This window comes from Pantoea sp. EKM103V, from assembly GCF_011800365.1.
GTDB lineage: Bacteria > Pseudomonadota > Gammaproteobacteria > Enterobacterales > Enterobacteriaceae > Pantoea > Pantoea anthophila.
The window spans coordinates 1,011,911-1,125,649 of sequence record NZ_JAALFQ010000001.1 but is presented as its reverse complement, the minus strand read 5'-3'; the positions used below and the strand labels follow the sequence as shown (position 1 = coordinate 1,125,649).

At 58.8% G+C, this 113,739-nt stretch carries 107 protein-coding genes (2 of these 107 only partly in view); 51 read left to right on the top strand and 56 right to left on the bottom strand.

Annotated elements, in window-relative coordinates:
- The 5 genes from HFD97_RS05475 to HFD97_RS05455 all read left to right on the top strand — a co-directional run.
- On the top strand, positions 1-423 hold the end of the coding sequence (locus tag HFD97_RS05475; protein ID WP_009090167.1) for a glycosyltransferase family 4 protein. Its footprint begins 759 nt before the window's first position; the window shows 423 of its 1,182 coding nt (coding positions 760-1,182); its start codon lies beyond the left edge, outside the window; it ends in the stop codon at positions 421-423.
- A gap of 67 nt (positions 424-490) precedes the next feature.
- Positions 491-736, top strand: coding sequence for a hypothetical protein (locus HFD97_RS05470; RefSeq protein ID WP_009090169.1), 246 nt, complete (start codon positions 491-493; stop codon positions 734-736).
- 29 nt (positions 737-765) lie between these two features.
- Positions 766-1,920: a class C beta-lactamase gene (gene ampC, locus HFD97_RS05465; RefSeq protein WP_167430825.1), complete on the top strand. Its 1,155-nt coding sequence runs from the start codon at positions 766-768 to the stop codon at positions 1,918-1,920.
- An 81-nt stretch (positions 1,921-2,001) separates the two neighbouring features.
- Positions 2,002-2,454, top strand: coding sequence for an antitoxin Xre/MbcA/ParS toxin-binding domain-containing protein (locus tag HFD97_RS05460; protein ID WP_167430826.1), 453 nt, complete (start codon positions 2,002-2,004; stop codon positions 2,452-2,454).
- Positions 2,454-2,924, top strand: coding sequence for an RES family NAD+ phosphorylase (locus HFD97_RS05455; protein WP_167430827.1), 471 nt, complete (start codon positions 2,454-2,456; stop codon positions 2,922-2,924). The genes HFD97_RS05460 and HFD97_RS05455 overlap by 1 nt, the downstream gene beginning before the upstream one ends.
- A gap of 17 nt (positions 2,925-2,941) precedes the next feature.
- Here HFD97_RS05455 and HFD97_RS05450 read toward each other — a convergent pair whose 3' ends face one another.
- The 3 genes from HFD97_RS05450 to HFD97_RS05440 form a co-directional block, all read right to left on the bottom strand.
- Positions 2,942-4,765 carry a glycoside hydrolase family 15 protein gene (locus HFD97_RS05450; protein ID WP_167430828.1) on the bottom strand — a complete coding sequence of 608 codons (1,824 nt, stop codon included), beginning with the start codon at positions 4,763-4,765 and terminating at the stop codon, positions 2,942-2,944.
- Positions 4,766-4,855: 90 nt separating this feature from the next.
- Entirely contained in the window at positions 4,856-5,749 is an 894-nt protein-coding gene (locus tag HFD97_RS05445) for an SDR family oxidoreductase (protein ID WP_167430829.1), read from the bottom strand.
- A gap of 264 nt (positions 5,750-6,013) precedes the next feature.
- On the bottom strand, positions 6,014-7,048 hold the full coding sequence (locus tag HFD97_RS05440) for a LacI family DNA-binding transcriptional regulator (RefSeq protein WP_154928178.1): 1,035 nt from the start codon (positions 7,046-7,048) through the stop codon (positions 6,014-6,016).
- A 214-nt stretch (positions 7,049-7,262) separates the two neighbouring features.
- Here HFD97_RS05440 and HFD97_RS05435 point away from each other — a divergent pair, with 214 nt between their 5' ends.
- The 4 genes from HFD97_RS05435 to HFD97_RS05420 all read left to right on the top strand — a co-directional run bounded on the left by HFD97_RS05435 (position 7,263) and on the right by HFD97_RS05420 (position 12,481).
- On the top strand, positions 7,263-8,291 hold the full coding sequence (locus HFD97_RS05435; protein WP_167430830.1) for an ABC transporter substrate-binding protein: 1,029 nt from the start codon (positions 7,263-7,265) through the stop codon (positions 8,289-8,291).
- Between the two features lie 90 nt (positions 8,292-8,381).
- Entirely contained in the window at positions 8,382-10,604 is a 2,223-nt protein-coding gene (locus HFD97_RS05430) for an iron ABC transporter permease (RefSeq protein ID WP_009090181.1), read from the top strand.
- Positions 10,601-11,671 (top strand): ABC transporter ATP-binding protein, encoded by a 1,071-nt coding sequence (locus tag HFD97_RS05425; RefSeq protein WP_167430831.1) that lies wholly within the window; start codon positions 10,601-10,603, stop codon positions 11,669-11,671. The genes HFD97_RS05430 and HFD97_RS05425 overlap by 4 nt, the downstream gene beginning before the upstream one ends.
- A gap of 15 nt (positions 11,672-11,686) precedes the next feature.
- Entirely contained in the window at positions 11,687-12,481 is a 795-nt protein-coding gene (locus tag HFD97_RS05420; RefSeq protein WP_009090185.1) for an inositol monophosphatase family protein, read from the top strand.
- 34 nt (positions 12,482-12,515) lie between these two features.
- Here the strand turns inward: HFD97_RS05420 and HFD97_RS05415 are convergent, their stop codons facing one another.
- Complete coding sequence (locus HFD97_RS05415) at positions 12,516-12,944, bottom strand: N-acetyltransferase (RefSeq protein ID WP_009090187.1); 429 nt, start codon at positions 12,942-12,944, stop codon at positions 12,516-12,518.
- 187 nt (positions 12,945-13,131) lie between these two features.
- Here HFD97_RS05415 and hipB point away from each other — a divergent pair, with 187 nt between their 5' ends.
- The 4 genes from hipB (at position 13,132) to HFD97_RS05395 (ending at position 17,634) form a co-directional block, all read left to right on the top strand.
- The gene (gene hipB / locus HFD97_RS05410; protein WP_009090189.1) at positions 13,132-13,380 is read left to right on the top strand and encodes a type II toxin-antitoxin system antitoxin HipB; all 249 of its coding nucleotides are present in this window, start codon (positions 13,132-13,134) and stop codon (positions 13,378-13,380) included.
- Positions 13,380-14,693 carry a type II toxin-antitoxin system HipA family toxin gene (locus tag HFD97_RS05405; protein ID WP_167430832.1) on the top strand — a complete coding sequence of 438 codons (1,314 nt, stop codon included), beginning with the start codon at positions 13,380-13,382 and terminating at the stop codon, positions 14,691-14,693. The genes hipB and HFD97_RS05405 overlap by 1 nt, the downstream gene beginning before the upstream one ends.
- 102 nt (positions 14,694-14,795) lie before the next feature.
- A complete protein-coding gene (locus tag HFD97_RS05400; protein WP_167430833.1) occupies positions 14,796-15,440 on the top strand; it encodes a LysE family translocator in 645 nt (214 codons plus the stop codon).
- Between the two features lie 148 nt (positions 15,441-15,588).
- The gene (locus HFD97_RS05395; protein ID WP_167430834.1) at positions 15,589-17,634 is read left to right on the top strand and encodes an FUSC family protein; all 2,046 of its coding nucleotides are present in this window, start codon (positions 15,589-15,591) and stop codon (positions 17,632-17,634) included.
- Positions 17,635-17,849: 215 nt separating this feature from the next.
- Here the strand turns inward: HFD97_RS05395 and HFD97_RS05390 are convergent, their stop codons facing one another.
- Together HFD97_RS05390 and HFD97_RS05385 are read right to left on the bottom strand one after the other, a co-directional pair.
- Positions 17,850-18,176, bottom strand: coding sequence for a gamma-glutamylcyclotransferase family protein (locus HFD97_RS05390; RefSeq protein WP_009090196.1), 327 nt, complete (start codon positions 18,174-18,176; stop codon positions 17,850-17,852).
- Positions 18,177-18,248: 72 nt separating this feature from the next.
- Entirely contained in the window at positions 18,249-18,713 is a 465-nt protein-coding gene (locus HFD97_RS05385) for a fimbria/pilus periplasmic chaperone (RefSeq protein ID WP_255461633.1), read from the bottom strand.
- A 1,711-nt stretch (positions 18,714-20,424) separates the two neighbouring features.
- Here HFD97_RS05385 and uraH point away from each other — a divergent pair.
- Complete coding sequence (gene uraH / locus HFD97_RS05380) at positions 20,425-20,847, top strand: hydroxyisourate hydrolase (protein ID WP_009090208.1); 423 nt, start codon at positions 20,425-20,427, stop codon at positions 20,845-20,847.
- Positions 20,848-20,869: 22 nt separating this feature from the next.
- Here uraH and HFD97_RS05375 read toward each other — a convergent pair whose 3' ends face one another.
- Entirely contained in the window at positions 20,870-21,793 is a 924-nt protein-coding gene (locus HFD97_RS05375) for a LysR family transcriptional regulator (protein WP_167430835.1), read from the bottom strand.
- A gap of 152 nt (positions 21,794-21,945) precedes the next feature.
- Here HFD97_RS05375 and HFD97_RS05370 point away from each other — a divergent pair, with 152 nt between their 5' ends.
- Both HFD97_RS05370 and HFD97_RS05365 read left to right on the top strand, forming a co-directional pair.
- Positions 21,946-22,695, top strand: coding sequence for an SDR family oxidoreductase (locus tag HFD97_RS05370; protein ID WP_167430836.1), 750 nt, complete (start codon positions 21,946-21,948; stop codon positions 22,693-22,695).
- Positions 22,696-22,840: 145 nt separating this feature from the next.
- A complete protein-coding gene (locus tag HFD97_RS05365) occupies positions 22,841-23,941 on the top strand; it encodes an NADH:flavin oxidoreductase/NADH oxidase (protein ID WP_167430837.1) in 1,101 nt (366 codons plus the stop codon).
- A gap of 136 nt (positions 23,942-24,077) precedes the next feature.
- On the opposite strand, the gene HFD97_RS05360 is transcribed toward HFD97_RS05365, so the two are convergent.
- Positions 24,078-24,596: a glutamate racemase gene (locus HFD97_RS05360; protein ID WP_167430838.1), complete on the bottom strand. Its 519-nt coding sequence runs from the start codon at positions 24,594-24,596 to the stop codon at positions 24,078-24,080.
- Positions 24,597-24,722: 126 nt separating this feature from the next.
- Positions 24,723-25,121, bottom strand: a complete 399-nt coding sequence (locus HFD97_RS05355) for a VOC family protein (protein WP_167430839.1) — start codon at positions 25,119-25,121, stop codon at positions 24,723-24,725.
- A gap of 320 nt (positions 25,122-25,441) precedes the next feature.
- Here HFD97_RS05355 and HFD97_RS05350 point away from each other — a divergent pair, with 320 nt between their 5' ends.
- Positions 25,442-26,473 (top strand): NADP-dependent oxidoreductase, encoded by a 1,032-nt coding sequence (locus HFD97_RS05350; protein ID WP_111208428.1) that lies wholly within the window; start codon positions 25,442-25,444, stop codon positions 26,471-26,473.
- 62 nt (positions 26,474-26,535) lie between these two features.
- Here the strand turns inward: HFD97_RS05350 and HFD97_RS05345 are convergent, their stop codons facing one another.
- Positions 26,536-28,893 (bottom strand): membrane-bound PQQ-dependent dehydrogenase, glucose/quinate/shikimate family, encoded by a 2,358-nt coding sequence (locus HFD97_RS05345; RefSeq protein ID WP_167430840.1) that lies wholly within the window; start codon positions 28,891-28,893, stop codon positions 26,536-26,538.
- Positions 28,894-29,172: 279 nt separating this feature from the next.
- Between HFD97_RS05345 and HFD97_RS05340 the strand changes: the two genes are divergently transcribed.
- The 3 genes from HFD97_RS05340 (at position 29,173) to HFD97_RS05330 (ending at position 32,072) form a co-directional block, all read left to right on the top strand.
- Positions 29,173-29,559 (top strand): hypothetical protein, encoded by a 387-nt coding sequence (locus tag HFD97_RS05340; protein WP_167430841.1) that lies wholly within the window; start codon positions 29,173-29,175, stop codon positions 29,557-29,559.
- Between the two features lie 2 nt (positions 29,560-29,561).
- Positions 29,562-30,572 carry a GT-D fold domain-containing glycosyltransferase gene (locus HFD97_RS05335; RefSeq protein WP_167430842.1) on the top strand — a complete coding sequence of 337 codons (1,011 nt, stop codon included), beginning with the start codon at positions 29,562-29,564 and terminating at the stop codon, positions 30,570-30,572.
- Between the two features lie 177 nt (positions 30,573-30,749).
- Positions 30,750-32,072, top strand: a complete 1,323-nt coding sequence (locus HFD97_RS05330; RefSeq protein ID WP_167430843.1) for an MFS transporter — start codon at positions 30,750-30,752, stop codon at positions 32,070-32,072.
- 75 nt (positions 32,073-32,147) lie between these two features.
- Here HFD97_RS05330 and HFD97_RS05325 read toward each other — a convergent pair whose 3' ends face one another.
- Positions 32,148-33,563: a cytosine permease gene (locus HFD97_RS05325; RefSeq protein WP_167430844.1), complete on the bottom strand. Its 1,416-nt coding sequence runs from the start codon at positions 33,561-33,563 to the stop codon at positions 32,148-32,150.
- Between the two features lie 169 nt (positions 33,564-33,732).
- A complete protein-coding gene (locus tag HFD97_RS05320) occupies positions 33,733-34,188 on the bottom strand; it encodes a helix-turn-helix domain-containing protein (protein ID WP_058958220.1) in 456 nt (151 codons plus the stop codon).
- A 206-nt stretch (positions 34,189-34,394) separates the two neighbouring features.
- Here HFD97_RS05320 and HFD97_RS05315 point away from each other — a divergent pair, with 206 nt between their 5' ends.
- Both HFD97_RS05315 and HFD97_RS05310 read left to right on the top strand, forming a co-directional pair.
- Positions 34,395-35,528, top strand: coding sequence for an MFS transporter (locus HFD97_RS05315; RefSeq protein WP_244319731.1), 1,134 nt, complete (start codon positions 34,395-34,397; stop codon positions 35,526-35,528).
- Positions 35,525-36,409, top strand: a complete 885-nt coding sequence (locus tag HFD97_RS05310) for an EamA family transporter (protein WP_058958221.1) — start codon at positions 35,525-35,527, stop codon at positions 36,407-36,409. The genes HFD97_RS05315 and HFD97_RS05310 overlap by 4 nt, the downstream gene beginning before the upstream one ends.
- On the opposite strand, the gene HFD97_RS05305 is transcribed toward HFD97_RS05310, so the two are convergent.
- The 4 genes from HFD97_RS05305 to HFD97_RS05290 form a co-directional block, all read right to left on the bottom strand.
- Positions 36,410-37,042, bottom strand: coding sequence for a DapH/DapD/GlmU-related protein (locus HFD97_RS05305; protein WP_167430846.1), 633 nt, complete (start codon positions 37,040-37,042; stop codon positions 36,410-36,412).
- Between the two features lie 630 nt (positions 37,043-37,672).
- On the bottom strand, positions 37,673-38,974 hold the full coding sequence (locus tag HFD97_RS05300; RefSeq protein ID WP_167430847.1) for a sorbosone dehydrogenase family protein: 1,302 nt from the start codon (positions 38,972-38,974) through the stop codon (positions 37,673-37,675).
- Positions 38,975-38,986: 12 nt separating this feature from the next.
- Positions 38,987-39,394: a DUF2231 domain-containing protein gene (locus HFD97_RS05295; protein WP_009090233.1), complete on the bottom strand. Its 408-nt coding sequence runs from the start codon at positions 39,392-39,394 to the stop codon at positions 38,987-38,989.
- A gap of 162 nt (positions 39,395-39,556) precedes the next feature.
- Positions 39,557-40,672, bottom strand: coding sequence for an ABC transporter substrate-binding protein (locus tag HFD97_RS05290; RefSeq protein WP_167430848.1), 1,116 nt, complete (start codon positions 40,670-40,672; stop codon positions 39,557-39,559).
- 320 nt (positions 40,673-40,992) lie between these two features.
- Here HFD97_RS05290 and HFD97_RS05285 point away from each other — a divergent pair, with 320 nt between their 5' ends.
- From HFD97_RS05285 to HFD97_RS05260, 6 genes are all read left to right on the top strand, one after another.
- On the top strand, positions 40,993-41,232 hold the full coding sequence (locus HFD97_RS05285) for a hypothetical protein (RefSeq protein WP_009090235.1): 240 nt from the start codon (positions 40,993-40,995) through the stop codon (positions 41,230-41,232).
- 273 nt (positions 41,233-41,505) lie between these two features.
- Positions 41,506-41,820: an antibiotic biosynthesis monooxygenase gene (locus tag HFD97_RS05280; RefSeq protein WP_167430849.1), complete on the top strand. Its 315-nt coding sequence runs from the start codon at positions 41,506-41,508 to the stop codon at positions 41,818-41,820.
- A 1-nt stretch (position 41,821) separates the two neighbouring features.
- Entirely contained in the window at positions 41,822-42,232 is a 411-nt protein-coding gene (locus HFD97_RS05275; protein ID WP_009090237.1) for an amino acid-binding protein, read from the top strand.
- Positions 42,210-42,920: a helix-turn-helix transcriptional regulator gene (locus tag HFD97_RS05270; RefSeq protein WP_167430850.1), complete on the top strand. Its 711-nt coding sequence runs from the start codon at positions 42,210-42,212 to the stop codon at positions 42,918-42,920. The genes HFD97_RS05275 and HFD97_RS05270 overlap by 23 nt, the downstream gene beginning before the upstream one ends.
- 323 nt (positions 42,921-43,243) lie before the next feature.
- The gene (locus HFD97_RS05265; RefSeq protein ID WP_276047101.1) at positions 43,244-44,551 is read left to right on the top strand and encodes an MFS transporter; all 1,308 of its coding nucleotides are present in this window, start codon (positions 43,244-43,246) and stop codon (positions 44,549-44,551) included.
- 10 nt (positions 44,552-44,561) lie between these two features.
- Complete coding sequence (locus HFD97_RS05260; RefSeq protein ID WP_111208436.1) at positions 44,562-45,356, top strand: substrate-binding domain-containing protein; 795 nt, start codon at positions 44,562-44,564, stop codon at positions 45,354-45,356.
- Here the strand turns inward: HFD97_RS05260 and HFD97_RS05255 are convergent.
- From HFD97_RS05255 to HFD97_RS05210, 10 genes are all read right to left on the bottom strand, one after another.
- Entirely contained in the window at positions 45,331-46,230 is a 900-nt protein-coding gene (locus HFD97_RS05255; RefSeq protein ID WP_009090241.1) for a LysR family transcriptional regulator, read from the bottom strand. The genes HFD97_RS05260 and HFD97_RS05255 overlap by 26 nt on opposite strands.
- 111 nt (positions 46,231-46,341) lie before the next feature.
- Complete coding sequence (locus HFD97_RS05250; RefSeq protein WP_046101808.1) at positions 46,342-46,782, bottom strand: thiol-disulfide oxidoreductase DCC family protein; 441 nt, start codon at positions 46,780-46,782, stop codon at positions 46,342-46,344.
- Positions 46,751-47,374 carry an ATP-binding protein gene (locus HFD97_RS05245; RefSeq protein WP_167430851.1) on the bottom strand — a complete coding sequence of 208 codons (624 nt, stop codon included), beginning with the start codon at positions 47,372-47,374 and terminating at the stop codon, positions 46,751-46,753. The genes HFD97_RS05250 and HFD97_RS05245 overlap by 32 nt, the downstream gene beginning before the upstream one ends.
- Positions 47,371-47,808, bottom strand: a complete 438-nt coding sequence (locus HFD97_RS05240; RefSeq protein ID WP_046101806.1) for a PTS sugar transporter subunit IIA — start codon at positions 47,806-47,808, stop codon at positions 47,371-47,373. The genes HFD97_RS05245 and HFD97_RS05240 overlap by 4 nt, the downstream gene beginning before the upstream one ends.
- A gap of 9 nt (positions 47,809-47,817) precedes the next feature.
- Entirely contained in the window at positions 47,818-48,087 is a 270-nt protein-coding gene (locus HFD97_RS05235) for a hypothetical protein (RefSeq protein WP_009090249.1), read from the bottom strand.
- Positions 48,088-48,173: 86 nt separating this feature from the next.
- Positions 48,174-49,016, bottom strand: coding sequence for a class II fructose-bisphosphate aldolase (locus HFD97_RS05230; protein WP_167430852.1), 843 nt, complete (start codon positions 49,014-49,016; stop codon positions 48,174-48,176).
- Positions 49,003-50,370 (bottom strand): PTS sugar transporter subunit IIC, encoded by a 1,368-nt coding sequence (locus HFD97_RS05225; protein ID WP_009090252.1) that lies wholly within the window; start codon positions 50,368-50,370, stop codon positions 49,003-49,005. The genes HFD97_RS05230 and HFD97_RS05225 overlap by 14 nt, the downstream gene beginning before the upstream one ends.
- On the bottom strand, positions 50,363-50,677 hold the full coding sequence (locus tag HFD97_RS05220; RefSeq protein ID WP_009090254.1) for a PTS sugar transporter subunit IIB: 315 nt from the start codon (positions 50,675-50,677) through the stop codon (positions 50,363-50,365). The genes HFD97_RS05225 and HFD97_RS05220 overlap by 8 nt, the downstream gene beginning before the upstream one ends.
- A 10-nt stretch (positions 50,678-50,687) precedes the next feature.
- Complete coding sequence (locus HFD97_RS05215; RefSeq protein ID WP_058958230.1) at positions 50,688-51,668, bottom strand: 6-phosphofructokinase; 981 nt, start codon at positions 51,666-51,668, stop codon at positions 50,688-50,690.
- Positions 51,669-51,950: 282 nt separating this feature from the next.
- Complete coding sequence (locus HFD97_RS05210) at positions 51,951-52,244, bottom strand: hypothetical protein (RefSeq protein ID WP_167430853.1); 294 nt, start codon at positions 52,242-52,244, stop codon at positions 51,951-51,953.
- Between HFD97_RS05210 and HFD97_RS05205 the strand changes: the two genes are divergently transcribed.
- Positions 52,243-53,157, top strand: coding sequence for a pyridoxal-phosphate dependent enzyme (locus HFD97_RS05205; protein ID WP_167430854.1), 915 nt, complete (start codon positions 52,243-52,245; stop codon positions 53,155-53,157). The genes HFD97_RS05210 and HFD97_RS05205 overlap by 2 nt on opposite strands.
- A gap of 39 nt (positions 53,158-53,196) precedes the next feature.
- Here the strand turns inward: HFD97_RS05205 and HFD97_RS05200 are convergent, their stop codons facing one another.
- The 8 genes from HFD97_RS05200 to HFD97_RS05165 all read right to left on the bottom strand — a co-directional run bounded on the left by HFD97_RS05200 (position 53,197) and on the right by HFD97_RS05165 (position 60,542).
- Entirely contained in the window at positions 53,197-53,781 is a 585-nt protein-coding gene (locus HFD97_RS05200; protein WP_046101799.1) for a YceI family protein, read from the bottom strand.
- An 84-nt stretch (positions 53,782-53,865) separates the two neighbouring features.
- Positions 53,866-56,172: a pyrroloquinoline quinone biosynthesis protein PqqF gene (gene pqqF, locus HFD97_RS05195; protein ID WP_167430855.1), complete on the bottom strand. Its 2,307-nt coding sequence runs from the start codon at positions 56,170-56,172 to the stop codon at positions 53,866-53,868.
- Complete coding sequence (pqqE, locus tag HFD97_RS05190) at positions 56,172-57,338, bottom strand: pyrroloquinoline quinone biosynthesis protein PqqE (protein WP_167430856.1); 1,167 nt, start codon at positions 57,336-57,338, stop codon at positions 56,172-56,174. Before pqqE ends, pqqF begins: the two co-directional genes overlap by 1 nt.
- On the bottom strand, positions 57,301-57,579 hold the full coding sequence (pqqD, locus tag HFD97_RS05185) for a pyrroloquinoline quinone biosynthesis peptide chaperone PqqD (RefSeq protein ID WP_167430857.1): 279 nt from the start codon (positions 57,577-57,579) through the stop codon (positions 57,301-57,303). The genes pqqE and pqqD overlap by 38 nt, the downstream gene beginning before the upstream one ends.
- Before the next feature lie 3 nt (positions 57,580-57,582).
- Positions 57,583-58,338, bottom strand: coding sequence for a pyrroloquinoline-quinone synthase PqqC (gene pqqC / locus HFD97_RS05180; RefSeq protein WP_009090267.1), 756 nt, complete (start codon positions 58,336-58,338; stop codon positions 57,583-57,585).
- A 3-nt stretch (positions 58,339-58,341) separates the two neighbouring features.
- The gene (pqqB, locus tag HFD97_RS05175; protein ID WP_140028520.1) at positions 58,342-59,259 is read right to left on the bottom strand and encodes a pyrroloquinoline quinone biosynthesis protein PqqB; all 918 of its coding nucleotides are present in this window, start codon (positions 59,257-59,259) and stop codon (positions 58,342-58,344) included.
- A 52-nt stretch (positions 59,260-59,311) separates the two neighbouring features.
- Positions 59,312-59,383: a pyrroloquinoline quinone precursor peptide PqqA gene (gene pqqA, locus HFD97_RS05170; protein ID WP_009090272.1), complete on the bottom strand. Its 72-nt coding sequence runs from the start codon at positions 59,381-59,383 to the stop codon at positions 59,312-59,314.
- Positions 59,384-59,525: 142 nt separating this feature from the next.
- Positions 59,526-60,542 (bottom strand): dipeptidase, encoded by a 1,017-nt coding sequence (locus tag HFD97_RS05165; RefSeq protein WP_167430858.1) that lies wholly within the window; start codon positions 60,540-60,542, stop codon positions 59,526-59,528.
- Positions 60,543-60,701: 159 nt separating this feature from the next.
- On the opposite strand from HFD97_RS05165, the gene HFD97_RS05160 reads away from it, so the two are divergent.
- Both HFD97_RS05160 and leuA read left to right on the top strand, forming a co-directional pair.
- Complete coding sequence (locus HFD97_RS05160) at positions 60,702-61,097, top strand: hypothetical protein (protein ID WP_058958237.1); 396 nt, start codon at positions 60,702-60,704, stop codon at positions 61,095-61,097.
- Between the two features lie 253 nt (positions 61,098-61,350).
- Positions 61,351-63,066, top strand: a complete 1,716-nt coding sequence (leuA, locus tag HFD97_RS05155; RefSeq protein WP_167430859.1) for a 2-isopropylmalate synthase — start codon at positions 61,351-61,353, stop codon at positions 63,064-63,066.
- On the opposite strand, the gene HFD97_RS05150 is transcribed toward leuA, so the two are convergent.
- Both HFD97_RS05150 and HFD97_RS05145 read right to left on the bottom strand, forming a co-directional pair.
- Positions 62,987-63,766, bottom strand: a complete 780-nt coding sequence (locus HFD97_RS05150; protein WP_058958239.1) for a helix-turn-helix transcriptional regulator — start codon at positions 63,764-63,766, stop codon at positions 62,987-62,989. The genes leuA and HFD97_RS05150 overlap by 80 nt on opposite strands.
- On the bottom strand, positions 63,763-64,623 hold the full coding sequence (locus HFD97_RS05145) for an NAD(P)-dependent oxidoreductase (protein WP_167430860.1): 861 nt from the start codon (positions 64,621-64,623) through the stop codon (positions 63,763-63,765). Before HFD97_RS05145 ends, HFD97_RS05150 begins: the two co-directional genes overlap by 4 nt.
- Before the next feature lie 195 nt (positions 64,624-64,818).
- Between HFD97_RS05145 and pqqU the strand changes: the two genes are divergently transcribed.
- On the top strand, positions 64,819-66,939 hold the full coding sequence (gene pqqU / locus HFD97_RS05140) for a TonB-dependent receptor PqqU (RefSeq protein WP_185155337.1): 2,121 nt from the start codon (positions 64,819-64,821) through the stop codon (positions 66,937-66,939).
- Between the two features lie 343 nt (positions 66,940-67,282).
- Positions 67,283-70,090 carry an autotransporter outer membrane beta-barrel domain-containing protein gene (locus tag HFD97_RS05135; protein WP_167430861.1) on the top strand — a complete coding sequence of 936 codons (2,808 nt, stop codon included), beginning with the start codon at positions 67,283-67,285 and terminating at the stop codon, positions 70,088-70,090.
- Positions 70,091-70,164: 74 nt separating this feature from the next.
- On the opposite strand, the gene HFD97_RS05130 is transcribed toward HFD97_RS05135, so the two are convergent.
- From HFD97_RS05130 to HFD97_RS05120, 3 genes are all read right to left on the bottom strand, one after another.
- Positions 70,165-70,722 carry an isochorismatase family protein gene (locus HFD97_RS05130; protein ID WP_009090283.1) on the bottom strand — a complete coding sequence of 186 codons (558 nt, stop codon included), beginning with the start codon at positions 70,720-70,722 and terminating at the stop codon, positions 70,165-70,167.
- 9 nt (positions 70,723-70,731) lie between these two features.
- A complete protein-coding gene (locus HFD97_RS05125; RefSeq protein WP_167430862.1) occupies positions 70,732-71,163 on the bottom strand; it encodes a MarR family winged helix-turn-helix transcriptional regulator in 432 nt (143 codons plus the stop codon).
- Positions 71,164-71,229: 66 nt separating this feature from the next.
- A complete protein-coding gene (locus tag HFD97_RS05120; protein WP_167430863.1) occupies positions 71,230-71,787 on the bottom strand; it encodes a helix-turn-helix domain-containing protein in 558 nt (185 codons plus the stop codon).
- Positions 71,788-71,926: 139 nt separating this feature from the next.
- On the opposite strand from HFD97_RS05120, the gene HFD97_RS05115 reads away from it, so the two are divergent.
- The 4 genes from HFD97_RS05115 (at position 71,927) to HFD97_RS05100 (ending at position 80,018) form a co-directional block, all read left to right on the top strand.
- Positions 71,927-73,099, top strand: a complete 1,173-nt coding sequence (locus HFD97_RS05115; protein WP_370528402.1) for a benzoate/H(+) symporter BenE family transporter — start codon at positions 71,927-71,929, stop codon at positions 73,097-73,099.
- A gap of 171 nt (positions 73,100-73,270) precedes the next feature.
- Positions 73,271-74,692 (top strand): SrfA family protein, encoded by a 1,422-nt coding sequence (locus HFD97_RS05110; protein ID WP_167430865.1) that lies wholly within the window; start codon positions 73,271-73,273, stop codon positions 74,690-74,692.
- Between the two features lie 2 nt (positions 74,693-74,694).
- Complete coding sequence (locus tag HFD97_RS05105; protein ID WP_167430866.1) at positions 74,695-77,658, top strand: virulence factor SrfB; 2,964 nt, start codon at positions 74,695-74,697, stop codon at positions 77,656-77,658.
- The gene (locus HFD97_RS05100) at positions 77,655-80,018 is read left to right on the top strand and encodes a virulence factor SrfC family protein (protein WP_167430867.1); all 2,364 of its coding nucleotides are present in this window, start codon (positions 77,655-77,657) and stop codon (positions 80,016-80,018) included. The genes HFD97_RS05105 and HFD97_RS05100 overlap by 4 nt, the downstream gene beginning before the upstream one ends.
- A gap of 91 nt (positions 80,019-80,109) precedes the next feature.
- Here HFD97_RS05100 and HFD97_RS05095 read toward each other — a convergent pair whose 3' ends face one another.
- The 3 genes from HFD97_RS05095 to HFD97_RS05085 form a co-directional block, all read right to left on the bottom strand.
- Complete coding sequence (locus HFD97_RS05095) at positions 80,110-80,373, bottom strand: barstar family protein (RefSeq protein WP_009090295.1); 264 nt, start codon at positions 80,371-80,373, stop codon at positions 80,110-80,112.
- Entirely contained in the window at positions 80,373-80,807 is a 435-nt protein-coding gene (locus HFD97_RS05090; protein ID WP_009090297.1) for a ribonuclease domain-containing protein, read from the bottom strand. Before HFD97_RS05090 ends, HFD97_RS05095 begins: the two co-directional genes overlap by 1 nt.
- Positions 80,808-80,893: 86 nt before the next feature.
- Entirely contained in the window at positions 80,894-81,235 is a 342-nt protein-coding gene (locus HFD97_RS05085) for a helix-turn-helix domain-containing protein (protein ID WP_009090299.1), read from the bottom strand.
- 301 nt (positions 81,236-81,536) lie between these two features.
- On the opposite strand from HFD97_RS05085, the gene HFD97_RS05080 reads away from it, so the two are divergent.
- Positions 81,537-82,691: an efflux RND transporter periplasmic adaptor subunit gene (locus HFD97_RS05080; RefSeq protein WP_150029613.1), complete on the top strand. Its 1,155-nt coding sequence runs from the start codon at positions 81,537-81,539 to the stop codon at positions 82,689-82,691.
- A 12-nt stretch (positions 82,692-82,703) separates the two neighbouring features.
- Positions 82,704-85,856: a multidrug efflux RND transporter permease subunit OqxB gene (gene oqxB / locus HFD97_RS05075; RefSeq protein ID WP_046101785.1), complete on the top strand. Its 3,153-nt coding sequence runs from the start codon at positions 82,704-82,706 to the stop codon at positions 85,854-85,856.
- Positions 85,857-85,925: 69 nt separating this feature from the next.
- Here the strand turns inward: oqxB and HFD97_RS05070 are convergent, their stop codons facing one another.
- From HFD97_RS05070 to HFD97_RS05055, 4 genes are all read right to left on the bottom strand, one after another.
- Positions 85,926-86,282, bottom strand: a complete 357-nt coding sequence (locus HFD97_RS05070) for a type II toxin-antitoxin system HicB family antitoxin (protein WP_009090304.1) — start codon at positions 86,280-86,282, stop codon at positions 85,926-85,928.
- Positions 86,275-86,556 (bottom strand): type II toxin-antitoxin system HicA family toxin, encoded by a 282-nt coding sequence (locus tag HFD97_RS05065; protein ID WP_009090306.1) that lies wholly within the window; start codon positions 86,554-86,556, stop codon positions 86,275-86,277. Before HFD97_RS05065 ends, HFD97_RS05070 begins: the two co-directional genes overlap by 8 nt.
- Before the next feature lie 151 nt (positions 86,557-86,707).
- A complete protein-coding gene (locus HFD97_RS05060) occupies positions 86,708-87,202 on the bottom strand; it encodes an Rrf2 family transcriptional regulator (protein ID WP_046101782.1) in 495 nt (164 codons plus the stop codon).
- Positions 87,203-87,409: 207 nt separating this feature from the next.
- Complete coding sequence (locus HFD97_RS05055; protein WP_167430868.1) at positions 87,410-88,594, bottom strand: MFS transporter; 1,185 nt, start codon at positions 88,592-88,594, stop codon at positions 87,410-87,412.
- Between the two features lie 211 nt (positions 88,595-88,805).
- Between HFD97_RS05055 and tus the strand changes: the two genes are divergently transcribed.
- Positions 88,806-89,735 (top strand): DNA replication terminus site-binding protein, encoded by a 930-nt coding sequence (gene tus, locus HFD97_RS05050; RefSeq protein WP_009090311.1) that lies wholly within the window; start codon positions 88,806-88,808, stop codon positions 89,733-89,735.
- 39 nt (positions 89,736-89,774) lie between these two features.
- Here tus and fumC read toward each other — a convergent pair whose 3' ends face one another.
- Positions 89,775-91,172, bottom strand: a complete 1,398-nt coding sequence (fumC, locus tag HFD97_RS05045; RefSeq protein WP_058958387.1) for a class II fumarate hydratase — start codon at positions 91,170-91,172, stop codon at positions 89,775-89,777.
- 197 nt (positions 91,173-91,369) lie between these two features.
- On the opposite strand from fumC, the gene manA reads away from it, so the two are divergent.
- The 3 genes from manA to add all read left to right on the top strand — a co-directional run bounded on the left by manA (position 91,370) and on the right by add (position 95,361).
- A complete protein-coding gene (manA, locus tag HFD97_RS05040; protein WP_167430869.1) occupies positions 91,370-92,545 on the top strand; it encodes a mannose-6-phosphate isomerase in 1,176 nt (391 codons plus the stop codon).
- 131 nt (positions 92,546-92,676) lie between these two features.
- Positions 92,677-94,176: a YdgA family protein gene (locus HFD97_RS05035; RefSeq protein WP_167430870.1), complete on the top strand. Its 1,500-nt coding sequence runs from the start codon at positions 92,677-92,679 to the stop codon at positions 94,174-94,176.
- Between the two features lie 189 nt (positions 94,177-94,365).
- Positions 94,366-95,361: an adenosine deaminase gene (gene add / locus HFD97_RS05030; protein ID WP_046101778.1), complete on the top strand. Its 996-nt coding sequence runs from the start codon at positions 94,366-94,368 to the stop codon at positions 95,359-95,361.
- Between the two features lie 70 nt (positions 95,362-95,431).
- Here the strand turns inward: add and HFD97_RS05025 are convergent, their stop codons facing one another.
- The 5 genes from HFD97_RS05025 to HFD97_RS05005 form a co-directional block, all read right to left on the bottom strand.
- On the bottom strand, positions 95,432-96,478 hold the full coding sequence (locus HFD97_RS05025; RefSeq protein ID WP_009090319.1) for an oxidoreductase: 1,047 nt from the start codon (positions 96,476-96,478) through the stop codon (positions 95,432-95,434).
- Between the two features lie 79 nt (positions 96,479-96,557).
- Complete coding sequence (gene araC / locus HFD97_RS05020; RefSeq protein ID WP_009090320.1) at positions 96,558-97,475, bottom strand: arabinose operon transcriptional regulator AraC; 918 nt, start codon at positions 97,473-97,475, stop codon at positions 96,558-96,560.
- Positions 97,476-97,551: 76 nt separating this feature from the next.
- The gene (araH, locus tag HFD97_RS05015; RefSeq protein ID WP_009090322.1) at positions 97,552-98,535 is read right to left on the bottom strand and encodes an L-arabinose ABC transporter permease AraH; all 984 of its coding nucleotides are present in this window, start codon (positions 98,533-98,535) and stop codon (positions 97,552-97,554) included.
- Between the two features lie 12 nt (positions 98,536-98,547).
- Complete coding sequence (araG, locus tag HFD97_RS05010; protein ID WP_058958391.1) at positions 98,548-100,068, bottom strand: L-arabinose ABC transporter ATP-binding protein AraG; 1,521 nt, start codon at positions 100,066-100,068, stop codon at positions 98,548-98,550.
- 99 nt (positions 100,069-100,167) lie between these two features.
- Positions 100,168-101,151, bottom strand: coding sequence for an arabinose ABC transporter substrate-binding protein (locus HFD97_RS05005; protein WP_009090326.1), 984 nt, complete (start codon positions 101,149-101,151; stop codon positions 100,168-100,170).
- 365 nt (positions 101,152-101,516) lie between these two features.
- Between HFD97_RS05005 and HFD97_RS05000 the strand changes: the two genes are divergently transcribed.
- From HFD97_RS05000 to HFD97_RS04990, 3 genes are all read left to right on the top strand, one after another.
- Positions 101,517-103,220: a ribulokinase gene (locus tag HFD97_RS05000; protein ID WP_167430871.1), complete on the top strand. Its 1,704-nt coding sequence runs from the start codon at positions 101,517-101,519 to the stop codon at positions 103,218-103,220.
- A gap of 202 nt (positions 103,221-103,422) precedes the next feature.
- A complete protein-coding gene (araA, locus tag HFD97_RS04995) occupies positions 103,423-104,922 on the top strand; it encodes an L-arabinose isomerase (protein ID WP_167430872.1) in 1,500 nt (499 codons plus the stop codon).
- 588 nt (positions 104,923-105,510) lie between these two features.
- Positions 105,511-105,978 (top strand): GNAT family N-acetyltransferase, encoded by a 468-nt coding sequence (locus tag HFD97_RS04990; protein WP_167430873.1) that lies wholly within the window; start codon positions 105,511-105,513, stop codon positions 105,976-105,978.
- Between the two features lie 30 nt (positions 105,979-106,008).
- Here the strand turns inward: HFD97_RS04990 and yjfF are convergent, their stop codons facing one another.
- The 4 genes from yjfF to ytfQ all read right to left on the bottom strand — a co-directional run bounded on the left by yjfF (position 106,009) and on the right by ytfQ (position 110,541).
- Positions 106,009-106,995 (bottom strand): galactofuranose ABC transporter, permease protein YjfF, encoded by a 987-nt coding sequence (gene yjfF / locus HFD97_RS04985; RefSeq protein WP_009090334.1) that lies wholly within the window; start codon positions 106,993-106,995, stop codon positions 106,009-106,011.
- Complete coding sequence (gene ytfT, locus HFD97_RS04980) at positions 106,992-108,008, bottom strand: galactofuranose ABC transporter, ATP-binding protein YtfT (RefSeq protein ID WP_009090336.1); 1,017 nt, start codon at positions 108,006-108,008, stop codon at positions 106,992-106,994. Before ytfT ends, yjfF begins: the two co-directional genes overlap by 4 nt.
- Positions 108,001-109,521, bottom strand: coding sequence for a sugar ABC transporter ATP-binding protein (locus HFD97_RS04975; RefSeq protein WP_167430874.1), 1,521 nt, complete (start codon positions 109,519-109,521; stop codon positions 108,001-108,003). The genes ytfT and HFD97_RS04975 overlap by 8 nt, the downstream gene beginning before the upstream one ends.
- Positions 109,522-109,584: 63 nt before the next feature.
- A complete protein-coding gene (gene ytfQ / locus HFD97_RS04970; RefSeq protein ID WP_046101772.1) occupies positions 109,585-110,541 on the bottom strand; it encodes a galactofuranose ABC transporter, galactofuranose-binding protein YtfQ in 957 nt (318 codons plus the stop codon).
- 685 nt (positions 110,542-111,226) lie between these two features.
- Here ytfQ and ydgT point away from each other — a divergent pair.
- The 5 genes from ydgT to rsxC all read left to right on the top strand — a co-directional run.
- Positions 111,227-111,442, top strand: coding sequence for a transcription modulator YdgT (gene ydgT / locus HFD97_RS04965; RefSeq protein ID WP_046101771.1), 216 nt, complete (start codon positions 111,227-111,229; stop codon positions 111,440-111,442).
- A 109-nt stretch (positions 111,443-111,551) separates the two neighbouring features.
- Positions 111,552-111,995, top strand: coding sequence for a DUF2569 domain-containing protein (locus HFD97_RS04960; protein WP_167430875.1), 444 nt, complete (start codon positions 111,552-111,554; stop codon positions 111,993-111,995).
- A 123-nt stretch (positions 111,996-112,118) separates the two neighbouring features.
- Positions 112,119-112,700, top strand: a complete 582-nt coding sequence (gene rsxA / locus HFD97_RS04955) for an electron transport complex subunit RsxA (RefSeq protein WP_003853423.1) — start codon at positions 112,119-112,121, stop codon at positions 112,698-112,700.
- Positions 112,700-113,278: an electron transport complex subunit RsxB gene (rsxB, locus tag HFD97_RS04950; protein ID WP_009090345.1), complete on the top strand. Its 579-nt coding sequence runs from the start codon at positions 112,700-112,702 to the stop codon at positions 113,276-113,278. The genes rsxA and rsxB overlap by 1 nt, the downstream gene beginning before the upstream one ends.
- A protein-coding gene (gene rsxC / locus HFD97_RS04945; RefSeq protein ID WP_167434906.1) for an electron transport complex subunit RsxC crosses the window boundary here: on the top strand, positions 113,271-113,739 show its beginning. 1,895 nt of this gene lie beyond the right edge of the window; only the first 469 of its 2,364 coding nucleotides appear in the window; it begins with the start codon at positions 113,271-113,273; the stop codon falls past the right edge of the window. The genes rsxB and rsxC overlap by 8 nt, the downstream gene beginning before the upstream one ends.

Below are 113,739 nucleotides of genomic sequence, written 5' to 3'. Positions count from 1 at the left end.
ATGCAGCTGTTCCGCGAGAGCGACGTCGGCCTGTTGCCGACCTGGCAGGAGACCTACGGCTTTTCCGTACTGGAGATGCAGGCTAACGGCTGTCCGGTGATCACCAGTAATGTGCGGGCCCTGCCGGAGATCAATCCTGCCAGCGCGGGCTGGGTCATCGCCAGTCCGCTGAACGCCGATCGCGAATACAGCATCACCACGCCGGAGCAGAAATCGCAGCTGCGCCGGTCGCTGGTGGAGGGGCTGAAAGCGACGCTGCTGGAGATCGTTGAGCAGCCGGAACGGCTGCAGGAGAAAGGCGAGGCGGCGATCCTGCGCATCAAAGAGCAGCATGATACCCAGCGTTACATCGCCAGACTGAACGATATCTACACCCGTGGCGTAATAAATGCCACCCAACACCCGCCTGTGGTCTCAATTTGATAAGATTTCCCTGACGCTGCCCGCCAGACTGGCCATACTAAGGGCAGCGTCCTACAGGAGAACTCTTATGAAACGCATCATCACGCTGCTGCTGTCCGGATTACTGGGCAGCAGCGCTTTCGCTCAGCCCGCTTCGCCTTTTCCGGCCCGCGCCCCCCTGGTTCAGCTGACCCCTGCGGCGGCCCGCTGCGATCTGGCGGCCTGTCAGTCCAACTGCTATGTCGAACGCTCCCACTGTAATACCCGCGACAGCGGTGCCTGCAGTACGCAGGCGCAGATCTGCGTGCAGGCATGTGCTGACCAGTGTAAATAATCTGACCCGGTGAACCCTCTTCGTTGCTAATGAAAAAGTCTCTGTTTTGTTTTGTTCTGTTTTCGCTTTCTGTCCGCTGTGTCGCCGCCGATCTCTCTTCACAGCAGGTCACTTCTCTGGTTAAAGCCGCGATTGAACCGCTGATGGAGCAGCAGGCGATCCCCGGTATGTCGGTGGCGGTGCTCTACAAAGGCCGGACGCAGTTTGTGAATGCGGGCGTGGCCGACACCGATTCGGGCCGCCGGGTCACAGAAAACACGTTGTTTGAGCTGGGATCGGTGAGTAAAACCTTCACCGGCACCCTGGCGGGGATTCTGATCCGCAACGGTGAACTCCGCCTGAACGATCCGGTGCAGAAGGTCTGGCCGCAGCTGACGGGGGCGCAGTGGCGTCCGGTCCGGATGCTGCATCTGGCGACCTACACGGCGGGCGGGCTGCCGCTGCAACTGCCGGAGGCGGTCACCGATCAGGCGTCGCTGCTTCGCTTCTATCAGGAGTGGCAACCGCAGGCGGCACCCGGTACGGTTCGCCAGTACTCCAACGCCAGTATCGGTCTCTTCGGCGCGCTGATGGTGAAGGGGGACTTTGAGGCGGCGATGGTGAAATCGCTGTTTCAGCCGCTGCGCCTGACACGCACCTTTATTACTGTGCCGCCGTCGATGATGATTAACTACGCCTGGGGTTACAAAAATGGCCAGCCTGTGCGTGTCTCCCCCGGCATGCTGGATGCCGAAGCCTATGGGGTTAAATCGACCGCTCGCGACATGCTCACCTTCATGCAGGCCAACAGCGATCCAAACGGCCTCTCTGCCGGCAATGCCGTGCTGCGCAATGCCATCCGCACGGCGCAGTCGCGCTACTTCAGAACCGCCAGTTTCTATCAGGGGCTGGGCTGGGAGATCTATGACTGGCCCGTCAGTGCTGACACGCTGATCGCCGACAGTGAGAATGGCGTGGCGCTGAAGCCGCAACCGGTGACCCGCGTGGAACCGATCGGGCCCTCCCGACGCGCCAGCTGGGTGCATAAAACCGGTTCGACCAACGGGTTTGGTGCCTATATCGCGTTTATCCCGGAGAAGAACACCGGCATTGTGATGCTGGCCAACAAGAGCTCCCCCAATCCGCTGCGCATCAGGGCGGCGTGGCAGATTATGCAGGCGCTGGAGCAGGGCGCAGCAGAATAAGAACGGATACGCGCCGGACTTGCGGTGGTGCCTTCTGTTCATTTGCGCTAAAATAAAAATCAAATGAACAGGAGGGCTGCTATGTCCATCGCCATCTACACACCCGCTCAGCCTCGCCGCCATGCGACGCTGCTGCATGCCCTTAACCTGCCGGAAACCCTGCCGGATGCGCATCAGCGTATCGCGACAGGATTCAGCAGCGGCGTGCTGAAACGCACCGCGTCGTTGTCCACCTTCGACGAGGGGTGGCTGTGCCGTCTGGCGGGCATCGATCGCACCACCTACAACCGCAAAGTGAAAGATCCGGCGCAGACCTTTTCGCCCGACCAGAGCGGACGCATCTACATGCTGATTCGCGTTCTCTCTGCCGCCAGCAACCTGTTCCGTGACGACAGGGCGCGTCTGGTGCAGTGGCTGGAAACGCCCGCCAAAGCGCTGGGCGGAAAAAAACCGGCGGAGATGACCACCACGGTGGCAGGGGCGGAAGCGGTGATAAACCTGATCGGCCAGCTCGAGCACGGTGTCATCACCTGATGGCGGTTCCCTTTTTTCGTCTGGTGAAGCGTGAATATGCGATGACCGCCTTTGATGGTTTTGGCGCCCGGACGTATGGCGGGCGCTGGAATTCGGTGGGATCGATCTGTGTCTACCTGGGGTCGAGCCGGGCGCTCTGCGTGCTGGAGGCGCTGGTGCATCTCACCATTCAGGATCTGTCACGCGACTACAGCATGATCGCGATCAGCGTGCCGGAGTCCCTGATCACCGAACTGGCACTGACGGCGCTGCCGGATGAGTGGCAGGCCGATCCCGCGCCCGCGTCCACCCGGCAGATCGGCGATGAGTGGCTCGCCAGCCCGGAAAACGGCCTGATACTCAAAGTGCCCAGCACGCTGACCGGTGAGTGGAATGCGCTGTTCAATCCCCGTCATCCGGCAGCGGCGGGCATCATTGCGAAAGCGGTAGTGGAGCCGTTTTTCTTCGACCCGCGCTTCCGGCTGCAATAGTCGCCCCTATGCCTTTCTTAAACTTCTCCTTTTGATTCCGATAGCGCCTGCGCCGCGCAGATCAGCGCCAGATGGCTCAGTCCCTGCGGCATGTTGCCACGCCAGCTCTGACTGCGGACGTCATACATCTCATTAAAGATATCGACGTTACCCTGACCGTCCAGCGTCGCCAGAATCTCCTGCATCGCCTGTTCCGCCTGATCCGTCTCACCCATTTCCGCCCAGGCTTCCACCAGCCAGAAGGCGCAGGCGAGAAAGGTACTCTCCTCCTGCCTGACGCCGCTGTAGCGATAGAGCATGGCGCTGCCGTCGCCCAGCTTCTGCCGGATAGCGTGGTAGGTGGAGAGCATCCGCTGCGGATTAACCGCATTGCCATAGCTGTGCACCAGCGCCAGCGAGGCGTCCAGGCGTGCATCACTGCCGACGTAGAAGAGGTAAGCCTGCTGCGTTTCTGACCAGCAGTGCGACTCAATCCAGTCGCGGATGCGGTCACGTTCCCGCTGCCAGCGGCCCAGCCAGGTCGGTTCGATATGTTTACTTTCCGCCAGCGCCACCGCCCGATCCAGCGCTATCCAGCAGGCCATTTTGGAGTGGGTATAGTGCTGCAGCTCCGGCAGCTCCCAGATGCCGCAATCTTTCTGTCGCCAGTTGTCGGCGCAGCAGTTCGCCAGGTCGCCCAGCAGGCGTGAGGTGGTGATATCCAGCACGTGGCCCGCTTCAATAAAGCGCTGCGCGGTCATGAGCATATCGCCATACATACTGAGCTGCAGCTGATCGCGAGCATTGTTGCCGATGCGCACCGGCTGAGAATGCTGATAGCCGCTCAGGGGCGGATAACGCTCGGCGGGCACCTCATCGCCATTCAGGGTATAGCAGGCGCGCAGCCTGACGCCGTGACGGATGATGGTCTGCGACAGCCAGGAGAAGGCCGCCTTACAATCTTCCAGCGCGCCGAGATAGACAAAGGCTTTGATAATCAGGCAGGCGTCCCGTACCCAGGCGTAGCGGTAGTCATAGTTTTTCTCGCCGCCGATGCCCTCCGGCAGCGACGTGGTGGCCGCGGCGGCCAGCGCGCCGGTCGGGGAGTACCAGAGAAACTTCAGCGACAGGGCAGAGCGCCTGACCAGCGCCGGGTAGCTGCCGTCATAACTCAGGCTCTCCACCCAGCTGGTCCAGCCGGTGTGGCTGGTTTCAATCCGCTGGTCGATAGCCTCCAGCGGCGGTACGGCCAGCGGCTCCTTTTCGGTGATCAGCAGGGCGCTGAGCGAGCGGGAACCGGCGGTGGTGCGCAGCGTGGCGCAGACCTGTTCATCATCCAGTTCGGTGATGGTGATGTCGTCGCTGGTGCGGAACATCGCCATCGTTTCGGCGATGTGAAACACCTTGCCTTTCTCATTGTCGGCCACCCAGGGGGAACGGGTTTCAGCGGCGGTGCCGAAGCGCAGCGTGATCTGCAACTCCACCTCGCCCTCAACGCCTTCGATGCGGCGGGCCAGCTCACACCAGGGCAGACGGCCCGCCAGCGTGCTGTTGATCGATTCGGTAAGCAGGACGGCGCCGCTGTCGGTGTCAAAGCGGGTCTCCAGCACGTTGCTGTTGTCACGATAGCGTCGCGTAACCTGATAGCTGCCGCGCGGGACGACCTGAAAGTAGCCGCCCAGCCCGGCGTCCAGCAGGCGATCAAACAGCGGTTTCGCATCGAGATTGGGGGCACACCACCAGTCAATGGAGCCATCCGGCGCAATCAGCGCCACCGAACGGCCTTCACCAATGGCGGCATAGTCGCCCAGCCCCGCAAAACCTTCTTTTCTGACCGGCGAATGAAAAACCGGGTTTTCCATGTTCTTTTTCCTTATACCAGGCACAACGATTCGGAGGGGGAGAGAGGCAGGACAAAAAAATGGCCGCTTTACGCGGCCACCAGAAGGGGATTACAGGGTGCCGGTGCCGCCATCAGAGCACCAGACCTGACCGGAGGAGTAGCTGCTCTCGGTCGAGGCCAGGGTGACGTAGAGCGGGGCGATCTCAACCGGCTGGCCCGGACGGCCCACCGGTGAGTCGGCACCAAACTGCTTCACTTTCTCCATCGGCTGCCCGCCGCTGGATTGCAGTGCGGTCCAGTATGGACCCGGCGCTACCGCGTTGACGCGGATGCCGTCGCCGCCCAGCTGTTTCGCCAGGGATTTGGTAAAGGCCACAATCGCCGCTTTGGTCTGCGCATAGTCCAGCAGGATATCGCTGGGTTTAAACGCCTGCACTGACGAGGTGTTAATAATGGATGCGCCGCGTGGCAGATATTCCAGCGCCGCTTTGGTGATCCAGAACATTGCATAAACGTTGGTTTTAAACGTCGCGTCAAAATCTTCTGTACTCAGGGTACGGATGGACTCATTAAATTGCTGACGACCGGCGTTATTAACCAGAATATCCAGACCACCTAATTTGTCGGCCGCCTCTTTGACCAGCTGCTGACAGAATTCTTCTGAACGAATGTCACCCGGAATAGCGAAAACTTTACGGCCTTCCGCTTCGATTAATTTAACCACTTCATCGGCATCCGGCTGTTCTTCCGGCAGGTAGTTAATCACCACATCGGCGCCTTCACGGGCATAAGCAATCGCAACGGCACGGCCAATCCCGGAGTCGCCGCCGGTGATCAGCGCTTTGCGGCCGGTCAGACGACCGGTGCCACGGTAGCTGGTTTCACCGTGATCGGGAACCGGAACCATTTTGCTGGCAAGGCCTGGCGCCTGCTGGGGCTGATCCTCAAAAGGAGGCTTAGGAAAGTGATCCAGATCGAGCGTCTTGTTAGTGGGTGTGGCCATTGTATGCTCCTTGAACAGTGTTATCTGAGACTGTAAGCCTGGCACAAATGTGATGTTTGTCACATCTGACTGCTGATTCATTGAGCAGATAAAACCAGAATAAATTAATAATGCAGATAAAGCGTAGACAGGAAATCGCGATTGCGGGGCGAAGCGGCCGAATATTTTTCCGGGCAGGAGAGCGCTATTTAAAGCGAAGCGTAAAACCGGTACTCAATTATTTCGCTGAGAAATAACGTACCGGCTGAAAATAAAGAATGGCGCTCATCCGCCGCGCACCGATCCCCGCCAGACCACATCGACCGGATATATTTTCCGTGCCTGCGGCTGTTCTGTTCGTGGCAGGAGACTTTCCGGTTGCGCCTCCGCCGCCACCAGCCAGTCAATCGCATCGCGGGCGAACTGCTCTACCGGCTGCGCAAAGGTGGTGAGGTCGTAGGCGCTCCAGCCCGACTGCGCGATGTTGTCATGTCCGATGATGCAGAGATCCTCCGGGATACGCAGCGCAAAACGGTGACGCGCCTCATCCATAAAGCCGCAGGCGAGCAGGTCGGTGGCGCAACAGACCGCATCCGGGCGGACGCTGCGTGTCAGCAGACGCTGCGCCAGAATCTGTCCGCTCTCATAGGAGGTGCTGCCAAACCGTTCCACCTGCACGGCAATGCCGGCCTGCTGCGCCGCAGTCAGAAAATCGGCTTCGCGTTTCAGCAGGCTCGGCGTTCCCGCCAGCGAATTCACAAAGGCGATGCGGCTGCAGCCCGCGCGCAGAAAGGCGTTTACCGCCATCTCCGCCGCCGGACGGGAGTCGAGGTTAAGGCTGAGCGTGCCGGGCAGGGCGTCGTCACGGTTAATCAGCACCAGCTGCTGACCGTGCCGGTAGCAGAGCCGGGTAATGCCACTGTCAGGCATGCCGGAGAGAATGATCGAGGCATCGGCGCGGAAATGGATCGCCTGCTGCAGCGCGGCGGAAACCCGCTCATCCGACCGGTCGGTGTTAATCAGCATCGCCACCTTGCCCGCTTCCTGCAGATACTGGGTCATCCAGCGCACCAGGCTGGCACGGTAGGGCGTATCCACCTCTGAGGCGATCAGGCAGACAATGCCGCTGCGGTTTCGTACCAGGCCACGCGCCAGATGATTGACGTGATAGCCCAGCTCTTCCGCCGCTTTCATTACCCGCTGCCGGGTGGCGTCCGACACGCTGGCCCCCGGTGTGAAGGTGCGGGAGACCGCCGAGCGCGAGACGCCCGCCCGATCTGCCACATCCTGTGCACTCACCACTGCCCTGGGCTGCTGCATCTTCTCTCCTCATCCTGCCGTTAACCGCACTGAGTCTGCCTGAAAATGCAAGGGTGTGCAAAAGATAACAGGGCAGTGAATGTTTCAAATTTGTGACAGCGACTGACAATTGCTCAACAAGTGAATTGACAGCATGGCGGGGTCGCCGTACTACTTTGCACACATGTGCAAAAGCTGGCGCACGCCTTCATCATCCGGCCTCAAGGAGATCCCCATGCGTTATTCCTCTCTGCTCGCTGCTGTTATCGTCAGTTGCCCGGTGGTGCCGTTTGCGGCCACGGCGGCGGGCAGCCTTAATATGATCTGCTCCGCCGATGTGGTGGTGTGCGAACAGATGACCACGCTGTTCAGCCAGTCTCATCCCGATATCCGGCTCAGCATGGTGCGGCTCTCAGCCGGTGAAGCCTACGCCCGAATCCGCAGCGAGGCGCGCAATCCCCGCACCGATATCTGGTGGGCGGGCACCGGCGATCCGCACATGCAGGCCGCAGAAGAGGGGCTGAGCCAGCCCTACAAGTCCCCTTTACTTGACCAGCAGCAGCCCTGGTCACAAAAGGTGGCGGAGATTTCCGGTTACCGGACCGTTGGCGTCTATGCCGGTGCGCTGGGCTGGGGCTACAACACCCGCCTGCTGGCGGATAAAAAGCTGAAGGTGCCTGCCTGCTGGGCGGATCTGCTCGATCCCGGTTTTAAGGGCGAGATTCAGATCGCCAACCCCAACTCCTCCGGCACGGCGTACAACACGCTGGCGACGCTGGTGCAGATCATGGGGGAAGATGACGCCTTTGCCTACCTGAAGAAGCTCAACGCCAATATCTCGCAATACACCAAGTCCGGCTCGGCACCGGTAAAAGCGGCAGCGCGCGGTGAAACCACCGTCGGGATTGTCTTTATGCACGATGCGGTCGCGATGGAAGTTGAAGGCTTCCCGATCAAACCTGTCGCCCCCTGTGAAGGCACCGGCTATGAGATTGGCTCCATGTCGATTATCAAAGGGGCACGCAACCTGGCGAACGCCCGGGCCTGGTATGACTGGGCGCTGAGTGCGGATGCGCAGTCCCATATGAAAGAGGCGAAATCGTTCCAGCTGCCCTCCAACCGTCAGGCGGAAATCTCCGAGTATGCGCCGCGTTTCGAGAACATCCGTCTGATCGATTATGACTTCAAAACCTATGGCGACTCGGCGAAACGCAGGGCGCTGCTGGGGCGCTGGGACAGAGAGATTGGTGCCAGCGCGCACTGAAGCTTGGCACGGCCCGGCCGTCAGACGCCGGGCACGGGCCGAACCGCGGTGGCATCAGCCAGTTGTCCGCTTCTCCAATCGAGGTGATGTATGAATGCGCACAATCGCCGTTTAACCGGCGCGCTGCTGGCGGGGGCCGTGGCCCTGACGCTGCTGCCCTGGTACAGCCTGGAGCAGGGATTCTTTGCGGGTGACTGGCTCTTTCGTTCTGCGGAGGAGAACAGTGCACCGGCCCTGTGGCAGCTCGCTCAGCAACCCTGGCTTCTGGTCGCCGTGGCGCTATGGGGAGGCGTTACCGCCTGCGCCTTTCTGCCTCCCGGCCGGACCCGCAGCACGCTGCTGCTGCTGTTCAGCGTCTCCGGCATCCTGTTTCTGCTGCTGGAGGGGCATGCCATTGGTTTCAGCGGCTGGAACTGGCTGTGGCTCGAGCACCTTACCGGGCCGCTGGCTCAGGGACAGCCCGCCATGGGCGCCGGGGCCTTACTGCTGCTGACCGTTTTTCTGCTGATCTTTGCCTTTGCGCTGGCAGAGCGCGGTGTCCTGAAAGGCGATGCCTTTGTGGTGGCGGCGATTGTGCTGCTGGTGGCGCTGGTCACCACCTTCGTGCTCTATCCGGTGCTCAGCCTGTTTGTCGCCGCGGTGCAGGACAGCGATGGCAGCTTTAAACCCGATGGGCTGATCGCCAGCCTGCAGGACCCGGCCATCTGGAGCCTCGGCTGTTTTACCGGCGGCAACTGCGGGACGGCCTGGCGAACGCTGGGACTGGCGCTGATGACGGCCAGCGGCTCGACGCTGCTGGGGCTGGCGTTTGCGCTGGCGGCGACGCGCACGGCACTGCCGTGTAAGAAAGCGCTGCGGATGCTCACCGTTCTGCCGATTATCACGCCGCCGTTTGTCATCGGTCTGGCGCTGATTTTGCTGTTTGGCCGCTCTGGCGTCGTCACCGAATCGCTGGCGTCGCTGTTCGGCATTGCGCCGGGACGCTGGCTCTACGGGCTGACCGGGATCTGGATTGCGCAGGTGCTCTCGTTTACGCCGGTGGCCTTTCTGGTGCTGATCGGGGTGGTCGAGGGCGTCAGTCCCTCACTGGAGGAGGCGTCGCAGACGCTGCGAGCCAGCCGCTGGCGGACCTTCTCCCGCGTGTCGCTGCCGCTGATGGCTCCGGGGCTGGCCAACGCCTTTCTGATCAGCTTTATCGAAAGCATGGCGGACTTCGGCAATCCGATGGTGCTGGGCGGCAGTCACGGCGTGCTCTCTACGGAGATCTTCTTTTCAGTGGTCGGCGCGCAAAACGACCCGAGCCGCGCGGCGGTGCTGGCGATGATCCTGCTGGCCTTCACGCTGGCGGCCTTTCTGCTGCAGCGTCTCTGGCTTGCCGGGAAAAGTTTTACCACCGTCACCGGGAAAGGCGACGGCGGCCGTCATGCCATGCTGCCGCGTCCGGTCAGATTTGGCGTATACGGGATGGTGATCCCATGGGGGCTCTTCACTCTGGTGATCTACGGCATGATCCTCATTGGTGGCTTTGTCCACTCCTGGGGGCTCGACAACAGCCTGACGCTGGATCACTACATCCGCGCCTTCCGTGTCACCCTCACTCAGGGGGAGCTGGTGTGGCAGGGCGTGGCGTGGAACTCCTTCTGGACGACGCTGGAGATTGCCCTGATTGCGGCGCCCCTCACGGCGATTGTCGGGCTGCTGACCGCCTGGCTGATCGTGCGTCAGCGCTTTGCCGGACGGCAGACCTTTGAGTTCATGCTGATGCTGAGCTTTGCCATTCCCGGTACGGTTATCGGCGTGAGCTATGTCATGGCCTATAACCTGCCGCCGCTGGAGATAACCGGCACCGCGATGATCCTGATTGCCTGTTTTGTCTTCCGTAACATGCCCGTCGGGGTGCGTGGCGGCATTGCGGCGATGAGCCAGCTGGATAAAAGCCTGGATGAAGCGTCACTCACGCTGGGCGCAACCAGTTTCCGTACCCTGCGCAAGGTGGTGCTGCCGCTGCTGAAACCGGCCATCAGCGCGGCGCTGGTGTATGCCTTTGTGCGCGCCATTACCTCCATCAGCGCGGTGATCTTCCTGGTCAGCGCGCAGTACAACATGGCGACCTCGTACATTGTCGGGCTGGTGGAGAACGGTGAATATGGCGTCGCCATTGCCTACTCCTCGGTCCTGATCCTGGTGATGCTGCTGATTATTGGTCTCTTCCAGCTGCTGGTGGGCGAACGCCGCCTGCGCCGTGTCACCCGACCGGCGGCCCTCGCCGCCACTCCCTCTGCATCCACCCTGACTCAGGAGAGCACCGTATGACGACACATCAGGCCGGATCGGTGGTTTTTGACCATGTCTCAAAACGTTTTGCCGGCTTCAGTGCGGTGCCGGATCTGTCACTCACCGTGGAGCCCGGCACGCTGGTGACGCTGCTCGGGCCCTCCGGCTGCGGCAAGACCACCACGCTGCGGCTGCTGGCCGGGCTGGAACATCCTGACGCGGGCCGGATTCTGATAGGTGGTAAGGATGTTACCCATCTGCCCGCCAACGCGCGGGACGTGGCGATGGTGTTTCAATCCTACGCGCTGTTTCCGCACATGAACGCCCTCGACAACATTCTCTATGGGCTGAGCGCCTCGGGGATGAGCCGGCGCGAGGCGCAGGATCGGGCGCGTGAGGGGCTGAAGCTGGTGGGGCTGGAGAGTCAGGGGCAGCGGCTGCCCTCGGAGCTTTCCGGCGGGCAGCAGCAGCGCATTGCGGTGGCGCGCGCGCTGGTGCTGGAGCCGCAGGTGCTGCTGCTCGATGAACCGCTGTCGAACCTGGATGAGCGTCTGCGCCGTCAGGTGCGCACCGATATCCGCGATCTGCAGCAGCGGCTCGGTTTTACTGCGGTCTATGTCACCCATGACCAGGAGGAGGCGCTGGCGGTCTCCGATAAGATTATTGTCATGAAAGAGGGGGATATTGCTCAGGAGGGGACGCCGGAGACGCTTTACCATTCCCCCCGTTCGGTCTTTATCGCGGACTTTATGGGGGAGGCGAACATTCTGCCCTGTGAGGTAGAGCAGGCCGGTGCGGAAGAGGCGCTGGTCCGTCTCGGCACGCAGCGCTTCCGGCTGCCCGGTGCGGGAGTGCGGATCGGCCCGGCTCAGCTGGCAGTGCGGCCCCGCTTCATGACCCTCTCCGGCGACGGACAGGGCGCACTGCAGGGAGAGATCACCCACAGCACCTGGCTGGGTGACCATATCGAATATGAAGTGGCCACTGAACTGGGCGCGCTGTTCATTATCGATCCGCTGATGGAGCAGCGTCTCCCGCTCGCCACCAGGGTTGGCGTTAACTTCAGGGCGCAGGGGCTGGCCCTGATCGCGCACGAATCTGATTAAAACTGAGGAGCTGGCATGGCATCACATGATGAAATAATGGCGCGTCTGGCTGTCGCTGAGGCCGTTGCCCGTGAAGGCGGCGCGACCGCGCTTTCCTACTTTAACCGTCGCGAGACGCTGGTGGTGGAAACCAAATATGATCTGCAGGATGTGGTCTCGATTGCTGACCGCGACGTGGAGCAGCAGATCGCGGCCCATCTCCGCGCCGCCTTTCCCGATGATGGATTTCTGGGTGAGGAGAGCGGTCTGCAGCCGGGAGCATCGGACTACACCTGGGTAGTCGATCCTATCGATGGCACCAGCCCGTTTCTGAACGGGATGCCAAACTGGTGTGTTTCGGTGGCCGTGCTGCGCGGCGACCTGCCGGTCATCGGGGTGATCTTTGCCCCCCTCTATGATGAATGCTACGTTGCGGCGCTGGGGCAGGGCGCGACGCTCAACGGCCGCCGTCTGGCCGTCGATCCGGCGCGCACGCTGCAAAACCACGTCACCGGATTTGGGGCGAACAGTCACGTGACCCCGCAGCAGGTTGGCGAGATCGTGGCCGCTTTGCTGACGGCAGGCGGTAACTTTATCCGACTGGGTTCCGGCGCGCTGATGCTGGCATGGGTGGCCGCCGGACGGGTGGTGGGTTACTACGAGCCCTATATGCACGCCTGGGATTGTCTGGCGGGCTACTGCCTGGTGAAAGAGGCGGGCGGCTGGTATCACCCGTTTAATACTGAAGGCGACCGCCTTACCCGCGGTGCGCAGGTTCTTGCCGTGGCACCCGGTGCCGAAGCCGACCTGCGCCGCATCGCCGGGCTGTGACCCTGTCACGCCAGCGCGATGCGGATCGGTGTGGTTATGCCGGCCGGAGTCTCTTCGTCAGATAGTGACGCTGCATGCCGGTCTGCGGAAAGTCGGGCAGGGACATCTGCTGCTGATATCCCTGCTTCTGATAGAACGGCAGCGCCTGAAAGCTGAACGTATCCACCAGCGCACAGAGACATCCGTCCGTCACCGCCGCCTGTTCCGCCGCGCTGAGCAGTTCACTGCCCAGACCGCTGCCCCGCAGCGTCTCGTCCACCCACAGAAAATCGATACAGAGCCAGTTTCCTTTGCGGGACGCGATTAATCCTCCCCGTAATGTCCCCTGTGTGTCGCGATGCATGACCGACAGCGGCCCCCAGTTATCAGTCTGGATAAACTGCCGGTTGTACCCGCCGAGTCCCGCCAGTAGTGCTTCGCGGTCCTGCTCGCTGATCTGATGAGTGATGCTGAATCTGCTCATTCTCTTCCTCTTTTCTCCGTGGATTATGCGTCCCGAATTATCCCTCGCAAGGGATAAAACCCTCTTTATCCCTTCTAGAGTATAAAAAGAAAATTATCCGTTAAAGGGGATAAATGCACATTTATACCCTTTCGGGGATAATGCAGCTGCGCTATGCTTACCCTCTGTGATCCAGAAGGAGTCACCCATGATATATAGTCCGATTCAGCTGGCAAACCGGCTGAAACTTATCCGCCAGCGCAACGGCTGGACCCAGAGTGAGCTGGCAAAAAAAGTGGGCCTGAAGCAGGCGACGATCTCTCACTTTGAAAATGCACCTGACAGCACCTCACTGGCAACGCTGTTTAAGCTGCTGCAGTCGCTGGAGCTGAGCCTGGAGGTTCAGGAAAAAGCGGCACCGGCGCCTGCGCCACTCAATGACGAGGATGACTGGTGATGCAGAAGCTGATGGCCTGGATGAACGGCGAGCGGGTGGGGGTGCTGACCCGGCAGCGAAACGGCGCACATGAGTTTGAGTATGATGCAGGCTGGCTGCGCAGTCCGCTGGCGCGTCCCCTTTCCCTCTCTATGCCGCTGCAGGTCAGGCCGATCACCTCCGCCGCCGTGATTAACTTTTTCGATAACCTGCTGCCCGACAGCCCGGCGATCCGTGACCGGATTGTGGCGCGCTATCAGATAAAATCCCGCCAGCCGTTTGATCTGCTGCAGGAGGTGGGACGTGACAGCGTTGGCGCGACCATGCTGCTGCCGCCGGAGATGGCGCTGCCGCCGCTGCAGGCACGCTATGAGGTGCTGGATGAGGCGCGGCTGGAGAAGGTGTTGTCGGCCTATCAGTCTGATATTCCGCTGGGGATGCTGCGTGAAGAGACCGATTTTCGCATCTCGGTGGCCGGCGCGCAGGAGAAGACGGCCCTGCTGCTGACCGATGAGGGATGGAGCATTCCGGCCGGGGCGACGCCAACCTCCCACATCATCAAGCTGCCCATCGGGGAGATTAAGCAGCCTGCCGCCACCCTGGATATGCGCGAAAGCGTGGAGAATGAGTATCTCTGTCTGGCGCTGGCCCGGGCGCTGGGAATGGCGGTGCCACAGGCGACCATTATCCGCGCCGGGGCGATGCGGGCGCTGGCGGTGGAGCGGTTTGACCGGCGCTGGTCCCGCGATAAGACCCGGCTGATCCGGCTGCCGCAGGAGGATATCTGCCAGGCGCTGGGGATGCCATCTTCAACTAAATATGAGTCAGACGGCGGGCCGGGCATAGAGACGATCATGCAGCTGCTGATGGGCTCCAGCCAGGCGATAGCGGATCGCTACCGCTTTATGCAGTTTCAGGTTTTCCAGTGGCTGATCGGCGCAACCGATGGCCATGCAAAAAACTTCTCCCTGTTTATTGAGCGCGGAGGCAGTTACCGGCTGACGCCATTTTATGACGTCATCTCAGCCTATCCGGTACTGGGTGGCACCGGCCTCAACAAGCGGGCGCTGAAGCTGGCGATGGGGCTGTGCGCCACCAAAGGTAAAAAGATGGCGATCGACAAAATCTATCCGCGCCATTTTATCGCCACGGCAAAGCGCGTCAGTTTTGATCCGGCCAGTATGGAGGAGATTTTTGACTTCTTTATCCATGCTTTTCCCCAGGCGGTGGTTTCGGTGCGGGATGCGCTGCCCGCCGATTTTCCGCAGCACATCGCCGACGCCATTTTCAGTCACTCCCTGATCATGCTGGAGCGGTTACGGCACAGAACGTGATGGAGAGCGCGCACACCCGTAAGAGGATGATGGCATTTGGAAAAGGGCGTCCGGGCTGATAAGTTAACGAAAGGTTAAATCTTATTGCTGTCAGGAGGCTTCATGCTGGATATTGTTCACTTTCCGCTGTTTCTGGCGTCGGTGCTGCTGCTCTGCATTACGCCGGGCCCCGATCTCGCTTATGTTGTCGGACAAAGTGTGGCTCGGGGGCGACAGGCCGGTGTTCTCTCGGCGTCGGGCGTGGCGCTGGGAAGCTGTACGCATGCAGTTGCCAGTGCGCTGGGCTTAACGGCGCTGATTGCGGCCTCGCCGCTGCTGTTCACCGTCATTAAATATACGGGCGCAGCCTACCTGATCTATCTGGGGACGAAGATGATCGTGGCGACGTTCCGCGTCCGTCACGTCGTCAGGCCGGAGGGAGTGGAGGCGGTCGCACAGACTGAAACCCGTCAGCTGCTGCTGCGCGGCTTTATTACCTCGATAACCAATCCCAAAGTGCTGCTGTTCTTCATCGCCTTCTTTCCTCAGTTTGTGACGGTGGAGGGCGATCATCATGCCGTCTCCTTTCTGCTGCTGGGTCTGGCCTATGCGCTGACGGGCCTGATAACGGATGTGCTGTTTGCCCTGCTGGCGGGCGGTGCCGCCGGCGCCGTTGCGAAGAATCAGACCCTGCAGAAGGCGCTCGATCGGGTGGTGGGTGCCACCTTTATCGGGCTGGGCATCCGTCTGGCGCTGACGCGTCGCTAGCCGCTTTTCATCCCGCCCGAAACAGACCTGTCTCCCCTGAAACCGGCCCCGTCAGGCCGGTAATAATTTGTATAAGTTAACTGAGAGTAAAACGCAGGCGCATCTGTCAGGATACGCGCCTCAGAAAGCTCCTGGTTGCTCTCATTCGATGAAATGGTTTACCAAAAACGCGGTTTTGTTTGCCTGCAAAACTTCTCTTGCCGCGTTTATTGCACTCTCTGTGGCGCTGCTTCTTAACTTTGAAAAACCTGCCTGGGCGCTCACGACCGTTTTTGTGACTTCACAGCTCTATGCGGCCTCAACCGTGTCGAAATCCCTGTTTCGTCTGCTGGGTACGCTGCTGGGGGGCCTCTTTATTCTGCTGATCTACCCCGAAACGGTGCAGTCGCCGGTTCTGTTCAGCCTATGCGTGTCCCTATGGGTAACGGTCTGCCTCTATCTCTCCCTGCATGACCGCACGCCCAAGAGCTACATCTTTATGCTGGGCGGGTATAGCGCCGCCATTATGGGCTTTCCCGACGTGGATACGCCGTCAGCCATTATCAATACGGTCATTTCACGTATTGAGGAGATCACGCTCGGCATTCTCTGTAGCACCCTGGTTCACCGGCTGGTGTTTCCGGTGTCGATGCATCATCTGCTCGGCCAGAGCGTGAATCTCTGGTTTCAGAATGCGCGCAGGCTATGCGATGAGCTGATCAGCGGAATGGCAAAGAACAAATCGCTGGAGCGGGAAGATATCCTGATTCAGATGGCCGGTTATCCGCTGAACGTTGAGACGCTGCTGACCCACTGTGTCTATGAGGGGGAGGCGGCGCGTAACGTCATCCGTCTGGTCAGCGTGCAGTATCAGCATCTGACCTATCTGCTGCCGACGCTCACCGCGATTGAGTCACGGCTGGGCGTACTGGCGGAGCTGAACATTCGTTTTCCAGCGTGCGTGACCGATGTGTTTCAGCAGTTTCTGTTGTGGCTGCATCACGATCGCGTTAATGACATCAACGGACTGCGTGAGGCGATCAATGCCGGGCAGGCGAACCTTGAGCAGTCGTGGCGGGCAGGGGAACTGGCGACCGAGGAGAGCCTGCTGCTGATCGGGCTGCTGGAGCGGCTGGCAAACTTTGTGCGCATTGCCGATGCCTATGAGAATGTCAGCGCCCGCGCCGGGGATCTCTACAGTCATGGCGACGGGGCGGCTATCCGTAATATCCGTGAGCATCGCCATATCGACAAAGGGCTGTTGAGGCTGTCGGCGCTGACGGCTTTTCTGGCGACCTTTCTCTCCAGTCTGTTCTGGATTGGCAGCGGCTGGGCCGACGGGGCGAATGCACCGCTGATGGCGGCGATTATCAGTTCGTTTTTTGCCGGTGTCGATTCGCCGGTGACGCCGATGAAGCTGTTTGTCAAAGGGGTGATGATTGCGCTGGTCGTGAGCCTGTTTTACATCGCTTTTCTAATCCCGCAGGCGAACACCTTACAGGCGCTGATGATCTGTCTGCTGCCCGGTCTGATGCTGCTGAGTCTGGTGATTGCGAATCCGGCCACCAACCTGATCGGGCTGAGCGTGGCGATTCAGATCCCCGGCTTTATCGGGCTGAGTCACCACTTCGTGCCCAATCTTATCGTTACCCTGAATGCGGCGATCTCTTCGATGGTGGGGATTATGTTTGCCGTTGTGCTGACGGCGCTGATCCGCAACAAACGACCTTCATGGATAGCGCGAAGAGCGGTACAGCGCGGCCTGCGCGATCTGTTAGGGTTTATCAAAATGGTGGAGCGTAACGCCGCTACGCTGCTGTCACGGCAACAGTTTATTGCACGCATGCTCGACAGGGTGAATATCATTCTGCCGCGGAAACGGCTCGACCCGGTGCCGGATATCGTGGTGGGGGGCTATCTGATTACGGAAACCTGGCTGGGGGCGAACTGCTATGACTTTTATGCGCGCTATCGCGAGGTGCTGGAACGGCATGGGATTGATAGCGGGCAGATGTTTCACGAGCTGGCGCTCTATCTGAAGCGTAAGATGAAGTCACTGCAGTTAACACCACATCAGGATTTGCTGGAGGAGCTTGATCTGCTGCTGCTGCGTCTGGAGACCCTGGCCCGGCAGGAGAGTGATGCCGTCGCGCCCCTGATCCACCTGTTTAACATCCGGGTCTCGCTGTTTCCGCATCAGCGCTGGCCGGAATGAAAGGGTAGAAACGCGGGCTGGTGGTCTGAAGAGGCTGGTGGCCCGGAACATGTCTTAACGATTCTCTATTTTAGTTACATCATACATTAGATCTCTTCGTTTAACTTGAATTCGGCATAGTGCCTGTTTGTCATGTCTGGCAGAAAAGGAAGGCGGGCTGTCAGAATCGCGCCCGGAAGCAGGGCGCGAATTGCAGAACAGGGGTATCAGCACTGTTATCGGGGCTGAAGCTGATAGATCCAGGCGCTGAGCTGCTGATTATCGTGGGTAGAGACGCACACTTCGACGCGATCATAGCCCTCCTCAAACGCATCCAGCATCGGCCAGTGAGCCGCCAGCTTATCGGAGGTAAAGAGAAAACCCGGCACCTGCGGGCCGTGCTCATCCAGAATAATGCCAGGAAAATCAGCCGCTGCCCCCCAGCCGCGTTCATAGAAGGTGCCCGTGACCGAACCGGCGAGCCACTCTCCGCCGATATTCTCCAGGATATGCGCATTTTCACGTCCAGGGCAGAGCGTGCCGTAAACAAATAAACGTTTCATTTTCCCTCATCCAGACTGCAAACAGAAACAGGCAACTTTAGCGTGCCGGGACGCCATTGTCCTGCAAAACATTCACTTAAAAGCCGTGGTGTAGTTAACCGGAATACCCTGGTCGTTGATCACCGTATAGTTCAGTGCCGTTCCGGGAGAGAGCGCGGCCTGACTCTCTGCCTGCAGTTCCGCGTGCGGGGCGATCATCAGGTTTTTAATCGCTGCCTGACCTTGAGGTTTGACGTTCAGGCTCATAAACCAGGGCGTCGGGTTAGTTATCGTGATTTTATCTCCCGTGACGGCGAAACGAAGCTTTTCCGGGTCGGTCGCCTGAGGCGCGTGAAGTCCCGCAGGCCGGATAAAAATCTTCAGCCGGATTCGCAGCGGCAGCACGACTCTGCGCTCAGCCGCGTCAGGCGCTTTTTTCAGCGCCGGAATCTGGTAAATATTCAGCCAGAAGAGACTCTCTTTACTGGCGGGAAGCGCATCGCGTGAGGTCAGCATCAGGCGCAGCGATCGCATCTCGCCCGGAACCATGTTTATCACTGGCGGCAAGATTTAATTTTACGCAGGAAATGACTATTCAGCTTTTGTATAAAATAATCGCCGCGCATTGACGTTTGGCTGCTCTGGCCGGTTTTAATAAACCAGTAAGGCTGATTACTGAACAGACAGAGCAGGGATGTTATGTTGTTTTGTCTCCCGTAAACGTCTTATCAAAACCGATTGTCTCTGACTGAATCTCCGCAGGTCATCAACAGGCGCGGCCGATGCGGCAGGCCTTATCATGACGATGCGCGGACGTGTACAGGAGCAGGCGTTGTTCGCGCCGCTGAGCGAGAGTAAAAGCAGGCGTTCAGGAGACGCATTTACAGCATTTCTGTGGCCGTCAGCCCTGATAAGAGCGCTAATTTTCACGTAGCGACGTCTCTGGCGGAGTGCGGAAAGCCGCCGGATGACGTTAAACGAGCAAAGCGCAGAGATGTGCAGACCAGACGCACAATCAAGAGCAAGGCGGAGAGCGATTGAAAAACTGAGCGCGCAATATGTCGTGAGCGCTCAATTCATTCACTTAGCCGTAAAGATGAAGCCGGATGTGATATCTTCGGCATCGGGCACTGAAGAGAGTGAGTGAATCAGGCTGCGAAGAGAATGCCGGACGGATGCGCAGCAAACCATAAGCCATTCAGAAAAGCGGATGCGTGGTGGTGAGATGATGAGGCTGAGTTGCACAGAGATTTACGGCCAGGCAAAAAACAGCCTGGATCGGTGCCGAAAGGTAAACAGCGAGGCCCAACCCTGATAATGATAAAGATGCGCATAATGTATATTATGTTAAATAGGATATCTGATAACGGCTGTGGCTGCGTTATCTCGTTCCCTGCCATGCTGCTGCCGACTTCGTTCCTGCCCGCCCGATGAGGCAATTATGATTCCCGGTCAACCCGACACCGGCAATTCCCTTAGCGACGATATCTTTCCGTGTATTCATCTTCCGGCACGTCTGCTGATGAACATCAGGCGATTCTTTGCTTCCACTGTTTTGAGCTGCCTGCACTGAAACCTTATCAATCTCTTCGCACTCTCCTAAAAACGCCCATCTCCTTGGATGATTGCTCTTTTACAGCCATCCCCATCATTCACAGCGTTCCCTGAAAGCCAGCGCTTCTGGCGTGCGTGACTTTACGGCTGATGATGCCGGTAAGATCCTGGGTAAATGCATCCTGGATACCTCTGCTGGCAACGGATTCTGTTTCACGGGCAGTTCAGTAACGGGCGCAATTGCCGCACTGACTGGCAATGCATTCAGCGTGTGTCGCGCAGGCATACCAGCCTGATGACGCAAACCGCGTGGTTTACGGGCCGTTCGGTGAACATGGCCCTGAAACTTCTCATCCCTCTGAATCAGCTGGATTTTATCACCCGCCAGGGGCTACAATCCCGGAGCTGCAACAGAATGAATCTCTAATACCTGACGTGCTTTGTGACGCTGTCACGCTTTCTGTCACTGTTTTCCCGGCCTGCGATTCTGCTGCCCTCTCCTTTTGTATACCTTCTGGCCGCCGCTTCATCCTGATCAGCGATTTCAGCACAGAGCTCAACTCAGGTAATGAGAGAGAGTATGTATGATGTAACTAAAAAGGCATGCTCTTCTGGGAAATTTCACATTTAGCGCCGTTAAATGTCCCTTTCGCCTCAGCCCGATTACGCTTCAGCACAACAACACGCACTCCAACAGTCAATAAAGGAAACATTGATGAAAAAGACAACGGCTCTGATTGCCACCTTACTGATGACCTCTGGCGTATCTGCTGTCGCCGCTCAGCCTGCCGCTGCGAAAAATCCACTGAGCGTACACGTGCTCAACCTGCAGACCGGTCAGCCCACCGCGGGCATTGAAGTCGAGCTGGATCAGAAGCAGCAGGATAACTGGGTGAAACTGGCTTCTGGCGTGACGGATAACAATGGCCGCATCAGCGCCCTGTTCCCGCAGGACAAAACGGCCAGCGCCGGCAGCTATCGCGTGGTATTCAAAACCGGTGATTTTTATAAGAAGAGCAGCCAGAAAACCTTCTTCCCGGAGATCCCGGTGGAGTTCAACATGGAAGCCAGCGGTGAACACTACCATATTCCCTTACTGCTGAGCCCGTTTGGTTACTCAACCTATCGCGGCAACTAATTGATTCTGCCTAATCCGGCATTCAGGTGCCGGATTGGGCCTCTCCCGCTATTCGCGCCGGAAAACAGGCCACCAGCCAGTCGATAAACACCCGCAGGCGTTGCGTGACGTGCCGGTTCTGCGGATAAACCAGATGAAACGGATACCCGGCAGGACGCCAGTCGCGCAGGATCTCTACCATCTCACCCTGCCGCAGAATTGACGACAGCGAATAGCTGAAGGTCTGAATGATCCCCAGCCCGGCCAGCCCCGCAGCCAGATGCCCGTTGCTCTCATTGACGCCAATGCGATGCGCACTGGTTACCTCGATTTTTTCCCCGTCACGTTCAAACCGAAACGGAAAAGGCCTGCCGGTCTGCGGAGAGAGATAGCTCACCAGCCGGTGACCGTTGCGCAGTTCATCCGGATAGGCCGGTACGCCAAAGGCTTTCAGATAGGCGGGCGTTGCACAGGTGATCAGCGTGGCGTGCCCAATCAGACGGGCGATCAGAGAGGAGTCCATCAGCGGACCGCCGCGGATCACACAGTCAGCATTGTCACTGATCAGGTCGATCGGACGATCCGAAACGCCGAGATCCAGCGTAATGTCAGGATAGCGGGCAAAGAAATCGGGCAGCAGCGGAATCAGAACGTCCCGGGCAGTCGAACCGCCGACATCAATGCGTAACTGCCCGCGTGGCTTACTGCGCAGTGTATTAAAACAGGCATCCACATCCTCAAGATCGTGCAGAATACGCAGCGCCTTCTCATAATATTCCCGCCCTTCCGCAGTCACGGTCACGCGCCGCGTGGTGCGCTGCAAAAGCCTGACGGAGAGATGCGCCTCCAGCTCCTGCACCAGCTTGCTCACCGTCGCTTTCGGCATGTTCAGCGTATCTGCAGCACGGGTAAAACTGCCGCTCTCTACCACCCGTGAAAAGGCTCTGATCGCCAGCAACTGATCCATTCTCTGCCCCTATTGTCCACCCGTGTGGATAGTCATTTTCATTTTAGCGGATTTATCCGTCAATCCCGCTCTTTTACAGTGGCCCCCTGTCCGGCAGCGACGCTGACCGGGAAGCTTATCCTCATTCACTGACCGACTCCGGAGACGACTTTATGAGCGCATCACTCGCAGGAAAAATTGCCCTGGTAACGGGCGGAACAAGCGGAATTGGCCTGGCCACCGCACGGGAACTGGCGTCACAGGGCGCGCAGGTCTTTATTACGGGTCGCCGTCAGGCGGAACTGGATGCCGCCGTCGCGGACATCGGTGGAACGGTCACCGGTATCCGGGCCGATGCGTCACAGCTGCACGATCTCGACGACGTGTATGCCCGGATTGCGTCACAGTCGGGCCATCTGGATATCCTGTTCGCCAACGCCGGCGGAGGCGACATGCTGCCGCTGGGGGCGATCACAGAGGCGCATTTCGATCGTATCTTCGACACCAACGTACGCGGCGTGCTGTTTACGGTTCAGAAAGCGCTGCCACTGCTGGTTGATGGCGCGTCGGTTATTCTTACCGGCTCAACCACCTCGGCTCAGGGTACCGCAGCCTTCAGTGTCTACAGCGCCAGTAAAGCCGCCGTGCGCAACTTTGCCCGTTCATGGGCGCTGGATCTGAAAGATCGCGGCATCCGGGTGAATGTGGTGAGTCCCGGCCCTGTCCGTACTCCGGGCCTGGGCGGGCTGGTCAGTGAGGATCAGCGTCAGGGCCTGTTTGATGCGCTGGCTGCGCAGATACCGCTGGGTCGCCTGGGTGAGCCGCAGGAGGTGGCCAGAACCGTTGCCTTCCTGGCGTCAGATGCCGCCAGCTTTATCAATGCGACAGAACTGTTTGTCGATGGCGGAATGGCGCAGGTGTAACGTTACGCTTCAGACCCTGTGGCTGTCGCAGCAGGGTCTGAACCGGGACACAATCACAAAATGTCACGTTGCATTACCCACGGTCTCCTCAATCCCCCGCTATAGTTATTGCCTGTCACATTCGTCATAACACCATGGAGATCACATGAGCCAACTTTTTTCCACTGTCTCACTGGGCGACCTTACGCTGGATAACCGCATTGTGATTGCGCCGATGTGCCAGTACTCAGCCGAAGCGGGTAATGCCACAGCCTGGCACCGCATCCACCTGGGTCAGCTCTCTTTTTCCGGCGCAGGCCTGATGATTATCGAAGCCACGGCGGTAGAAGACATTGGCCGCATCTCTCCCGGCGATCTCGGATTGTGGAATGATGAGAATGAAGCCGCACTGAAAACGGTGCTGGAGGATGTGCGCCGTTACTCCTCGATTCCGGTGGGCATTCAGCTGGGCCATGCCGGACGTAAAGCGTCGTGCGCGGTGCCCTGGGAAGGCGGCAAACAGATTGCACCGGATGCCGGCGGCTGGCAGACCATTGCCCCGTCAGCCGTGAGCTACAGCGCGGATGAAGTCAGACCGGTCGCGATGAGCGCCGATGACCTGGCCCGGGTGAAGCAGGCCTTTGTGGAGAGCGCCCTGCGTGCAGAGCGTCTGAGGCTGGATCTTATTGAAGTCCATGCCGCGCACGGCTATCTGCTGCATCAGTTCCTCTCTCCGCTGTCGAACCAGCGCACCGATGAGTATGGCGGATCGCTGGAGAACCGTATGCGCTTCCCGCTGGAAGTGTTCAAAGCGGTTCGTGACGCGGTTCCGGCCTCACTGCCGGTAGGCGTTCGCATTTCCGCGACGGACTGGGTCGAAGGCGGCTGGGAAATCAAACAGTCCATCGCCTTCTCGCGTGAGCTGGAAGCGCTGAACTGCACCTATATCCATGTCTCCAGCGGCGGACTGTCGGAAGATCAGAAAATCAGCGTCGGCCCTAATTACCAGGTTCCGTTTGCCCGCGATATCCGTGAGCAGGTTTCCGTTCCGGTGATCGCGGTCGGCCTGATCACTGAGCCACAGCAGGCAGAGGATCTGCTGCAACAGGGCGAAGCCGATCTGGTGGCTCTGGCGCGCGGGATCCTCTACGACCCGCGCTGGCCATGGCATGCGGCCGCCGCGCTGGATGGCAAGGTGCAGGTGCCACCTCAGTATCTGCGCTCCGAACCGCATGACGTAAAAGGCATTCTGACCCAGGATCAGTAAGCCTTTCCCGGCAGACCGCTTATACAGGGGTCTGCCGTTAACTTATAAAATGCCCTTCAGCCGCAGATGCTGCAGCAGCATGATGGTCCTGGCATCCATGATTTCGCCCTCTCGAAACCAGGCTGCAATACCCCCGTTATCTGAGATCGTAGCAGGCCTGCAGCGCGAGATCGGGGCCGGTGAGCGGACGCTGTGCGGCGGGAAACCGCTGTGCCACCGGCGTCATTGAGCTTTGCGCCAGAGCCACCGCCACCGCGCCCTGCTGATAGGCCCGCTCTGTCGCCGCCGCAATCAGGTCAAAATAGCGGGTCGAGTTACCCGCCTTAAAGGCATCCCATGCCCCCGCCACCAGCTCCGTCTTCACCTGCGTGCCGGGCTGACAGAACAGCGCCCGGGTGGCCGCCACGGTCGATTCTGCCGCGCAGAGCGCCACCGCAGGCCCCGCCTGGCGATGCAGCGCCTCCGCCAGCATTCTGTCGGTGCGCATGACCCTTTCCTGCACGGGGAAATCGTCGGCTACCGGGGCCAGCGTCGAACAGGTGATCAGAATGGCATCAAACTGCGGCAGCACGCCCTCAATCAGCCGGGCCATCCTGAGACGTAAGTCACTGTCCATCCCGCCCCGCTCTTCGGCCTCAGCCAGCAGTGCAGGCATGACCAGATGATTCAGCGGCGGGGTGTGACGCGCCAGCGAGGCGGCAGCAGCATCAAAAATCGCAATGTTACTGGCCGCGGTGTGGAAGCAAAGTATGTTCAGGGGACACTCCGTTTCATTAAAAGATCAGCTTTCGACATGCCAGGCTGCATGCTGAATCACCACACGATAACCATCATCGTCACTGAATGTCACGCCCTGCCGATCCCAGTAAGGATTAAAAGAAGGCACCCGCCGGAATCCTGCCTCATCCATCGCGGCGCAACGGGCCAGCCAGTCAGGCCGATGCGGCAGGTAAAGCACCAGCAGATCCTCTTGCGACGGTGACGGCGTCAGGGGATGCGTAAGTGACTGCGTAAATTCCAGATGCCAGGCCAGACCCGGCGCGCCCAGCATCACGCCACTGAATCCCTCATGGTCGGTAAAGGCACCGATTTTCTGCAATCCTAACCCGTGACAATAGCGCTGAGACATTTCTGTCAGGCTGGTAACCGGCCGTGCGATTCGCATGTGCTGAATGTGCATGGTTCTTTCTCCTCTCTGTTTACTGAGTTCTATCACACTCATCCGCCCGTCCCGTGGCCCCGAATGCGCTGCAGAATCGCGCGAAGCAGTTTAATCAGGGCGCGATTTTGCAAGCGAATGTGAATATCACGCCGTCCGGGCAAGGGGCCGTCATCGCCTGACAGACGCTGTGTCACTCTGCCCGCAACGCTGCAATCGCTGGTGAGGGGAACGGTCTGCCGCTCATCGTGCTAAAGGCATTCCCCTCTCCGTCATCTACACTTTTCCGGTATTCATACGGCGATGCCCTGTGCATTGCCAGGCCATAAAAGGATGACAATATGACTGAACACGCGCCTCAGAATCACGCCTGGTTACTGGCTTCACGCCCACACGGCGAGCCGACCAAAGAGAATTTCCGCCATGTGGCGCAGCCCGTGCCGGAACTGAAAGAGGGTGAAATTCTGCTGAAGACGATCTACCTGTCGCTCGATCCCTACATGCGTGGCCGGATGGATGAGGGGAAATCCTACGCCCCGCCAGCAGAGCTGGATCAGCCGATGGTGGGCGGCACCGTCTGTCAGGTAGCCGAATCAAAAAACAGCGAGTTTCAGAAAGGCGACTGGGTCCTGTCGCAGAATGGCTGGCAGGAGTATGCCGTTTCCGATGGCAAAGAGATCGCGAAGCTGGGCAACGACCTGCCCAACCCTTCCTGGGCGCTGGGCATTCTCGGTATGCCAGGCTTTACCGCCTATATGGGCCTGATGGACATCGGCCAGCCGAAAGCCGGTGAAACCCTGGTGGTCGCCGCCGCAACCGGTCCGGTCGGCGCGACGGTAGGCCAGCTGGGGAAACAGAAAGGCTGTCGCGTGGTCGGTGTGGCGGGCGGTGAAGAAAAATGCCGTTATGCCATCGAAACCCTGGGCTTTGATGCCTGCCTCGATCACCACAGTGCTGACTTTGAAGAGCAGCTGAAGAACGCCTGCCCGGATGGCATCGATATCTATTTCGAAAACGTGGGCGGTAAAGTCTTTGATGCCGTGTTCCCGCTGCTGAACACCGCCGCGCGTGTGCCGGTCTGTGGTCTGGTGTCGGCGTACAGCCAGCGCGAGCTGCCGGAAGGCCCGGACAGAACCTCCCTGATCATGGCGGGTATCCTGAAACGTCGTATCCGTATGCAGGGCTTTATCATCTTCCAGGATTACGGCGACCGCTACCCTGAGTTCCTGAAGGCGATGACGCCGCTGGTGGAAAGCAAAAAGATCCACTATCGCGAGCACATGATTGAGGGATTAGAGAACGCGCCACAGGCGTTTATCGATATGCTGAACGGCAAAAACTTCGGCAAGACCGTAGTGAAGGTCGGCGACTAAGAAAGTCACCGACAAAACCGGGGAGAGACTGAGCGCCCGCGTATGGCGCTCAGTCGCTGTGGTTACTTCAGGCGGAAAGCGACCACGCTGTCGCCCGCCGTGGTGCCGAGCGAGCCATGCCCCCCCGCCGCAATCACCACATACTGCCGGCCATCTTTACCCATAAAGGTTGATGGCGTAGCCTGCGCACCGGCACTCAGCTCCGTCTGCCACAGCAGTTCGCCGGTGGTGCTGTCGTAAGCACGGAAGAAGTTATCCGCCGTCGCACCGTGGAACACCAGATCACCCGCCGTCAGCAGCGGCCCACCGTGCGCCACCATGCCCATCGGGAATCCCAGCGGGAAGCGGCCAGGCAGGAAACTGGTCTTCAGGTTTTTGGTGGTGCCGACGCGGCGCAGCCACGCGGTTTTACCGGTAGTGAGATCCACCCCCACCATCCGCCCCCACGGCGGCGCAATGCAGGGAATGCCCAGCCCGGAAGCCATCTGCTGAATATGGATCGCGTAGTCACCGTGGAAGTTCTCATTCCAGTATGGCGTGCCATCTTTGGTGAAGGTCCGCTGCGTTTCCGTTTCCGGCGAGCGTTTAATCAGGTTGTATTTGTAGGCCAGACGCACCGGGGTCGCTATCAGCATCTGACGCTGCGGATCGACAGCGACAGAGCCCCAGTTAAAGACACCGATGTTGCCGGGGAAGATCAGCGATCCTTTCTCCGTTGGCGGCGTCCACGGATTGCCATCATAGCGCAGCTCACGAAACGTGATGCGGCAGGCCATCTGGTCAAACGGCGTAATGCCCCACATGGCGCTCTCCGTCAGCGGTTGCGGAATGAAGTTCAGGCTGGAAACCGGCTGGGTTGCCGCATACTGCTCGCCCGGGATACCGTCCGTGGAGACCTTCACCTGCTTAACCGGATAGACCGGCTCGCCGGTCAGACGGTTCAGCACAAACAGATTGCCGGTTTTGGTCGGCAGGATCACCGCCGGTTGTGGCTTGCCCTGGTAGCTGATGTCCACCAGCGAGGGCTGCGACGGATTATCGCGGTCCCAGAGGTCGTGGTTCGCGCTCTGATAACGCCATCTGAAAGCACCGGTTTTCAGATCCAGCGCCACCAGCGCATCACGGAATTTCTCGGTATTGCTGGCCGGATCGCGAGCCGTGCCGACTTCATCCGGTGAAGCATTACCAAAGGGAACGTAGACCAGACCGTTCTTCAGGTCGGCGCTCAGGGTTGCCCAGGCGACCGGGGTATCCTGCGGATAGATGACCGTGTCAGCAACAGGCGCGCTCTTTTCCGGGTTAGCCGGATCGAAGTTCCACACCAGACGCCCGGTGACCGCATCATAGGCACGGATGACACCTGACGGATTGCCGGTGTTGAACCCGTTATCCATGACCGAACCACCCACGATCACCAGATTACCGGCCACCAGCGGTGCGGCCGTCTGCATCAGTGCGTGCGGGCGCAGCTCGCCCATATTAGCGCGCAAATCAACCTCACCGTTGTTGCCGAAGTCAGCGCAGGGTTTGCCGGTGTCGGCATCCAGCGCCCGCAGGCGGGCATCGGTGGTGGCGTTAAAAATTCGCTTGCGGCAGAGGGCCGGTGCCCTTTCCGTCGCCTGCTGCGCCAGCTGACCGGCATCGAAGTAGCTCACACCGCGACAGGTCTGATGCTGCTGCAGCCAGGAGCGGTTTTTATCCGGGACGGCTTTCCATTTTACCGCCCCGGTTTCAGGGTCAAGCGCATGCACTTCGTTGTGCGGCGTACAGAAGTAGAGCATGCCATTAGCTTTCAGCGGCGTCGCTTCAAAGGTGTACTCGGTGGCATCGCCCTCCTGACGCAGATCGCCGGTGTGATAGGTCCACGCGACTTCCAGATTTTTCACGTTATCTTTGGTGATCTGTTTCAGCGCCGAAAAACGCTGACCCTCTGCTGTCCCGCCATAGGCGCGCCACTCCTCATCCGCGCCGCCAGTGACGGAGCTGTTTCGTGCTGTCGTGATGGTCCCCTGCTGCGGCAGCGGATCGTAGAAGCAGAGGCCGGCGACCAGCAGCAGCATCACAATAACCGAGCCGCCCAGGAAAGGATGAAAGCGGCGCTGCCCCTGAAACAGAGGACGTACCACCCAGGGCAGCGCCAGCCAGACGCCGAGTACCCCGAACAGATCCCCGCGCGGGATCCACTGCCACTTATCGAAGCCCACTTCCCGGATCATCCAGAACAGCGTGATCCACATCAGCAGCGCATAGAGCGTCAGCGCGCTGCGTTTTTTCATCCACAGCAGAACTGCGCTGAGCAGTACGCCTACACCCATCAGCGCATAAAATGCGCTGCCTCCTGCCAGCAGGAGTTGTCCTCCCATGTAAATCAGGGCAATAGCAAATATCGCCATGATTATACTGGTTATTTTATTGATCATGATCCTTCCTCGGGTCATTAGCGGCGTCAGAAACGTTAAACGTGAAACATAATTTCAACGAGATTTTAACTTACACATGAAATATGTAAAAACGTGTACAGACGTAAATCATTAATGAATTTTATTTAACCGCACCCGATCCAGACCGGTATTGCCGCTTTTTCTGCTTCCGGAAGGGACAATAACGCGATATTCATCACAATAAATTAACCTCAGGCCGCAGGTTATCGCACCTTTTGTTCAAAGGTGGAGAAATATCAGACAAACCGGGCTTCAGTAATGCTCACTTATGCGTCATCGCTGAATAAAAACGAGTGTCAAATAATCATAATGCTTTTTAATCCCTGTTCAGGGTTTATTCTTATTGCTGAAACTGGCAACGCGACTGTTCCGCATCTTTTATTTTCCAGCGAGCCCCGACTGACGCAGCGCGAAATTATTTTTCGCCCGTTTATTCAGGACAGATATTTATCACCGCCCTGTTTAACCGGCCGGAAAGCAATAATTAATACATTAATGCAGGAAGGCATTCCGGCGCTGAAAACGATTTCAGACTTTCCGCAGCCTGCCGCTTCATTTATCTGTGATATATATCAGCATTATCTTTCCAGTTTATCCGGCCATCAGGCAGGATTTTTTTCATGCAGCAATAACTCAGGCAGGTAATTATGTCCGCATTGAATGCGATTTATCGCAAGCTTCGTTTTCCGTTTAAATTTATACACGCCGCAATTCGTTACCCTGCCGCCCAGGCACGGGTAAAACGTTATTCGGTTATGTCGATAGAAGAGACGATTGACCTGTTATTGCTTAATCCTCAATTATCGCTGGCCCGTTATGGTGACGGTGAACTGGAGATGACCTGGTATAAAAACATCGGCTTTCAGCCCTTTGATCCGAACCTCTCTGCGCGGCTCAAGGCCCTGCTGCAGCAGGAGCCGCAGGCCAACCCGAACTGTCTGATCTGTCTGCCCGATGCCTTTCGCACCACCCGTAATATGCGCAGTGGATCGGCCCTGTTCTGGTTCTTCCATAAATCCTTTTATTTCAGGCATTATGACGCGCTGCTGAATAGTCAGTACCGCTATGGAAATACCTCCGTGACCCGCCCTTATCACGACTATAAAGGCAAACAGTTATCCCGGACGATATTTGATAAATTTAAACAGCTCTATCAGGGCCGCCGGGTATTAATTGTGGAAGGCAGCGGAACACGTCTGGGATTAGGCAACGATTTACTGGATGGTGCCCTGGAGGTGAAACGTATTACCACGCTGAACCGTAATGCCTTTTCTGTTTACGATCGTCTTTTTGACACGGTATTAGCGCAGGCGGTCAGCTTTGATCTGGTCTTAATTTCATTAGGCCCGACCGCTACCGTGCTGGCTTATGATTTAAGTCAGCACGGCATTCGCTGTATTGATAGCGGACACGTTGATATTGAATATGAATGGATGCTGGCCAGCGCCACACATAAAATGAAAGTCGAAGGCAAAAACGTGAATGAGGCGGGCGTACTGCTGGGTGAACAGACCACCGTGGAAGATGCAACCTATCAGCAGCAGGTCCTGCAGTACGTTGGCGAAATGCCACCGGCAAAGCCGGGTTCTGATGCCGCGGTGGTCGCGGTCGTGGTTCCCCTGCCGCACGTCAGCACGACTCACCATAACGCGGCCTGAGGCTCCCCATCGGCAGGCAGTGGCTGCACTGCATTGATGCGCAGGCGAATAATTAGCGCGATCACTGCCTGATGTGGCGGGCGGGCTCCCCGGCCCGCCGGGCTTTGCCGGACGATGCGCTTTTCCGGCATCAATTTTGCTTCAGCTCTCCTGAAACTATCAATCAGGAGAAGTGAGATGACACCCAGCCGTTACCGTTACACCATATTTTCACTGCTGTTCCTGATCGCGCTGATTAACTATATCGATCGCGGCGCCCTCTCCTTTGCAGCCAACGCCATTGCGGCAGAATACCATTTCAGTAAGGTGCAGCTCGGCGCCGTGCTGGGCTACTTTGGCTTTGGTTATCTGTTTGGTTCGCTATGCGGCGGGTTTCTGGCTGACCGCATCGGCACCAAAAAAGTCTGGCTGCTGGCGGGCGTACTCTGGTCGTTACTGGAGATCGGCACCGCCTGGGCAGGTGAGCTCGGTATGGCACTGTTTGGCGGCTCAGCCATTATGGGCTTTGCCGCCCTGCGCATTCTGTTCGGCTTTTCCGAAGGCCCGGCCTACGCGCTGATGAACAAGGCGATTGCCCACTGGGCCCCTGACAACGAGCGTGGCTTTGCGCTGGGCATCGGCCTGCTCTCGACCCAGGTCGGCGCGCTGCTGACCGCCCCAATCGCCGTGGGCCTGCTGCTGCTGACCCATGACTGGCGCATGATGTTTATTCTGCTGGGGGGCTTTTCCCTGCTGGCGATGGCGCTGTTTGCCCGGACCTTCAGCGACAGCCCGGAAAAGAGCGCCGCCACCAATCCGGCCGAGCGCGCGCTGATCCATGCCGGGCAGCGCCGCAGCGCGGCCGACAGTGTGCCGCTGCCCTGGTGGCGCTTTTTCACCAGCCGGACGCTGGTCTGCAACGCGCTGGGCTATTTCTCCTTCCTCTACATCACCTTCACGCTGGTGACCTGGATGCCGAAATATCTGCAGGATAATTTCCACTACGATCTGCACTCGCTGTGGTACGTGGCGATGATCCCGTGGAGCGGTGCCTGCCTCACGGTCCTGCTGGGCGGCCGCATCGCCGACGCGCTGCTGGCGCGCTTCCATAACCTGCGGCTGGCGCGCAACCTGTTCGCCGCCGTGACGCTCTGCGGCACCGCCTGCTGCTTTATGGCGATCCCCTATATGCAGTCGGCCGCCGGCATTATTGCGCTGATGACCCTGGGCAACGCCTTCAATGCGCTGGTGAATAATGTCTACTGGTCGGTGGTGATCGATGTCAGCCCGAAAGCCTCGGTAGGCACCTTCAGCGGCATGACGCTGGCGATTGCCAATCTGGCGGCGATTATCTCACCGATGCTGTGCGGCTGGCTGGCAGAGTATTACGGCTATAACGCGATGTTCACCGTGACGGCGCTTATCGCCTTTGGCAGCATGCTGGCCATGACGCTGCTGCAGCCGGAAAAACCGCTGGTGGCTGACGCCGAGGGCGGCACCGCCGACGTTTCTGCTGCCTGACAGGTCAGCCGCTGGGGCGCACCCGCACCCTCTCAGCATGACAGTCAAAAAAGCCGCCCCTCAGGGCGGCTTTTTTTATCCCGCAGAGGGCGTGCCACGGCGATCCCAGCGGCTGGCGACGAGCCATAGCAGTGCGGTGACACACCAGCCGATGATCCAGGAGACATCATTGCCGGCAAAAATCCAGGTCAGTGAGCCATGATGCAAAGGGTTGTCAATAAACGGCAGCTGCACCGCCACGCCCAGAAAGTAGACCACGATGCCGGTGAGGTTCCAGCGACCATAGCGTCCCTCGGGCCGGGAAAGTGCCGGGATATCGACGCGGCCTTTGGTAACGAGGTAGAAATCCGTCAGGCTGATGGCGCTCCAGGGCACAAAGAACGCCAGCAGAAAGAGCAGGAAGTGGGTAAAGGATTTCAGAAAGGCCGGTTCACTGAGCAGAGCGATGACGCAGGCCAGCGTGACCATCAGCACCACAAACAGAATGCGCCCGCCCTGGCTCAGCGTCGTTTGCTGCCGAAAGCCAGAGACAATGGTAGTCAGGGACATGAAACTGCCGTAGGCATTCAGCGTGGTAAAGGTAATCTTGCCAAAGCAGATCGCGAAATAGATCACCATCGCCATCGTGGCCGTGCTGCCCAGACTCACAATGTAGCCGACCTCATTGCCTGAAAAGGCGCTGCCGGCAATCGCGGCCACGATTACGCCCAGCGTCATAGACGCCTGGGTGCCCAGCACGGTGCCAAAAAAGACGGCACTGAAGAGTTTCTTCGCGGAAACCTGCGCGGGCAGATAGCGGGAATAGTCGGAGACGTAGGGACAGAACGCGATTTGCCAGGAGGAAGAGAGAGAAACCGCCAGCAGAAAATTTGCCGGGGTAAAGTGCCGGTTCTGCCACACCGCCGATAAATCATGGGTGGTAAACAGGGTAATGAAGAGATAGGCAAAGGCTGCCACGCCAATCACGCTCGCCAGTTTTCCCAGCTGATGGATGACGCGATAACCCAGTACCGCAATGACCACAATCAGGACGCTGAACACCACCATGCCGGTGGCGTTGCTGACGTGAATCAGTCTGGCCAGCGCCTGTCCCGCTAATACCGTCCCGCTGGCTGAAAAGCCCACATACATAATACAGACCAGCACCAGCGGGATCACGGCACCAAAGACGCCAAACTGCATACGGCTGGTAATCATCTGCGGTAAGCCCAGGCGCGGTCCCTGAATCGCATGCAGGGCCATGATCCCCGCCCCCAGGATCTGACCCACCAGTAAACCGGCCAGCGACCACACCACATCGCCACCCAGTACGACAGCCAGCGCACCCGTCACGATCGCCGTAATCTGCAGATTGCCGCCAAACCAGAGCGTGAACTGGCTGAAGGGATGACCGTGACGCTCCTGCAAGGGAATGTAATCAATCGAGCGGGTTTCCGACAGGCGCGGTTTCTCTGCGCCTGGATAGTCTGATACAGAGGGTTTGACCGACATAGAGTCCTCGCTGGAACAGTGAGAGATGCGTTGAGTAAAAAGGGATCAGTCAGTAAGACGGTTGAAGATACATGTCTATACATGTATCGATGGTGTCATGCGCACCGGAAAGTTACAAGGCAACCTGTCATTCGAAAATGTGATGATAACGACAGGTCCGCCAGGTCGATTATCCTTCCGCGATGACCCGCTGACGATGGCAGTCGGCAGGTTCCAGCTTCTGCCCCTGCGAGGAGTAAACCTCCAGACGCGGCAGCGGTTTCCCTTGCGCATTATCCAGCAGCACCGAGTGCGTTTCGCCCTTCTCAAACAGATAACGCTCCCCCCACTGGCGCATCGCCACCACGACCGGAAACAACGCGCGGCCGCGCTCGGTCAGGATATACTCCCGGTACGCGCTGCCATCAGAGGCTGGCACAACCTCAAATACCCCTATCTCCACCAGCTGCTTCAGCCGTGACGCCAGGATATTCTTTGCCAGCCCCAGGTTGCGCTGGAAGTCGCCAAATCTGCGCACATCATCAAAGGCTTCGCGCACGATCATCATGCACCAGCGTTCCCCAATCGACTCCAGCGTTCTGGCGACCGGACACTCGCTGGTCCTCAGGGCGTCCTGTTTAGCCATTCTCATCTCTCACTCTGTTCATTCCATCATGCCAGCTTAGTCATCCGGAAAAGAAGTTGCAAAAAAAAACCACTGCTGATAATTATGCTGCCACACTGGTTTCAAATAAAAACCACAAGGGCAAGGGTATGACTTCTTCGACTGACAGGGTTTCTGCAACGGTGACAGATTTGCCTGCCGCTGCGACGCCGCCGCTCCCGCAACGGATGATCTTTTTGTTCTCCCTCACCTCGGCTCTGGCCGTCGCCAATGTCTATTCCGCTCAGCCGCTGCTGGAATCGATAGCCGACAGCCTGCAGGTTTCCCCCGGCACGACGGGTGCGGTGGTAACGGTCACGCAGGCGGGCTACGCCCTCGGGCTGATTTTTATGGTGCCGCTGGGCGACTTCGTGAACCGCAAAAAAATGGTGCTCACGCAGCTGCTGCTTTCCGTGCTGGCGTTAACTGGTGCGGCCTGTGCACCCGACCTGATGACGCTGCTCTGGGCGATGCTGCTGGTGGGATTAATGGCGGTGGTTACGCAGGTCATGGTGGCGTGGGCCGCCCTGCTCGCCTCGCCAGCGCAGCGCGGACAGGTGGTGGGCAGTGTCACCAGCGGTATTGTGATCGGCATCCTGCTCGCGCGGCTGGTTGCCGGGATGATTGCTGACATGGCGGGCTGGCGGGCGGTTTATCTGACGGCGGCCGGGCTGCTCCTGCTGCTCAGCTTTGTGCTGGCAAAAGCGTTGCCGGCCACACCCCGCCCGCCGCAGCGCACATCCTCTGCTCAGCGGTTTCTGTCGGTTTTCCGGCTGCTCCTCACGGAACCGCTGTTATGCAGGCGCGGTCTGCTGGCGCTGCTGATTTTTGCCGCCTTCAGTATGCTCTGGTCTTCGATGGTGCTGCCGCTGACGGAGCTTTCCCTCTCTCATACCGCCACCGGCATGTTCGGACTGGCGGGTCTGGCCGGTGCGCTGGCGGCGTCCAGAGCGGGCGCATGGGCTGACCGGGGATGGGGGCCGCCTGCGACCGGCTTCGCCCTGGCGCTGCTGACCCTCTCCTGGCTGCCGATAGCCGCGCTTCAGAGCTCCCTGCTGTTCCTGATTGCTGGCGTGATCCTGCTCGACTTCGCCGTACAGACGGTGCATGTGATAAACCAGAGCCTGATCGTCGCGGCCCGGCCCGAAGCCGCAAGTCGTCTGGTCGGTGCCTATATGTGCTTTTACTCGCTGGGCAGTGCGCTGGGGGCGATTGCCGCCACGCAGCTTTACGCCCACTGGGGATGGCAGGCCGTCTGCTATGCGGGGGGTGCAGTCAGCGCCTCTGCCTTTCTCTGCTGGTATGGAGCACGTCACGCATGAAACTCCCGCATCTGCTGCTCGCCGTGCTGATCACCGCCATCTGGGGCATTAACTTTTCCGTCATCAAACTGGGGCTGCACGCGATCGATCCCTTTATCCTGGCTGGCATCCGCTTTACGCTCTGCGCCCTGCCTGCCCTGTTCTTTATCCGGAGACCGGATGTGCCGTGGCGCTATCTCATCAGCTATGGCCTGATTTTCGGGATCGGCCTGTGGGGCGTGGTCAATCTGGGGATTAAGACCGGGCTGTCAGCGGGCATCGCCTCGCTGCTGTTGCAGTTCAGCGCCTTTTTCACGCTGCTGCTCGGCGGCTGGGTATTCCGCGAGCGGCTCAGTCGCTATCAGATTGCCGGTTGTCTGCTGGCCTGTGCAGGGTTACTCAGCATCTTTTTCATCACCGACGGGTCAGTGACTTTTTCCGGTATGCTGCTGGTGCTGGCGGGTGCGCTGGCCTGGAGTGTTGCCAACATCATTAATAAGAGAGCGGGGACAAAACAGGTCTTCGCCTTTCTGGTCTGGTCGAGCGCCTTCGCGCCCGTGCCGCTGTTTCTGCTCGACGGCCTGGTTAACGGCACCCGCGGCTATCAGGCACTGTTCAGCCATCTGGACACGCGGGCGCTGCTGTCGATTCTATTCCAGGTCTATCCCAATACCCTGTTCGGCTACTGGGTGTGGAACTGGCTGCTCAAGCACTATCCGGTCTCTACCGTTGCGCCGCTCTCCCTGCTGGTGCCGGTGTTCGGTATTCTGGGTTCCGTGGCAATATTTGGTGAGACGGTCTCCGCGCAGAAGATTGTCGCGCTGCTGCTGATTGTCGCCGGGCTGGCCGTCGGGCTTTATGGCGCGCGTGTCGCGCGCCTGATCGGCGTGCGAAGCGGCTGACTACTCTCCGTGCCGCTGGCAGAACGCGTCGATATCGCCGTGCTGAAAGTCAGGCAGGTTCGCCAGCAGTTTCTCCAGCGGCCAGTTCCACCAGGCTATGCGCTGCAGGCGGGCGGCAATCGCAGGGGTAAAGCGCATCCGCAGCGGACGCGCCGGCACGCCCCCCACCACGCTGTAGGGGGCGACATCTCTGGTCACCACCGCGCCCGCCGCCAGCACCGCACCATCACCGACGGTCACGCCGGGCAGCACAATCACCCCATGCCCGATCCAGACGTCATTGCCTATCACCACCCGGTCGGCCCGGCGGGCGGCAAAGAAGCCCTGATCGCGGCGGGCGCTGGCGTGATAATACTCTGGGCAGTAGGTAAAGCGGTGCTGTGAGGCGCGATCCATCGGATGATTCGGCGCGCCGATGCGCACCTGATTCGCGATGGCGCAGAAGCGGCCCACGCGGGTATCCGCCAGGCAGCAGTGTTCGCCAACATAGGAGAAGTCACCCAGCTCGCTGTATTCCAGCAGGCTGTGCGCCAGAATTTCACACTGCTGTCCCACGGTGGTTTCCCGTATCCGCACACTGTCGTCGATCCAGGTGTGCGTAAGCCGGGCAGGCATAACGGCGGCAAGAGACATAATCGTTCCGGTCAGGTAAGCCACGCCCCGCTGGCGTGCTTTTGTCGCCCCACCTTACCCGCTGCGCATGACAGAGAATTGACAAAGAAAAAAGGCGGAGTGGTTAGCTCCGCCTTGTTTCAAGTTCCGGTTAACCTGCGTGACCGGTCAGTTGCATAAGGGCAACGATGATCTGCAAGATGACCCGGATGAGATCCAGAATCAGCTTAGTCAGTTCCATCACTTTCCTTCTCCTTTTACAGGAGCGCGCTGTTCGGCAACCAGGGCTTTGACTCTACCCGCCGGGCGCCTAAGCACATCTTTGTGGAGAGGGCTGAGCGGCACTCAAGGTTAAAGCCACAGGCCAGCACCACCTGATACCTGCCGGGATTTTAAAACCGTGCCCCTGGGAGCGGCCAGTCGACAATGAGGCGAGGCTCAACACTCAACACATGTATAAACATACAGTATTTTGGCGAAACTTGAAATCCTTAGCCGCACATTTTACAATCTGTTCTGTGGAGAGTGCTGAGCACCCCGTTCGCAGCACGGTTACCAGCCGGGTAGCGAACAAAAAAATAAAGGATTTGGCGCGATGCCAAATCCTTTTTTTATGCCTGCTTTCCGGCAGTGAAAACGGACCCGTCCGGGTTACCTGGCGGCGCTGACCCGCCAGATGGTGTTCCCTGCGTCATCCGCAATCAGCACACCCCCCTCTCTGTCGCTGGCGAGACCCACCGGCAATCCCCGCACCTGCTTTTGATCATCCGTCAGGAAGCCCGAGACCACCGTCTGCGGCTGCCCCACCGGTTTGCCGTTCTCAAATTTCACCCACACCACTTTGTAGCCATTCAGCGGTGTCCGGTTCCAGCTGCCGTGTTCACTGATAAAGGCACCGCCACGATACTGCGGCATGTTATCTGCGCCATAGAAGAGCAGACCCAGCGGAGCGACATGTGAGCTCAGGGCGTAATCGGGTTTGATCGCCTTCGCCACCAGATCGGGACGCTGCGGTTCGGCGCGGGTATCAACATGCTGACCGAAGTAGCTGTAGGGCCAGCCGTAGAACCCTTTGTCCTGCACCGAGGTCATGTAGTCGGGCACCAGGTCCGAGCCGATTTCATCACGCTCATTGACGATAGCCCAGAGTTTGCCGCTCTGAGGTTCCCACTGTAAGCCGGTTGGATTGCGCAGCCCGCTGGCAAAGATGCGGCTGGCCCCGGTGGCGGCATCCACTTCCAGCACCGCGGCACGGCGATACTCTGCGCCAATGCCGTTCTCGGTGACGTTACTGTTGGAACCGACCCCGACATAGAGCTTGCTGCCATCGGGGCTGGCCAGCAGCGCCTTGGTCCAGTGGTGGTTAATCGGGCCGCCCGGCAGTTCAGTCACCTCTTCCGGCGCGGTGCGAATCTCGGTTTCCCCTTCGCGATACGGGAACTTCACCAGGCTGTCCGCATTGGCGACATAGAGCGTGTTGCCAATCAGCTGCATGCCAAACGGGGAATGCAGATTCTCAATAAAGCGGTGCTGCTCCCATTTGCCGTTCACCTTGCGCAGCAGCGTAATCCGGTTGCCGCCTGCACCGCCCTTACCTGAGGCTTTCTGTACGATGCCCATGATGAGCTGCTTCGGCCGGGTCGTCGGTTTGGCCGGGCCGTTTGATTCCGCCACCAGCACGTCGTCGTTCGGCAGGACATAGACCTGGCGCGGATGCTGCAGATTGTCAGCAATCTTTTCAATCTTCAGCCCGTCAGCCACTTTGGGCATCTCACCCGCCTTCCAGGGCGTGCCTTCCGGCACCTGCATCGGCGGCATAAAGAAACTCTTCGCCTTTGGCAGTTCAGGATTCGGACCGGTCTGCTTCTGGGGGTCGATTTGTGCGCCATCATCACAGCCTGCCAGCAGGGCTGTCAGGGTCAGCGCGAGCAGCGTTTTATGCGGTATCTTCATGGTGGCTCCTCCTTAAGCGCTACGCTGACGTAACGCAAGTTGCACATTCGCCAGCAGCAGCAGCGCCACCACCAGCGTCGAAAGCGTCACGCCCAGCGGGATCACCGCGGCGGCATCACGGCTGTGAATAAACGCATTAACGACAGCGATCACAACCGCCACCAGCCAGAGCCAGAAATGGCTCTTCTCCGCACTGTCACTGCCGCGAAACAGATAAACCAGCGCGATGAGTCGCGGCACAATGGCCAGAATCAGTCCCAGCGCAATCAGCCAGCCTGCGGCGTCAGTCCAGAACTGCACAAAGGTCTGACTGTAGAAAATGTCGAACAGCCAGGCCGCAACAAAAAAGCCCAGCGGCACCGGCTCCAGCAGAGCGTACAGCGTCACGGCAAAGGCCGATCTTCCCGAGGTATTGCGCATGTTTCTCTCCATTTTTAGCGTGAATGCGGACGACGACACGTCATGCTGCTCAGAGCAAACGAGGCCGCGCCTGTAAAAGGTTAGTAAATCTGAAGGGAAAGAGCGGGTTTATTCGGCGGGAAGTGTAATGCTGGCGATGACATCCCTGTCATCGCCGGTCAGTCAGGGTTTATCTGCGGGCAGCGTCACCCAGTAGCCTGGCTGGTAAGGCAGCGGCAGGAACTTCTGATGAAATTCGCGGAACGTTGCGTCGGGATCGAGATCGGCAAAGAGATCGGGATGCAGCCACTTCGCCAGCGCCTGGATAGCCACAAACTGATAAGGACTGTCGTAGAACTGATGCCAGATCGCGTGGACGTTGCCATTGTGCGCCACCGGCAGGGTTTTAAACGCATCGCGCATCATCAGCGCCTTCAGACGCGCCGTCGCCTCGGTCACATTGGCGCCCGGCCCGACGCCGACCCATTTGCCCACGGTATTGTAGTTCTTCCAGTTGGCCCCGGTGACCACCACCACATCGGGCTGACTGGCGATGATCTGCTCCGGGTTCACGGTGCCGAAGGTGCCAGGGATAAGATCTCTGGCAATATTACGTCCGCCCGCTATCTCCACCATCTGACCGAAGTTCTCATTACCAAACGACATGCAGCACTCATCGCTGTAGCCACCGGCTCGGTCGATCATCACTTTCGGGCGATAGCCGGTAAAGTTCTTCAGCCGCGAGGTGACCCGCTCAATCTGCTGCTGACGGAACCGGATGATCTCCTGCGCCCGCGCCGGTTTGTTCACCAGTTCGCCCATGATGCGGATACTTTTCTCCGCGTTCACCATCGGCGCTTCACGGAAATCGATAAACACCACCGGCACACCGACCGCCTGCAGTTTTTCTGTCAGCTTGCCTTCATCCGTGGCCGCTTTCGACTCCAGATTCATCAGCACCAGATCGGGCTTCAGGGTTAACGCCTGCTCAATGTTAAAGGTACCATCTTTCGCCCCGCCGAAGGTCGGCAGTTTCCTGATTTGCGGATAGCGTTTCTCATAAGCCTGATAGCCGTCCCAGTCTGCCTTGTGGAGATCGTCCCGCCAGCCGATGACCCGCTTAAAGGGCGCGTCGGTGTCAAAGGCTGCCAGCAGATAGATCTGACGCCCCTCACCCAGAATGATGCGCTTCGCCTCCTGCGGCACCTCAACCTGACGGCCTGCGACATCGGTAATCATTTTGGCCGACGCCATTCCTGACAGCGTGAGCAACCCCAGCGCGAAAAACCATTTTTTCATTGTAAAAACCCACACAGATGATAATGAGAATTATTAATGTAAAGCGGCGTTACTATCACTTAAATCAGCGATCAGGGGAAGAGCGTGAATGAAAAGTTTTTTGCCGTCGTGTGAGGTGAATTCAGGTCGGAACAGAGAAAAAATTTTCTGAAAAGGGTTGTCGGATAACTGAATGATTAGCCGGGATTTCCTCTGCATCCCGCGCTGCGCTTAGGCCCGGGTTAAAAATCAATCCACCCTATTTCTGTACAAAATAAGGATCGCTGTATAAGTTTAATAGCAACACCAGTGCATTTTTTAACCCGAAACAGGACAATAATATGCCGATGCAAAACACCCTGACCCTGCCGGTCAATCCCACTCTCCCGACCCAAACCGGGTTCAGCTCCTCTTTTGCTGCCTCTGAACAGGACAAACTTAATTTCCTGATCGAGGAGTTACTGGAAGCGGGCAAGGAGAAAAGCTGCATGGAACTGCTGCGCTATCTCGCCTCCGCAGACAGTGCCGAAGAAGAAGCGTGCTGCCGTGAACTGCTGACCATGCTGATGGCGCGGAAATGATGTCTGCCCGTTTTTGTTCCCGCTCCGTGTTCCTCTCTCTCCTTCTCGCCTGACTCCTCTCCGGGTTCAGGCGCAGTTCGCTCTGCCTTCTCCCCGCCTGTAAACCTCGATCTCATTCAGCCAGACCCTTTTCTGCATTAGCCGGATATGCCGGATGCGTGCGTCTGTCACATCTGTCCGCGACCAGAGCAGCCGCGCTTATTTCGTTTCAGGCCGAAGCATTAACGTCTCCCGCCCGCTATTTTCCGGCTATCAACCCTAAGGAGAAGCGCAATGATTGCCGTACTATTTGAAGCTGAAGCCCTGCCGGAACACCAGATGCGTTACAGGCAGCTGGCGGCGGACCTTAAACCGCTGCTGATGGAAAACGAGGGATTTATCTCTCTGGAGCGTTTTCAGAGCCTGACCGATGAGAAAAAAATCCTTTCACTCTCCTGGTGGCGCGATGAAGAGTCGATCAGGGCCTGGAAGCGTAATCTGTGCCATCAGGCTGCCCAGCGCGAAGGCCATGAGACGCTTTTTGCTGCTTATCATCTGCGCATCGTCACCCTCGTCAGAGAGTATGCGTTTAACCCGGGAGAAATGTAATATGTTCGACATTCATGTGATCCTGCAAAATAGCCCGGGCACGCTCTCCCGGCTTACCACGCTGCTGGGCGATCAGGGAATAGGACTGGAAGGCGGTGGCATGTTCTCTTCCGGGACACTGAGCCACGCCCATTTTCTGGTGGCAGAGGGTGAACGGGCCCGAAGGGTGCTGGAAGCGGAAGGAATCGCGGTTGAAGCCGTCCATGTTCCACTCATCCGCCGGCTCCCTCAGCAGCGTCCCGGCGAACTGGGTGCCATTACCACACGCCTGGCCGCAGCAGGGATAAATATCCTGGTGCAGTACAGTGACCACGCCAACCGGCTAATCCTGATCACCGACAACAACCTCTCAGCCGCCGGGCTGACTACAGAATGGGCCGTATCCTCCGATGGCAACACCGCAACCCCATAATGCCCCCGACGACAGTGACGCGCTGGAAAACACCATTGCCGGTGTCGCCGCCGCGATGGCCGATCCCTCGCGGATCAGGATGCTGTCAGCGCTGATGGATGGACGCGCATGGACGGCCACGGAGCTCAGTGCCGTCACGGATGTCGCGCCCTCCACCGCCAGCGCACATCTGACCCGGCTGATGAATAGCGGGCTGATCGTGTGCCTGGCGCAGGGCCGTCACCGTTATTACCGGCTGAATGGCAGTGATATCGCCACGCTGATTGAGAACATGATGGGCGTGTCGTGGCAACGGATTGCCGCCCCTGAGAGCACAGCGCCACGCGCGCTTCGCACCGCCCGCACCTGTTATGACCATCTGGCAGGTGAAATTGCGGTGCAGATCTATGCCTCACTGGTGCATCAGGGCTGGATCACGCCCGAAGGCAGCGCGGTCACGCTTCACGGCAGACAGCAGTTTCTGGCATTGCAGATCGACCTGTCACAACCCGGACGGCGCAAAGCGTGCTGTGGCTGCCTGGACTGGAGTGAGCGGCAGTTTCATCTCGGGGGCTACGCGGGCGCCGCGCTGCTGACCGGCTTTGAACAGCAGGGCTGGCTGACCCGGCAGGCAGGCTATCGGGAAGTGGCTTTCACCGTGGCGGGTCTCCGCCATCTGCAACAGATTTTCGGTGTCACCCCGCGTTAACTCAGGAGACAGACCCACGCTTTCCCCCTCTGCCGCCAGATTCTTTTCTGGCGGCGCTTAAAGCTGATGAATCCCCACCACGACCTGTAACACGCCTATGAATCCTGTCACATTTCCGCAAACTCACGTCAGCACCGGTAACAGAAGCAGTGAAAACGCGCGGCTGTCCAACCTTCTGAATCGTAAGCCTTTAAATTGATAACGCCGGGCAATCATGCGGCTGACACATCAATTGATTCTCATTTTGCACTTATTTAGCGCCGGGCGCTGATCCACTCTTCAGTCACAGGCGCGGCAAAAAGCGTCATACCTTACTGGAGCTTCTGATGCAGACCACCTCACCCATGACTCACCGCGCCAGGATTGGCGCAATTTTCCGTGTGACCTCTGGCAACTTCCTCGAACAGTTCGATTTCTTCCTGTTCGGTTTCTATGCCACCTATATCGCTCACACTTTCTTTCCGGCCAGCAGTGAGTTCGCCTCCCTGATGATGACCTTTGCCGTCTTTGGGGCTGGCTTCCTGATGCGCCCTATCGGCGCGGTCGTGCTGGGAGCCTACATCGATAAGGTCGGCCGTCGTAAGGGACTGATCGTCACGCTCTCGATTATGGCGGCGGGCACCTTTCTGATCGTACTGATCCCCTCCTACCAGAGCATTGGCCTGTGGGCGCCGCTGCTGGTGCTGATCGGCCGCCTGTTGCAGGGTTTCTCGGCCGGTGCGGAGCTGGGTGGTGTGTCGGTCTATCTGGCCGAGATCGCCACGCCGGGCCGCAAAGGATTCTACACCAGCTGGCAGTCAGGCAGCCAGCAGGTAGCCATTATGGTCGCTGCCGCGATGGGCTTTATCCTCAACGCCGTACTGGCAGAAAGTGAAATCCGCGAGTGGGGCTGGCGTATTCCCTTCCTGTTTGGCTGTCTGATCGTGCCGTTTATTTTCGTGCTGCGCCGCAAGCTGGAAGAGACGCAGGAGTTCAACAATCGTCGCAGCCATCCCGAAGTGAAGCAGGTGTTCCGTATTCTGCTCGCCAACTGGCAGGTCGTGATTGCCGGCATGCTGATGGTCGCGATGACCACCACCGCGTTTTACCTGATCACGGTTTACGCCCCGACCTTTGGCAAGAAAGTGCTGCTGCTCAGCGCCTCTGACAGCCTGCTGGTGACGTTACTGGTGGCGGTATCGAACTTTATCTGGTTGCCGATCGGCGGCGCGCTCTCCGACCGCTTTGGCCGTAAGCCGATCCTGGTGGCGATGACCCTGCTGGCGATGGCGACCAGCTATCCGGCGCTGAGCCTGCTGGCGGCGGCCCCCGGCTTCTCAATGATGCTGGGCGTGCTGCTGTGGCTTTCGATGATCTACGGTCTCTACAACGGTGCGATGATCCCGGCCCTGACCGAAATCATGCCGGCTGAAGTGCGCGTCGCGGGCTTTTCACTGGCCTACAGCCTGGCGACTGCCCTGTTCGGCGGCTTTACCCCGGTGATGTCCACCGGCCTGATTGAGCTGACCGGCGATAAAGCGTCGCCCGGCTACTGGATGAGCTTTGCGGCTGTCTGCGCCCTGCTGGCCACCCTCTACCTCTATCGCCGTACCAGCCGTGCGTTATCCCACGCCGGTAAGACCTTTAGCTGAGGAACTGAGAATGAAATCTGCTTTACTGTTAATCCCCCTGTTGCTGGGCAGTGCCGGTGCGCAGGCCAAAGAACTGACGGTGATGATCTCCGGCGGGTTTAAAGCGGCCTGGGATACCCTCTCGCCCCGTTTCGCCCGGCAGGAAGGGATCACCCTCCATACGGTTGCCGGTCCGTCGATGGGCAAGACCCCACAGGCGATCCCGGCGCGACTGGCGCGCGGTGAACCAGCCGATGTGGTGATTATGGTCGGCGACGCGCTGACCGGACTGGAGAAAAAGGGTGAGACGCTGCCGGGTTCCCGGGTAGAACTCGCCGACTCGCGCATCGGCGCGGTCATCAGACAGGGGGCGACGCCGGTTAAGATCGGCAGCGAAAGTGAACTCCGCGCCACCCTGCTGAAGGCCGGTTCCATCGCCTATTCCGACAGCGCCAGCGGCAAATATGTCAGCAGCCAGCTTTTCAGCCGGCTGGGTATTGAGGATCAGGTCCGGAATAAAGCCGTGAAGGTTGAGCGCATTCCGGTGGCGTCAGAGGTGGCGGCCGGGAAATACAGTATCGGGTTTCAGCAGGTGAGTGAGTTGCTGCCCGTGCCAGGCGTCACCTTTATTGGGGAGCTGCCGGCGAAGCTGCAATACACCACCCGCTTTGCCGGTGCCGTGGTGCGCACCTCCGGGCAGCCGGATGAGGCGAGTAAGCTGCTGCACTGGCTCGCGTCGCCGGAAAACCAGAAGGCCGTGCTGGCCAGCGGACTGCACAGCGTGACGGCCTCAAAACCGGTCAGAGAAGCTGATACTGTTCAGTAATCAGGTTTTCCAGTTCGCCCGCGATATGCGACAGCATCCGGCCATTTTTGCGCAGCAGACCGATGGTGCGTTTCACCTCCGGGTCGGTTAACGGCACGCCCGTCAGCAGGGCGTGATCGTAACCCGGCATCGACATGGCGGGGACGGCAGCAATGCCGAGCCCCGCCTCAACCATTCCCAGCATGGTCGTGACGTGCCGGGTTTCGCAGACACAGGGCTTCTCCGGCACGATCGCCTGCAATGCCTGATCCAGCAGATTGCGATTACCGGAGGTCTTATCCAGCCCGATCCACTCATACTGATAAAACGCCTGCCAGCTCAGACTCTTTTTTCCGGCAATCGGATGATCGCGCCGACAGGCCGCCACGTAAGGGTCCTCCCTCAGCGGCTGAAAATGGACATCCGGCTGCGAACGGCTGGAGAAGCTGATGCCGAAATCCGCCTGCCCGCCAATCACCGCGTCATACACATTGGCCGCACTGCTGTCGATCAGTTTCACCCGCACTCTGGGGTAGCGCACCTGAAACAGCCGGATGATATTGGGCATGAAGTAGTAGGCCGCTGACGGCACGCAGGCGACCGTAATCAGCCCGGTGCGGGCCAGGCTGACCTCACTGAGATCGGCCATCACCTCTTCGAAGTCTGTCAGCAGCTTGTCTGAGCGCTGCGCAAACGCGTGCCCTTTCAGCGTCAGCGTTACGCGGCGCGTGGTGCGCTCAAACAGTTTGATCCCCAGTGTGGTTTCCAGTTTATCGATCCGGCGGCTCAGCGCCGACTGGGAGAGACAGATCGATTCCGCCGCCAAGCGAAAGTTACCAAACTCCACCAGCGCGCGAAACGCGTAGAGATCGTTGAGATCGAAGTTAACCGGCATGCATCCCTCTATCCGTTGTCTGGCAGCACAGGCGTGCTATGGTCATGGGCAGCAACAATAACCCCAAGGATATCATTGATCTCAGTGCCGCCCACAGCCGCCTTTCACACTTCAGCGCGGGGCATCAACCTGATGCAGAAAACGTCCGGGATAATCGGGGACAATCGCATGCTGGCTGCTGTAACGGCCAAACAGCCTGTAGCGGTTTAACGCGATGCGGTCATAGGCAAAGTTACTGAGGGTGTCGGGGAAGTGACGCAGCACCGCCAGCCCGCGCCACGGCAGAGGGAGATGCTGCATAACGCGGAATACCGCCTGCGCCCGCAGCCAGTGCTGGTCACCTTTAATGTAGACAATGGTGCTGATCTTCTCTTCCGGCAGTCCGGCCCAGCGCAGCAGCGCCTTGCCCTGCTCGCTCTGCACCGAGGCAAAACGAACCTGCCGCGCCAGCCGGTGGCGCAGCAGAAACTGAACCCAGCCGTTACACAGCTTACAGACGCCGTCATAGAGCACGGCACTTTCACCGGTTTGCAGATAGGGGGGTGATGTCATCCTGCCGCTCCTCACGTCGCTCATGATGAGCTGAAGTGTAGCGGGTTCTGGTCATCTGATGTTGCAGCCAGTGAATAACGGCCGTGTCGTCCCGGGCGCAGGCGTCAGTCTCACAGACCGGCCCCAGCGCCATCGGCCTGGCCTGACGCGCCAGCTGGCGCAGCTCCGGCAGATACTCGGCGCCGGGATGTCCCGGCAGCCGCTGCGACAGCCGTGCCTGATAGCGCGCCACCGCCACTTCCGGATCGATCTTCAGCCACAGCTCAAGCGCCTCCTCCACGCCGGCCTGTTTCAGCCCCTGCTCCAGCAGCGCACGCGGCTGAAACCCGAACCAGGCGTCGATCAGCCAGATCTGACTGGCCGGTGCCTGACCAACGATGTTCCAGATCGCCTGGTAGGCCGCGCAGCCCAGCTGCCGGTTTCGCGCGCGGTCGACCGGGGTAAAGCAACGCATAAACGGCTCTTTGAGCGCGTCGAGCGTCAGCACCGGCCAGCCAAAATGGTGAGAGAGCGCCTGCGTCAGGGTACTTTTACCAGACGCCGGGATGCCGTTCACCAGCACCACCCGTTTTACCGTATTTGTCAGCGTCATAAGATATCGATGACCTCCGCTGCGCTGCTGGCCTGACGTAACCTGACCAGCGTCTCCTCATCCTCCAGCAGCGACACAATGGCCCGGATCCCCTCTTCGATGTGCGCGTTACTGTCGCGCGCACCAAACATGATCACAATGTCCGCCTTATCGCTGCCCGCAAAGGAGATCGGTTCCTTCAGCAGGATCAGACTGAAACAGTCGCGGATCACCCCGGCTTCCGGTCGCGCATGAGGAATGGCAATGCCCTCCTCAAAGACATAATACGCGCCATGCGTCAGCGTATTGGCAATCACCGCCTCCGGATAGGAGGCGTGAAGATAGCCGCCGCTGACCAGCGGAGCCGCGGCCAGGGCGATAACCTGACGCCAGTCCGTGGCGTCAATGCCGGTCTGAATGGCGTCGGCCTCCTGTAATAACTGCTTAATGGTCATCCGCTCTCCTCAGATCGACTGGCGAACCACATTGCGCAATTCATCTATTTTGACAAACAGCGCATCGATTTCATTGCGGTAGCGAGGGCTTTTCGCAAATAAGCTTAACGCCCGGTTATATTCCAGCATTAATTCTTTCTGCGTTGCGCCATCGCGCGGATTAATAGCCAGCTGCTGCTCCAGCTGCGTTATTTTTCCGCGGCTGAGTTCCGCCAGATGGTCCTGCTGCTGCGGGCTGACCGGTTCGCCCGCTGGTGACTTTTTCAGAAATCCAAACATAGGCTCTCCTGCCCCGGATTATTTCAGGGGTTCAGTTAAGGCATGAAAATAAAAACGTTACGACTGACTGATAACCGATCCGGCGTTCAGCGGAATAACTGCATCTTCTCCACCAGCACATTGGTCACCGCGTCATTTGCCGGCACCAGGAAATTACGCACGCTGTCATTGACCTTTCCTTTTTCAAAGGTTGATTTGCACTGTGCCACCCACTGAACGTTCATTTCCGTTCCGACGTTGACCTTTTCAATCCCGCTGCTCACCGCCAGCCGCATATCTTCGTCGCTGACGCCGGTGCCGCCGTGCAGAACCAGCGGCGTGCGGGTGGCCGCCGTAATATCGGCCAGACGCTGATGCTGAATGTGCGCCTTGCCGGTGTAGAGCCCGTGCACGGTGCCGATGGAGATCGCCAGCATATCGACGCCGGTTTCCTCCACGAAGCGACGCGCATCCTCCACCGGCGTAAAGGCAATCGCCTCCATCTCCAGGCTTTTGCCATCCTCCGAGCCGCCAATCGCCCCCAGCTCCGCCTCGACCGAGACGTTGTGCGGTCGCGCCATATCGATCACCCGACGGGTGTTGGCAATATTCTCCTCAATCGGCAGATGAGAGCCGTCATACATGACAGAGCTGAAGCCGGCGTCGATCGCCGTCTGAATAGCCGTCAGATCCGAGCAGTGATCGAGATGCAGACACGTCGGCACGCCGGTGCTCTCTGACAGCGATTTAATGGCGTCGACCAGCAGCTTATGGCCGAGATATTTCGCCGTACCGGTGGAGATCTGGATCATCAACGGGCTGCTGGTTTTCTCTGCCGCTCTAAAATAGGCGGGCAGCATCTCCAGACAGTGCAGATTAAAAGATCCCACCGCTTTAAAGTCACGCTGTTTAGCCAGCTGAAGCAGGTCGGCGAAATTATAAAGTTTCATGGATTTTTTCCTCGTGAGGTCGGGTGGATTTGCCATTAACAAACCAGGCAAGCGCGGTAACAAAGGCAATAAACAGGGCGACAAACAGCCAGTTGTTCTGGAAAGCGTGGCCGAGTACCAGTCCGGTACTGATGACGTCGGAATCGCTGAAGGTCACGCCAGTAAAGCCGTAGCTTTCCAGCATCGGCACCAGGATGGCGGGCAGGAACGTGATAAAGAGGCCGTGAACAAAGCCGCCGATCATCGCGCCGCGCCGCCCGCCCATGGCGTTACCAAAGACCCCGGCGGTGCCCCCGGCAAAGAAGTTGGTCAGCAGACCCGGCAGGATCATCGCCAGACCCATCATCGGGAAGAGAAGCATGCCGACGATGGAGCCGAGCGTGGTGGCGAGGAAGCCGACAATCACCGCATTGGGGGCGTAAGGAAACATCACCGGACAGTCCAGCGCCGGTTTCGCATCCGGCACCACCCGCATGGCGATACCGCGGAACGCAGGCACCAGCTCGTTTAGCAGCAGGCGAACGCCGCTGTAGAGCACAAACACCCCGGCAACAAACTGAATCGACTGCATAAAGGCGTACATCAGGTAGTTCATGCCGTTGCTGTACTGAGCGATGAAGGCCGGACCGGCGGCCAGGGCGGGGATCAGATACATCGGCACCATCACCAGCGCCATCGACAGATAGGTGTCCTGCAGAAACTTAAAGTTATCCGGCAGCTTCAGATCTTCGGTTGAGCGGGAGCCTTTGCCGACCACTCTGGCGACCGCAGCCGTGACCAGATAGCCAATGGTGCAGAAGTGACCCAGCGCGACATCATCCGACTCGGTAATGCGCCGCACTACCGGCTGCGCCAGCGCAGGCATGATGACCGCCATGATGCCGCCGAAGATGCCGCCGGTCAGGATCAGCGGCAGGCCGGTCAGTCCCGCTTTGTAACCGATGACGGCGCCGATCGTCGCCATCCAGAGCAGCGCCTGTCCCGTCAGGAAGATGTACTTAAAGGGCGTCAGGCGCGCGATGATGATGTTGACGATAAAGATCGCCAGCAGCGTCAGCGCCACTTCTGACCCCAGCTCACGGTTTGCCAGCCCGGCAATGGCGGCCACATCGGTGATATAGCCGCGCATGCCGAAGCCGTGGGTAAAGATGGTATTCAGGAAGGTCAGCGTGCCGACAATAATATTGATACCCGCCATCATAATTAAAAATCCGAGCAGGGTTTTAAAGGTGCCTTCCATCACCTTCCCTGCCGATTTTTTTTGCAGCAGCAGACCGATAAGGGCAATAAAGGCGATCAGAATCGATGCCTGTCCCAGCAGATCTTTGACCAGAAAATCAATCACACTATTCATGGGCGGCGACCTTCAGGTTGCGTTCTTTTAAAAAGGCCAGGATCTTCTGCTCTATTTCCGCTTTATCGGTGAGCCGGTTAAGAATAATGACCCGTTTAATCTGCTCTGGCGTGGCATCCGCATTTAATACATCGGCAAAGGCTTTTTGCGTCAGGATCATATCTGACTTAAACGCATTCGCTTCTGAAATGGTGGTGTGATCGATATCGGCTTCAATTTCCAGTTTTTTTAAAACGGCCTTTGCGCTCATCTCAATGGCAAAACTGGAGCCTAATCCACAACCACAGACACATAATATTTTCAGCATGTTCTTCTCCTCACACGATGTTGAGTTGTTTAGCGAGTTTGTAATAGTGCCCGTCAATATCGACCAGGCGTTTTTGCATGCTTATTAAATCAATCGGGATCGGTTTATTGCTGCCGTTAATAATGACCGCTTTATTCCGCATGCCTGACTGAATACAACGCACCACCTCACTGGCCATAATGGTGCCCTGATAAATCTCTTCGCAGGTGGGGTCACCATTACGCAGTCCGTAACCGAGAATTGTTTTACGGATCCGAACGCCAATCAGGGGTTCAAGCTGTTTGATTAAGGTGTCGATAGCGCCCTGAAAACCGGGCGAATATTCCCGGGTGTAACCTTCTGAACAGAGAATCACCACGCTGTTCTGCTGCTCCAGCCGCCGGGTAATGCGCTGTGCCAGCTGCGGCACCGGGATCTGGCACTCCGGGATCAGCGCAATATCCGCGTTGGCTTTAATCGCGGACTGCAGGGTCAATTCACCGCAATAGCCGCCGAGCAGCTCCACCATAAATACCCGGCCCGGTAAGGCGCGCCCGGTATTACGCAGCTTCGCCACCTCTTTTAAGACCTGCTCGCAGGCGGTGGAAAAGCCCAGGGTGTAATCACTGCCGAAAACATCGTTGTCGATGGTCATGCCGACACCAAAGCAGTTCACCCCGCTCTGTGAGAGCATGTGAAGAAACTGCAGCGATCCGTCACCGCCCGCCAGAATCAATACGTCAATCCGGGCATTTTTCAGCTGGCGTGCAATCAGCTCGTACTCGCTCTGCACCAGTTTTTTTTCGGTGCGTCCCGATTGAATGACCGGAATCGCGGCGATGGAGAAGTCCAGCAGATCGCGCTGGCTGATTTCACGGTGGTTATTGGCCAGCAGGCCGGGAATGCCGCCGTCAAATATCACCATCCCGGCCTGGGTCAGACGGCCAATCTGGAAAACAAAATTATTAATCCCGGTGACATCGCCGCCACTGATGACCATTCCAATCCGCATCATCCTCTCCTCGCTGGCTGAATCTGCTGAGGGTCATTCTTCCGGTAAGCGGAGTTGCACTTTGCAGGTGAGGTCACATTTATGAGCGGTTTTTCACTGGCCGTAATATTGACAGCGGGTTGTGAGGCGCATGATTTGTGATGTGAGTCACGCTATTCCGACTTATTACTCCTGAGACGAATCGATATAAATCATCGGGTTAGCGTGCGGGCTGGCGGGATGGGGAGAACGGCGGAAAAAGCCGGAATCAGGCGAGACAGTGACGTTGCGAATTTGTGACTTTCACCTCATTTTTCCCGGTTTCGCCGCCGGCCGGCGGATAAAGGGATGCCGATATTCCCTGCGCATCGTCATGTTAATCAGATTCAGCATCGCTGTTGCGAACAGGTAATACTCTTCTGTATAACGAATAAAGCCGACAGAAAATGCAGCAGAAGCATGATGATTTGTAAGGAGAATCGTGCGCCTTATCTTCGGCGAGGCGGAGGCCTCCTCTGTCCGACGCTGCTCTCCCGCACCCCCGGCCTGACAGTCAGCCGGTTTGTCATCAACGCCTTTGACCAGGATAAGACGCATGGAAATCAGTATCCGCACCCCGCTCATCTACTCCCTGCCACTCAGTCAGCACAGCGGGAGCCATGTGTGGCTGAAAATGGAATCAGCGCAGCCGACCGGATCATTTAAGCTCCGTAGTGCGGCCCACATCTGCCGCCATTACGCCGCGCAGGGTGCAAAAGCCTTTATCAGCTCCTCCGGCGGCAATGCGGGTATTGCCGTGGCCCACAGTGGCCGCCGGCTGGGACTGCCGGTCACGGTGGTGGTGCCTGAAACCACCCCGGCGCGCGCCAGACAGCTTATTGAACAGGAAGGCGCCAGGCTCATCGTCCACGGCAAGGTCTGGAGTGAAGCGAATGCGTATGCCCTGTCGCTGGCGACAGCGGAGAATATCTATATTCACCCCTTTGACAACCCGCTGCTGTGGGACGGCATCAGTACGCTGGTGGATGAAGTGATCGACGAAGGGCTGCGTCCGGATGCCGTCATCCTGTCGACAGGCGGTGGCAGCCTGCTCTCCGGCGTGATGCAGGGACTGGAAAAACATCAGCTCGACCATATTCCGGTTTATGCGGTGGAAACAGAGGGAACCGCCTCCCTTAACGCCGCGCTGAAGGCGGGCGAGCGGGTCACGCTGGAAAGCGTCAGCGGGATTGCCACGACGCTGGCGGCCAGCCAGGTGTGTGAAAATGCGTTTACGGTGGCGCGCCGTTCAGACGTCCGGGGAATGGTGGTGACCGATGATGAAGCCGTGAACGCCTGTCGCCGCTTTCTGGACGATCATCGTGTTCTGACAGAACCTGCCTGTGGCGTGTCGCTGTCGATGCTCTATGACGGGAAGATTAGCTTTAAGCCGGAAGAGAAGGTGCTGGTTATCGTCTGTGGCGGGGCCTCTGTCACGCTGGAGAGCCTGCAGGGCTGGCTGACAGCGTGAGAAACGTGGCGCAGCCGCACGGGCTGCGCCGCCGGCCTGTTACTTCGCGTAGGCTTCGGTAGACAGGGTCAGGGTGACCTCGTCGCTGACCGCTGGCACATATTTATCCAGTTTGAAGTCAGAACGTTTGATGGTGCCGGTGGCATCAAAACCAATCGCCTGCTTCTTCACCATCGGATGCTCGCCCTGCTTGTTCAGCGTAGCGTGCAGCGTAACCGGTTTGGTGATCCCTTTCAGGGTCAGGTTACCTTCAACATCAAATTTGTTGTCGCCTTTCGCGACCACTTTGGTGCTGTGGAAGGTGGCCGTCGGGTATTTCGCGGTATCGAAATAGTCCGCGCCTTTGAATTCTTTCGTCAGTGCCGCAACGTGGCTGTCGATTTTGCTGACCGGCAGGGTCACGTCAACGCGTGAAGCTTCCGGATGATCTTTGTCAAACACCAGCGTACCGGTGGCATCCGGGATATCCGCGGTCGGGTTGGAGAAGCCGAAGTGGTTCCAGGCAACGATAACGGACGTATGCTCAGGGTTCAGCTGGTAGTGCATCGCCTCAGCCTGGGACAGGGGAGCATACAGGGTCGCAGCGGCTAACAGGGGCAGTGCAATACGTTTGAAGTTCTTCACGGTCAATTCCTTATGCGGACAAAAGTGCACTAAGTGTGGTGCAAATTTCCCGTTTTAGACAGTGAAGAGATTTGTCGGTAATTTTCAAATAAATTCAGCAACTCTCTGCCAGGCCTGCGTCCGTTCTCCGTCCGTGAACAGCACCCGCCAGCGGCGGCGATCCTGCATCAGCGTGCGATGCAGCTGCTGCAGATCCCTGAGATCCAGCGCCTGGATCTGCGCCGCATCGGGTTCGGCCAGGCCATTCTCCTGACGCAGCCGTGCCAGCGGCTGATCGCTTTCTCTGCTGAGCAGGCGGGTTTTCAGTGCCACCAGATCGCACTCGGCCAGCGTCGGCGTCAGCGAGCGCAGGAAGTTGCGGCAGTAGCGCAGCAGTGAGAGCGCGCTGTAGTCGGGTGACTGCAGCGCAAACAGCACCCCGTCTTCGTCGGCGCAGCGCAGATAGCGGCTGCTGACCACGTAGCCCACCGGCTGTTCGACCCGATAGCGCTGGAAAAAGCGCGGCTCGTAGATCAGGGCCAGCGCCCGCAGCGCAGCCAGCTGTTCACTCTGCTGCAGCGGGATAAAGAGCAGCAGCGCATTATCGCTGCTGGCATGGGGCAGACGCGTCAGACCGGTCCGGGGCGTCATGCGCGTCGGCGGCGCGGCCGGGTTGACCGGCAGCGACAGCGCACTCAGCCGCCGGGCGATCAGGGCGTGCAGCGCCGCGTTGCCCCCTTTCAGTGCCGCCCGCCAGCTGCCGGGCGCTACGTTTACTGCCAGCTCATAGGGTAACTGCTGCAGCAGCGCACGAATGGCGATGCTCTCCGCAGGCGGAGTCGGCCCGGATTCGGCAGGCGGCGTGAGAGCAGGCACAATCAGGCTGAGCGCCCTGTCGGTCACCGCCGCCGCCGGCGGCAGCTGCAGCGTCAGTTGCCACACCCCCTCCACTTCCTGCCAGCGCCCATGGCCGCCCTGATGGCGCAGCGCGGCAAACAGCGGACGCAGCCGTTTTTCCAGCGCCAGGCCCCTCTCCGGCGTAAAGGTTGTCCAGAATTCCGGGCGCAGGATCAGCGTAGCATCCCCGTCGTCAGGCTGATGATGCGGTAAGACTACCGCCGTGGCAGGCAGCGGTTCAGCGGTGACGGCGCTGCTGAGCGGATAAAAGGTGAATGAGGCCGGGAATGGCTTCGTGCGGGGAAACACATTCCGTGGGGAGAGCGCCAGGCTGAATCCCTGCGTGACCAGATTCTCCGCCGCCGGTTGCGGCGAGCAGATCAGCCAGCTTTGCGGCGCGCGGCAGAGCGACGCCAGCAGCCGCGGCAACGCAGACTCCGTCTCATCCGGCGCAAAGCCGAAGGCGCGCTGGCGTAACTGATCCAGCGGCGCGAGCGCGGCAAAACGCTGCTGTGCCAGCCGCTGATAGTGCTGATGCTGCGGTTCAGTGGTCTGACGCAGCGCGGCCAGATAGTCATCGATCATGCTGTCTGTCAGCTCAGGCTGATCGGTATCCACCTTCAGGGCCAGCCAGTGCGCGTCATCGGCCTGATAGATCCATTGCAGATCCAGCGCCTCCGCCAGCTTCCGCTCGCGCAGCGTCGCCAGCAGTGAACCGGGCGCTTCATCGAGCAGAAACTCACGCCATAACGTGACACCGTCACTACTGTCCAGCAGCCAGCTGCGCCACAGCGCCGCGGGTGCGCCCTCCGCCAGCTGCCAGACAGCCTCACCTGTCAGTCCGGGCGGCGACAGATCCTGCTGCGCGTGACCGGACGGCAGCCCGGCGGCAAAATCCCGCGCCAGCTGCTCCAGCTCATCCAGCGTCTGCGGTCCCTGCAGCCAGAGCCGCATATTGCCGGAAACGTAATAGCGCTGGTGGAACTGGCGCAGCGCCCGCTGCAGAGCGGGGAGATCATCGCCAAAGGTGGCGCGACTCCCTGCCTGGAAGCGGCGGAATGCGGGGGGTGATGTGGCGGCGTGCAACAGTGCCGCCTCCGTGCGTGTCGGCTGATGGCGCTGTAACAGCTGATACTCTGCGTCGATCACTGCCACTTCCTGCCCGATCGCCTGATTGTCGAGCAGCGGATGGGCAATCATATCCTGCAATCGCAGCAGCCCGTCAGCCAGCAGCGACGGCGTAACCTCAAAGAAGAAGGCGCTGCGGCGGGCCTGCGTGGTGGCGTTAACTCTGCCACCCTGCGCCTGGATCCAGCTCATCAGCCGCCCCTCATCAGGCCAGCCGGTGCTGCCGGTGAAGAGCAGATGCTCAAGCAGATGCGCCAGGCCCGGCCAGCGGTCAGGCTCGTCGTGGCTGCCTGCCGCCACCTGAATCAGCGCCGCGGCCTGGCTGGCGTCGGCATGATGCACCAGCTCAATCGTCAGGCCATTGATCGTCAGGCCGCGCGTTATCATCAGAGGTTCCGGGTTTTGTAGATCAGCTGTGAGTTGCTGCGGTTACGGAACTGCAGCTGACCAATCCTGATGTCGCTGCAATCCGCCTCGCGGCGGGCCTCAAGGATTTTACCGTGATGCGGTGATTTGCTGCAGACCGGATCGGCGTTATCGGCGTTGCCGGTCAGCATATACGCCTGGCAGCGACAGCCGCCGAAGTCTTTCTCTTTCTCGTCACAGGAGCGGCACGGCTCTGGCATCCAGTCGAAACCGCGATAGCGGTTAAAACCGAACGAGTTGTACCAGATATCGTCCAGACTCTGCGTCAGCACCGACGGAAACTCCACCGGCAGCTGGCGCGCACTGTGACACGGCAGCGCGGTGCCTTCCGGCGTGACGCTGAGGAAGATGGCACCCCAGCCGCCCATGCAGGGCTTGGGCCGCTCTTCATAATAGTCCGGGGTCACAAACAGCAGATTGGTCAGGCTGCCGCTGTCGCTCATGCGCTCACGGTAACGGTTTACCACTGCTTCCGCCTGAGCGATCTGCTCACGGGTAGGCAGCAGGCCCTCGCGGTTCAGCTGCGCCCAGCCGTAGAACTGACAGGTCGCCAGCTCGACGTCATCCGCTTCCAGCTCGATGCAGAGGTCGATAATTTTATCGATCTGATCGATGTTGTGGCGATGCAGCACGAAGTTGAGCACCATCGGATAGCCGTGGGCCTTCACCGCCTTCGCCATCTCCAGCTTCTGCTGAAACGCCTTTTTCGAACCTGCCAGCGCGGCGTTCAGGGTTTCATCACTCGCCTGAAAGCTGATCTGGATATGGTCCAGACCCGCCTCGCTGAAGGCATCCAGCTTCTTCTCTGTCAGGCCGATGCCGGAAGTAATGAGGTTGGTATAGAAGCCGAGATCGCGCGCGGCCTTAATCAGCTCCGGCAGATCTTTACGGGTCAGCGGCTCGCCGCCGGAAAAGCCAAGCTGCACGCTGCCCATGGCGCGCGCCTGGCGAAACACCTCAATCCACTGCGCCGTCGTCAGCTCCTTCTCCTGCTGCGCAAAGTCGAGCGGATTCGAGCAGTAAGGACACTGCAGCGGGCAGCGATAGGTCAGCTCGGCCAGCAGCCAGAGCGGCGGATTTACGCCAGGTTTATGCGGGGTCACGGAACTGTATCCACTTCTGTTCATAGGCTGACTGCAGGAACTCTAAAACGTCTGCACCCACGCCGCCCGCTTCCGGGAAACGGCTGTCCAGCGTCGCGATAATCGCGGCGATATCCTGTTTGCCATCCACCAGCTCAAGAATGGCGGCGGCGGTTTCATTCAGTTTCGCCATCCCTTCCGGATAGAGCACGACGTGGCTCTCCTGGGCGGCTTCCCACTGCATGCGGTAGCCGCGACGAAACGTGGCAATTGAGTTCTCATTCATCTGTTATACCAGTCGGGTGGTGTGCCACGCCGCCTTGTCAGTGACGGTGTGATAAGGCGGACGTTTCAGCTCGTAAGCCATGGTCATCGCATCCAGCATGCTCCATAAAATATCGAGCTTAAACTGCAAAATTTCCAGCATGCGGTTCTGGCTCTCTGCGGTGGTGAAAAAGTCCAGCGCCAGCGCCAGGCCATGTTCCACATCGCGGTTCGCCTGACCCAGGCGGCTGCGGAAGTAGAAGTAGCCCTCTTCTTTGATCCATGGATAGTGCTGTGGCCAGCTGTCGAGCCGCGACTGATGGATCTGCGGCGCGAACAGCTCTGTCAGTGAACTGCACGCGGCCTCCTGCCAGTTGGCGCGGCGGGCAAAGTTAATGTAGGCATCCACCGCAAAACGCACGCCGGGCAGCACGTGTTGCTCCGACAGCAGTTCCTCACGCGTCAGACCGACCGCCTCACCCAGCCGCAGCCAGGCTTCGATGCCGCCCTCTTCGCCATTACTGCCGTCATGGTCAAGGATGCGCTGCACCCATTTGCGCCGGGTAGCCGGATCGGGACAGTTCGCCATGATCGCCGCATCTTTCAGCGGAATGGTGGTCTGGTAATAGAAGCGGTTGGCCACCCAGCCCTGAATCTGCTCGCGGGTCGCCTGACCGTTGTGCATCGCAATGTGATAGGGGTGATAAATGTGGTAGTACGCACCCTTGTCGCGCAGAGCCTGTTCAAAAGCCTGTGGCGACAGCGTTTCGGTGATCTGCATGATTTAGCCCTGAAGGTGGATCGCCATTCCGTCCCAGCTCACCTCGATGCCCTGCTCTGTCAGAAACTGACGCTGGGGTGACTGCTCGTTAAGGATCGGATTGGTGTTGTTAATGTGGATCAGAATTTTGCGTTTTGCCGGCAGCGACGCCAGCAGCGCCATCAGCCCCTGCTCTTCTGCCAGTGCCAGATGGCCCATCGCCTTGCCGGTGTTGTGGCCTACGCCGGTGGCGAGCAGCTCATCATCCTGCCAGACGGTGCCGTCAATCAGCAGGCAGTCTGCCTTGTGCAGCCATGGCAGGATGACATCATCAGGCTCTCCCAGACCGGGTGCATAGAGCAGCGTCTGGCCGCTGGCGCGGTTTTCGATAAACAGCGCCACGTTGTGACCCGGCAGCGGCCGATCGCGATAGGGCGAGTATGGCGGCGCGTTACTGATGATCGGAATCGCGGTAAACACCAGATCGCGACAGACATCAACGCTGAACGGCGTCAGTGGCGCAATGGGCCGGTGCTGTAAGCCGCCGTTCCAGTGGCTGAGCATCGGAAAAATGGGGAAGCCGGTGCTGAGGTCGGCATGCACCTCAGGGGTGCACCATACCTGATGCGGACAGCCTTCACGCAGGCTGAGCAGCCCGGTGGTGTGATCGATCTGACTGTCGGTCAGGATAATGGCACCTATCGCGGTGCCGCGCAGTACCCCTTTGCGGGTCAGCTCGGGCGTATGCAGGATCTGTTGACTGATATCGGGAGAGGCATTGCACAGCACCCAGTCCTCGCCGTTATCGCTGAGGATAATCGACGACTGTGTACGCATGCTGGCCTGAATCGTGCCGTTTCGCACGCCGTGGCAGTTGGCGCAGTTGCAGTTCCACTGCGGAAACCCGCCACCCGCGGCCGAACCGAGGATTTTGATAAACATAGAGGAAAACCAGAAGTTGAAAAAATGCCCGCTCAGAAGGCGGGCATAACGATTAACGGTTGGAGATGTAGAGAGTCACTTCCAGACCGAGACGCAGATCAACGAAGGTTGGTTTTTTCCACATAATTTATATCCTCTTTATTAACAGTAATTTAGCTGCCTGGAATCAGCGTGACAGCGATTAAATGAGAGCACTGTCACAATTTCCAGGCAGATGGTGCGCCAATGGCGCGTCGGGATCAAGTCCGGACGTAAGGAAATTGTTATCACAGCCCGGTCAGACGTAAAACCCGCTGCCAGTTTCCCCATGCCAGCTTCTCTGTCAGTGTCTGATCATAGCCCGCTTCCCGGAAAGCCGCGAGCAGACGCGGCATCCCGCTGACATCCCCCAGCGCATCCGGAGGGGTGATGCCGTCGAAATCGGAGCCAAAGGCCACATGGTCGCTGCCCATTATCCTCAACAGGTGATCACAATGCTTAACAATTTCTGTTAATGGCGTGTCAGCGTCGCGTTTACCATCGGCCCGCAGAAACGCGTTGCCGAAGTTGATGCCGACCAGCCCCCCGCTGTCGCGGATCGCCATCAGCTGCGCATCCGTGAGATTGCGCGGCTGCGGGCAGAGGGCGTGCGCGTTAGAGTGGCTGGCGACCAGCGGCGCAGCGGCGATCCGGGCAGTGTCCTGGAAGGCCTTTTCATTCATGTGAGAGACGTCGATCATCATATTGAGTGCGCTGGCCTGCTGGATCAGCCGTTCACCGGCCGCGGTCAGCCCCGGCCCGGTATCAGGCGAGCCGGGGAAACTGCCGCTGACGCCCTGACCAAAGCGGTTGGGCAGATTCCAGAACGGCCCGATGCTGCGTACCCCCGCCTGCCAGAAGGCGTGCAGCTGTTCGCCCTCTTCATCCAGCGCATCGGCCCCTTCGATATGCGCCACCATCGCCAGCACACCCGCCGCCCGGCACTCTGCAATCTCCTCCACGCTGCGGCAGAGACGCGCCCGGCCCCCTGATTCATCGGCCAGTTGCTGCAGGATCTGCAACTGCTGCCACATGATCTCAAGCGGTTGCCAGGGTTCACCGGCACGGGCTGGCACTGTGCGGGCAATGTACTCCTGCGGCGGCACAAAAATCGCAAACAGCCCGCCGCCAAAGCCGCCCTGCTGAATGCGCGGGAAATCGAGGTGGCCCCGTTCAATACCCTGATAAAACGCCGGTACAGGCGCATCGCGATGGTGCAGCCAGAGGTTAAGCAGCAGGTCGTTGTGACCGTCAAAAATCAGCATAAGTGTTCACCCGGAGAAACAGACGATTATGCTACCCCCGCCCGGCAGATTCATCAAACCGGAGCGCACGCAGGGTGTTGCCCTGAATATTTCAGGATATAGTGCAGAGAATATTTCTTGTGCGCCGGTCTGAAGTGGATTATTTACTGGGGTCAACAGGTGACTGAGTTTTATATCTCAAGAGCGGGGCTGATTTCTGGCCTCGCTGGTAGCTTTCTGATTTTCATCTCTTTCTTCCTGTACGCTTTTAACAGAAAAGCGTATGACAGACTCATTTCCCTGTTCCTGGAGAAATATCAGTTTCCGCCACCCTGTTCGTTCTATCACATGGCCGGTTTTTTTGGCGCATATCAGGTGTGCAGATTTTTCATTAATCTCAGCAGGAATAAACCAATAGCCTCCCTCAGCAAGGAGAGTCCTGCTTACTCCTTTTTCGGCGAAAACAGACTCACTGTCAGCCGTTGGATGATCTCGTTAGTGCGTCTGTGGATGTTTGCAGGAATCTGCTATCTCGGCACAGCGCTCGCTGTTCTGACTCTGATTGTCCTCAGGTGAGAACGACACTGATCCCGACGTAATCTTACCAGCCCACGCTGTAGGCATCGTCTTTGACTACAGCGCCTGTTGCTCACCTGTCTGACATCAACTCAGAGCCTTCCCTTTTCAGCCTTCTTCGTCTTCAGGCGGAACAGCGCTGCTTGCATATTCACCTTGCTGTGTGTTGTCACTTTTGCGCATCAGATTGTCAGCATCGCGCGCGCGGCGGAGAGGCGCTGGCGGCAGACTGATAAAAAACAAGGAGAACCCTATGCTGACGCAACCCGCTGATAAATACCGTCCCGCCCCGCTGATGTCGCTGCCCGATCGTCAGTGGCCTTCACGCCAGCTTACTCAGGCACCGCGCTGGCTCTCTACCGATCTGCGCGATGGCAATCAGGCGCTGGCAGAGCCGATGGATCGCGAGCGCAAAATGGCCTTCTGGGATCTGCTGCTTCGCTGCGGTTTCCGGGAGATCGAGGTCGCCTTTCCCTCAGCATCGCAGACAGATTTTAATTTCGTTCGCGATCTGATTGAACAGCAGCGCATTCCGCAGGATGTGACGCTGCAGGTGCTGACACAGGCGCGTGCCGATCTGATCGCCCGCACCTTCGAATCGCTGCTGGGGGTGCCGCGCGCCATTGTGCATCTCTATAACGCCACTGCGCCGCTGTTTCGCGAGCGGGTTTTTAAACAGAGCAAAGCGGAGATTATCGCCCTCGCCACCGCAGGCGCGCGGCAGATCCGCGCCGGATGCGAGGCGCAGCCGGCAACCCACTGGACCTTTCAATATTCACCCGAGACGTTCTGTTTCACCGAACCGGCGTTCGTTCTGGAGATTTGCGAGGCGGTGGCGGATGTCTGGCAGCCTGATGTCACGCGGCCGATGATCATCAACCTGCCCGCCACGGTGGAGGTGAATACGCCGAATGTCTATGCCGATCAGATCGAATATTTCTGTCGCCACTTCAGCCGCCGCGATGCCGTCTGTATCAGCGTCCATCCGCATAACGATCGCGGCACCGGCGTCGCCTGCGCGGAGCTGGCTCTGCTGGCGGGCGCTGACCGGGTTGAAGGCTGCCTGTTTGGCAACGGCGAGCGCACCGGCAATGTCGATCTGGTCACGCTGGCGCTGAATCTCTACACGCAGGGCGTTTCGCCGCATCTCGACTTCAGCAAAATGCAGGAGGTGATTGAGGTGGTGACCCGCTGCAACCAGTTGCCGGTGCATCCCCGCCATCCCTACGCGGGGGAGCTGGTCTTCACCGCCTTCTCCGGTTCGCATCAGGACGCGATCAAAAAAGGGTTCGCCATTCGCGCCGAACAGCAGGAGACGCTGTGGCAGATGCCCTACCTGCCCCTTGACCCGGCCGACATCGGCTGCAGCTATGAGGCTGTGATCCGTGTCAACAGCCAGTCAGGCAAAAGCGGAGCCGCCTGGCTGCTGGAACAGAATCACGGTTTACAGCTGCCGCGTGCCCTGCAGCAGGATTTCAGCCGCTGTGTGCAGCAGGAGACAGACCGGCACGGTAGAGAGATGACGCACTACGCGCTGTGGCAGCTCTTTTGCCGCCGCTACGGTGTGACGCAGCCTGCAATCACCCTGGAGCAGGCTGACAGCCAGAGCGACAGCGCCGGACAGACGCAGATGCGCGCCAGCGTCTGCTGTCAGGAGCGTCCGGTGACGCTCACCGGCCGGGGCAATGGCTGGCTGTCGGCGGCGGTCAATGCCCTCGCGGGCGCGTTCGATCTTCATCTGACCATTGAGGATTATCATGAACATACGCTGGGGCGGCGCAGTGACAGCCGTTCCGTAGCCTATATCAGCTGTGTGGATGCGCGTGGGGTGCGGGCCTGGGGTGTGAGCATCGACAACGACACAACCCGTGCGGCCCTGCAGGCACTGCTCAGCGCGGCGGGCTGCTTTCTGGCGGCGGAAAGTAGTCCGTTGGTGACACGCCCAGCAGACGACGAAACATCGCACTGAAGGCGCTGGGGCTTTCATAGCCCAGCTCCAGCGCCACCCGCAGCACCGCATCGCCCTGCGCCAGTCGCGTCAGGGCGATCGCCAGCCGGGCGCGTCGCACCCAGTCGCTGAACTGCAATCCGGTTTCGCGCATAAAATGGCGGGCCAGCGTCCGGCCCGAGACGTTAAGGTGGGTACTGGCGCGCAGTAGCGTCCAGTTTTCGCCGGGGGTCTGCTGGATCCGCTCACACAGCGCCTGAAGGCGGGCGCTGTGTGGCGTCGGCAGCGCAAACGGCAGCACATCCATGCCGCGAATTTCATCCAGAATCAACTCCATTACCCGCTCAGCCCGGCTGCCTGCTTCGTAATGCACCGGCAGCGCGAGTGCGGTAACAATCAGCTCACGCAGCAACGGCGAAATCTGCACGACCTGACAGCTGGCGGGCAGATCGGCGCGTGCCAGCGGATCGATAAACAGCGTGCGCGCCGCGACGCTGCCGGTAATCTGCAACGCATGACGGGTAAACGCGGGCAGCCAGACGCCGCGGCTCGGTGGCACGATCCAGCTGCCATACTCCGTTTCCACCCGCACCACGCCGCTCAGCGTGTGGATCAGCTGAGCGCAGGTATGGTGGTGCCAGGGCTCACTGGCACCGTGCAGGTAGTCGTGCGCCAGCGGCACCAGCGGACGATGGCTGAAGTCAACCGGCTGCTGGCTCATTGCGCCTTCAGATAGCGGTAGATCACCGCCAGATCCTCTTCACCGTGTCCTTCATCAACCGCCTGCTGCCAGAGCCGGGAAATATTCTCCAGCGCCGGCAGCGGCGTTTCTGCGGCATCCAGCGCCAGTCGGGCATCCTTCAGCGCCCAGACCAGATGCATCTGCGGGGTGTAGTCATCGCGGGCCATCATCTCCAGCTTCATTTTTGCATAAGGGGCCGCGAGCGGACCGCCCTCCAGCACCTGCCAGAGATCGTCGGTGGAAAAGCCGAACTGCGCTGCCAGCTGGGTACTCTCTGCCAGGCTCTGCATCATGCCAATCAGCCAGCTGTTGATCACCAGCTTCATACGGCTGCTTTTACCCGCTTCGCCCAGCCACTGCGTACCTTTACCGATGGCGGCAAACACCGCTTCTGCCGCCTGCGCCCGGCTCTGATCGCCACTCGCGAGCACCAGAATCTGTGCGTTTTCGGCCGGTGCCTTGGTGCCGGAAACCGGCGCATCAATAAACAGCAGATCGGGACGGTCCTCTGCGAAAAAGGCGATCAGCGCGTCCGTTTTTTCCACCCCGATGGTGCCCATCTGGCACAGCGTTGCACCCTGTTTAAGGGCTTCCTTAACCTGATGCAGCACCTGCTCAGTGGTATCACCGTCCGCCAGCATGGCGATCACGACATCCGCCTGCCGCACCGCCTCGTCCGGCGTGTCAGCCAGCTGCAACCCCGCGTCCAGCAAATCTTCCCCGCGTGCGCGGGTGCGATTCCAGCCGTGCACGGTAAAGCCTTTCTTCAGCAGATTAGCGGCAAATGCGTGCCCCATTGCGCCTAATCCCAGAACCGCTACTTCAGGTTGTTTCATGCTGACTCCCTTGAGTTATCTGACGGCATCCCACAACGGTGGATGCCCGTGACCAGTAAAGTTGCGTTTCAGCCTGGCGGTAAACAGAGAAAAAATCCAGCCCGAAACGGTGTACCCCAATCGGGCAAACCCTTACCATACGCGACAATTGTTCCATCTGGTTCAATACCTCTTCTCTTTTCCAGGCGACTTATAATGAAAATAATTTCTCTGCGTCAGATGACGCTGGTCATGTTGCCCGCCATGCTGCCGCTGCCGCTGCTGGCGGCGGATAACGACGCGACCCTGGTCGTCACCGCCGCACCGTCAGAACAGGGCCTCAACGAACTCGATACCCCCGCGGCTCTGAGCGTGGTCAGCGGCGACGATATGCGCCAGGCCGCCCCGCGCGTGAACCTGACGGAAAACCTCAGCAGCGTGCCCGGTCTGCAGATCCAGAACCGGCAGAATTACGCCCAGGACCTGCAGATTTCGATGCGCGGCTTTGGCTCCCGTTCCACCTATGGCGTGCGCGGCCTGCGCATCTATGTGGATGGCATTCCGGCGACCATGCCGGATGGGCAGTCACAGACCTCAAATATTGATATCGGCTCGGTTGACCATGTTGAAGTGCTGCGCGGCCCCTTCTCTGCACTCTATGGCAATGCGTCAGGCGGGGTCATCAACGTCACGACACAGCAGGGGCAGCAGCCGGCGACGCTGGAAGCCGGCAGCTGGTACGGCAGTTATGGCAGCTGGCGCAACAGTGTTAAAGCCAGCGGCGCGACCGGTGACGGCTCGCATGCCGGCGATGTGAACTACACCGTTTCTGCCTCCCGCTTTACCACCCACGGCTATCGCGACCACAGCTCCGCCCAGAAAAACCTCGGAAACGCCAGACTCGGCGTGCGCATTGATGATGTCAGTACCCTGACGCTGCTGTTTAACAGCGTTCACATCGACGCACAGGACCCGGGCGGCCTGACCGCGGCACAGTGGCGCGACAATCCGCGTCAGGTGGTGAACAATGTCTCGCTCTATAACACCCGCAAAACGGTCAATCAGACCCAGGGCGGTCTGCGCTATCAGCGCCAGATGAGTGAAAATGACGACCTCAGCGTCATGCTCTATGCGGGCATGCGCGAAACGACCCAGTTCCAGTCGATTCCCGCCACGGTGCAGCTTAAACCTTCCCATCCCGGTGGCGTGATCGCCCTGACCCGCCATTATCAGGGTGCAGACACCCGCTGGACTCATCGCGATACCCTGCTGTCCATTCCGGTAGCGCTGACCGGTGGCCTCGACTATGAAACCATGAGCGAGCGCCGTAAGGGCTACGAGAACTTCACCGTCAGTGACGGCGTTACGCACCTGGGCGAACAGGGCAATCTGCGACGCAACGAGCGCAACCTGATGTGGACGCTCGATCCCTACCTGCAGACCGCCTGGCAACTGACGGATAAGCTTTCGCTCGATGCGGGCGTGCGCTTCAGCACCGTCAACTTTGACTCGAATGACTTCTACATTCGTCCCGGCAACGGCGACGACAGCGGGAATGCGCGCTATCACAAGTGGCTGCCCGCGGCGGCGCTGAAGTATGCCGTTGATCCCGGCTGGAACGTGTGGATCTCTGCCGGGCGCGGCTTTGAAACCCCGACCATCAATGAGCTTTCCTATCGTTCGGATAATGCGACCGGCCTGAACCTGGGACTGAAACCCGCCACCAGCGACACGCTGGAGGCAGGCACCAAAAAACGCATCGGCAATGGCCTGCTGAGCGCGGCGCTGTTCCAGACTGACACCCGCGATGAGATTGTGGCAGATGCCAGCAGCGGCGGTCGTACCACCTATAAAAACGCCGGTCAGACACGCCGTCGCGGTCTTGAGCTGAGCCTGGACCAGCAGTTTGCCTGGGACTGGCGGCTGAAGATGGCTTACACCCTGCTGGATGCGCGCTATCGCAGCAATGCCTGCGGCAGTGACAGCTGTGACGGCAACCGCATTCCAGGCATTGCCCGCAACATGGCCTACGCAGGCCTGGGCTACCTGCCGGAAGAGGGTTTCTATGCGGGAAGCGAAGTGCGCTACCTGAGCCAGATTGCCGCTGAAGATCAGAATAGCGTTAACACCCCTTCCTACACGGTGGCCGCACTGAACAGTGGCTATAAATGGAAACTGGACGCGTGGACGCTGGATCTGTTTGGGCGGGTCGATAACCTGTTTGACCGGCATTACGTGGGGTCGGTGATTGTGAACGAGAGTAATGGCCGTTATTTCGAGTCTGCGCCCGGTCGTAATTACAGCGCTGGATTCACGGTGAGTTACGCATTTAACTAATTTAATAAGTGGCTTTTATAAAGCCACTTATTACCGTCGAACCCTGAATTACCAATTAATAATATCCGTTACCTTCTTAGTTAATTAATAACTCACACAAGCCCGCACTCATAAAAAAAGCCCCTTATTTACCCACCCCCGTAACCTTATTGCAACCAGAACCCTCTTTTGATAATAGAAACCGGGGCGCATTTGGGATAAATCAAAAATAGAACCCGCCTTCCCTGATAAATTATTATCAGCTCAAACGTATCTGCTTAGCCGCACATTGAATAATTAATCTTTCTGTGTGCGCGTTGATTTTTCGTGCCACACAGGGAATGTTTTGCTGATGAATAAGATAATGAGTCGTTTAACGCCGCTGGCGTTACTGACAGGATTTATGATGAGCGGTAACGTGGCGGGTGAGAATATCGGAAGCCAGACAGGGGCCAATATAACCCTGAATGATGGCGACATTCTGACCGGAGACGCCACCTATTCAGGCGGGCTATATGGCGTCGTCAATCCCTACAATCAGACCGGAATTGTTAATCTGGGTCGTCGCGCTTTTATAAACGTTACTGATGCCGATAATTATGCACGCGGCGTAGTCATCTGGGGGAATGAGAGCCAGCTGTCTGCGGAAGGACTTACTCTCAATATCAGTGGAAATAGTGCCCTGGGCATTAATATTACGGGTCAGGATATTACTGCCGATCTGGGGACGGGAACCACTGTCAATGTGACCGGAACCGCTACCGCTTCCGGTATCCTGATTCGGGGAGCGTCATCGCTGAAAGCGGAAGCCCTTACGGTGAATCTGACAGGAGACGGTGGTTTTGGCCTCAGCGTCAGCAATGCGGGCACCCGCGTGGACCTGGGGAGTGGCAGCACCCTATCGACTCAGGGCAGAGGAAGCCACGCTATCAGGGTCCATGCCCTGAATGGGAGAGAGTCATCCCGCCGCACATCACTGACCGCAAATCAACTGACGCTCAACACGACAGGCGATTCTGCTTATGGCCTCAATCTGCAGGCCGATTCGCTCGCGAATCTGGGATCCGGAAGCACCATCACGACAACTGGCGCGAACGCCTTTGGTATCTGGAACTTTGGTGAACTTGCCGCTGATAATCTGACCATTAATACGACAGGAAGCGGCTCTGTTGGTCTTGAGGTGCGTCAGAATGGCGTTGCTGATATTGGTCCCGGCAGCCATGTGACGTCTGAACAGGCTGGCAGCATCGTCGCCAGCGGCACGTCAGCAATCATTAACTACAAAGGAACAGCAGAACAGCGAAACAGCCTTCATTCAGGCGGTTATTATGCCGCTTCTGCCCAGACGCCTGGCTCCTCTGTTACGCTTGATGAGACCGATATTACCGGCGCCAGCATGGCGCTGTGGGCGCTGAACGAGGGTCATATCTCGGGTAATAATGTTTCAATCATGAGTGCAGTCAACCCCGTAGCGGCGCTTTACGCAATGAAAGGCGGCGAGATCAATCTGACCGGTAATATCGATATCACCATGGCCTCGCCAGATCAGTTCGCCATCGCCACGCAATATGATGCAGGTTACGCACAGGGCGTGGTTAATATCGACGGCAAACTGAATATGACAGGTTCCGTTTATTCCCGCGGCGGCTTCGTTGATTTAGCGCTGCAGCCCGGCTCGGTCTGGCAAGGCGCAGCCATCAGCGACGGTGTAAATAAGGGGTATCTGAATACGACCTTAGATAAAAGTGACTGGTATGTCAGCGCAAATTCAAATGTGGATCGGTTAAACATGAATAAGGGGCGGATTGATTTTACCCGGTCAATCTCTGCATCCGATTATTCCACCTTAACCGTTGCCGATCTGTCAGGTAGCGGTAATTTCAATATGCGTGTTGATCCGGTGGGTGAAGGTGATGGCGTTAATAACCGTGGCGATAAGCTGGTTGTCACAAACAGCAGCCAGGGTGACTTCACCTTGTCATTTGTTAATCAGGGCAGTCTGGCGACAACAGGCCATGAGTTATTAACCGTGGCAGAAACTCCTGACGGGATAGCAAATTTTACCACAGCATCGGATATTGAACTGGGCGGCTATCTCTACTCAGTGCGTAAAACCGGCACGAACTGGGAACTCTACTCTTCCGGCGCCGCATCAGCACCGGAACCAGAACCCGCTCCGGATCCGGCACCAGATCCAGCCCCTGCTCCGCAGCCTGCGCCAGAACCTGAACCTGAACCGGCGCCGACGCCAGCGCCCCCGATTACCACCACGGCAGATGCAGGCGGTAATTTCCTGCATGTCAGTTACCTGATGAACTATGTCGAAACGCAAACCCTGTTTCAGCGACTGGGCGACATCCGTCAGGACCATGCGAAAGGGAATGTCTGGCTGCGGGGATTCGGCGGTAAACTGAACACCTTCTCAGGCGGTAGGCTGAGTGACTTTGAAATGGGCTACAGCGGCTATCAGTTTGGCGCAGATAAGCACCTGGCCGACGATATAAACGTGTCAGGCGGCCTGTTTATAGGGACCACCCACGCCTCACCTCACTACCGGGGGGGCGAGGGTACGGCCAAATCAGAACATGTGGGGGGCTATCTGACCTGGGCCGCCGATAACGGTTTTTACGTCGATCAGGTCGTTAAGATCAACCGCATCCGCAATCAGTTCAAGGTGAAAGATAGCCAGCAGAATCTGGTTTCCGGTCAGGCCAAATCAACCGGATTCACATTTTCCGTTGAGGCGGGCAGGCGTTTTCACTTCTCTCCTGATGACCAGGGCTTTTATCTCGAACCTCAGGCTCAGATTACCGCAGGCCGGCAGAAAGGGTCGCAGACCCGGGCCAGCAACGGTCTGGTTATCGCGTTTAAAGATTATCATTCTGTTAACGGTCGGGCAGGCGCGCTGGCAGGATACAGTCAGAAAAGTGGAGCAACGAATTACAATGTCTATTTCAAAACCGGCGTGGAACGCGAGTTTTCAGCCAGCATGCAATATGCTCTGAACGGTTCAACTGAGAAAGCGGATTTCAGCGGAAATGCCTTGCGCAACGGACTGGGAGTCAGTGCCGATATAGACACCGCACATCATCTTTATCTGGAAGCCGATTTAACGACCGGTCAGCGCTTTGATCAACGCCAGCTCAATGCCGGTTACCGTTTTAGCTTTTAACTGAAGGTGGTACGTTCAGCCATCCCTGTCCTGCCCTCCGTGGCAGGACTTTTTTTGCCTGATACTCAGTCAGATCAGGCCTGCGGCAGCAGCGCAACAATCTCCTCACTGCTGCCGGTTTCACCCAGGCGCGGGAAAATGAGATTGATGCTGTTGTTGTGCGTATCAATGTTGAGATCGGTCATCGCATCGGTCGCCAGCGTGACGTTGTAACCTGACTCATAGGCCTGTCGCGCCGTGGACTCCACGCCGATACTGGTCGCGATCCCACAGATCACCACCTGGGTGATGCCGCGCTGCTGCAATTCCTCGTGCAGCGCCGTGGCCTGAAACGCGCCCCAGCTCTTTTTGGTGATGGTGATGTCATTCTGCTGCGGCGTCATTGCCGGAACCAGCGTCGCCCAGTCGGCAGGCAGTTCACCGCTGTGACGGGCCTGCTCAGTGCGGCCTGGCGCACCACCGGCCACGTTAACCAGCACAACCGGCAGATTATGCTGGCGGAATGCCGCCGCCAGCGCGGCACAGCGTTCGATCACCGGCTGCGGCTCATGAACCAGTGGCAGCGCCACAATGCCATGCTGCAGGTCGATAACAATCAGCGCCGTTTTTGCATCAAGTGTGGTTACAGCCATATTAAATCCTTAAAGTGAATGGTCAGCGAGTCGCTGCAGTAAAGGGAGAACGTCGGTCAGTTGCTGCTGTTCAGCCGGTGTCAGCCGGGCCTCCAGCGTCCGTACCAGCCAGTCGTCACGCATCGCGCGGCTGGAAGCAATCACCGCCAGGCTGGCCGCGGTTGGCAGGTAGCGGGTCTTGCGTCCATCGTGCGGGTCGGATTCCCCTGTCACCAGATCCGCCGCCAGTAACCCCGCAACGGTGCTGCCCATCGACTGGCTGCGCACGCCTTCCGCCGCGGCCAGCTGCGTCACCGTCATCGCCCCGTCCCGCACCAGATGGCCCAGTACCGCCACCTGTGACCAGGTTAACTCACCGGGTGGGGCCGATTCGCGCAGTCGGCGACTCAGCTTACCCACCAGCATGCGCAGCAGGGCTGCCGATTCAGTCAGATCGCTCATTGCCGGTCTCCGTAGCCAGGCGAAAGTATAGAGATACGAAGGTAAACTGTGTAGTTTACTCAGGTATCAATTTGTAACGTCCGGCCGCTGCAGATAGTGGATCAGACTGTGAAAACGCAGTGGCGTCGCCAGCGGATTACGGTAGCTGTGTGCCACATCCGCCCTGAACTGGAACGCCTCTCCCGCCACCAGTCGTCGCCAGATATCACCGACGCCCAGCAGCAGCTCGCCCTCAATCACCACCACCTGCTCGACACAGCCCGCTTCATGGGGGGACGACTGGCTCTGCGCGCCCGCTGCCAGCTCAACCGCCAGCAGATCAAAACGCAGCTGCGGATCGTAAGGCAGCAGCGGATGAACCGTCATCTCGGCGTTGGGCTGGCTGAACCCGGCGACCGCGCCAGAGGGAAGCACCCGTCCGTCGATAAAAAAGGAAAAGGGAACGCTGAAACCGGTGGCGATCTTCCACAGCGTGGCCACGGTCGGACTCGATTCGCCGCGCTCAATCTGCCCCAGCATCGCTTTACTGACGCCGGTTCGCTCCGCCGTGAGCGTCAGGCTCCAGCCGTTGGCCTGGCGCAACTGTCTGAGCGCGGCGCTCAGGTGTTGCTGAAAATCTGCCATTTTTTCTCCTGCATTTTTCGTCAATGAGCTGACGTTATGCTGCCAGTGTATCACTTGTGCGTTATAGCGTATCATGCAATCATGTGCGCTATAACGCACAACACTGATTCACCTTCGCTGAGGGTGAGAGAGAGCGATGATGAAAAGAGTGGAACATCCCCGTTTTACCCTGCCGATGGTGGTTTCCGGCTTTGTCGCCGTGCTGGTGGGCTACAGCAGCAGCGGCGCCATTATTTACCAGATGTTTCAGGCGGCGGGCGCCACACCGGCACAGATCGGCGGCTGGCTCTCCGTACTCGGCATCGCGATGGGGATCGCCTCGCTGGGATTGTCGCTGCGCTACCGCATGCCGGTGCTGGCCGCCTGGTCAACACCCGGCGCGGCGCTGCTGGCCACCAGTTTTCATGGCATTTCGCTGAACGAGGCGGTGGGCGTCTTTGTGTTCTCCAATCTTCTCATCGTCCTGTGCGGGGTCACCGGACTGTTTGCCCGACTGATGAATCACATTCCCGCCTCGCTGGCGGCGGCGATGCTGGCCGGGATTCTGCTGCGCTTCGGGCTGCAGACCTTTGCCGATTTGCAGACCAACTTTGTGCTCTGCGGCAGCATGTGTCTCGCCTGGCTGCTGGCCCGCCGCTGGCTGGCCCGCTATGCCATTCTGATCACCCTGCTGATCGGTATCGCCGTCGCGCTGGCGCAACACGCCATTCACTTTCCGCCGCAGCCCTTAAGCGTAATGCTGCCCGAACCGGTGATGCCGCACTTTACCCTGACCACCCTGCTGGGGATCGGTGTGCCCTATTTCCTGGTCACGATGGCGTCGCAGAACGCCCCCGGTATCGCGACCTTACAGGCGCACGGTTATCGTGCGCCGGTGTCTGCCCTGATGAGCTGGACTGGCCTGACGGCGCTGCTGTTATCACCGTTTGGCGGTTTTTCCGTCTGTGTGGCGGCCATTACCGCGGCGATCTGCATGAGTGATGAGGTCGACCCCGATCCGCAGCAACGGTGGCGCGCGGCGGTGCTGGCGGGGATTTTCTATCTGCTGGCGGGTGCGTCCGGGGCGTTGATCGCCGTGCTGTTCAGCGCCCTGCCTGGAGTACTGATTGAAGCGCTGGCGGGACTGGCTCTGCTTGCCACGCTGGGTGGCAGCCTGCAGCGCGCGCTCGAACAGCCTGCTGAACGCGACAGCGCGCTGATCACTTTTCTGATCACCGCTTCCGGCGTCTCGCTTTTGGGTATCGGTCCGGCCTTCTGGGGCCTGGTGGGCGGCATTGTCGCCCATCTGCTGCTGGTGCGCAGACATGCCTGAATCTGCTGATCTCACTGAACTGGCGGTTGTTTTTCCGCCAGCCAGTGAAAAAAACGCTGGATTTAGCCCCTTTTCTGCCGTTTGATTTGTCATTGCCCCGCGTAAAATCAACGTAATCGTCGATAACACGCGATTTTCTGCCTCAGACAACGACCTATAAGGGCCCAACAGGTGGCAAAAACTTTTCTGCGCAGCGGTAATTTAGATGCAGTTCTGGCATTAGGTGAAAATGGCCAGCCGGTCTACGCCTCAGCACTGCAAATTCGTGAAACCCTGCGCCTGCGCCGTCAAAGCGCACTGGCAGATTGCCTGGCCATTCCCCAGGCCAACGACCGGGGCGACCGCCTCGACTGGTATGCCCCTTTCAGCGGCCGGGTGAAATCCTGGCTGGGTGCCAGCGATCATGAGCGTCGCGCGGCGCTGCAGCACCTTACCGCCTGCCAGCAGGATATGCAGGATCTCAGTACGCGCGCGCGCGCGGCAGAGAACCCGTCGATGCGCCTGTTTGGCGCGCTGCTGAGCAAAACCCTGCAATTTCCCGACCAGCAGTATGTCTATCTGGTCGATGGCAAACCGGTGATCACGTTCTGGGGCTTTGTCGACGCGCAGGCGCGCAGCCGCGATGACGCGCTGGCCTGCCTGCGTGACACCCTTGAAGAGAATCTGCCGGTGGCGCTGGTTGAACCGCCACCGGCTGTGTTGCCTGCCGCGCCTGTCGTGGCAGAGCCGGAGACCCTCGCGCCGCCACCAGTTCCGGAACCTGAGATCCTGCCTGAACCGGAACCCCAGCCTGCTGCGCCTGTCGACACTCAGCCCGTTGCGCCTCTCCCGGCGCGTCGCCGTTTCCGCATCTGGTATCTGCTCCCACCGGTCGCGATTGCCGCCGCCGTCATGGTGGCCGTGCTGCTGCATCGTTCACCCTCTGAGTCCACCCCGGTGGCAACGGCGAAGCCAGCGGCGACCCCGGCTACGGTGCCTGCTCCCGCCACGCCGGCAGTCACGGCGAGCCAGCCTCCGGTGGCTGCTGCACCGACCGAGGCCGCCCGCGCGCCCGCGGTGACGACGCCGGCCACCCTCACCCCACCAGCGGTAACGGCCACGGCTGAAGCGCGCCCGGACACACAGCCGCAGACAGCGGCCAGCACCACCGAGACCCCGCCTGCCGCCGCGTCTGCTACCCTTGCCAGTGAAGCGACCCCGACGGTACCGGCGAAGCCAGACGATCTGATTGTGACGCCTGATGCGGTGCGTGACGGGCAGGTGCAGGTGATCGATGGCCGCTGGCGGGTCACCATCAACCAGATGCCGACGCCAACCGGTAAGCCACCCGTGATGCGCTTCCAGTTTAAAAATGGTAAAGGCAGCGTGCAGGTCACTCAGGGTAATACCAGCTGTAAAGCCGATGTCAGCGCCGCCATGACCAGCGCCGGTAATCTGGTGATTGAGAGCCGCTACACCGCGAAGTGCCAGAATAATTCGCGCTACCGTATGCCGCTGCTTGTCTGCCACGCCAGCATTGGCGCAGCGCAGTGCGAAGCGCAGTTTGCTGAAGACCGGGTCTTCCCGATGACGATTAAGCGTGAGAGTAAATAACGATGCTGGCTCCCCTGATCGATGACAAACAAAAAATTTCGCTGATTGAAAACAGCGGCGTGCAGTTCCTGGATTTTGGCCTGCAACTCTCAGATACCCCGGCGCGCCGTCAGTTTGTGCGCCAGACGGCCAACGGCCCGCTGCTGCGCCTGAACGTCGATGGCAACAGCGGAAAGTTCCTGCTCTATCCGGAAGATGGTGGTGCTGCCGAAGTGGTGCGCCCGGAATCCGATATCGTGCTGGCGGACTCCCTGACGCTGCTGTCAGCCTGCTGGCTGCCGCTGCCCATGCTGCGCTGCGCCAGCGGACGTCGTTTTATCGGTGGCCCTGAAAACTGGGCGCGGATGCGTCTGGTTGCCCTGCCCGCACCGGACGCGGCGGGCAATACCCATCGCGTTACCCTTGCCTTTGATACCCGCTGCGTGGCGGAAGAGGATGGCGGCGAGCAACTGGGCCTTACCCCGGCGGATGCGCAGAATGGGGTCACCTTTGCCCTCGCCTGGCACAACTACGAGCTGGGCGACTTTCTCGATCTGACCTGGGTCGATGGCTGGCTGCGCGAATCCTTTACCGACCGCGTCAGCGACCGCCGCGAGCAGGCGATCAAACAGGCGCTGCGTGAATTTGAGTATCAGGCGCACTACCTGAATCTGCTGGAGCTGCTGGGCCAGCAGCTCGACCTCAGCGAGATCCACATTCAGGCCGCCACACTGCAGACCCCGGCGGTTAACGTCGATATCATCCTTGATGTGGGCAACTCCCACACCTGCGGCATCCTGGTGGAAGATCACCCGGAAGAGAGCAACGGCCTGAAGCAGACCTATGAATTGCAGCTGCGCGACCTCTCTCAGCCGCATCAGGTTTACAACGAGCTGTTTGACAGCCGTCTGGAATTTGCCGAAACCCGCTTTGGTAAAGCGAACTTTTCGCTGGAGAGCGGGCGCGAACAGGCGTTTATGTGGCCGTCGCTGACGCGTGTCGGTCGTGAGGCGAGCCGTCTGGCCCTGCAGCGTGCGGGACTGGAAGGCAGCACCGGCCTCTCCAGCCCGCGCCGTTATCTGTGGGATGAGGCGCGCTATCAGCCGGGCTGGCGCTTTAACACACCGGGCGAGCAGGCGGAACCGCTGGCTTATGGTGCCCCCTTTACCACGCTGCTGAACGATGAAGGCCAGCCGCTGTCGACACTGGCGCCGGACGATCGTCTGCCGGTCTTTTCACCGCACTACAGCCGCAGTTCGCTGATGACCTTTATGCTCTGTGAGCTGCTGGCTCAGGCGCTGATGCAGATGAATAGCGCGGCTCAGCGTCAGCGTATGCCACAGAGTCACGCGCCGCGTCAGCTGCGCCATGTGATCCTGACGCTGCCGTCCGCGATGCCCAAGCCGGAGCGTGAAATCTTCCGTCGCCGGATGCAGGAGGCGCTGGCGCTGGTCTGGAAAGCCGAAGGCTGGCTCGCGGATGAGGATGACCTGGCGCCGGCCGTCTCGCGTCAGAACCCGAAACCGCTGCCGGATGTGCAGATGGAGTGGGATGAAGCCACCTGTGGGCAGATGGTCTGGCTGTTCAATGAGACGCAGGTCAACTTTGCCGGTCGCGCTGAAGACTTTTTCAGCAGCATGGCGCGTCCCGATCGGCCGCGCGATGAGGGCGAACTGCCAGGTAAAAGCCTGCGCATCGCCTCGATTGACATCGGCGGCGGCACCACCGACCTGGCGATTACCCAGTATCGTCTGGATGATGGTCAGGGCAACAACGTTAAAATCACGCCGCGCCTGCTGTTTCGCGAAGGCTTTAAGGTGGCGGGCGATGACATCCTGCTGGATGTGATTCAGCTGTGGATCTTACCGGCGCTGCAGCAGCACCTGCAGAAAGCGGGCCTGACGCTGGCGGAACCGCTGATGAATAAGCTGTTTGGTCACGACAGCCGCATGGACGGTCAGGCCACGCTGCGTCAGCAGGTTACGCTGCAGCTATTTATTCCGCTGGCGCAGGCGGTGCTGGAACGCTATGAGAACTGGGATCCGCTGGAGAGTCACGCAGAAATCAACGCCCTGTTCGGCGAACTGGTTGAGCAGACGCCTGGCGAGGCGGTGCTCGCCTTTGTTAACGGCGAGATCCAGCGTGAGCTGGGCGGCAACAGCCGCTTTGATCTGCTGCAGGTGCCGCTGGTCGTGAGCCTCGCGCAGCTGCACGGCGAGTTTATGCAGCACCGGATGGCCATCATCCCGGCGCTGCGCTCCATGTGTGAGGTGGTCTCGCTCTACCAGTGCGATGTGCTGCTGCTGACCGGGCGTCCGTCACGCTTCCCTGGCATTCAGGCGCTGGTGCGCCATCTGCAGCCACTGCCGGGCAGCCGCATTCTGTCACTGGAAGGCTATCACACCAGCGACTGGTATCCGTTTAACAAGCATGGCCGCATCGACAACCCGAAATCGACCGCCGCCGTCGGCGCGATGCTCTGCCTGCTGGCGCTGGATCTGCGCCTCAGCAGCTTCTGGTTCCGCGCGGGCGATTTTGAACCTTACTCGACCATCCGCTATCTGGGTATGCTCGATGAAAACCAGGCCCTGACGGATGAGAATCTCTGCTACAGCGACATTGACCTCGACGATCCCGGCTTTGCGCTGGACCGGAAACGCAGTTTCCGTATCCGGGGTAACGTCTGTCTGGGCTTCCGCCAGCTCGATAACGATCGCTGGCCCGCCTCACCGCTTTACAGCCTGACGCTGAACGACCCGACGCTGGCGCGTAAAGTGGCGGGCGAAAGCGTGCTGCGCATCCGCCTGGCGGTCAAAGCCGGCCCCGGTGCGTCCGGCCCGGAAAACCTGGTGCTGAGCGATGCGCAGCTGGATGATGGCACCCGAGTGCCGCTGGAGCAGTTGAGTCTGAAGCTGAATACCCTGTCGGCGACCGGCAACGCCAATGCGCAATACTGGATTGACAGCGGGAGCGTGTGTAAACGATGAAAGCCCTGAAACCCCGCCAGCCTCAGACGCTGGCAAAACGTCTGGGCCTGTTACAGGACGCCCTGAACAACAGTCTGGAATGGATTGAGAACAGCCGTGAGCAGTCGCCGCGTCTGGCGCTGGAGGCGGAAACGCTGACGCTGCAACTGCGTCAGGCACGCGTGCAGACCCAGGCGCTGGCACAGCAGGTCGCCCGTCCGGTGACGCTGGCCCTGTTTGGTCAGTCGCAGGCCGGCAAAGCCTGGCTGCTTAACGAGATGGTGGCCGATGCACAGGGCCAGCTGGTGACCCGCATGGGCGACAAACAGCTCTACTGGTTCCAGCATATCAATCCCGGCAACCTGGATTTTGCCACCGCCACCCGCTTCAGCCATCAGCGCGAGCCGCTCTCGACTGAGTGGCCGGTTGAACTGACCCTGCTGAATGACGCAGAAGTTATCCGTCTGATGCTCGCCTGTTCCGCTGCAGGCACACCGGATGTGGCGCAGATCGACAGCGGGCTGCAGCGTCTGCAGCGCCATCGCCTCGCCTCACCGCTGGCCGGTCTGGACAGTGATGCGCTGGTCACGCTCTGGTCCTGGTGCCGTCGCCGTCCGCACTACGATGCGCGCCTGGATCGCCACTTCTGGCCGCAGGCGGTTGAGCTGGCTCCCTGGCTGAGCGTCGACGACCGGGTGCAGCTTTTCTCCCTGCTCTGGCCCGCCGAACCGGCGCTGAGCGAGATGCTGCGCACGCTGCTGCATCTGCGCCATCAGCTGCGTAACAGCAGCCGGGTGCTCGCCCCCTTAAGCCTGCTGGTCGATAACGCCCTGCTGCCTGCCGGGCAGCTGATTGTGCCAGCCAGCGAACAGGATCAGCAGCAGCCGGTGGAAGTCTGCCCGCTGAACGGCAACCGCATCGGCAAGGCCCAGCGCGTCCCGCTGGGCCTGCTGGCTCTGCTGACGCTGGAAGTGCTGGTGCCGCTGAGCTCCACCCCGCGCACCGCGCTCTATGATGATGCTGATATGCTGGAGCTGCCCGCGCCCGGTCACGCCAGTGATGTGGCGACCCAGGAAGATCGTCAGCGCCTGCAGCAGCAGGACCCGCTGCGCGCACAGCTGCTGGAACAGAAACGCGCCCTGCTGCCTGGCTTTTATGCCGCGCGACAGGCGATCGATCTGCTGCTGGTCTGCACGGCGGCCAGCCAGCGTCAGGATGCGGATCGGGTCAGCGAAACGCTGCGCGAATGGCAGCGCCAGCAGCCTGCTCAGGAGGCCGCAGAGAAACCGCGCCTCATCTGGGCCATCACCCCCTTCGACGCCCGTCATCAGCAGATTAATGTGGATGAGGCGGTGCAGCGGCAGATGGGACAGCCCGGTCAGCACTGGGGCTCCATGCTGGCCCTGGATCGCGCGGGCGTCGATCGCATGGCAAGCTGGCTGCAGGATGAGATGCAGCCTGACGCCCGCCGCGACATGCTGCTGGCCCAGCTCGCGCAGATTCAGCACACCGTCGTAGAGCGGCGTTTACTGCCGTGGACCGAAGCGGGTGCCAGCCCGGAACAGGCGGCACGCAAGCAGAACATCGCCGACACGCTGCTGAAATGTTTACAGCATCGCACCGGCCTGCATGGCGAGCTGCTGGAGCGTCTGCAGCCGCCGCGTGAAGCCCTGCGTCAGCTGTGGCTCAATCAGGCGACCCTGCCGGGCAGCAAACCGGCCCATCAGGCGCCGGAGAATCAGTTCGGCATCGGGTTTGAATTTGACCTGTTCAGTGACGCACCCGCTGACGTACCGGTTCAGCCGCGTCAGAGCCTGCACAGCAGCCAGCAGTTTCCGCGCCAGGTGCTGCTGCTGTGGCTGGATCATCTGCGTCAGCTGCCGGAAAACCGCAGCCTGCTGGCGTTACTTAACGTGGATAAGGCGACGATGGAGTGGCTGGTAGAAGAGCTGATCACCGCCGGGTTCCGCACCGATATTGCGCAAAAACTGCAGCAGGCGCTGCACGAACCTGACACGCAAAGCGTGACGCACGAATCCCGCGCCGACCGGCAGGTGACGCGGGCGATGACGGTGCTGGGCGATTTTGTGGCCTGGCTCGGCTTTTTACAGCGCCCGGAATCAGAACGTCCCGCCAGCCGCGTCAACCGCGGTCAGGTGATTTTCTCGCGCCCGCCCGCTCCCAGCGTCAGCTTCGGTGCCGGTCAGCGCCTGACCAGACTCTCTGCGGCACCGGCGAATCACACCGCCTATTACATCTACGACTGGCTGGTGGGACTGAATCAGGTGATCGTTGAGAACAACGGCTTTACCGGCGGTGGCGATCTGCCGCTGGCGGCCCGCGAGGCGCTGATTGCCCTGCTTAAGCCGCTGCGCACGTAATCGATAATCGGGTGCAGTTCGCCTCTGTGCGACTGCACCCTGCTTCCCGGCCGACCTGAGTCTGAGACGGCAATAAAAAACCGTTGCCGGCTTACTCCACGATCAGGTGCAGTTCGCCTTCCAGCGACTGCGCCGCCTCTTCCAGCAGCGCCAGCACCGGCGCTAAATCAGCCTGATGCGCCGCGTAATGCTGCAACCGCAGTGTGGCAGGCAGCGCCATGCCGCCCGTCAGCCAGTCCCACAACGCATCCAGGTTATGACCAAAGGTCGGCGGACAGCCGCTCTGCCCGGCAAACTCGCGATAAAAAGCCGCGCGCGTGGTGAGTTCGCGCAGATCAAAGTTCAGTTCAAGCATCAGGGCACCTGTCTGAAGCTGCGGTAGTGATCGGTGGAGAGAAACACCAGCCCGTCAGAGGAGTAGACCAGACGATCGGCGTCGCGATGTCCGCAGCGGTAATTCACATCCGCTTCATACCACTGGCGACCCGCACGCGGGGGCAGCCGCTTTTCGCGGTTAGCAAAACGGTCACCGCCGATGGCCCTGCCAGGCAGAACTTCACACAGGTTACCTTTGGCCGGATTCCAGCCGCGTTGCCGCGCTTCGTTTTTGGTCAGGTAGTAGTCCGGTAACTGCTGATGCTGCAGCACCCAGCGCGCTACGGTGTGGGCATCGGTCAGGGTGGCGATATCGGCCTGAGCCGGCGCAGAAACGGTGTTGAGATAAGGTTTAAGGCCGTAAAAGCAGGCCGCGAGGACAAAGAAAAGTCCAATCCAGAGTTTTTTTGACATGATGGCATCCGTGACGACAGGATGCAGATGATACCAGTTTTGCGCCCGGAGGAAAGCGCGGGCCAGACAGGCTGGCCCTGGCGAAGTTATGCAGCGTGCGAATCACCGCTGTGACGACGCCATGCACCCGGTGCCACACCATACTGGCGTTTAAAGCTGCGGTTGAAAGACTGCTGAGAGTCAAAGCCCAGGGAAATCGCGACGTTCAGAATCGGTTCATCGGTGCTGGTCAGGCGATCGGCAGACTTTTTCAGCTTCTTCACCCGGATGTACTCACCCAGGGGATAGCCGGTGTGCTCTTTGAACATACGCTGCAGGTGCCACTTGGAGTAGCCCGCGCGCTCTGAAACGGTATCCAGGTCCAGACGTGCTTCGATGTTGTTATCAATCCAGTCGATTAAATCGTGAATAAAGGCGTCACTCATCATTCCAGTCTCTCCTGTCGCTGTAGCGAAAAGTATTAGTATCAGTTGCAGTTACACTTAAGGGTGGCTGACTATGCCATTTAATGCAAGTTTTATTGGTACATTAAATGCCGCACACTTTCCAGGGTTTTTCCCGGATTGCTCAGGCTTTCATCGCCCCACACTAAACCGCACATAAAGTGTATCTGTTATTCTTGCAGTTGCCCGCGACGCAAGCCTACACTCCCTGCGATTAATTGCAATCTTAAAAGTTGCAAATATTGGCCTGCAGGTCGTCTTTTCTATTTATCGCGGAATAACAACAATGATTACGAACCGGGTTCGTCAGGGGTTGACCCTGTCAGGGATGGTCATATTTATCAGCCTGCTTAGCGGCTGTGATAAGGGTGTGGCGCAGAACGCCCCGCCGCCACCGCCTGAAGTAAGCGCCGCGCCGGTGCTCATCAAGCCGGTGAGCCAGTGGGACAACTTTAATGGTCGCGTTGAAGCAGTGCAGAGCGTACAGCTGCGTCCGCGCGTCTCTGGCTACATCGAGTCAGTGAACTATCGCGAAGGGGATGAGGTTAAAAAAGGTCAGGTGCTCTTCACCATCGACGACCGCAGTTACCGTGCGGCGCTGGAACAGGCCCGGGCGGAGCTGGCCCGGGCGCGCAGCCAGGCGAGTCTGGCGCGCAGCGAATCGGGTCGCAGCGAGAAGCTGATTGGCACCCAGGCGATTTCGCGTGAGGTATGGGAACAGCGTCGCGCTGCCGCCAGTCAGGCGCAGGCGGATGTACTGGCCGCCGAAGCCGCCGTCGATATGGCGCAGCTGAACCTGGACTTTACCCGCGTCACCGCGCCGATTGACGGTCGCGCCAGCCGCGCCATGATCACCCCCGGCAATCTGGTGACCGCCGGTGACAGCGCGAGTGTATTGACCACGCTGGTGTCGCAGCAGCAGATGTATGTCTATTTCGACGTCGATGAAAACACCTTCCTGCACTATCAGGCGATGGCGCGTCAGGGCCAGCAGCGTCATGCCCTGCCGGTTGAGATTGCGCTGGTCGGCGATCAGGGTTTTCCGCATCAGGGCAAGGTCGATTTCTTGGATAACCAGCTGACCGCCAGCACCGGCACCATTCGTATGCGCGCCCTGCTCGACAATCAGGCGCGTCAGTTTACGCCCGGTCTGTTTGCCCGCGTGCGTCTGCCAGGCAGCGCGCAGTTCGAGGCGATGCTGATCGATGATAAGGCGGTGCTGACCGACCAGGATCGCAAATATGTCTACGTGGTGGACGGGGAAGGCAAAGCTCAGCGGCGCGATATTCAGCCCGGCGCGATGGTGGAAGGTCTGCGCATCGTCAAAGCGGGTCTGCAATCGGGCGACCGGGTGATCGTCGCCGGACTGCAGAAAGTGTTTATGCCCGGCATGCCGGTCACTGCTCAGCAGGTCGCCATGCGTGCGGCAGCCGCTCACTAATTCGAGGCCGCTATGGACTTTTCCCGCTTTTTTATCGACCGGCCTATTTTTGCGGCGGTGCTGTCAATCCTGATCTTCGTGACCGGGGTGATTGCTATCCCGCTGCTGCCGATCAGCGAATATCCCGACGTGGTGCCACCCAGCGTGCAGGTGCGCGCCGAGTATCCCGGCGCTAACCCGAAAGTGATTGCAGATTCCGTGGCGACGCCGCTGGAAGAGGCGATCAACGGCGTCGAAAACATGATGTACATGAAATCTGTGGCCGGTTCTGACGGCGTGCTGGTGACGACCGTCACCTTCCGTCCCGGCACCGATCCCGATCAGGCGCAGGTTCAGGTGCAGAACCGCGTCGCGCAGGCTGAAGCGCGTCTGCCGGAAGATGTGCGTCGTCTGGGTGTCACCACCCAGAAGATGTCGCCGACCCTGACGCTGGTCGTCCACATGTTCTCACCCAACAATACCTACGATTCACTCTACCTGCGTAACTACGCCACCCTGAAGGTGAAAGATGAGCTGGCGCGTCTGCCGGGCGTCGGTCAGATCCAGATTTTTGGCGCGGGCGAATATGCGATGCGCGTCTGGCTGGACCCGAACAAGGTGGCGGCGCGTGGCTTAACCGCCTCAGACGTAGTGACCGCGATGCAGGAGCAGAACGTGCAGGTTTCTGCCGGTCAGCTCGGCGCCGAGCCGCTGAAAAAGCAGAGCGATTTTCTGCTGTCGATCAACACGCAGGGACGGCTGGAGAGCGAACAGCAGTTTGGCGACATTATCCTGAAAACCTCAGAAGATGGTTCGCTGGTGCGCCTGCGTGATGTGGCGCGCATTGAGATGGGGTCCGGCAGTTACGCCCTGCGCTCACAGCTGAACAACAAAGATGCGGTCGGTATCGGTATCTTCCAGGCTCCGGGTGCCAACGCTATCGACCTCTCCAATGCGGTGCGCGCCAAAATGGATGAGCTGGCAACCCGTTTCCCCAATGATGTGAAATGGGCGGCTCCTTACGATCCGACGGTGTTTGTTCGTGACTCGATCAAAGCGGTAGTGCAGACCCTGCTGGAAGCGGTGATTCTGGTGGTGCTGGTCGTCATTCTGTTCCTGCAGACCTGGCGCGCCTCCATCATTCCCCTGCTGGCAGTGCCGGTGTCGGTGGTCGGAACATTCAGCGTACTCTATCTGCTCGGCTTCTCGCTCAATACCCTGAGCCTGTTCGGGCTGGTGCTGGCGATCGGGATCGTGGTGGATGACGCCATTGTGGTGGTGGAGAACGTTGAGCGCAACATCGAGATGGGCCTGTCGCCGCGCGCGGCAGCCCATCAGGCGATGCGTGAGGTCTCCGGCCCGATTATCGCCATTGCGCTGGTGCTCTGTGCCGTATTTGTGCCGATGGCGTTCCTCTCCGGCGTGACCGGACAGTTCTATAAGCAGTTCGCTACCACCATCGCGATCTCCACGGTCATCTCCGCCATTAACTCCCTGACGCTCTCTCCGGCGCTGGCGGCGATGCTGCTGAAAGATCACCACGCGCCGAAAGACCGGCTGACGCGGATTATTGATGCGCTGTTTGGCTGGCTGTTCCGGCCCTTCAACCGCTTCTTCCAGCGCAGCGCACATGGCTATGAATCGCTGGTTGGCCGGACGCTGCGTCGGCGTGGCGCGGTGTTCGCGGTTTACCTGCTGCTGCTGGCCGGTGCCGGATTTATGTTCCACACCGTGCCGGGCGGCTTTATTCCGACTCAGGATAAGCTCTACCTGATTGGTGGCGTGAAGATGCCGGAAGGCTCCTCGCTGGCGCGCACCGATGAAGTGATCCGTAAGATGAGCGAAATCGGGATGCAGACCGAAGGCGTCGCCTATGCGGTGGCGTTCCCCGGCCTGAATGCCCTGCAGTTCACCAATACGCCGAACAGCGGCACGGTGTTCTTCGGCCTGAAACCGTTCAGCGAGCGTAAGCACACCGCGGCGGAGATTAACGCGGAGATCAATGCGAAGATTGCCCAAATCCAGCAGGGCTTTGGCTTCTCGATTATGCCACCGCCGATTCTGGGGCTGGGTCAGGGCTCAGGCTATTCGCTCTATGTGCAGGACCGCGCGGGTCTGGGTTACGGTGCGTTGCAGACGGCGATTAATACGCTGTCGGGCAGCATTATGCAGACGCCGGGGATGCACTTCCCTATCTCCTCCTATCAGGCCAATGTGCCACAGCTGGATGTGCAGGTGGATCGGGATAAAGCCAAAGCGCAGGGGGTGTCACTGACGGCGCTGTTCAGCACGCTGCAGACCTATCTCGGCTCCTCTTACGTGAATGACTTTAACCGCTTTGGTCGCACCTGGCGGGTGATGGCGCAGGCCGACGGCGAATTCCGCGACAGCGTCGAGGATATCGCTAACCTGCGCACCCGCAACGACCGCGGAGAGATGGTGCCGATTGGCAGCATGGTCAACATCACCACCACCTACGGCCCCGATCCGGTGATCCGCTACAACGGCTACCCCGCGGCCGATCTGATTGGCGATGCCGATCCGCGTGTGCTCTCTTCAGCGCAGGCGATGCGTCAGCTGGAAACGATGTCCGGTCAGCTGTTACCTAACGGCATGAACATTGAGTGGACCGACCTGAGTTATCAGCAGTCAACGCAGGGCAATACCGCACTGATTGTCTTCCCGATGGCGGTGCTGCTGGCCTTCCTGGTGCTGGCCGCGCTGTATGAGAGCTGGACGCTGCCGCTGGCGGTGATTCTGATTGTGCCGATGACGCTGCTCTCTGCCCTGTTTGGCGTCTGGCTGACCGGTGGAGATAACAACGTGTTTGTTCAGGTCGGACTGGTGGTGCTGATGGGGCTGGCCTGTAAGAACGCGATACTGATTGTCGAGTTTGCGCGCGAGCTGGAGATTCAGGGCAAAGGCATTGTAGAGGCGGCGCTGGAAGCCTGTCGTCTGCGTCTGCGTCCGATTGTGATGACCTCCATCGCCTTTATCGCCGGTACGGTGCCGCTGATTCTGGGTGAAGGCGCGGGCGCAGAGGTGCGCGGCGTGACCGGTATTACCGTCTTCTCCGGGATGCTCGGCGTGACGCTGTTCGGCCTGTTCCTGACGCCGGTGTTCTACGTCGCACTGCGTAAGCTGGTGACGCGCCGGTCAGGTGATGCCGAAACCGTGACGGCGTAAACCCTCAACGTTAAAAGGGGCGATCGGATGATCGCCCCTTTTTTTTGTCTGAGACTGGCAGCATGCCGGTTAACGCTGCTTTAATTTTTCGTTGAGCGCTTCAATGATAAAGGCATTAAGCGAGGTTTCATTTTGGGCCGCAGCCTGCGACAGCCTTACGCCGAGCGATTCAGGGTAGCGCAGCGTGAAGGTCTTAATTTTTTCCTGCTCCGCATAGGGATTAATGCCGGAGGCAGCGCAATCTTCCAGGTATTCGCGCAGCGATATCTCACCTTCTTTGTGCAGACCCTGCACACTGTCTGAGACAAAATCACAGTAGCCTGACAGGCCAGTAAAGCGTCCACGGAACATATTGATTTCAGGGACATAGGTGATGACGGCAGGTTGCCCGGCGACAGTGATTGATGAATTTGAACGATTATTCATAGGGATCGACTCCGATACTTTCCAGCCATTCGCGCAGATTCACAACTGCGCCTTTATCCGTGTCTGGCGAGGGGTGTGGGCGATGAAAACGCGCTATTTTTCCGTTGAGCAAAAAGCGAACCCGTGAACCACTACCCTCTTTAATCTCGCCATCCAGCGCCCTGATGAGTGACTCAACTGCCTGCCATTTTAAGCCGGACGGCGGTGGCGTTTGAAAAATCTGCTCCAGTGTTTCGCGCTGTTTCTTCCGTAATTTCCTGACGGCGGCGTTCATCATGATCTCCGCGACTTCATATAGTGAAGTCATTCTATTACGATCAATCAAGAGGTCAAGATGGGATTAACGGAGAGAGGTGACTGAGTGACAGATCTGATGAAAAATAGCTTAGCAATGTCTCTTAAACAGCCATAAAAAAAGCCGCTCATCAGCGGCTTTTTTTGCAGAGATCGTCAATCTCTTCGGGCTCGGGTTCCGGTACGGCGGTGCAGTTGCTGGTATCGCGCTTTTTCAGCTCATTCAGCGCATCAGCGACGGTGCGTTTTGCCAGCACATCCAGTGACGCCTGCTCGGCTTCATCGGCTATCGATTTAAAGTACCAGCAGAGGTTAGCACTGACCAGACAGCGCGGAGCGACGTCGGGACGCGCAGCCCAGATTTTTTTATCCTCAATGACGGAGACATAGATATCCTTGAGGGTAATCTCCGCAGCCGGACGGCCCAGATGAATCGAGCCGGTACGTCCCAGCGTGGAGACGATAATGCCATCACGGGTCAGCGGGACCATCAATTTTCGTATGAAACTGGGATTCGCTTCCAGCCCGTAGGCCAGAATCGCGCTGGTAGAGCGTTTTCCCATTTGCTCCGCCATCGCTACGCTCAGAACCATTTGCAAAGCTGTCGGGAAGCGGTAATCAAGCATTTATTTATCCTGAGTTGCGGTGCATCTTCTTGTTTTATTGCCGCATAAATGAACAATCAATGAGCAATAAATATAACAAACACTGTTGCTTTTTTGAAGCAAACCGGCAGTCACAAGGCACGTATTCACCAAAGGCAGAGGCCCGATAGCACAAGCTGCTTAGCCTGTTCACTGCCCTGTTCCGGCGGAATCTGGAGCCGGACGCCTTCACGCAGAACGGGTCGATGCCGCCGGTAATTGCTGCTTCAGCGCTATCACCAGTACCACGTTAAAGATTGCCAGGCCGCAAAGCAACCACAGCGTCGCCGTAGCGCCCATACTTTCAAAGACATATCCGCCAATCAGCGGCGTCAGTGCCTGCCCCATCAATGCCGGGCGCGCCATTTTACCCATCACAATGGCGTATGACTCTGGTTTGACCATCGCCAGCGGTAAAGTTCCACGCACGATGGCACGTAAGCCATTTCCTGCGCCATAAAGCACCATACTCAGCAGCGCCATCTGCGGCATTAATGCCAGCAACAGCAGGCCCAGCGCCACCAGCCCGACAGAAAAAAAGGCGGTACGGATAGGATGGCTGCGTTTAAAAGCGACATCGACAATACGGGAGCCAACCTGACACGGGCCGATCACGGCGCTGATCGCCAGCGCCGAAGCCAGCGTATGACCACTCGCCTGCAACAGCGTAATAAGCTGCACGGAAACGGCGGTCATGATCACCGAAGCCAGGGTAAAAATGGCGCAGAGCAGCCAGAACAGCGCGGGCGCGATCTCTGCCGTGGCCGGATGCGCCGGACGCTTTTTTAATGACCGGGTGAGATGACCGGCAGGCAAGGCAAACAGATAAGCAGGCAGCACGCACGCCACCATCAGCGCAGCAACGATCAGCGAGGCCTCCCGCCAGCCAAAACCGTGGATAAGCAGAGCCGTTCCCGGCCAGGCCAGCGTGGTGCAGAAACCGGAAATCAGCGTGATGCCGGTAATGGCAGCCCGAGCCTGACCGCCATAGCAGGTGCCCAGCGTGGCAAACAGTGCATCATACAGGCCCATCGCCATACCCACGCCGATAATGACCCAGGCAAACAGAAACAGTGGCAACGCGTGGCTAAGCGCCATGATGACCAGCCCCACCGCCATCACCAGCCCACTGAGTGCCAGCAGGAGACGGCCACCGGTACGGGCTATGATTCTGCCTGCCAGCGGTGACAGCAGGCCCGACACCAGAATCCCGAGCGACAGCGCACCATAAATCCACTGCTGGGACCAGCCCGTCTCAGCCGCGATGGGATTCGCCATCACCGCCATCAGGTAGAACGATCCTCCCCAGGAAAGGATCTGCACACAGCCCAGGGTAAAAATGGCCGCGATGCCCGGTTTAATGTTCTGATTCACATAGACTCTCTTCGTTAGCAGGCAAACCGTTTTATATCATGTTCCGCAGGCAGCCTGCATGCATCCTGCATGCATCACGCACTTCTGACCTGATGACCGGCAGCCCGCACGTTTTTGTATAGCAGCTTTAAAGTATGTTGTAACTATAAGGCACTTGCAACTGCCGCAGGCTTCTGCCACATTGTGGACGTTGTAACTATGGAGGCTCATCATGACGCGCTACGACTTAGTGGCTGATATGCATCAATGTGTTAACGACCTGGAGCAGGCGCTGGGTGAACTGCGGGAGCAGATTGAAGCGCAGCCGCTGCTGATCGCCCGCGTTTTCAGCCTTCCGCCGGTGGTGAAAGGTCGCGAGCATGACGCGATAACCCGCATTGCCGTTGAGCAGCATCTGGGCGACAGCGCGCGGAAGATGGCGCTCGACCACTACTGCCGCCTCTTTATGCAGCATCAGTCAGAGCAACTGAGTACCAAGGCCGCCGTGCGTCTGCCCGGTGCCCTCTGCATTGAATGCGATGCAGAACGGGAAGCGGAGATCGGCGCGCTGGTCGATCTCATTAACCAGCTGAAAGCCCGGCTGGAGCAGCTGATTACGGTGGAGTCCGGCCTGCCGAGTGAAGCGCGATTCGAGTTCGTTCACCAGCATCTGCGCGGGCTGATTACCCTGAATGCCTATCGCACCATCACCCTGCTCAGCGCCCCGGACAGTCTGCGGTTTGGCTGGGCCAACAAACACATCATCAAAAATCTTAAGCGCGAAGAGGTCATTGCCCAGCTGGAAAAAAGCCTGAAGGCGGGACGCGCCCAGGCTCCGTGGTCGCGCGAACAGTGGGCGGAGAAAGTGCAGGAGGAGCTGGCCAGCGTGCGCGCCCTGCCCGCTTCAGCCCGCCTGAAGATCAAGCGTCCGGTTAAAGTCCAGCCGGTGGCGCGCGTCTGGCGCGCAGAGGAGAAAAAGCAGACTCAGCTGGCCTGCCCGTCACCGATTCTGGTGATCTGCCGCGATCGCAGTCAGGTTCCGGTACTGGGCGAGTTGCTCAACTATGACGCCGATAACATTACCTATCGTCATAAACCGGCCGCTGAGCCGCTCAATCTGCTGATCCCCCGGCTGCACCTCTGGGTTGACTGCCCGGTTTAACAGAGAGGCCGGAACGAACCGGCCTCATCGCGCATCACGTTACGACTTCATGCTGCCAACCATCTCTTCCGGCCGCACCCAGGCGTCAAACTCCTCTTCGGTGAGATAGCCGAGCTTCAGCGCTGAGCCTTTCAGGGTCAGCCCCTCTTTATGCGCCTTTTTGGCAATTTCGGCCGCTTTGTCATACCCGATATGGGTATTGAGCGCGGTCACCAGCATCAGTGACTCGTTGAGCAGCTGATCGATTCGCTCGCGCACCGGTTCAATGCCGATCGCACAGTGATGGTTGAAGCTGTCCATGCCATCCGCCAGCAGGCGAATCGACTGCAGGAAGTTATGGATAACCATTGGACGGAAAACGTTCAGCTCGAAGTTACCGGATGCGCCGCCCATGTTGATCGCGACGTCATTCCCCATCACCTGACAGCAGAGCATGGTCATCGCTTCACACTGCGTCGGGTTCACTTTGCCCGGCATAATTGAGCTGCCAGGTTCATTTTCCGGAATGGCAATTTCCCCGATGCCGCAGCGCGGGCCGGATGAGAGCCAGCGAACGTCGTTGGCGATTTTCATCAGGGACGCGGCCAGACCTTTCAGCGCGCCGTGCGCATGCACCAGCGCATCACAGGTGGCCAGTGCCTCAAACTTGTTAGGGGCCGTAACAAACGGCTGCTGCGTCAGTTCGGCCAGCGCCTTCGCCACGCGCACCGCATATTCCGGGTGCGTGTTGAGGCCGGTGCCGACGGCGGTTCCGCCCAGCGCCAGTTCTGCCACGTGGGGAATGCTCTGCTCGATATGCTTCAGGTTGTGCTCCAGCATCGCCACCCAGCCCGAGATCTCCTGCCCCAGGGTCAACGGCGTGGCATCCTGCAGATGGGTACGGCCAATCTTAACGATATCTTTGAAGGCGTCGGACTTCTGGCTCAGGGTAGCTTTCAGCACGTGGATCTGCGGGATCAGCTGTTCGCGCAGAGCGATCACGGCGGCAACGTGCATGGCGGTGGGGAAAACGTCATTGGAGCTCTGGCTCTTGTTCACATCATCATTGGGATGGACCAGGCGCGACATCCCCCGCTCTCCGCCGAGGATCTCACTGGCGCGGTTCGCCAGCACTTCATTCATGTTCATATTGGTCTGGGTGCCGGACCCGGTCTGCCAGATTGCCAGCGGGAACTCCTCGGCATGTTTGTCAGCCAGCACCTCATCTGCCGCGCTGACAATCGCGTCCGCGCGGTCAGCAGGCAGCAGCCCCAGATCCCGGTTAACGCTTGCCGCGGCGCGCTTGGTCAGCGCCAGAGCATGAACCAGTGCCGTCGGCATCTTTTCTGTTGAAATGCGAAAGTGTTCCAGCGAGCGCTGCGTCTGCGCGCCCCACAGTTTGTCTGCCGGTACGTCGATGGGACCCATTGAATCTTTCTCAATGCGGTTGGCTGCCATGAATACGTCTCCTTAGCTTTGGTTTTAAAAATGACCGCCCGGCCGCGCTTCGCGTCTGGCACCATGGCGTTCAGGATAGTGATACACAATAATTTAACATTATCAGAGCTTAGCGTCCTTTTGCGCTGGATATGTATTTTCACTGCCAGTTTCTGCTTTAATACCGGCAATTATTTCCCGTGAAAAAGAGTTAAACGATGCAAAAAATGAACAACTCGCTGCAGAATTACGCGTGGGGCAGTAAAACGGCGCTGACGGCGCTCTACGGTATCGAGAATCCGGAGGGTCTGCCGATGGCGGAACTCTGGATGGGTGCACACCCGAAAAGCCCCTCTGCCGTCATGGATCAGGGCCGCGAACGTTCGCTGCGCGACGTGATTGATGCTGCGCCTGACGCCATGCTGGGCGAGGCGGTGGCACAGCGTTTTGGTGAGTTACCCTTCCTGTTCAAGGTGCTGTGCGCCGACCAGCCGCTCTCCATTCAGGTTCATCCCAGCAAACACGCCGCGGAAGCGGGTTTTGCCCGTGAGAACGCGGCGGGTATTCCACTGACGGCCGCCGAGCGCAATTACAAAGATGCTAACCATAAGCCGGAGCTGGTCTATGCGCTGACCCCGTTTCAGGCGATGAACGGTTTTCGTACAATCACGGAGATGGTTTCCCTGCTGGAGCCGGTGGCGGGCGCACATCCGCAGATTGCCCATTTCCTGCAGCATCCCGACAGGGAGACGCTGGCCACCCTCTTCCGGACCCTGCTCTCTCTGGAGGGGGACGCCAAATCGCTGGCGCTGGGCGTGCTGAAATCCGCACTTGATGCTCAACAGGGTGAGCCCTGGCAGACCATCCGCGTTATCGCGGCGGAATATCCGGACGACAGCGGACTGTTTTCCCCGCTGCTGCTGAATGTGATTACCCTGCAGCCGGGCGAAGCGATGTTCCTCTATGCTGAAACTCCGCATGCCTATCTTAACGGCGTGGCGCTGGAGGTGATGGCGAACTCGGATAACGTTTTACGCGCCGGGTTGACCCCGAAATATATCGATATTGCTGAGCTGATGGCGAACCTGAAATTTGAGGAGAAGCCTGCCAGCTCGCTACTGACCCAGCCGGTTCAGCAGGGCAACGCGCTGCGCTTCCCAATCCCGGTGGAAGATTTTGCCTTTGCCATTCATACCCTGAATGCAGAACCGCAGCCGCTGGCGCAGCAGAGCGCCGCGGTGCTGTTCTGTATTGAAGGTCAGGCCGTGATCGCCAGCGAGGCGCAGCAGCTGACCCTGAAGCCGGGCGAATCATGCTTTATTGCGGCCAGCGAATCGCCGGTTACGGTCGCCGGAACGGGCCGGCTGGCACGGGTATTTAACGAGTTGGGGTGAAGCGGCTGACGGCATCGCGGTTAACTGCTATTATTTCAATCTATTAGCGCTAAACGCCTGCGGGCGTTTTTCTTCGGTCGTCGGGGTTAACCTGCGGCATAAGCGGACTCAAGGATAAGGACGAATCAGCAATGAAAAAGACCAATGTTGCCGTAGGTGTCATCATCGCACTGGGCGTGATCTGGACAGGCGCGGCATGGTTCACCGGCAAGCAAATCGAAAGTCACAGGGATGAGCTGGTACAGAATGCCAATGCTCAGCTGAATGCTTATGCCCCAAACAGCCGACTGAAGATCAGCTATCAGGATTACCAGCGCGGCGTGTTCAGCAGCAAAGTAAACCTGGTGGTGCAGGCTGACTCGCAGACGGAAGATAATCCCCTGCTGAAGCCGGGTCAGAGCGTTATCCTGAATGAAACCATCGACCATGGCCCCTTCCCGTTCGCTCAGCTGAAGCACTTCAACCTGATCCCGAGCATGGCGTCGGTGCATACCGAACTGGCTAACACCGATGCGGTGAAGAAGCTGTTTGAGCTGACCGGCAATAAGTCGCTGATTAATGCAGACACCCGCATTGGCTACAGCGGTGCCACCGACACGGCGCTGCGCATACTGCCCGTGGATTATCAGAATGCACAAACCGGTGAGCGTCTGGCGACCAATGGCGGAACCTTTAATGTCAGCGCGGACAACAAAGGCGATAAAGTCTCGCTGGACAGTGACGTCGATAGCCTGGCACTGACCACGAAAAATGAGATGGGCCAGCTGGTTCTGTTTACCGTCAATGGACTGAAACTGAGCGGGAATACGCACCTCAGCCCGGAAGGCGTGCGGATCGGTGACCAGGCGGTGGATATTGAGAAGGTCAATGCCAGCATCAACGGTCAGGACGCTCTGACGCTTCACAGGATGAAAGGCAGCTCCTCTTTCGATAACAGCAACGGCAAGATTGGCGGCAATATCGACTATAAAGTGGAAAGCGTGCAGCTCCAGAAGCAGGACTTTGGTCAGGCGGCGCTGAAGATGAAGCTGTCACAATTTGATGCGCAGGCGGTGAAAGCCTTCTCCGATCGTTACAATGAGCAGATGCAGACGTTACTGAATCAGCCGGGGATTACCGAGGACCCGATGCGTTATCAGGCGGGCGTCCATCAGATTCTGATGAGCAATCTGCCCCTGCTGCTGAAGGGCTCGCCCTCTGTCAGCATCGCGCCACTGAGCTGGAAAAATGATAAAGGCGAGAGCACCTTTAACCTGATGGCGAATTTCAACGATCCGTCGACCGTGACCGGCGAAGCGCAGAGTCTCAGCGCGATGGTGGATCGGGTGCTGAAAACCCTGGACAGCAAGCTGACCATCAATATGCCAATGGCGACTGAAACCATGCATAAAGTGGGTCTGGCCGAAGGTTATCAGGCGGATGACGCGCAGAAGCTGGCCGATCAGCAGGTGAAAGGTCTGGCAGCTATGGGGCAGATGTTCCGTCTTACTCAGCAGCAGGATAACAATATCGTGACCAGCCTGCAGTACGCTAACGGCCAGGTGAACATGAACGGCGATAAGATGACGCTGGAACAGTTCCTCTCCCGCTATATGCTGGGCATGCCAACCAGCGAAGGGATGCCCCAGTAATTTTCTGAGCCCCTCTGAGGCGACCTTCGGGTCGCCTTTTTTATGCCTGAAGGCCGCGGCCCCCCTGTTTAACGCCGGTAATGCGTAATTAAGCAGCATCCGGCGCCGCTGTTGCGCAAATAACTGGCGTGGTTGCGCAAGATATTTTTATAATGCTCTGCACTTCACCGACAACTCAGCGAGTGCGCCATGATCGATTCTAAAATTCCTCTGACTGATATTCATCGCCACCTTGATGGCAACATTCGTGCACAAACCATTCTCGATTTAGGCCGCCAGTTTAACCTTGCCCTGCCCGCCTCAACGCTGGAGACCCTGCGCCCGCATGTGCAGGTTGGCGAGAATGAACCCGATCTGGTGAGCTTTCTGCAAAAGCTCGACTGGGGCGTGAAAGTGCTGGGCGACCTGGACGCCTGCCGCCGGATTGCGCAGGAGAATGTGGAAGATGCGGCCCGTGCGGGCATTCATTATGCGGAACTGCGCTTCTCGCCAGGCTATATGGCGATGACCCACAATCTGCCGATTGCCGGCGTGGTTGAAGCGGTGATCGACGGTGTGCGTGCAGGCCGTCAGCAGCATGATGTTGATGTGCGCCTGATTGGCATCATGAGCCGCACCTTTGGCGAAGAGGCCTGCCTGAGTGAACTGGATGGTCTGCTGGCCCATCGCGATCACATCACGGCGGTCGATCTGGCGGGTGATGAGCTGGGCTTCCCGGGCAGTGAGTTTCTGAGCCACTTTAATCAGGCGCGCGATGCCGGTTTCCGCGTCACGGTGCATGCCGGTGAAGCGGCCGGCCCGGAGAGCATCTGGCAGGCGATTCGTGAGCTGGGCGCGGAGCGTATCGGCCACGGCGTGAAAGCCATTGAAGATCGCGCGCTGATGGATTTCCTCGCGGAGCATCATATCGGCATTGAATCCTGCCTGACCTCCAATATTCAGACCAGCACCGTGTCGTCACTGGCACAGCATCCGCTGAAGACGTTCCTGGAGCATGGCATTCTGGCGACCATCAACACCGATGACCCGGCGGTTCAGGGGATTGAACTCGCCCACGAGTATCATCATGCCGCCCCGGCAGCGGGACTGAGCGCCGCACAGATCCGTCAGGCACAGGAAAACGGTCTGACGATTGCGTTCCTCAGCGAAGCAGAGAAAGCGGCTATCCGCGCCCGCGTGCAGTAATCTGCCTGTAAGCCATAAAAAACGGGCCGGTAATCCGGCCCGTTTTCAGTGCTGCGTCACACGCTGCGGATCAGACGCGCTTCAGCGACATCGTCTGGCGCTTCTCGGCGGATTGCAGACCCAGTTCGATCAACTCCATCACCTGAATCGCCTCTTCCGCGGTGACCGGATTGTTTCCGCGTCCGGCGATCGCATCCCGGATGCCCGCATAATAGGCCGGATAATTTCCCGGCTGAGTCAGCTGGGTGGTTTCCGTCAGAGCATCGCCCTCGACCAGCGTCAGGGTGCCATCGCGCATGTCGTAGCCCCAATCCTCCTGTGGCGGGAAGTTCCCCGACTTCAGACGATCTTCCTGCGGGTCCAGACCATATTTGATGTAACTGCCTTGCGTGCCGTGAACGGTATAGCGGGCGGATTCCGCTGCCACCAGCATGCTGGCGTGTAACACCACCCGACGCTGCGGATAGGTCAACGTGGCGTGGAAGTAGTCTGTGGTCTGCGCGCCCGGACGCATCTCCGCCAGGTCAACGTTGATGGCGACCGGCGGACCAAACAGCTGCAGCGCCTGATCCAGCAGATGCGGCCCCAGGTCATACCAGATGCCGCTGCCTGCGCCTTTCATTTCGCGCCAGCGGTTGCGCACTTCAAGACGGAAGCGGTCAAAGTGTGACTCGAAGTAGCGCACCTCGCCCAGCGTGCCTGCCTCCAGCAGGGATTTCAGCGTCAGAAAGTCGCTGTCCCAGCGGCGGTTGTGGAACACGGAAAGCAGCAGCCCTTTGGCTTTCGCCAGCGCATCCAGCTCGCGCGCCTGTGACAACGTCACGGTAAAAGGCTTATCGACGACGACATGCTTACCGGCATTCAGCGCCGCTTTCGCCAGTGGAAAATGTGTGTCGTTCGGGGTAGGAATCACAATTAACTGCAGGGTCGGGTCGTCCAGCAGTGCCTGAGGATCGGACACGACCTGAACGGCGGGCCAGTCGGCGTGGACTTTGCTGGCGTCGCTACTGGAGATGGCGGCCAGCTCAACGTCCGGTGTTCCCGCGATCAGCGGGGCGTGAAACGTTTTACTGGCAAAGCCGTAGCCGATCAGACCAACACGTAATTTATCGCTCATTTTGGTTCCTCGTTGTCGCTAACCTGAATGATTTAAGACCATTAACCAGGTGAGAACAAGGCGGAATTCCCCGAAAAAACTAAGAGATAGCACTTCGGGCCAGCGGCCAGGCGGTCTGGGCGGCCAGACTGTCGTGTGCATCCTGATTGCGGCGGCGGAAATCGCTGGGACTGACGCCGACCCGCTTGCGGAATACCCGGGAGAAGTAAAGCTGGTCGTCATAGCCCACTTCACGGCCGACCGAAGCAATGGGCTCCTGAGTGGTCTGCAGCAGCAGTTTTGCACGGATGACCCGCTGATCTTCACGCCAGCGCAGCAGGTTAACGCCCATCTGCTCGCGGAACAGGTGCGCCAGCCGCGACGGTGACAGACAGACGTGGCGCGCCACCTCCTCTATCCTGACCTCGCTGGCGAGATGGTTGGTGACATACTGGCAGGCTTCAATGACGCGCGGATCGCGGATTAACTGATGGCTGCGCGGATCTTCTTCTACCGCACGCAGCAGCAGCCGTTCCAGCAGGTTCATCGCCAGCTCTTCAGCAAAGCGGCGGCCGGAGTTATGTGTCTGTTCGATACTGGCAAACAGGCGGTCGAACTCACCGCGCAGCGATTCCGGCAGCAGCAGGCGGCCGACGCCCTCCTGCTCATCCTGCCAGCGCAGCCAGTCGTGCCAGTAGGCGCGAGGACGGAAGTAAACCCAGCGATGGAACCACTGCGGGCTGTCCGGTGCGCGGCCATAATAGTGGGCGGTCTTAGGCTGAAACAGCAGCATTTCGCCGGGCTCGCAGTCAAAGGCCCGCTCGCCATCAAACACCCGCCCTTTTCCTTTAATGGTGAGATTCAGAATGTAACCTTTCATGCCGTGCGGGCGATCGATAAAGAAGTCGAGCGGTCCTTCTGCGGTGATGGGCGTCAGCCCTGCCACCAGCCAGGCATTGAATGAATAGCCGGGCAACAGGGGGTTTTGCTGCCCGGCCGGTAATTCACGGTGATACATAGCGTCCTCACTCAGTCTGTTATTGTTCAGATAGCCCGCAGAGGCGTCAGCGTCTGCGGGCCAACGGCTCGCGCAATCAGGCTTTTTTCTGTTTGTAACGGTCGAATATCACCGCAGCTAACAGTATCAGACCGCGCACCACATACTGTGAGAATGGCGAGATATTCAGTAAATTCATCGCATTCTCAACGGTGCCGAGGATCAGGACGCCCGCCACCACGTAGGAAATTTTACCGATGCCGCCCTTCAGCGATACGCCACCCAGAACACAGGCGGAGATCACCACCAGCTCATAGCCGATGGAGGTCATGGGCTGGCCGCTGGTCATACGCGACGCCAGGATGATGCCCGCCGCCGCCGACACCAGGCCGGAGAGAACAAAGATGATGATGCGGGTCCGCACTACCGGCACACCCGCCAGCCGCGCCGCCTCTTCATTGCCACCGATCGCCAGGGTGTTGCGACCAAAGGTGGTTTTGTTGAGCAGGAAGCCGAAGATCAGCATCGTGGCCAGGGTCAGCCAGATCGGGGCCGGCACGCCAAACCAGTTCGCAAAGCCCAGTTCAAAGAAGCGCTCATCTTCAATGCCGACCGCCTTGCCGTCAGAGAAGATGTAGGCCAGACCGCGCACGATCTGCATGGTGGCCAGCGTGGTGATCAGCGCATTGATTTTAAGACGGGCAATCACAAAGCCGTTGATAAAGCCGGTGATCATGCCGAGCACCAGACCGGCGGCAACGCCAATCCACAGGCTTTCGGTCATGTTGATCACCACCGCGGTAACCACCCCTGCGCAGGCGATCACCGAAGCGACCGAGAGATCAAAATCGCCGGAAGCCAGACAGAAGAGCATGCCGCAGGCGACCATGCCCGACATCGACATCGCCAGGCCCAGGCCTTTCATATTGATAAACGAGCCGAAGTTCGGCACAAAGATCGCACAGACAATAAACAGCAGTGCAAATACCACCAGCATGCCGAAGTTGTCCCAGATGCGACCTAACTGCAGGCCGCCGCGTGATGCAGGCTGCGGCGTATTTGAGGTCGTGGATGAAGCCATGATGATCTCCTGTCAGGCCACGGCGGCCGCTTGAGTGGTTTTGGGCATGGCCAGGCTCAGCGTCTGCTGCTCCGTGGCGTCGTCGTGCAGCAGTTCACCGGCGATAGCACCTTCGCGCATCACCACAATCCGGTCGGCCAGGCCCATCACCTCCGGCAGGTCACTGGAGGCGAACAGCACCGCAATGCCCCGGTTGGCCAGCTGATAAATCAGGTTATAGATTTCATGCTTGGCGCCGACATCGATACCGCGCGTCGGCTCATCGAGCAGGATCACTTTCATCTCCTCCGAGAGCCAGCGCCCCAGGATCGCCTTCTGCTGGTTGCCGCCGGAAAGGTTCATGATCAGCTGATCGGCGCTGGGCGTTTTAATGTTGAGTGAGCGGATATGGCTGTCGGCGTTTTTGCTTTCCCAGCCATTTTTAATCAGGCATCCGGCGGTCAGGTTGTGGCGACGGGCGCTGATGTTGATGTTGTCACGCACCGAGTGCACCGGGATGATGCCTTCGGCTTTGCGATCTTCCGGACAGAGCATGATCCCCGCCCGGATGGCGTCGATCGGCTCGCGCAGCGGCAGCGGTTTGCCGTCCAGGATCACCTGACCCCCGCGCAGACGGGTGCCGCCAAACAAGCCTTTCAGCAGTTCGCTGCGTCCCGCGCCGACCAGACCAAACAGCCCGACAATTTCCCCGGCATGGACTTTCAGTGAAATCGGCGTCCGCACGCCCTTCGCTTCGACGCGATCCAGCTCCAGCCGCACCGCACCCACAGGCCGTGGCGCATAGCCATAGATATCGCCAAGGTTACGGCCCACCATCGCCTGCACCAGATCGTCGTGATGGGTATTGGCCATATCCGTAAAGGTGCGCACATACCGGCCATCTTTAAAGACGGTGATGGCGTCGCTGAGGGCAAAAATTTCCTCCATGCGATGCGACACATAGAGCACCACCCGGCCCTCCTGGCGGAGCTGGCGGATGACGCGGAACAGGTTGTCGATTTCACGCGCCGACAGGGAGCTGGTCGGCTCATCAAAGGCGATAATGCGCGCGTTGCGCGCCAGCGCTTTGGCAATCTCCACCATCTGCCACTGTCCCAGCGACAGATATTTCAGCGGCATATCGGGGTCGATATCCATGCCGAGATTTTTCAGTTGCAGGCCGGCTTCATAACGCATCAGCCGGCGGTTGACCAGTCCATGTTTGTGCGGGATCTGACCGAGATAGATGTTCTCCGCCACGCTCATTTCCGGCACCAGATGGAGCTCCTGGTAAATAATGGCCACGCCCGCATCCAGCGCATCGGTAGTGCGCTGAAAGTTCATCGGCTGGCCTTTGATCCGAATCTCACCGCCGCTCGGCTGATAACTGCCGCTGAGTATTTTTAACAGCGTCGATTTGCCTGCGCCGTTCTCGCCCATCAGCGCATGGACTTCACCGCCCCGGCAGTCGAAGGAGATATCCTGCAGCGCTTTCACGCCAGGAAAGGTTTTACTGATGCCATGAAACGACAGAAAAGCTGAATCAGTGTTCATGTTTATCCTCACTCTTGCACGTCGCCGGCCTGTGCGGGCGGGCGACGTGAAGCAGGCTATGCAGGATGCCAGGCGGCGAAACGCCTGGCAGGCTCAGGGTTACATCAGTCCTTTTTTCGCCAGTTCAGTTTTGAAGTTGTCACGGGTGATCAGCACCACATCGGTGACCTCAGTGAATTTCGCCGGCTCTTCGCCTTTGCTCACCCAGTTGTAGAGCATCTGGCTGCTCTTATAACCATGGATATCCGGGCTTGGCAGCAGCGAGCCGTAGAAGCCGGTCGCTTTGTCTTTCGACAGTTCACTGACCGCATCCACGCCGTTGATACCGATGCCGATGACGTCAGCCGCTTTAAAGCCCTGACCTTCCGTCGCGCGCACGCCGCCCAGCACGGTGTTGTCGTTCATGCCAACAATCAGCCAGTGTTTGACTTCAGGGTGCTGCACCAGCAGGGAGTTACCGGCGTCAAAGGCGCCAGGAATGTCGTTGGATTTGGTCGGAACCTGATAGATCTGAGCGGCCGGGAAGCCCGCAGCTTTGATGGCGTCCATCGATCCGCCGGTACGACGGCGTGCGGTATCCAGTTCGTTGGCGGTAATCGCCATCACGCCGGTGGTTTTCACATCCCAGCCGCGCTTCTGCATCTCTTTATAAAGCTCCTGCCCCTGACGCTCGCCGATTTTGGTGGCGGCCATCATCACCAGCGGCACGGTATCCATCGGTTTGCCTTTGGCGGTCACAAACTGATCGTCCACGGCAATGACTTTCAGGCCGTAGCCCCGCGCTTTCGCCATGATGGCGGAGCCCAGCTTGGGATCGGGCGTACAGATGACGAAGCCTTTGGCGCCGTTTGCGGCAAGGCTGTCGATAGCATTCAGGGTTTTTTCACCATCCGGGACGGCAATTTTGATGACGTCGAAGCCGAGATCTTTGCCGGCTTTATCGGCAAATTTCCATTCCGTCTGGAACCAGGGTTCTTCTGGTTGCTTGACTAAAAAACCCAGCTTCATGGTCTCGGCGATAGCGGATTGTGACATAACCGCTGCCAGGCCGATGGCCGCGAATGCTTTAGTGAATTTATGCATGATGCTCTCCGGTACCAGGTTATTTTTCGCTGCTCATAACGAATCGGTGTAAGCGCTACCAGTTGGTCTTGTTTTGAGGGTACAGCCATAAATCAGTGCGTTAGGTTGCTATGTGTTGTCAGCCTGTCCAGACGCTGGGCTAGTTTTAGCGGTATTGGCGGAGAAAAATGTAGAGCGGTATCACATCTTAAAATCACGACAAAATGATCCATATATTCAGCAAATTTAACCGGAGCTTAACTTTTGCAATGGATCACAAAATCACTGCCGATGGCAGGAAAGTGCATATTGTCAGCCAGCCATGACTAACTGTTCCGGCGCGCCGAACCCAGGATACAGGAGTTAACTAACTACAGGAGATTCCGATGCGTGCTGGAGCCATCACCCTTGGGCTGGACTTTGGTAGTGATTCGGTGCGTGCGCTGGCCGTCGATTGTCACAGCGGCAGCGAGCTGCAGAGTGCGGTGTGCAGCTACCCGCGCTGGCAGCAGGGTCTGTACAGCGATCCGCACACCAATCGTTTTCGTCACCATCCACAGGATTACATCGACGCCATGGAGCAGGCACTGCTCGGCGTACTGAACGCCCTGAGCGAAGATCAGCGCAACGCCGTCGTTGGCATTGGCGTCGACAGCACCGGTTCGACTCCGGCGCCCATCGATCGCGACGGCAATGTACTGGCGCTGCGCCCGGAGTTCGCTGACAACCCCAACGCGATGTTTGTGCTGTGGAAAGATCACACCGCAATAGAAGAAGCGGAAGAGATCAATCAGCTCTGTCACAGCGGCCGTTTCACGGATTACAGCCGCTATATCGGCGGCATCTACTCCTCTGAATGGTTCTGGGCAAAGATTCTGCACGTGTCGCGGGAAGATGCGGCGGTGCGTGACGCGGCGGTTTCCTGGGTGGAGCTGTGCGACTGGGTGCCTGCCCTGTTAAGCGGCACGACCGCGCCCGACAGACTGCGCCGTGGCCGCTGCGCAGCCGGGCATAAAGCCCTGTGGCATGGCGACTGGAACGGCCTGCCGGATGTGGATTTCCTTAACGCGCTGGATCCGCTGTTAACGCAACAGCTGGACTCGCCTCTTTTCACTGAGACCTGGACCGCCGATCTGCCGGTCGGCACGCTCAGCCCGGAATGGGCGCAGCGTCTGGGGCTGGCGCAGACCGTCACGCTCTCCGGTGGCGCGTTTGACTGCCATATGGGCGCGGTCGGAGGCGGTGCCAGACCTTACACCCTGGTGAAAGTGATCGGCACATCAACCTGCGACATCCTGATCGCTGACAGCGAAAAGGTCGGCGATCGCGACATTAAAGGCATCTGTGGTCAGGTGGATGGCAGCGTGATACCGGGAGCGATTGGGCTGGAGGCGGGTCAGTCCGCCTTTGGCGATATCTACGCCTGGTTCAGCCGGTTACTGGGCTGGCCGCTGCAACAGGCGGCTGAGCGTCACCCTGAGCTGAAACCTCAGCTGGCGGAGATGCAAAAGAGTCTGATTAAAGATCTGACCGATGCCTGGGCTGCTAATCCGCAGCTCGACCATCTGCCGGTGGTGCTGGACTGGTTCAACGGTCGCCGCACGCCGAATGCCAATCAGCGGCTGAAAGGGGTGATTACCGATCTGAATCTGGGTACCGATGCCCCGGCGCTGTTTGGCGGTCTGGTCGCGGCGACGGCATTTGGTGCGCGCGCCATTATGGAGTGCTTCGAGCAGCAGCAGATCCCCGTCGAGAGCATTCTGACGCTGGGCGGCATCGCGCGGAAATCTCCGGCGATTATGCAGGCCTGCTGTGACGTGATGAACCGGCCACTGGATATTGTCGCCTCTGATGAGTGCTGTGCGCTGGGTGCGGCCATTTTCGCCGCCGTCGCTGCCGGTATTCACGCCAGCGTTGCCGAGGCGCAGCAGGTGATGGCCAGCCCGATCGCCGTCACGCTGCAACCCGATCCGGCGCGTGTCGCCCGCTATCAGCAACTCTATCAACGCTATCAACAATGGTGCGTGACGGCTGAACCGCAGTACGCCGCCCGCCCCGCTTCCGCTACGAGCCTGGACCAGCAGGCGTAATTGTTGCAGGCAGTCTGTACCCGGACAGCGCAGAACAAGCAGCCGTATACGGAGTACGTGAGGATTACTCGCTGTGCTCGCCCCTTCAGGGCCGCACTTCAGGGCGTTCAGGTTGCTAAAGCAGCCTGTGTGAGCACTGCCCGGGTTCAGACTGACAAATAAATTAGCCTATTAGGTAGGCGCAAAGTAAAGGAGTGGTTTTATGGAACAGTCAAACAGCTACAGCGTGTGGTTTGTCATCGGCACGCAGCACCTCTACGGGTCGGAGACGTTACGCCAGGTTGAACAGCATGCGCGTCAGGTCGTCGAGGGCCTGAATCAGTCCGGGTTACCGCTGCGCCTTGAGCTGAAACCGCTGGTGAAATCACCGGATGAAGCGCTGTCCCTGTGTCGCGACGCTAACTATGACCAGCAGTGCGCCGGCATCATTACCTGGCTGCACACGTTCTCTCCGGCCAAAATGTGGATTGGCGGCCTGAGCGTGCTGAATAAGCCTCTGCTGCAATTTCACACCCAGTTCAATGCGGAGATCCCGTGGGACAGCATGGACATGGATTTTATGAACCTGAACCAGACGGCGCACGGCGGTCGTGAGTTCGGTTTTATCGGTGCCCGCATGGGTCTGCAGCACAGCGTGGTGACCGGACACTGGCAGGATAGCGCCAGCCAGCAGCGTCTGGGCAACTGGATGCGTGCGGCCCTGGCGAAACAGGCCAGTCAGCAGCTGAAAGTGGCGCGTTTTGGCGACAACATGCGTGAAGTGGCCGTGACCGAAGGCGATAAGGTCGCCGCACAGATTCAGTTCGGCTATTCGGTGAATGGCTGGGGCGTGGGCGATCTGGTTGAGGTGATCAATGGCGTCAGCGATGGCGATGTGAATGCGCTGATCGACGAGTACGAAAGCCTCTACCGCTTTTCCGATGTCGCCGCCGCCGGTGGTGAAAAGCGGCAGAACGTACTGGATGCGGCTCGTATCGAGCTGGGTCTGAAGCAGTTCCTTGAAGCGGAAGGCTGCCACGCTTTTACCACCAACTTCCAGACCCTGCATGGCATGACCCAGTTACCGGGTCTGGCGGTGCAGCGTTTGATGGGCCAGGGGTATGGTTTTGCGGGTGAAGGCGACTGGAAGACCGCTGCGCTGCTGCGTATTTTCAAAGTGCTGGCTGGCGATCGCAAAGGTGGCACCTCATTTATGGAGGATTACACCTATCACTTCTCACCCGGCAACGACCTGGTGCTCGGCTCGCACATGCTGGAGGTCTGCCCGTCGATCGCCATTGAAGAGAAACCGCTGATCGATGTGCAGTTCCTGGGCATTGGTAATAAAGCTGACCCGGCGAGGATGATCTTCTCCACCCCGGCCGGTCGTGCGATTAATGCCAGCGTGATCGATATGGGCGATCGTTTCCGTCTGCTGGTGAACGTGGTCGATGCGATTGAACAGCCGAAACCACTGCCGAAATTGCCGGTTGCCCGTGCACTCTGGAAAGCGCAGCCGTCACTGGCGACCGCATCCGAAGCGTGGATTCTCGGGGGTGGCGCACACCATACGGTGTTCAGCCAGGCGCTGACGCTCGACGATATGTATCTGTACGGCGAGATGAACGATATCGAGGTGCTGGTGATTGATGAGCACACCCGCCTGCCTGCGTTTAAAGACGCGCTGCGCTGGAACGAGGCGTACTACCGGTTAAAACGTTAATGAGTGATTCCTGGCGCTTTGCATCTCTTTAAAAGAGAGATGCAGGTGCCGGAAGTCGCCGTATGTCAAAAACCAGTGCTATTCAGTCGGGAATGGCGGGCGTTCCGTAAAGTCGCCGTAAATACATCCCTGTAGGCTCGGCCGCCGGACGACTCGCCTCATCCCTGAGGCTCGCCCGCAAGCGGGCCAACGCTTCGCATTGTTCAAAAACGCTCCGGGCGTTTTTGTCCATGCGGCGGACGCTTTACTCCACTGCCCATCATTCCCTCCTTTTTTCAGTTCCTGAGCGAATATTTAAAAACCAGGTTCATCTGGCGATTAAGCAAAACATCATATGATGGACACTTAACTTCGCTATCCGTCATCCCCTCACGCCGCATGATTCCGCACGGATTTCTCTCAGCAATGATCAAGCCCGACCGGGAAGGAATGGTATGCCTGAAGAGCAAAGCGTCCGCGCCAGGGATGGCGCGGCCAATCCGCATGGATGCGGGAACCCTTTGCGATCAGGCATACCTTTCCTGACCTTGCACCTCAAGCCAATAGCCTGTATTCCTTAATAACTTACAAAACAAAGATGCCAGCACTATGCAAATTTCCGTTCTGAACCAGCATCCCGACTACGCCAGACAAACCGCACAGCTTCTGCACACCGAATGGTCACATCTCCCTGCATGGTCGCATCAGCCTTCCATCCTTGAGCGTTTATTACAACGGAATCAGACAACCTCAGCGGAATTTACCCTCATTGCCTCGCCAGATGGTGAAACAGTGGCAGCGACCTGCAGCGTTATTCGTTATGAACTGGATGACATCGCGGCAAGGGAATACTGGCTGGGTGAGGTCGTGACAGACAAAAAATTCCGCGGCCAGGGCGTGGCAAAGGCGCTGATTCAGCGGGCGATTGCACGCGCCAGACAACAGCAGATCGCTAAACTCTGGCTCTATACCCCCGACCAGCAGGCGTACTATCAGCGTTCAGGATGGCAGGCGGTGGAGCAGCGGCACATAGCCGGAGAAGAGGTGACCGTGATGGGGCTTAACCTTGCGCAGTAACGGGCGGCTCCTGTGAGCCGCCCTCTCATCTCAGGAACTCAATCGCTTAACCGGCGCGTTCTGCTGACGATCCCAGATCACCGTCAGTAACCGCTGCAGGGCGATAAAGGCAAACAGCAGAATCCCGATGGCGATTTTGGTCCACCAGGAACTCAGCGTGCCGTCGAAATTTATCCATGTCTGAATCAGCCCCTGAATCAACACACCAAACAGCGTGCCTAACACCGTGCCGACACCGCCTGACAACAGCGTGCCGCCAATCACTACCGACGCGATTGCATCCAGCTCTACCCCCAGCCCGGCCAGCGCATAGCCTGCTGAGGTATAGATCGAAAACACAATCCCGGCCAGCGTGGCCAGCGTGGTGGAAAGCATATAGATCTTAATGGTGGTGGCGCGCGTCGACACCCCCATCAGCTGCGCCGATGTCAGATTGCCGCCGATGGCGTAAACCCGATTACCAAAGCGGGTGCGGTGCGCCAGAATAATCCCGCCCACCACTACCAGCAGCATAATCACTGCCAGCAGACTCAGGCGCCCGCCGCCCGGTATTTTCCACGCCAGACCCGACAGCGTCGTATAAAACGGATGATCGATGGGAATCGAATTCTCGGACACCAGATAGCTGCATCCGCGCAGGAAAAACATCCCTGCTAACGTAATAATAAAAGCCGGGATCTTCAGCGCATCGATCAGCCAGCCCATCATGGCACCAAACAGCGCCCCCAGCGCCAGAATCAGCGCAAACGCCAGCAGCGGATTGACATGAAAATCGCCAATTGCCCGCGCCAGAAATACGCCGGTAAAGGCGATCACCGCGCCGACCGACAGATCGATACCCCCCGATAAAATCACGAAGGTCATTCCCACCGCGATAATGCCCAGAAATGCATTGTCGGTCAGAATGTTGCAAATCACCCGGGTTGAGGCAAAGCCCGGAAACTGCGTCAGGCAAAACAGGTAACCCGCCACAAACACCAGCAAGGTGATCATCAGCGGAAGATGACGTTTGATCATGTCGGCCGTCTCCGTTTCAACATCGCAATAAACCGCGGTGACTGCAGCAACAGCACGCACATCACCACCACCGCTTTCACCACCTGATTCAGCTCAGGGGGAAAACCGGAGAGCAGAATCCCGGTATTCATCGACTGAATGATCAGCGCACCAATCAGCGACAGCACCAGATTAAAGCGACCGCCCATCAGCGAAGCTCCGCCGATCACCACGGCCAGAATCGCATCCAGCTCCAGCCATAAACCGGCGTTGTTCGCATCCGCTCCGCGAATATCCGCCGCCACAATCAGCCCCGCCACGGCGGCACAGACACCGCTGATCGCGTAGGTCGACATCACTACCAGCCAGCCTGTCACCCCGGCATTGCGAGCCGCGCGCAGGTTGATCCCGACCGCTTCGATGAACAGACCCAGCGCGGTCTTGCGCGTCAGCAGCCACACCGCCAGCGCCACCACCAGCGTAATCCAGACCGGCACCGGCAACATCCACAGCGCGCCGTTGCCAAACCAGCCCAGACTGTCGCTGTCGAAGGTCACAATCTGCCCCTGGGTAATCAACTGGGCGATACCCCGTCCGGCCACCATCAGGATCAGCGTCGCGACAAACGGCTGAATGCGCAGCAGCGCTACCAGCACCCCGTTCCACACGCCGCAGGCCAGCCCGGTTCCCAGCGTGGCAAGGATGATAAACGGCACCCCGTGACCGGCTACGGTCAGCGTCGCGGCGGTTGCGCCGGCTATCGCCATCACCGCACCCACGGAGAGATCGATGCCGCCGGTTGCGATCACCAGCGTCATACCAATCGCCAGCAAGGCGACGGGCGCCGCGCGGTTCAGGATATCGATCGGGCTGCCGAACAGACGACCCTCCTGCAGATGCACGGCAAAAAAGTTATTCGCCACCAGACTGTCAATCAACAGCACCAGCAGCAGCGCCGCAATCTGCGGCATCCCCTGCGGCAGCTTCAGTTTGCGACGCGGCGTTTTTTCAGAAGTCATAGGAGACTCAAGCATGTTTTACTCCTCCGTCAGCGATGGCATTGACAATCGACGCGACCGAAAGCTGCTCCAGGGGGATTTCTGCCACCTGCTTCAGATCGCGCATGATCAACACCCGATCGGCATAGCCCACCAGCTCTTCGAGTTCAGAGGAGATCACCAGCAGCGCCAGACCGTCGGCGCACAGGGATTCGATTAAACGGACAATCTCGGCGTGCGCGCCCACATCAATGCCGCGCGTCGGCTCGTCGAGGATCAAAAACTGCGGTTTCGTCACCAGCCAGCGCGACAGCAGCACCTTCTGCTGGTTGCCGCCCGATAACAGCTCTACCGGCTGCTCCGCGTGCGGTGTGCGGATGCCCAGACTTTTAATGAAACGGTCGGCAATGGCCTGCTGCTCGCGTTTTTTAATCGGCCGTAGCCAGCCACGCTGCGCCTGCAACGCCAGGATGATGTTTTCGCGAACCGAGGCCGCGCCAATAATCCCGTCGGTCTTACGATCCTCCGGGCAAAAACCCATTCCCAGCTGTGAGGCTCTGGCCGGGTTGGTAATGCGCTGCACTTTACCTTTGATCTTCGCCGTGCCGCGATCGGCGCGCCGGATGCCAAACAGCACTTCAGCGGTTTCGGTGCGTCCGGATCCTAACAGCCCCGCCAGCCCGACCACTTCGCCAGGGCGGACCGCCAGGTTAAAGGGTTCAATGGTGCCTTTTCTGCCGTAATCTTCAAACGAGACGACCGGCTGATTGCTGCGCAGCGTGCTGCCCTGCCGCTGCAGCGCCGTCTCCAGCAGTTCGCGTCCCAGCATCAGCTTGATCAGCTCAATCTGCGGCAGCGTAGCGGTATCGCGGGTGGCAATAAACTGCCCGTTGCGCAGCACGGTAATCCGATCGGTAATGCGGTACACCTGGTCCAGAAAGTGGGTAACAAAAATCAGGCTCATTCCGCGGGCTTTCAGCTGCGCCATCAGGGTAAAAAGCATCTCCACCTCGCTGGCGTCCAGGCTGGCCGTTGGCTCATCCAGGATCAGCACCTGCGCCGAGAGATCGACCGCCCGACAGATCGCGATAATCTGCTGCATCGCCACCGAATAGTGGCCCAGCGGACGGGTGACATCGAGCGAAAAACCGTAATTGCGCATCAGCGCATCGGCATCACGCACCATCCGGCGGCGATCGATCATACCGAAACGCCGTGGTTCACGGCCAATATAGAGGTTATCCGCCACCGACATGTTCGGCAGCATATTCACTTCCTGATAGACGGTGCCGATGCCCATCTCCTGCGCCTGCGCGGTGTTGTGCGGCGTAATCGCCTCGCCATTCAGGACGATGGTGCCGGCATCCCGGCTGTAGACACCCGTCAGCACTTTGATCAGGGTCGATTTACCGGCACCGTTCTCACCCAGCAGCGCCATGATCTCCCCTTTGCGGATATCAAAGGAGACGTTGTTCAGTGCTTTGACGCCGGGAAACCCTTTGCTGACGCCGCTGATGGACAGCAGCGGTGCTTCATTTTGCGTGGTCATTCTGCTCACTCCGCCTGGTCATAAAAAACCGCCCCACAGGGCGGTCTGCGGCTGGTCTGCGGATCAGTAGCCCATGCCTTTTTTCCTCTCCAGCTCCTTCTCAGCGTCAGCAGGCAGGAACAGTTTCGACTCGGTCTTGATCACTTTTGGCGGCAGCGTGCCATCTTTTTTGAATTTCTCCAGCGCATCAAACGCCGGGCCAGCCATGTTCGGCGTCAGCTCCACGTTGGCATTTGCCTCACCCGCCAGCATCGCTTTGTAGATATCCGGCACCCCGTCAATCGAGCCGGTCAGGATATCTTTGCCCGGTTTCAGACCCGCCTCTTTAATGGCCTGAATGGCACCGATTGCCATATCATCGTTGTGCGCATAGACCATGCAGATATTCTTGCCGTTGTTCTCCGCCTTGATGAAGCTCTCCATCACCTCTTTACCTTTACTGCGGGTAAAGTCACCGGACTGAGAACGGATCACTTTAATGTTTGGATGGTTGCTGATCGCTTCAGCAAAGCCTTTCTTGCGATCGATCGCGACGCTGGCCCCGACGGTGCCCTGCAGTTCCACCACGTTACACTGCTTGTCGCCGACGGTTTTCACCAGCCAGTCACCGATCAGCTTGCCCTCCAGCACGTTATCCGCCGTAACCACCGCCTGATAAAGCGACTTGTCTTTCACAACGATGGCCCGGTCCAGCAGATAGACCGGAATTTTGGCGTCTTTGGCTTCTTCCAGCACCGGTTCCCAGCCCGTCTGCACCACTGGCGCGATGAAGATGGCATCCACGCCCTGCGCGATGAATGAACGTACGGCCTTGATCTGATTCTCCTGCTTCTGCTGTCCGTCGGCGATTTTCAGGGTGATGCCGCGTTTTTTCGCTTCGCTTTTCGCCACATTGGTTTCCGCCGAGCGCCAGCCAGATTCTGAACCGACCTGCGAGAAGCCGACCGTCATGTCTGCCGCGAGCACCGGGCCGGTTAATGCGGCGCTGACCAGCGTGGTCAGAAGTAAACGTTTCCACATAGTTTTCATTCCTCTGAAGGGCGTTTGCTGTTTAGGGTAGAGAGCACGCTTAGCCTGGACTAAAAAAGGGTGCATAATGGCGACGCGCCTCACAAAACAGAGCAATTTAAAGGAGTTACGTGTCACGACAGGGGGTTGCTGGCCGTGGCGTTATGGAGAGAACTGCTGAGAAATAAAAACTTTGCGGTTAAATAATTGTAATAAACAGAATCGCTTATGTGTAATGGTGCTGGAAACGATTACAGCCAGGCGTACAAAACGGGTTATGACGCTGAGCCGCAACAAAAAACAGGTTTTGTGACTGCCCGCACAGTCGCCTGCTGACACCGTCCGGGAGCGAAACGTTTCTCTGACGACAGCGAAGAGGTTCAGGATAACGCTGGAGTAAAAACCACGAAAAAAAGCCACTGACAGGCGATTCGCGCCGGGAGCGCAAAAACCGGCTTTTATTGTGGCAGACAAAGCGGTTTTTTGCCGCTTCTGCCGTTGAGGATGAAACAGTCACGCGCAGCCAGAGACGGGGTAATGGCTGTGGACAGTGGTAAAAAAATAAAACTACGAATTTTCATTACGTTTACGGTGCGTTAGTCTGATTTTCACCTTTTCTTACCTGCCCGATCTGGACAGGCAAGGCCCGCCCCCTATACTGAGCACTCCTTTGTTACTTCTATCTGTTATGGCAATGATGACTGCGCACGATTACCTGCTTAAATTCCGCAAAGTAAATAATTCAGACAGTCTGGAAAAGCTTTTCGACCACCTCAACTACTCACTGACGAATGATATCGAGATCATCAACATGTATCGGGCTGCCGACCACCGGCGTGCTGAGCTGGTCTCCGGTGGACGCCTGTACGATCTCGGCTGTGTCCCGAAAACAGTGTGGCGTTACGTGGTCTGACTTTCTGCTGTTAACCGCTCTTTTACCCCCTGACCTGTCCGGATGGGCGAGCCCTTCCGGACATGTTATCCTGCTGCGCTTCGACTCTCCGAGACAGGAATAACTCCCGATGAATGAACAGGTTGCTGCGCCACGTATTGGCGGCTGGCTTTTGCTGCCGCTGGCCTGGCTGATAATGACTCTGTTAACCAACGTTCTGGTGCTGGCGATGTATCTCACCCCGCTGTTCAATGCTGAATGGCGTGTGGCGCTGTTTTCGCACGGCAGCACGCTCTTCTCCTACTGGGCCATTTCCCTGCTTACGGCCGTCGCGGTCTGGGCCTACAGCCTCTGGATCAGCTGGCTGTTCTTCAAGCGGTCGCATCGCCTGCCGCGTCACTACCTGCTCTGGCTGCTGATTACGGTGCTGTTAGCGCTAAAAACCTTTGCGTTCACGCCGGTTGCCGACAGCCGTGCGCTGCAGACGCTTCTGTTGTCGCTGCTGGCCGCTGCGGTTTTCGCGCCCTATTTCAAACGTTCAAAACGGGTGAAAGCGACCTTCATTGCGCCGTAACGCTGTGAGTTATGTCAGGAATTTAATTCTGAGTGCGGTCTGCCGCTCTGCTGATGGCGCGGGTGTTGAGATACGCCGCGCTATCAATGATAATAAGCCGCTTTCTGGCTCCCAGGCGAAAAAATGACCGATTATCTGCTTCTCTTTGTTGGCACCGTGCTGGTAAATAACTTCGTTTTAGTGAAGTTTCTCGGCCTCTGCCCTTTTATGGGCGTTTCCAAAAAACTGGAAACGGCGATTGGCATGGGCCTCGCCACGACTTTCGTGATCACGCTGGCCTCGATCTGCGCCTGGCTGGTCAACCATCTGATCCTGCTGCCGCTGGATCTGGTCTATCTGCGTACTATGGCCTATATCCTGGTGATCGCCGTCGTTGTGCAGTTCACCGAGATGGTGGTGCGTAAAACCAGCCCGTCGCTCTATCGTCTGCTGGGGATCTTTCTGCCGCTGATTACCACCAACTGTGCGGTGCTGGGCGTGCCCCTGCTGAGCGTCAACCTCAACCACACCTTTATGCAGGCCGCGCTCTATGGCTTCAGCGCCTCTATCGGCTTCTCGCTGGTCATGGTGCTGTTCGCCGGTATGCGTGAGCGGCTGGTGCTGGCCAATGTTCCCGCCCCGTTTAAAGGTAACTCCATCGCCCTGATTACCGCGGGCCTGATGGCACTGGCCTTTATGGGCTTCAGCGGGCTGGTGAAATTCTGATGACCGCGATCTGGATTGCTATTGCTGTACTGAGTGCGCTGAGCCTGGTGTTCGGCGGCCTGCTGGGTTACGCCTCGCGCCGCTTTGAGGTGGAAGAAGATCCCATTGTTGAGCAGATTGATGCCGTTCTGCCGCAGAGCCAGTGCGGCCAGTGCGGCTATCCTGGCTGCCGTCCCTATGCCGATGCGGTCGGTAACAACGGTGAAGCGATCAACAAGTGCGCGCCGGGCGGTGAGCAGACCATGCTCAAGCTGGCGGCCCTGCTTAACGTTGAACCGCAGCCCATCGATGGCGACGAAACGGCGAAAGAGCCGGTGCGCACCGTGGCCTTTATTGACGAAGCCAACTGTATTGGCTGCACCAAATGTATTCAGGCCTGTCCGGTGGATGCGATTGTCGGGGCCACCCGCGCCATGCACACCGTGCTGAGCGATGTCTGCACCGGCTGCGATCTCTGTGTCGCCCCCTGCCCGACTGACTGCATCGAAATGCGTCCGGTTGCCACCACGCCAGCTAACTGGAAGTGGGATTTGAATACCATTCCTGTACGGGTGATCCCGGTAGAAACTCATGCTTAATCTGTTTAACTTCCTGAAAAAAGAGAAGGTCTGGGATTTTCAGGGCGGCATTCATCCGCCCGAAATGAAAACCCAGTCCAACGGCACGCCGCTGAGCGAACTGCCCCTGCCGGACCGTTTCGTTATTCCGTTAAAACAGCATATCGGCCATGAAGGCGAGATCTGCGTGGCGCCTGGCGATAAGGTGCTGCGCGGTCAGCCGCTGACGTTTGGAACCGGCCGTATGCTGCCGGTTCATGCGCCCACCTCCGGGGTGATTGACGCGATTGGCCAGCACATGACCGCGCATCCTTCCGGTCTGTCCGAACTCTGCATCTTTATGACGCCCGATGGCGAAGATCGCTGGGTGCCGCTCGATCCCCTGCCTGACTATCGCCAGCATCCGCGCGCCGATATCGTGCAGCGCATTCACGATGCGGGCGTGGCGGGCCTGGGTGGCGCGGGCTTCCCGACCGCCACGA

Bases quoted from the DNA above. Each gene is read 5' to 3' on its own strand.
- HFD97_RS05470 (WP_009090169.1), top strand. From the start codon at position 491: ATGAAACGCATCATCACGCTGCTGCTGTCCGGATTACTGGGCAGCAGC.
- ampC (WP_167430825.1), top strand. From the start codon at position 766: ATGAAAAAGTCTCTGTTTTGTTTTGTTCTGTTTTCGCTTTCTGTCCGC.
- HFD97_RS05460 (WP_167430826.1), top strand. From the start codon at position 2,002: ATGTCCATCGCCATCTACACACCCGCTCAGCCTCGCCGCCATGCGACG.
- HFD97_RS05455 (WP_167430827.1), top strand. From the start codon at position 2,454: ATGGCGGTTCCCTTTTTTCGTCTGGTGAAGCGTGAATATGCGATGACC.
- HFD97_RS05450 (WP_167430828.1), bottom strand. From the start codon at position 4,765: ATGGAAAACCCGGTTTTTCATTCGCCGGTCAGAAAAGAAGGTTTTGCG.
- HFD97_RS05445 (WP_167430829.1), bottom strand. From the start codon at position 5,749: ATGGCCACACCCACTAACAAGACGCTCGATCTGGATCACTTTCCTAAG.
- HFD97_RS05440 (WP_154928178.1), bottom strand. From the start codon at position 7,048: ATGCAGCAGCCCAGGGCAGTGGTGAGTGCACAGGATGTGGCAGATCGG.
- HFD97_RS05435 (WP_167430830.1), top strand. From the start codon at position 7,263: ATGCGTTATTCCTCTCTGCTCGCTGCTGTTATCGTCAGTTGCCCGGTG.
- HFD97_RS05430 (WP_009090181.1), top strand. From the start codon at position 8,382: ATGAATGCGCACAATCGCCGTTTAACCGGCGCGCTGCTGGCGGGGGCC.
- HFD97_RS05425 (WP_167430831.1), top strand. From the start codon at position 10,601: ATGACGACACATCAGGCCGGATCGGTGGTTTTTGACCATGTCTCAAAA.
- HFD97_RS05420 (WP_009090185.1), top strand. From the start codon at position 11,687: ATGGCATCACATGATGAAATAATGGCGCGTCTGGCTGTCGCTGAGGCC.
- HFD97_RS05415 (WP_009090187.1), bottom strand. From the start codon at position 12,944: ATGAGCAGATTCAGCATCACTCATCAGATCAGCGAGCAGGACCGCGAA.
- hipB (WP_009090189.1), top strand. From the start codon at position 13,132: ATGATATATAGTCCGATTCAGCTGGCAAACCGGCTGAAACTTATCCGC.
- HFD97_RS05405 (WP_167430832.1), top strand. From the start codon at position 13,380: ATGCAGAAGCTGATGGCCTGGATGAACGGCGAGCGGGTGGGGGTGCTG.
- HFD97_RS05400 (WP_167430833.1), top strand. From the start codon at position 14,796: ATGCTGGATATTGTTCACTTTCCGCTGTTTCTGGCGTCGGTGCTGCTG.
- HFD97_RS05395 (WP_167430834.1), top strand. From the start codon at position 15,589: ATGAAATGGTTTACCAAAAACGCGGTTTTGTTTGCCTGCAAAACTTCT.
- HFD97_RS05390 (WP_009090196.1), bottom strand. From the start codon at position 18,176: ATGAAACGTTTATTTGTTTACGGCACGCTCTGCCCTGGACGTGAAAAT.
- uraH (WP_009090208.1), top strand. From the start codon at position 20,425: ATGAAAAAGACAACGGCTCTGATTGCCACCTTACTGATGACCTCTGGC.
- HFD97_RS05375 (WP_167430835.1), bottom strand. From the start codon at position 21,793: ATGGATCAGTTGCTGGCGATCAGAGCCTTTTCACGGGTGGTAGAGAGC.
- HFD97_RS05370 (WP_167430836.1), top strand. From the start codon at position 21,946: ATGAGCGCATCACTCGCAGGAAAAATTGCCCTGGTAACGGGCGGAACA.
- HFD97_RS05365 (WP_167430837.1), top strand. From the start codon at position 22,841: ATGAGCCAACTTTTTTCCACTGTCTCACTGGGCGACCTTACGCTGGAT.
- HFD97_RS05360 (WP_167430838.1), bottom strand. From the start codon at position 24,596: ATGCCTGCACTGCTGGCTGAGGCCGAAGAGCGGGGCGGGATGGACAGT.
- HFD97_RS05355 (WP_167430839.1), bottom strand. From the start codon at position 25,121: ATGCACATTCAGCACATGCGAATCGCACGGCCGGTTACCAGCCTGACA.
- HFD97_RS05350 (WP_111208428.1), top strand. From the start codon at position 25,442: ATGACTGAACACGCGCCTCAGAATCACGCCTGGTTACTGGCTTCACGC.
- HFD97_RS05345 (WP_167430840.1), bottom strand. From the start codon at position 28,893: ATGATCAATAAAATAACCAGTATAATCATGGCGATATTTGCTATTGCC.
- HFD97_RS05340 (WP_167430841.1), top strand. From the start codon at position 29,173: ATGCTCACTTATGCGTCATCGCTGAATAAAAACGAGTGTCAAATAATC.
- HFD97_RS05335 (WP_167430842.1), top strand. From the start codon at position 29,562: ATGTCCGCATTGAATGCGATTTATCGCAAGCTTCGTTTTCCGTTTAAA.
- HFD97_RS05330 (WP_167430843.1), top strand. From the start codon at position 30,750: ATGACACCCAGCCGTTACCGTTACACCATATTTTCACTGCTGTTCCTG.
- HFD97_RS05325 (WP_167430844.1), bottom strand. From the start codon at position 33,563: ATGTCGGTCAAACCCTCTGTATCAGACTATCCAGGCGCAGAGAAACCG.
- HFD97_RS05320 (WP_058958220.1), bottom strand. From the start codon at position 34,188: ATGGCTAAACAGGACGCCCTGAGGACCAGCGAGTGTCCGGTCGCCAGA.
- HFD97_RS05315 (WP_244319731.1), top strand. From the start codon at position 34,395: ATGATCTTTTTGTTCTCCCTCACCTCGGCTCTGGCCGTCGCCAATGTC.
- HFD97_RS05310 (WP_058958221.1), top strand. From the start codon at position 35,525: ATGAAACTCCCGCATCTGCTGCTCGCCGTGCTGATCACCGCCATCTGG.
- HFD97_RS05305 (WP_167430846.1), bottom strand. From the start codon at position 37,042: ATGTCTCTTGCCGCCGTTATGCCTGCCCGGCTTACGCACACCTGGATC.
- HFD97_RS05300 (WP_167430847.1), bottom strand. From the start codon at position 38,974: ATGAAGATACCGCATAAAACGCTGCTCGCGCTGACCCTGACAGCCCTG.
- HFD97_RS05295 (WP_009090233.1), bottom strand. From the start codon at position 39,394: ATGCGCAATACCTCGGGAAGATCGGCCTTTGCCGTGACGCTGTACGCT.
- HFD97_RS05290 (WP_167430848.1), bottom strand. From the start codon at position 40,672: ATGAAAAAATGGTTTTTCGCGCTGGGGTTGCTCACGCTGTCAGGAATG.
- HFD97_RS05285 (WP_009090235.1), top strand. From the start codon at position 40,993: ATGCCGATGCAAAACACCCTGACCCTGCCGGTCAATCCCACTCTCCCG.
- HFD97_RS05280 (WP_167430849.1), top strand. From the start codon at position 41,506: ATGATTGCCGTACTATTTGAAGCTGAAGCCCTGCCGGAACACCAGATG.
- HFD97_RS05275 (WP_009090237.1), top strand. From the start codon at position 41,822: ATGTTCGACATTCATGTGATCCTGCAAAATAGCCCGGGCACGCTCTCC.
- HFD97_RS05270 (WP_167430850.1), top strand. From the start codon at position 42,210: ATGGCAACACCGCAACCCCATAATGCCCCCGACGACAGTGACGCGCTG.
- HFD97_RS05260 (WP_111208436.1), top strand. From the start codon at position 44,562: ATGAAATCTGCTTTACTGTTAATCCCCCTGTTGCTGGGCAGTGCCGGT.
- HFD97_RS05255 (WP_009090241.1), bottom strand. From the start codon at position 46,230: ATGCCGGTTAACTTCGATCTCAACGATCTCTACGCGTTTCGCGCGCTG.
- HFD97_RS05250 (WP_046101808.1), bottom strand. From the start codon at position 46,782: ATGACATCACCCCCCTATCTGCAAACCGGTGAAAGTGCCGTGCTCTAT.
- HFD97_RS05245 (WP_167430851.1), bottom strand. From the start codon at position 47,374: ATGACGCTGACAAATACGGTAAAACGGGTGGTGCTGGTGAACGGCATC.
- HFD97_RS05240 (WP_046101806.1), bottom strand. From the start codon at position 47,808: ATGACCATTAAGCAGTTATTACAGGAGGCCGACGCCATTCAGACCGGC.
- HFD97_RS05235 (WP_009090249.1), bottom strand. From the start codon at position 48,087: ATGTTTGGATTTCTGAAAAAGTCACCAGCGGGCGAACCGGTCAGCCCG.
- HFD97_RS05230 (WP_167430852.1), bottom strand. From the start codon at position 49,016: ATGAAACTTTATAATTTCGCCGACCTGCTTCAGCTGGCTAAACAGCGT.
- HFD97_RS05225 (WP_009090252.1), bottom strand. From the start codon at position 50,370: ATGAATAGTGTGATTGATTTTCTGGTCAAAGATCTGCTGGGACAGGCA.
- HFD97_RS05220 (WP_009090254.1), bottom strand. From the start codon at position 50,677: ATGCTGAAAATATTATGTGTCTGTGGTTGTGGATTAGGCTCCAGTTTT.
- HFD97_RS05215 (WP_058958230.1), bottom strand. From the start codon at position 51,668: ATGCGGATTGGAATGGTCATCAGTGGCGGCGATGTCACCGGGATTAAT.
- HFD97_RS05205 (WP_167430854.1), top strand. From the start codon at position 52,243: ATGGAAATCAGTATCCGCACCCCGCTCATCTACTCCCTGCCACTCAGT.
- HFD97_RS05210 (WP_167430853.1), bottom strand. From the start codon at position 52,244: ATGCGTCTTATCCTGGTCAAAGGCGTTGATGACAAACCGGCTGACTGT.
- pqqF (WP_167430855.1), bottom strand. From the start codon at position 56,172: ATGATAACGCGCGGCCTGACGATCAATGGCCTGACGATTGAGCTGGTG.
- pqqE (WP_167430856.1), bottom strand. From the start codon at position 57,338: ATGAACAGAAGTGGATACAGTTCCGTGACCCCGCATAAACCTGGCGTA.
- pqqD (WP_167430857.1), bottom strand. From the start codon at position 57,579: ATGAATGAGAACTCAATTGCCACGTTTCGTCGCGGCTACCGCATGCAG.
- pqqC (WP_009090267.1), bottom strand. From the start codon at position 58,338: ATGCAGATCACCGAAACGCTGTCGCCACAGGCTTTTGAACAGGCTCTG.
- pqqB (WP_140028520.1), bottom strand. From the start codon at position 59,259: ATGTTTATCAAAATCCTCGGTTCGGCCGCGGGTGGCGGGTTTCCGCAG.
- HFD97_RS05165 (WP_167430858.1), bottom strand. From the start codon at position 60,542: ATGCTGATTTTTGACGGTCACAACGACCTGCTGCTTAACCTCTGGCTG.
- leuA (WP_167430859.1), top strand. From the start codon at position 61,351: ATGCTGACGCAACCCGCTGATAAATACCGTCCCGCCCCGCTGATGTCG.
- HFD97_RS05150 (WP_058958239.1), bottom strand. From the start codon at position 63,766: ATGAGCCAGCAGCCGGTTGACTTCAGCCATCGTCCGCTGGTGCCGCTG.
- HFD97_RS05145 (WP_167430860.1), bottom strand. From the start codon at position 64,623: ATGAAACAACCTGAAGTAGCGGTTCTGGGATTAGGCGCAATGGGGCAC.
- pqqU (WP_185155337.1), top strand. From the start codon at position 64,819: ATGAAAATAATTTCTCTGCGTCAGATGACGCTGGTCATGTTGCCCGCC.
- HFD97_RS05135 (WP_167430861.1), top strand. From the start codon at position 67,283: ATGAGTCGTTTAACGCCGCTGGCGTTACTGACAGGATTTATGATGAGC.
- HFD97_RS05130 (WP_009090283.1), bottom strand. From the start codon at position 70,722: ATGGCTGTAACCACACTTGATGCAAAAACGGCGCTGATTGTTATCGAC.
- HFD97_RS05125 (WP_167430862.1), bottom strand. From the start codon at position 71,163: ATGAGCGATCTGACTGAATCGGCAGCCCTGCTGCGCATGCTGGTGGGT.
- HFD97_RS05120 (WP_167430863.1), bottom strand. From the start codon at position 71,787: ATGGCAGATTTTCAGCAACACCTGAGCGCCGCGCTCAGACAGTTGCGC.
- HFD97_RS05115 (WP_370528402.1), top strand. From the start codon at position 71,927: ATGAAAAGAGTGGAACATCCCCGTTTTACCCTGCCGATGGTGGTTTCC.
- HFD97_RS05105 (WP_167430866.1), top strand. From the start codon at position 74,695: ATGCTGGCTCCCCTGATCGATGACAAACAAAAAATTTCGCTGATTGAA.
- HFD97_RS05100 (WP_167430867.1), top strand. From the start codon at position 77,655: ATGAAAGCCCTGAAACCCCGCCAGCCTCAGACGCTGGCAAAACGTCTG.
- HFD97_RS05095 (WP_009090295.1), bottom strand. From the start codon at position 80,373: ATGCTTGAACTGAACTTTGATCTGCGCGAACTCACCACGCGCGCGGCT.
- HFD97_RS05090 (WP_009090297.1), bottom strand. From the start codon at position 80,807: ATGTCAAAAAAACTCTGGATTGGACTTTTCTTTGTCCTCGCGGCCTGC.
- HFD97_RS05085 (WP_009090299.1), bottom strand. From the start codon at position 81,235: ATGATGAGTGACGCCTTTATTCACGATTTAATCGACTGGATTGATAAC.
- HFD97_RS05080 (WP_150029613.1), top strand. From the start codon at position 81,537: ATGATTACGAACCGGGTTCGTCAGGGGTTGACCCTGTCAGGGATGGTC.
- oqxB (WP_046101785.1), top strand. From the start codon at position 82,704: ATGGACTTTTCCCGCTTTTTTATCGACCGGCCTATTTTTGCGGCGGTG.
- HFD97_RS05070 (WP_009090304.1), bottom strand. From the start codon at position 86,282: ATGAATAATCGTTCAAATTCATCAATCACTGTCGCCGGGCAACCTGCC.
- HFD97_RS05065 (WP_009090306.1), bottom strand. From the start codon at position 86,556: ATGAACGCCGCCGTCAGGAAATTACGGAAGAAACAGCGCGAAACACTG.
- HFD97_RS05060 (WP_046101782.1), bottom strand. From the start codon at position 87,202: ATGCTTGATTACCGCTTCCCGACAGCTTTGCAAATGGTTCTGAGCGTA.
- tus (WP_009090311.1), top strand. From the start codon at position 88,806: ATGACGCGCTACGACTTAGTGGCTGATATGCATCAATGTGTTAACGAC.
- fumC (WP_058958387.1), bottom strand. From the start codon at position 91,172: ATGGCAGCCAACCGCATTGAGAAAGATTCAATGGGTCCCATCGACGTA.
- manA (WP_167430869.1), top strand. From the start codon at position 91,370: ATGCAAAAAATGAACAACTCGCTGCAGAATTACGCGTGGGGCAGTAAA.
- HFD97_RS05035 (WP_167430870.1), top strand. From the start codon at position 92,677: ATGAAAAAGACCAATGTTGCCGTAGGTGTCATCATCGCACTGGGCGTG.
- add (WP_046101778.1), top strand. From the start codon at position 94,366: ATGATCGATTCTAAAATTCCTCTGACTGATATTCATCGCCACCTTGAT.
- HFD97_RS05025 (WP_009090319.1), bottom strand. From the start codon at position 96,478: ATGAGCGATAAATTACGTGTTGGTCTGATCGGCTACGGCTTTGCCAGT.
- araC (WP_009090320.1), bottom strand. From the start codon at position 97,475: ATGTATCACCGTGAATTACCGGCCGGGCAGCAAAACCCCCTGTTGCCC.
- araH (WP_009090322.1), bottom strand. From the start codon at position 98,535: ATGGCTTCATCCACGACCTCAAATACGCCGCAGCCTGCATCACGCGGC.
- araG (WP_058958391.1), bottom strand. From the start codon at position 100,068: ATGAACACTGATTCAGCTTTTCTGTCGTTTCATGGCATCAGTAAAACC.
- HFD97_RS05005 (WP_009090326.1), bottom strand. From the start codon at position 101,151: ATGCATAAATTCACTAAAGCATTCGCGGCCATCGGCCTGGCAGCGGTT.
- HFD97_RS05000 (WP_167430871.1), top strand. From the start codon at position 101,517: ATGCGTGCTGGAGCCATCACCCTTGGGCTGGACTTTGGTAGTGATTCG.
- araA (WP_167430872.1), top strand. From the start codon at position 103,423: ATGGAACAGTCAAACAGCTACAGCGTGTGGTTTGTCATCGGCACGCAG.
- HFD97_RS04990 (WP_167430873.1), top strand. From the start codon at position 105,511: ATGCAAATTTCCGTTCTGAACCAGCATCCCGACTACGCCAGACAAACC.
- yjfF (WP_009090334.1), bottom strand. From the start codon at position 106,995: ATGATCAAACGTCATCTTCCGCTGATGATCACCTTGCTGGTGTTTGTG.
- ytfT (WP_009090336.1), bottom strand. From the start codon at position 108,008: ATGCTTGAGTCTCCTATGACTTCTGAAAAAACGCCGCGTCGCAAACTG.
- HFD97_RS04975 (WP_167430874.1), bottom strand. From the start codon at position 109,521: ATGACCACGCAAAATGAAGCACCGCTGCTGTCCATCAGCGGCGTCAGC.
- ytfQ (WP_046101772.1), bottom strand. From the start codon at position 110,541: ATGTGGAAACGTTTACTTCTGACCACGCTGGTCAGCGCCGCATTAACC.
- ydgT (WP_046101771.1), top strand. From the start codon at position 111,227: ATGACTGCGCACGATTACCTGCTTAAATTCCGCAAAGTAAATAATTCA.
- HFD97_RS04960 (WP_167430875.1), top strand. From the start codon at position 111,552: ATGAATGAACAGGTTGCTGCGCCACGTATTGGCGGCTGGCTTTTGCTG.
- rsxA (WP_003853423.1), top strand. From the start codon at position 112,119: ATGACCGATTATCTGCTTCTCTTTGTTGGCACCGTGCTGGTAAATAAC.
- rsxB (WP_009090345.1), top strand. From the start codon at position 112,700: ATGACCGCGATCTGGATTGCTATTGCTGTACTGAGTGCGCTGAGCCTG.